Genomic DNA, 115,343 nt, shown 5'->3' with positions numbered 1-115,343 from the left:
CAATTGGATGCGGTTTATGCGAATTTCTTGGATTTTGCGGATATTAAGAAAGAAGTTAATGATAAAGATATCCATCAGATTATTGAAACCAGTAAAGTGTACCAACAAATAATTTCAGCTTAAGATGGGAAAAACCTTATTTGATAAAGTTTGGGATGCCCACGTGGTCGATACGATTGAAAATGGACCGCAAATACTATATATCGATAAACATTTGATTCATGAAGTAACGAGTCCGCAGGCTTTTAATGAGCTCAAAGAACGCAATATTCCAGTATTTAGACCCAAACAAATTGTAGCTACGGCTGATCATAATACGCCTACAGGCAATCAGCATCTGCCAATCAAGGATGAACTTTCTAGAAAACAGTTGGAACAACTTTCTGCCAATTGTGAGAAAAATAATATTACGCTCTATGAACTGGGGCACAAATATAACGGGATTGTACACGTCATGGCGCCAGAATTGGGCATCACCCAGCCAGGGATGACCATTGTGTGTGGCGATAGCCATACCTCAACACACGGTGCTTTTGGAACGATTGCTTTCGGGATTGGTACCAGTCAAGTGGCGCAGGTTTTTGCGAGCCAATGTTTATTGCTTACAAAACCTAAGAGTTTAAGAGTTACGGTAAATGGTAAATTGAAAAACGGCGTCCTTTCCAAGGATGTGATTCTATATATTATTTCAAAGATCGGTACCAACGCTGGTACAGGCTATTTTTGCGAATATGCTGGCGATGTGTTTGAAAATATGTCCATGGAAGGACGAATGACAGTTTGCAATATGAGCATTGAAATGGGCGCTCGAGGAGGGATGATTGCCCCAGATGACACCACTTTTGAATACGTGAAAGGTCGAAAATTTGCCCCTCAAGGCGAATCATTTGACAAAAAAGTGGCTTATTGGAAAACATTGCCAACCGATGCTGACGCTGTTTTTGATAAAGAATATTACTTTGATGCCGAAGATATTGAGCCAATGCTTACTTATGGTACCAACCCAGGAATGGGAATCAAAATATCCGAATTTATTCCTGAAACTAGTGATGCCTCTTTTGAAAAGGCCTTGGAGTATATGAACTTTAAGAAAGGTGAAACTCTAATTGGAAAACCGATCAATTTTGTTTTTATAGGGAGTTGTACCAATTCAAGAATTGAAGATTTCAGAATAGCCGCCGATTATATCAAGGGCAAACATAAGGCAGATAATGTTACGGCTTGGTTGGTTCCTGGAAGCAAACAAGTAGAGGCGCAAATTATAGAAGAAGGGTTAAAAACTATTTTCGATGCGGCAGGATTTGAACTGCGTCAACCCGGATGTTCCGCATGTTTGGCAATGAATGATGATAAAATTCCCCAAGGGGAGTATTGTGTCTCCACCTCAAATAGAAATTTTGAAGGGAGACAAGGTCAAGGGGCCCGTACCATTTTGGCAAGTCCGTTGATGGCTGCCGCAACCGCTGTGGAAGGTAGGATTATTGATATTACTAGACAGTTAAATTAAGCTTCAGCCTGCAAGGTTTCAAAAACCTTGTAGTTTGAAAAGGACAGAAAGTTATAAAAAAGCTACCGAAGCCCATTCGTGGCTATGAAAATAAAATAATAAATTAAAGAGATACCCGCTAAAATTTATCTTGCGCATTACTGAAATGAAAATGTTTTTTCATTGAAGGTACATTGTGAAACAAGCCGAAAGACGGGAAGTGGACATGGAAAAATTTAAAACCTTAACAGCAACTGCAATTCCATTAGATATCGAAAATGTCGATACTGATCAAATCATCCCTGCACGTTTTTTAAAAGCGACCAATAGGGATGGCTTTGGTGAAAACGTATTTAGAGATTGGCGATTTCAAAATGATGGATCGATCAACACAAATTTTGTCTTGAATCAATCCCAATATGAAGGCCCCATTTTAGTGGCTGGTGATAATTTTGGATGTGGCAGCAGTAGAGAACATGCGGCTTGGGCATTGACCGATTACGGATTTAAAGTGATTGTCTCAAGTTTCTTTGCCGATATTTTTAAGGGTAATGCACTGAATAACGGTTTACTTCCAATTCAGGTTTCGCCTGGGTTTTTAAAGGAACTGATGACCACCATTAAAACGGATCCAAAAACCACAATTACTGTAGATTTAGAAGCACAAACTATTGGGATAGACGGATCAAACCATTCAGAACCTTTTGATATTGATGCCTACAAAAAAACATGTATGATCAATGGTTATGATGATATTGACTATTTGTTAAGTAAGAAGGCAACGATTGAGGCATTTGAAAAGACATTGCAAACATATTAGAAACCTTCAAGGTTTCAATCTTTCCGCCGAAGGAGAGAAACCCCGTAGGTTTTAAACAAAGCTTTGAAATATTGACCAAAATTAAGTAAAAAGAAAAAAATAAACATTAAAATAATTGAAGGTAGGGGATTCCTGCCTTCGCAGAAATTAAGATGAAATTAAAAATAGCTGTATTGCCAGGAGATGGCGTAGGACCGGAAGTAACCGCACAAGCGGTAAAGGTGTTGAAGGCCATTGCTCAAGAATTTGACCACACGTTTCAATTCAAATATGCGCCAGTTGGTGCCATTGCAATTGATGAGACTGGAGATCCGTTACCTAAGGTAACCCTCGATTTATGTAAAAACACCGATGCCATTTTATTTGGGGCCATTGGCGATCCAAAATACGATAATAACCCAGCTTCTAAAGTACGTCCGGAGCAAGGCTTATTGAAATTGCGCAAGGAATTGGGTTTATACGCCAATATCAGGCCGGTTAAGGCCTATGATACGCTTTTGGACAAATCTCCATTAAAGAAAAATTTTATTAAAGGCACAGATATCTGTATTTATAGAGAGCTAACCGGAGGTATTTACTTTGGCGAGAAGACCCTCAGTGACGACGGAAATACAGCCTCTGATTTATGTGTGTACTCTCGTTCAGAGATAGAACGCATCACACATTTAGCATTTAAAGCCGCACAATCCAGAAAGCGTAAAGTGACTTTGGTTGACAAGGCCAATGTTTTGGAATCGTCGCGTTTATGGCGAAAAGTGGTGACTGAAGTATCGCAAGAATACAAAGATGTAAAGCTTGATTATCTATTTGTGGATAACGCAGCCATGCAAATCATCCTGAATCCAAAACAATTTGATGTTATCCTGACAGAAAATATGTTTGGTGACATCATAAGCGACGAAGCAAGTGTTATTGGTGGTTCTATTGGACTCTTGGCTTCCGCCTCGGTTGGTGATTACTTCGCGATGTTTGAGCCTATCCACGGCTCTTATCCGCAGGCAAAGAACTTAGGAATTGCCAATCCTATTGCGTCCATTTTGTCAGCAGCCATGTTATTGGATCATTTTGAACTTTATGAAGAAGCAGAACTGATTAGAGAAGGCGTAGAGCGTTCATTAAAATTGAATATCACCACACCTGATTTAAATACCAAATTCAATCATATTTCAACTACCAAAGTGGGCGATTTTATTGAAGATTTTATAAATAATCCGAAGGACACTAATATGAATTTTACAAATATCCATTTAGGACAATCTACTATTATTTAAAGTTAATTTAGTTAGTCAGAAATAATTTAGTTAGTCAGAATTTTAAATAATAGCTCTTCAGAAAAGCATCCTTCACGGATGCTTTTCACGTCTAGGAAACTTCGCTTTAATTTGCTCCAAACATAAATTTCCAATACTACCTTGATGCGTATGGTCTTTGGAGGTATCTGGTTGATAGGTGCCTTCTTGCACTTGTTTCCCAATAATTTGATAAGCTTCACGGAAGCTCATGCCATCTTCAACCAGCGTATTGATATTGTCGACGGTGAACAAATACTGATATTTTGAATCGTTCAGATCAATCTCTTTAATAATAATTTGTTGAATGGAATAATTGAAAATATCCAAAATATCTTTTACATCATTGATAGCAAGAATCATGTTCTCTTTCAACAATTGGTAATCCCGATGATAGCCACTTGGGAGATTATTGGTAATCAGTATCATTTCTGTTTGAAGCGCTTGGATTTTATTGCACTTTCCACGGATCAATTCAAAAACGTCAGGATTCTTCTTATGCGGCATGATACTACTTCCAGTGGTCAATTCATCAGGGAAACTGATAAATCCGAAATTCTGGCTCATATACAAGCAAATATCCATGGCAAAGCGCGCCATGGTATTGCACAAACTTCCTAAAGTCAAAGCCATGGTACGCTCACTTTTGCCACGCGCCATTTGCGCTGCCACAACATTGTATTTTAAGGTTGAAAATTGCATTTCTTTAGTGGTCAATTCCCGATCAATACCAAACGAACTGCCGTATCCCGCTGCAGAGCCTAACGGATTCTGATCTACCGTTTTTAAAGCGGCGTTGAGCAGGTAAACATCGTCAATAAGCAACTCAGCATACGCAGAGAACCATAAACCAAAAGAAGAGGGCATAGCCACTTGCAAATGTGTATAACCTGGAACTAATGCTTTTTTGTGGGTTTCGGCCAAATCTAATAACGTAATGAAAAACACCTCGGTTTTGTCGTGGATGATTCCGATGTTTTCTTTGTAATAAAGTTGGAGCGCTACTAAAACCTGATCGTTTCTTGAACGTGCCGTATGGATTTTTTTCCCCACATCGCCTAAGGTTTTTGTGAGTTCAAATTCTATTTTAGAGTGGACATCCTCAAATTGACGGTCGATAGTAAAGGTGCCCGCTTCAATTTGTTGCGCCAACGTTTTTAAACCACCTTCCAATTGTACCAATTCGTCCTTCGATATAATACCGATGGAGTGTAGCATTTTGGCATGAGCCAAAGAGGCTTGAACATCATATTTAGCAATATGCAAATCAATTTCTCGGTCGTTGCCAACCGTAAACTGTTCAATCTTTTTATCGATACTAATACCTTTATCCCAAAGTTTCATACAAAATTCCTGCGAAGGCAGGAATCTAAACCCACACTTCATTTTTAAATTATTATTTTCTTATCAATTTCAAAAGTAAAAAATCCAACGCACTGTCACATTGAGTGCAGTCGAAATGCTTTCATGGTTTCAACACTGTTGAAAATAATTCAACCGCTAAATTTTGGACAACCATCTACTTTCCAATTGTTATATTTCTTAGCACCAAATTTAAACCAATTCAAAATCAAGTCTTAATTCTTGGTTCTAAAATCTTGATACTCTTCTACAATATTTCCTTCAATAACTGCACATACAATGCAATCCCTTCCTCAATCTCATTGATATAAATAAACTCATCCGCTGAATGCGAGCGTGTGCTATCTCCAGGACCCAATTTTAAGGACGGACAGGTTAGAACTGCTTGATCTGAAAGCGTTGGAGAACCATAAGTTTCTCGTCCTAGCTTTATCCCTGCCTGAACTAAAGCATGCTCTTTAGGAATAGACGAGGAGTTCAATCGTAAACTGCGTGGAATGATGCTATGGCAAGGTGATTCTTTTTGCAGAATGTCCACAATTTCAGCATTGGTGTAGCAATCATTCACCCGCACGTCCACAACTAAGTCCACTTCAACAGGCACGGCATTATGCTGTTTACCTGCCTTTATTTGAGAAACCGTCAATTTGACGTCGCCCAAAGCTGTTGATGATTTTTCAAATTTAAAATCTTTAAACCATTGTAGCACGCTGATGCAATTATAAATGGCATTATCGTCATTTGGATGTGCTGCATGACTAGGCGTCCCTTTTACTTTGGCGTCAAAAACGACGAGGCCTTTTTCGGCAATGGCGAGTTGCATTAAAGTAGGCTCACCTACAATGGCCACATCAACTTTTGGAATGACTTTTAGCATACTGTTCAGTCCATTTGGTCCACTGCTCTCTTCCTCCGCGGAAGCGACAACCACCAAATTATAGTTTAAATTTTGCTGCCCATAAAAATAGGTAAACGTAGCGATTAAGGATACCAAACACCCGCCGGCATCATTACTGCCCAAACCAAACAATTTACCGTTTTCCACAATGGCTTTAAACGGATCCTTTGTATAGGCGGTGTTCGGTTTTACCGTATCGTGATGGGAATTAAGGAGCAAGGTGGGTTTTGAAGCATCAAAATGCTTGTTAATAGCCCATATATTATTGACCGTTCTTTTGTAATCGATATTATACTTTTTAAACCATTGCTCAATAAGTTGTGCCGTTTGATCTTCTTCAGATGAAAACGAAGGGGTTTCAATCAGATTTTTTAGCAGTGCAATAGCGTCTGTCGTCAGTTGGTGTATCATTTGGAAATGGTTGTAAAGTTAGCGTGAGCGTTTACCAGCATTTCTGGCTTTCCGATACACACTTTATGCACATTTTTATCAACAGCATGAATGCAATTGTTCAATTTTGGGAGCATGCCATCCACAATCACCTGGTTATCAATTAAAGATTGGTAGGTTTGAGTGGTAATCTCTTTAATGACGGAATGTTCATCATTTACATTGCGCATTACGCCATTTTTCTCAAAGCAATAATACAATTCCGTTTGATACTGATCGGCAAAACCAATGGCTAATTCAGAAGCGATGGTATCTGCATTAGTGTTTAACAATTGTCCTTTCTGGTCGTGAGTGATCGCGCAAAATACAGGCGTGACTTTATGTTCCAATAACACTTGAAGCGTTTTTGTGTTGACTTTTACAACATCGCCCACAAATCCGAAATCTACCGCTTTTACAGGACGTTTTTTGGAAACGATAGCATTACCATCTGCTCCGGAAAACCCGACCGCATTGCAGTTTTTTGATTGCAATTGCGCCACAATGTTTTTGTTGATTTTTCCGGCATACACCATGGTGATGAGGTCTAAAGTGGCTTTATCCGTAATACGACGGCCATCAATCATTTTTACTTCCAAACCTAATTGATTGGCCAGCTGTGTGGCTAATTTACCACCACCATGTATCAATATTTTAGGTGATTGGATTGCTGCAAATACATCCAGAAAAGAAGATAATGCCGCCTCATCATCAATGATGTTGCCTCCTATTTTGACTATTTTTAGTGTTTTCATCCCCTCCTAACCTTCCCAAAGGGAAGGCGTTTTAATTTATTTATGTTCTAAAATATGTTTTAAAACCACTTGCGCTGCAAAGGTTCTATTATTGGCTTGCTTGATGACAACAGAATTTTTGCCGTCTAAAACAGCATCTTCCACCACCACATTCCGTCTTACGGGAAGACAATGCATAAACTTTGCATTGCCCAATTTTTCTTGGGTCATCATCCAATTTGGATCTTGGTTAAGCACCTTGCCATACTGTTCAAAATTACTCCAGTTTTTGACATAAACGAAATCGGCGTCTTTTAGGGCCTCTTTTTGATTATGGTTAATTGGTGTATTTTTGGTGATGTTTTTATCCAGTTCATAACCTTCCGGATGTGTAATGGTCAAATCAACGTCCATTTTTTGCATCATTTCCACAAAGGAATTGGCAACAGCCTGTGGCAATGCTCTAGGATGTGGCGCCCATGATAAAACCACCTTAGGTTTGGGCTTTTCGGAGAGCTCAGTAATGGTAATGGCATCGGCCAATGCCTGCATGGGATGTGCCATGGCACTTTCCATGTTTACAATAGGCACGGAAGCATATTTTAGAAAGCTTTTAAGGATATATTCTGAAGCATCCTTGGCTTTATCAGTAAGCGTTGGAAATGCGCGCACTGCAATAATATCAGCATACTGTGAGATGACCTGTGCGGCTTCCTTGATGTGCTCTGAGCTGTTGGCATTCATGATGCTGCCATCCTCAAATTCAATATTCCAAGCGTCGTTAACATTGAGAATGCTGACGTGCATTCCTAAATTACGCGCTGCTTTTTCTGTGCTCAGCCGTGTTCTTAAACTGGCGTTGAAAAATAGCATGACTAAGTTTTTATGTTTTCCCAGTTCCGAAAATTCAAAAGGTTGCATTTTGAGTAAAATAGCTTCCTTTATCACCTCAGAGAGGTTGGAAATGTCTTTTATTTCGGTGTATTTTTTCATCTTTAGTTCCCACGGAAGTGGGAATCTCTTTAATTAAACTTTACTCGTTTTCAAATCTGACGGGTTTTCAAAACCTATCAGGTTTATTATTCTAAGCACCATTCATCAGCAATAATTCCTGTTTGAGCGCGTCAAAAAACAAATCGATATGCTTTTTTTGAATCGTTAACGGAGGAAGAATACGGATCAAATTTGGGTTTTTGGCACTTCCTGTAAATATCTTGTGACTGTGGATCAATTTTTTTCGCAATTCTGCAACTGAAAAATCAAACTCCAGACCTAGCATGAGTCCACGTCCTTTCATACTTTTTAGATGTGGTAAATGTTGTGCTTTTTCAATAAAATAGGCCGACATTTCATCTGCGTTTTCCATTAAATTTTCCGATTCCAAAACTTTTAGAACTGCTAAAGAAGCCGCGCAAGCGAGATGGTTGCCACCAAAAGTGGTGCCCAATAAACCAAATGAAGCTTTAATATCAGGATGAATCAAAATCCCACCAACAGGAAAGCCATTGCCCATACCCTTAGCCATTGAAATGATGTCTGGCGTCCATCCGTATTTCTGAAATGCGAAAAAATTGCCAGTTCTTCCAAAACCTGATTGCACTTCATCGGCAATCAACATGACCTTATGTTTTTTACAAAGTCTTTCCAAGCCTTGATAAAATTCAGGAGAGCTTTCATCCAATCCGCCAACACCTTGAATACATTCAATAATGACCGCGCAGGTTTCTCCTTCTTTTAAAATGGTTTCCACCGTTTCCAAATCGCCTAAAGCCACAAAATCGACCTGCTGTTGGGCGTTTAAGGGCGCTACTATTTTTGGATCATCGGTGGCCGCAACTGCCGCTGAGGTCCTCCCATGAAAGGAATTTTTAAAGGCTAGAATATTTTTTTTACCGGTATGAAATGACGCTAGTTTAAGTGCGTTTTCATTGGCCTCAGCTCCTGAATTACATAAAAATAATTGATAATCCTTGCAACCGGAAACTCGTTCAAGTTCTTTTGCCAACGATTCTTGCAACGGATTTTGAATCGCATTGCTATAAAACCCTAAATTTTTGACTTGGTCAGAAATTGCCGAGACATATTCCGGATGGGAATGTCCAATGGAAATTACCGCATGACCGCCGTATAAATCTAAATATTCTACGCCATTGTTGTCATAAACCGAGAGGTCTTTGGCACGCACCGGCGTGATATCAAAAAGCGGATAAACATTAAATAAACTCATACTTGTTCTTTTCTAATATTACTGATTTTGTTATAGGAAGCAATCATGCCTTGAATTAACGACGAACTCAAACCTTTATGTTCCATTTCATTCAATCCTTCAATCGTACAGCCTTTTGGCGTGGTTACGCGGTCAATTTCCTCTTCAGGATGATGGCCATTGGCAATTAATAAACTGGCCGCACCTTCACTGGTGTACATGGCCAATTCTTGGGCTTCTTTGGCATCAAAACCTAGTTGGATAGCAGCTTGGGTTGAAGCGCGAATCAATCGCATCCAAAATGCAATGCCGCTGGCGCAAACCACCGTTGCCGCTTGCATTTGTGATTCCGGGATAGCCATCGAGTGTCCCAAACGATTAAAAATGGCCTCAGCAACTTTAAGACGTTTAGTCCCTTTAGTATTGCTACAAATACAGGTCATTGATTTGCCAACCGCAATTGCCGTATTGGGCATTGCACGGATGATAAACTGATCAGCGCCCACAACAGCCTCAATTCTAGCAATGCTAAAGCCGGTGACCGTTGAAATGAGCACGTGGTTGTCAGTAAGCAAAGGAGTGAGGTCCTTTAAGACATTTTCCAAATGTGAAGGTTGAACGGCCAATATGAGAATGTCAGAATTCTTAACGGCCAGAGCATTGTCCGTAGTGAGAGTTACGTTTTTGTACCCTTCAAATTCTGAAATGCTTTCCGTATTTCTTTTAGTAAGATAGAGGGTAGTGATTGCATTTGTGGTGATCAAACCTTTTGCGATCGATTTTCCTAAATTTCCTGTGCCAATGATTGCTATTTTCATATTTGTGATGTTATGGAGACTTTTCAGGTTTTCAAAACCTGAAAGGTCTGTGTCATTAAAAAAAGTTAGCTTTAAGTTTCAACCCTTCAGTTTCGTCAAACCCAAACATCAAATTCATGTTTTGAATGGCCTGTCCTGAGGCACCTTTCAGTAAATTGTCAACGATACTTGTGATTAACAGTTTGTTTTTGAATTTATGCAAATGAAGGAGACACTTATTGGTATTGACCACTTGTTTTAAATGGATCTCTTCATCAGAGACCACAGTAAAAGCGGTCTTTTTATAATGGTTTTGATATAAAGTTATGGCATCTTCCAAAGTGCCTTCAAAATCAGTATAGGCTGTGACAAAAATACCTCTTGAAAAATTTCCTCGGTTTGGCACCAAAATGACGTCCGATGTAGCTTCTTTTTGCAACAAATGAATGCTTTCGTTGATTTCTCCCAAATGTTGATGTGAAAAGGCCTTATAATGTGAAAAATTATTGTCGCGCCATGAAAAATGCGTCGTATCTGATAATGATGTACCTGCACCAGTAGCTCCGGTAACGGCATTGACGTGGACATCAGTTTTTAAAAGATGATTTGCGGCCAAAGGTAATAGTGCCAATTGAATGCCTGTTGCAAAACAGCCAGGATTGGCAATATAATTTGCGTTCTGAATGGCTTCCTTTTGGAGTTCGGGCAAGCCGTAGACAAAGTGCATACCTCGAAAATCTCGATCGCTTTCCAGTCTGAAATCGTTGCTTAAATCGATGATTTTTGTTTGCGCCGAAAATTTATGGGTTTCCAAAAATGCTTTTGAATTGCCATGGCCCAAACATAAAAAAAGGACGTCCACTTTGGGATTGATGGTATTTGAAAATTCCAGATCGGTGCTGCCCACCAAATCTTGATGCACCTTATAGATCTTATTCCCAGCATTTGAAGTGCTGTAAATAAAATCAAGGTTTGTTTTTGGATGGTTCAGGAGTAACCGGATCAATTCGCCAGCGGTATATCCGGCACCTCCAATAATGCCAACGTCAATCATAGTTCCGAATTTACTTGGTGATAGATCTTATTTTGATTGCCAATAATTTTTATAAATCCTTTAGCTTCATCTGCCGTCCAACCTTTGTTCATTTCACCATAACTACCAAATTTTGCATTCATTAAATCATGGGAAGAACTGATGCCATCTAAAGTGAAATGATAAGGTTTTAAAGTCACAACAACATCACCTGAAACGTTCTGTTGGCTGCTCTCTAAAAAAGCTTCTATGTTTCGCATTACTGGATCTAAATACTGGCCTTCGTGCAAATGCATGCCGTAAAAGCTAGAGAGGTATTCCTTGTGTTGCAATTGCCATTTGGTAAGCGTGTGTTTTTCCAATAAGTGATGGGCTTTCACCGTAATCAAGGCTGCAGCTGCTTCAAAACCTACACGCCCTTTGATCCCAACAATAGTGTCGCCCACATGGATATCTCGTCCAATGGCATACTTAGAAGCCAAATTATTCAAGGCTTCAATGTTTTTTTCGGGTGTATTGGAGTGGCCATTTAGTGCCACAAATTGTCCTTTTTCAAAAGTCAAGTTTACTTTTTCCTCACCCTGTTTTTCCAACTGCGATGGATACGCACTTTCTGGCAATGGTTTTTCAGAGGTTAAGGTTTCTTCACCACCTACACTAGTTCCCCAAAGTCCTTTATTGACTGAATATTTAGATTTTTCCCAAGACATATTTACACCGTTACTTTTGAGATAGTCAATTTCTTCTTGTCGGGACAATTTTAAGTCCCGAATAGGAGTGATGATTTCTATATGTGGCGCCAACGTTTGAAAAATCATATCAAACCGCACTTGGTCATTACCAGCGCCTGTACTGCCATGGGCAATATAATCAGCATTGATACTTTTTGCGTATTCCACAATTTCTATGGCTTGAATAATACGTTCGGCACTTACTGATAATGGGTAGGTGTTGTTTTTTAGCACATTTCCATAAATAAGATATTTGATGACTTTCTCGTAGTAAGAAGCAACAGCATCTAAATTTTTATAAGTTGAAACGCCCATTTTATAGGCATTCGCTTCTATTTTTTCAATTTCTTCAGAAGTGAATCCGCCAGTGTTGACACTTACGGCGTGTACTTCATAGCCTAGATCCTTACTTAAATGGACAGCACAGTAAGAAGTGTCCAATCCGCCACTATAGGCTAAAACTAGTTTTTTGCTCATGATTTATCTTTTTTTAAAAACAAGGTTTGTTTGATTTGTTTCAGTCTTTGAAACGCTTTTGTTTTTAGTTCTTTTGGCTCATTGCCATCTTTTGCTTTTGGGTCGTATAACATGCCTGTGCATAAGCACATTCTCTGCTCCATACGTTGAAGGATGTCATAATTTTTACAGGTTTGACAGCCCTTCCAGAAACTTTGATCATCTGTCAATTCTGAAAACGTTACGGGTTTGTAGCCCAATTCGCTGTTCATTTTCATGACTGCTAATCCTGTTGTGATACTGAATATTTTTGAATCGGGAAATTTCTCTCTGGAATGCTGAAAAACACGTGCTTTTATTTTCTTGGCCAAACCTTGTTCTCTATAATCTGGATGTACAATCAATCCTGAATTGGCCACAAACTTACCATGGCCCCAAGCTTCAATATAACAAAATCCAGCAAAGGTGTCGCCATCCAAGGCAATAACCGCATTGCCGTTTTCTAATTTTGTCATAATGTATTCCGGAGTACGTCTAGCAATTCCAGTACCTCTTACTTTTGCCGATTCTGCAATGGTGTCGCAAATGATCTGTGCGTAAATTGCATGGGATTTATTAGCAATAACAATATCCATTGTTTTGATGTTTAAATTAAAAAAAAATTAAAGAATTCGTTGTCGAGAAAAAGAACCGGACTCACCTAAGTTCCAAATATTAAGCACACCCAACAGGGCGGCGGAACAGGATAGGACATGTCCTCACGCGGTTGTTATTTAGAACAACTGAATTTGAAAAGTAAATAATGTTTTGTGAAGTGATCAAGGTGAAAAAAATAAATATACGTTAGTGGCTTCTTTTAAGGTTAGAATGCACAGCGTCTGCGCAATACCATTGCGGGACTTGATGGACGTATTTTATTTTTCATTAGAATCATATTTCAAAAGTAACATTTTATTTAATATCTCAAATAATTTTTAACTTTTTTTATAGAAGATAATCCGTGCTCACAAAATTTGAGCCTTTACTATCCAATAGTTTCTTTAAAATGGTATTGTTATAGTCGTTGTCTTTGGAGGCCACAAAAGTTCTAATTGAAAATGAACGCAAGGCATCATGAACACTTAATGTTGCCACAGCAGAATCTTTTCTTCCTGTAAAGGGATAGACATCTGGACCACGTTGGCATGAACTATTTAAGTTGACACGACATACCAAATTCACCAAGGCATCAATGAGTGGCGCCAATGTTTTTACTTCATTCCCAAATAGACTGACTTGTTGTCCGTAATTAGATTCGGCCATATCATCCAAAGGTTCATTAATGTCTTTAAACGAAATGATAGGAATTACAGGACCGAATTGTTCTTCGTGAAAAATTCGCATCTTTTTATTCACTGGGAATAGGACTGCTGGAAAAATGTAATTTTCAGAAGTTTCACCTCCTCTTTTATTTAATATTTTAGCACCTTTATCAACAGCATCGTCAATCAATCCTTGAATATACTCTGGTTTATCGGGCTCTGGTAAGGGGGTAAGTTTCACGCTAGCCTCCCATGGATTTCCGAATTTTAAAGCATCAACGCGTTCAGAAAAACGCTTATTGAATTCTTGTACAATGTCTTCATGTACATATACTAATTTAAGAGCTGTACAACGCTGTCCATTAAAAGATGTGGTGCCTGCAATACATTCGTCGATGGCCAAATCTAAATCGGCATCTTTAAGAACAATAGCAGGATTTTTGGCTTCTAAACCTAACACAAGACGTAATCGGTTACTTTTTGGATGTTCATTCTGCAAAGCATTAGCAGATTTACTATTCCCGATAAGTGCCAATACATCTATTTTTCCAGATTGCATAATTGGAGTAGCCACTGTTCTTCCACGACCATAGATGATATTTACAACGCCTTTAGGAAAACTGTTTTGAAAAGCTTCCAACAATGGCGAAATCAACAACACCCCATGTTTTGCAGGTTTAAAAATAACCGTATTCCCCATAATCAAAGCAGGTATCAACAGCGCGAACGTTTCATTTAAAGGATAATTGTAAGGTCCTAAGCAAAGCACAACTCCTAATGGGCCTCTTCGAATATGTGCATAGACCCCATCATTTTTTTCAAATTTAGCATTGTCTCTATCCAATTGTTTGTACTCTTCAATAGTATCATAAATATAATCAACGGTTCTATCAAATTCTTTTTCTGAGTCAGGCAAGGTTTTTCCAATTTCCCACATCAGCAATTTTACAATTTCCTCACGCTTCGTTTTCATTTGGGTCACAAACTTCTCCATACATGAAATGCGGTGTCTCACTTTCATGGTAGGCCATAAGCCTTGACCTCTGTTATACGCATTAACAGCTGCGTCCATCGCCTCTAGCGCTTCCTTTTCGCCTAAAGTAGGAATGGTGCCCAATAATGTAGGCTTATAGGTTTCAGTGGATGAGATGGTAGAATATACTTCTGAACTTTCTCCAGACCAAGGTTTTAATTCGCCATCCACTAAGAAGGTGGTTTGGTGGATTAATGATTTAATTTGAAATTGTTCTGGAATAGGATTCATATATCTTGTTTTTTAAACTAAAAATTGAAATAATTCGGGTTTATGGTTAAGGTAATCGCCGTAGAAATTACGAAGTTTCATTTTCGTGATTAAGGGTTCTAAATCATCTGCTGATTTTAACTCCAATCCAACAACAGCGGCACCGTTATCACGATTTGTTTTTTTTGTGTATTCAAAGTAGGTGATATCATCATTAGGACCTAATATATCGACCACGAACTCTCTTAATGCTCCTGCGCGTTGAGGAAATTTGATGATAAAATAGTGCTTTAGATTGGCATATAAAAGGGCGCGTTCCTTTATTTCAGCAGTCCTGGTGATATCATTATTACTGCCACTGACAATACAGATCACGTTTTTGCCTTTAATCTCTTCAGCATATTGATCTAATGCTGCAATACTTAAAGCACCGGCAGGCTCAACAATAATAGCCTCCTTATTATAAAGGTCCAGCATGGTTTCACATACTTTCCCTTCGTCAACCGTAATCATGGCGTCCAAATTTTGCTGACAAATTGCAAAATTCAAATCACCAACACGTTTTACGGCGGCACCATCCACAAAATTTTGAATATTTTTCAATTCAGTATTTCGCTTATTCATAATTGAGGTGGACATAGAGGGTGCTCCCAAAGGCTCCACGCCTATAATTTTTGTGTTGGGAGATAACTCCTTAAACACGGAAGACAGTCCGGCAGATAGACCGCCGCCGCCAACAGGTACAAATACATAATGGATAGGATGTTGTGCCTGATCAATAATTTCAAGGCCCATAGTGGCTTGGCCTTCAATAACCTTTTCATCATTAAACGGATGGATAAAAGTTTTGTTTAAACGCTCACACTCTTGCATTGCCGCTGAATTGGCATCATCAAAGGTGTCACCAACCAATACGACTTCAGTATAGTCTTCTCCAAACATATTGACCTGCTCAATTTTTTGTTTGGGGGTTGGGGCCGGCATAAAAATAGTGCCTTTAATCTTCAATAATTTACAAGACAGGGCCACGCCTTGCGCATGATTTCCAGCACTGGCGCACACAATCCCGTTTTCAATTTGTGATAGGCTCAACGAGGACATCTTGTTGTAAGCGCCTCTAATTTTGTAAGAGCGTACGGGCTGCAAATCTTCACGTTTAAAGAAAATGTCAGCCTCAAATTGTTTTGAATAGCGCTGGCTTTTAGTAATAGGTGTTACTTCAGCAACATCTTGTAATTTTTTCGCTGCTGCTTCTACAGCGGCTAAACTTGGATAATATATTTTGTTTTCAACCTTCATCGCAGTTCTTTAGAGGCAGGACAAACTGCCCTGCCTTTGATATTAATTACATCTAAGGATGTTAAAATTTCTTGTTATGCCAAAACAGAATCTTCAACTTCAGCGTCTGTTTTTATAACTTTCATGGCAGTCATGGCCGCTCGTAAGCGTTTACCAACCGTTTCAATAGGGTGATTTCTAATGGCGTCGTTAATAGCGATCAGTTCTTGATTGTCCACTGCATTTGATGTTGAAAAAGAAGTACCGATGGTTTTTGGATCTACATTTTTCATAAAATCTACCAATAAAGGTTTAGCGGCATGATCAAATAAATAACAACCATATTCAGCCGTGTCCGAAATAACACGGTTCATTTCGAATAATTTCTTTCTTGCGATAGTATTGGCAATCAACGGCAATTCGTGCAATGATTCGTAATAAGCAGAATCTTCAATGATACCTGCACTTACCATCGTATCGAAAGCTAGTTCTACTCCAGATTTTACGAAAGCGACCAATAAGACACTATGGTCAAAATAGGTTTGCTCTGAAATATGATCTGCAGTCAATTCTGTTTTCTCAAAAGCAGTTTCACCGGTTGCGGCACGCCATTTTAAAAGATTGACATCATCATTGGCCCAATCTTCCATCATAGTTTGTGAGAAATGTCCGGAAATGATATCGTCCATGTGCTTTTCAAACAAAGGCTTCATGATGACTTTCAATTCTTCAGCCATTTCAAAGGCCTTCACTTTTGCCGGATTTGACAAACGATCCATCATATTGGTGATTCCACCATGCTTTAAAGCTTCCGTAATGGTTTCCCAACCCAACTGAATCAATTTTGCCGCGTAATTGGCATTGACACCTTCTTCAACCATTTTGTCAAATGCTAAGATGGAGCCTGTTTGTAATACCCCACAAAGAATGGTTTGCTCTCCCATTAAATCACTTTTTACTTCCGCAATAAACGATGATGCTAAAACACCTGCTCTGTCACCTCCTGTTGCTACGGCATAAGCTTTTGCTTGGTCCCAACCTTTTTGTTCAGGATCATTTTCAGGATGCACCGCAATTAAGGTTGGTACACCAAAGCCACGCTTATATTCTTCACGAACCTCTGTGCCTGGACATTTTGGTGCCACCATAATGACGGTAAGATCCTCACGAATTTTTGTACCTTCTTCTACAATATTGAAGCCATGGGAATAACTTAAGGTTGCTCCTTTCTTCATTAGCGGCATGACGGTTTTTACAACATCCGTATGTTGTTTGTCTGGCGTTAAATTCAGCACAAGATCTGCTGTTGGAATCAACTCTTCATAAGTGCCAACGTTAAATCCGTTTGAGGTCGCATTCTTATATGAGGCACGTTTTTCTTTAATGGCCGCTTCACGTAATGCGTAAGAAATATCCAAACCGGAGTCGCGCATGTTCAAACCTTGGTTCAAACCTTGGGCACCACAGCCTACAATAACTATTTTCTTTCCCTTTAATGCGCTGATGCCATCTTCAAACTCTGAGGCGTCCATAAATCGGCATTTTCCCAATTGCTCTAATTGTTGTCTTAACGGTAATGTGTTGAAATAATTTGACATTTTATATAATTTTTATGGTTGAAATGCTTCCAGCATTTTTGATATTTTCATTTCGTCTTTGGTCACTGCAATACGTCCTGAGCGTGTAAATTGCATGATTCCAAAAACACTTAATTCGCGATGTAATAACTCTATTTCTTGTTTACGACCAGATTTTTCAATGACGAAGAACTCTCTATTAACCGTGACAATATTTGCATTGCTTTCTTTGATGATGTTTTGAATTTCACGCTCGTCAAAAAGCAAATTGGATCTGAGTTTAAAGAGACAGGATTCTTGATAAATGGTCTCTTCTTCAGTGTGGTAATAGGCCTTGATGACCTCAATCTGTTTTTCAATCTGACCAATGACTTTTTTCATGCGTTCTTCAGAAAGTTGTAAAACTATCGTCCATTTAGAAACATTTTCAATCTCAGAAGTCGAAATATTTATACTATCAAGATTGAGATGGCGTCTTTGAAAAATTGCCGAAATGCGGTTTAATAAACCGATGTTGTTTTCGGTATAAATAGAAACCGTATATAGTTGTTTATGTTCACTCATGGTTATTAATGGTTTTGAGCCCTGTTTTTTTATTTTTTTATATAATCTAATATTCAGCTGTTGGTTGTCGGCTTTCATCTTCAATCTTCAATCTCGGCGTTTCAAGCTTCCGTCTCCCAACTCACTCCAACCGCACATCTGAAACACTCGCGCCACTAGGAATCATAGGGAATACGTTGTCTTCTTTTTCTACGGCTACCTCTAAAAAGTAGGGACCCTCAAAGGCCATCATTTTAGCAACGGCATTTTTCAAATCAGCTCTTTTAGTCACTTTTTGGGCTTCTATATAATAGCCTTTTGCAATAGCTACAAAATTAGGATTGGTCATTTCTGTTGAGGCATAACGCTTATCAAAAAACAACTGTTGCCACTGGCGCACCATCCCTAAAAATTCATTGTTCAACACCACAATTTTAACCGGTACCTTTTGTTGAAAGATGGTGCCCAATTCCTGAATGTTCATTTGAAAACCACCATCACCAATAATAGCCACCACATCACGCTCTGGAGCTGACATTTTTGCGCCAATCGCCGCAGGAAGGGCAAAGCCCATAGTTCCTAATCCGCCGGAAGTGATATTGCTTTTGGTAGTCGTAAATTCGGCATATCTACATGCAATCATTTGGTGTTGCCCAACATCAGATACAATGGCAGCATTTCCTTGGGTGTGCAGGTTAATCTCTTTGAGCACTTCGCCCATAGTCAAACCTTCCTTGGTAGGATATAAATCGTCCTTTATCACTTTTTCATATTCAATGGCATATAAATCTTTAAATTTTTGATGCCATTCGGTATGTGTGTTCGTTTTCAACAAAGGCAATAATTTTGAAAGGCTTTCTTTGGCATCCCCTAAAACAGCCACGTCAGTTTTTACGTTTTTATCAACTTCGGCTGGATCTATTTCAAAATGAATAATCTTGGCTTGTTTTGCATAAGTCTCCAAATTACCCGTAACACGATCGTCAAACCGCATGCCTATCGCAATTAAGAGATCACAATCATTGGTCAGCACATTGGGCGCATAATTACCATGCATGCCCACCATTCCTACATTTAAAGGATGCGCCGTGGGTACGGCAGAAGCTCCAAGAATTGTCCATGCCGCAGGGATTCCTGCTTTTTCGATAATGGCCATTAATTCATTTTCAGCTTTGCTGAGGATAACGCCTTGGCCCCAAACAATAAATGGTTTTTTTGCCGAATTAATCAATAGTGCAGCTGCTTTAACATCATCTATATCTATTTTTGGAACCGGATTGTAACTTCTCACGCCCTTGCACTTTTCATAAGAAAAATCAAATTCTTCAAATTGAGCATCTTTAGTAATATCGATCAATACGGGTCCTGGACGGCCACTTTTGGCAATATAAAAAGCCTTGGCGATCATCTCAGGGATTTGAGAAGCTTTAGTAATTTGATGGTTCCATTTGGTAACCGGTGTTGAAATACCGATAATGTCTGTTTCTTGAAACGCATCACTACCCAATAAATGGGAAGCAACCTGACCTGTAATGCACACCAATGGTGTTGAGTCTATTTGTGCGTCAGCAATTCCTGTGATGAGGTTGGTGGCACCAGGCCCTGAAGTAGCAATGGCAACACCAACTTTGCCAGAAATACGTGCATAGCCTTGTGCAGCGTGGGTAGCGCCTTGCTCATGGCGTGCCAAAACGTGATGAATTTGGTCTCTAAACTTAAAGAGTTCATCATATACTGGCATGATGGCACCACCTGGATACCCGTAAAGAAGATCCACCCCTTCTGCAAGAAGACATCTGATGATGGCTTCACTGCCTGTAATACGCATGGTAGTAGCAGTTACTTTTTGTTCTTTATGTAATGTTTGTGTGTCTTTCATATTGAAAACTGGTTTACATTCCTTTTGAAAAAAAGAATCTCAATATTTTAACTTTTATTAATTTTTATATCGCTATGTCATAGCCCTTTGTGCCTGACATCCATAAGTTAGCGGTACTGAGCCTAACGGATTCCTGCTTACGCAGGAATTGGATTAGAATTCATCCGTAACACATCCTTTAGATGCTGATGAAACCGTTTTTGCATATTTATAAAGGACGCCGCGCTTAAATTTTAATGGCGGGGCCACCCATTGGGCTCTTCTTTTTGCTAATTCATCATTTGAAATTTCGATGTTTATGGTATTGTTAACGGCATCAATAGAGATAATATCGCCATTTTCAATAAGTGCAATATTTCCACCTTCTTGTGCTTCTGGAGACACATGACCCACCACAAAACCGTGTGATCCTCCTGAAAAACGACCGTCTGTAATCATTGCAACGTCCTTTCCTAAACCTGCCCCCATAATAGAAGAGGTTGGTTTAAGCATTTCTGGCATTCCAGGAGCGCCTTTAGGGCCTTCATAGCGGATAATGACCACATCGCCTTTTTTGACTTTTCCTGTTTTTATGCCTTCGTTTACTGCCGTTTCGCTATCAAATACATTTGCGGTGCCTTTAAATGATAAACCTTCCTTACCCGTGATTTTTGCTACCGCACCTTCAGTGGCGAGGTTTCCAAAAAGAATACGAATATGTCCCGTTTCTTTAATAGGGTTTTCTAATGTTGCGATAATGTCCTGACCGTCTTTCAAATTTGGGACATCTTTTAAGTTTTCTGCTAAAGTTTTTCCAGTAACCGTTAAGCAATCGCCATGGAGCATACCTTTGTCCAGCATATATTTTAAAACCCCAGGAATACCACCAATGTTGTGTAAATCTTCCATTGAATAGGTCCCGCTTGGTTTTAAGTTGGCTAATAAGGGGGTCGTATCGCTGATCTTTTTAAAATCTTCTAAAGTAAATTCTACCTGTGCTGATTTTGCAATGGCTAAAAAGTGAAGGACGGCATTGGTGGAACCACCAAGAACAGTGACCAATCTAAAGGCATTTTCAATAGACTTTTTAGTGACAATATCCGACGGCTTTATGTCTCTTTCCAATAATAAACGTAAAGCTTCACCTGCTTTTACAGATTCCTTTTCTTTTAAATTTCCATCGCTCAGCGCAGGATTCGAAGAGTTGAAAGGAAGTGACATTCCTAAAGCTTCAATTGCCGAAGCCATTGTATTTGCGGTGTACATTCCACCACAGGCACCAGCGCCAGGACACGCCTTGTGAACCACAGCCTGAAACTCAGTTTCATTAATGGTACCAGCCACTTTTTGTCCGTAGGCTTCAAATGCTGAAATGATGTCCAATTTTTTGCCATTGTGGCACCCTGAAGCAATGGTTCCGCCATAGACCAAAACAGAAGGTCTGTTTAAGCGGAGCATAGCCATTAAGGCACCCGGCATATTTTTATCACATCCAACAACCGTAATTAAGCCGTCATAACTCATCGCTTCTACGACAGTTTCCATGGAATCTGCAATAACATCTCTTGATGGTAATGAGAAACGCATTCCCGGTGTGCCGTTTGAAATACCATCACTCACACCAATCGTGTTAAAAATTAATCCGACTAAACCAGCGTTTTCTGTTCCTTTTTTAGCATGTACCGCTAAGTCATTCAAATGCATATTACAAGGATTGCCCTCATAACCTGTACTTGCAATTCCTATAAACGGTTTTTTTAAATCCTCATCGGTTAAACCAATGGCGTGCAACATTGCTTGCGCCGCTGGTAGTGTAGGATCTTGTGTAACTGTTTTACTATATTTGTTTAATTCACTCATAATACTTTCGATAACTTTGTTTTGCGCTGTCCCAAAACTTCTTTTTGGTATAACTGCATTAATTGATAACCTAAGGATTTAGTCCATTGTAAAGGAAACTCATAATCATCCAATGATTTGAGTCCTACAACCTCAGCGGCTGTTCCTGTAAAAAACGAACTATCTGCCTGTTTAAGTTCTTCTAATTTGAAATGTTTCTCCTCGACCGGAATGCCTTCTTCCTTACAAATTTCTAAGATGGTGGAACGTGTAATTCCAGCCATAATACTTCCTTTTTTAGGCGTAAATAGTTTTCCATCTTTTTCCATGAAGATGTTCGCACCTGAACATTCCGCCACATTTCCGTGCATATCCAATAGCAACGCTTCATCAAACCCGGCATCTTTAGCTTCGTTGGTTGAAAGAATGGAGTTGATATAATGTCCAGTTACTTTTGCTTCAACAAAACAGGATTTTGGATTTGGACGCTCAAAAGACGAGGTTTTTACACGTAGCAGGGTGTCACCCATTAATTTTGGCCATGCCCAGCATTGTATAGTCAATATTGATTCTTTAGATGTGTAAAGCCCCATGTTAGCGCCTGTGCTGATTAAAGGGCGAATGTAAGCGTCTTGAAGTTCATTTCTTTTTAAAAGATCATAAGTGATTGCCGTAAGCTCTTCAATGGTATAATTAAAAGGGATTCCCATAACTTTCGCGCCGTATTTGAGGCGCTCATAGTGTGCTTTGGCTTTAAAAATTTTAGTGCCCTCTGCTGTTTTATAGGCTCTAATGCCTTCAAAAACCCCGTTGCCATAGTGCAATGTTTGGCTGTATAAACTACTCGTTGCGGCTTCAGGTTTTAAAAATTCACCATTGTGGTAAATTAGAGTTTGGTCATTGTAATATGCGTTCATAATAAAATAAAGTTCTAAATTAATGTTTGCTATGATTTAATGTTTTTGAATTTACCGTTTCAGATTAAACTCAGTGTCAGTTTTCGATATTTAAAAAACTGATAATCAATTGTTTAGATTGATTTATTTATGACGTTCAAAATGCTAAAATTTGCAATTAAAAAAGCCTGTATCTCAATTGATACAGGCTTTTCATGGAAATAGCATTCTGTATCAACTAACTGGAGTTAATAATAATCACGCTAATAATGATAATATTTTGATTCATACGTAAAAAAAAAGCCTTCCAATTAAGAGGAAGGCTTTAGTTATATTTTTAAACTTAGTGTACCATTCCTCACCGTTGTGAAATAATCACAGCGCTAATAATAGAAATAATATTGAAGTTTTGTTTTTTCATTTGTTCGTCAAAAGTCAAAAAAGATTTTTATATAACCTAATTAAAATCTCTAATCTTTTAAAATTTCTCAGATTCTTGGCAAATCGTTATCGTCTTTAAGTGGTAAATTAGAAGCACCCATCAAATACTTATTCACATGGTGAGCAGCTTGACGGCCTTCCGAAATGGCCCAAACAATTAAGGATTGTCCACGGCGCATATCGCCTGCACTAAATATTCCAGGAACATTGGTGGCATAATTCGCTGTTGAGGCTCTGATATTGGTTCTAAAGTCCATTTCCAATCCAAACTGTTCCGCCAATGTTTTTTCTGAACCGGTAAATCCTAAGGCTAACATGACCATGTCACAATCCCAAGTTTTCTCAGAATTTTGGAATTCTTTTAATTCAGGACGCTGACCTTCTTTAAAAAACCATTCGACTTCAACTGTTTTTAATCCGATGAGGTTGCCGTTTTTATCCCCTAAAAATTCTTTGGTTGACAGGCTGAAAAATCGCTCTACACCTTCTTGATGTGAAGAAGTCGTTTTTAACTTCATGGGCCAATAAGGCCAAGGTTGATGTGCTGGTCTGCCCACTGAAGGTTTACTCAAAATTTCAAAATTCGTCACACTTTTTGCACCATGACGATTGCTTGTGCCAATACAATCTGAGCCTGTGTCTCCGCCACCAATTACAATGACATTTTTATCTTTTGCTGATAATACCGATTTAAAATCGATTAATCCATCAACATATTGATTGCTCAATTTCAAGAAATCCATGGCTTGATAAACGCCTTTCAGGTGATTGCCTTTGATGGGAATTCCTCTGCGCTCGGTTGCACCACCGCACAGCACCACCGCATCAAAATCGGCTTTAATGGTTTCTATACTGATATTTTTGCCTACATGGGCATTGGTGGTAAACGTGATGCCTTCCTCTTCAAGAATGGCAATGCGTCTGTCTATGATATGTTTTTCAAGTTTAAAGTCCGGGATGCCATAACGCAACAGGCCGCCTACTTTGGCATCGCGTTCAAAAACCGTCACCAAATGACCTACTCTGTTTAATTGCTGCGCAGCTGCCAGACCTGCAGGGCCAGAACCAATGATCGCGACTTTTTTATCCGTTCTTAATTTTGGCGGATGCGCTGTGATCCAACCTTCTTCGAACGCTTTTTCTACAATGTTTTTCTCAATATTTTCTATGGAAACCGGATCTTCATTTATTCCCAAGACACAGGCTTCCTCGCACGGTGCAGGACATAACCTGCCTGTAAACTCAGGGAAATTGTTGGTGGAGTGTAAAATCTGGGCAGCCTCCTTCCAGCGGCCTTTATAGACTTTATCATTGAAATCGGGAATCAAATTGCCTAGGGGACATCCACTATGGCAAAAAGGAATGCCGCAGTCCATACAGCGTGCACCTTGATCTTTTAGTTTTTTTTCTTCCAGTGGAATCGTGAATTCCTTGTAGTTTTCCAATCGCTTTTCAACCGCTATATATGGCTCATCAAGTCTTTCGTATTCTAAAAATCCTGTTATCTTTCCCATAGTTATTTTCCGTGAAAACGGAACTCTTTTTCAATTAAACACTTACTTTATTTTCTTCGGCCATTCGGATTAAGGCTTGCTTATATTCTTCGGGTAATACTTTTATGAATTTAGGGAGTTCTTTCTGCCAGTTTTCCAAAAGGCGTTGGGCCAGAGGACTCAATGTGGCGTTATAATGGTTTTCGACCAGGTTTTTTAATTCTGTGATGTCCTCTATCGATGTAACAGTTTCTAAATTCAAACCTTCTTTATTGCATTTTTTATCGAAGGTGCCGTTGGCATCATAAACATAAGCGATGCCGCCACTCATTCCTGCTCCAAAATTACGTCCTACCTCTCCCAAAATAACCGCGCGTCCTCCGGTCATATATTCGCAACCATGGTCGCCAATACCTTCAACTACCGCATGCGCACCAGAATTACGGACACAAAAACGTTCGCCGGCTTTTCCATTGATATATACTTCACCGCTGGTTGCTCCATATAAAGCAACGTTTCCAATGATGATATTGTCTTCAGGAACAATGGTGGATTCTTCGGGAACCTTGACACTTATTTTAGCGCCCGAAAGCCCTTTTCCTAAGTAATCATTAGTGTTTCCATTAACCACAAGCGTTAATCCTTTGGTTGCAAAAGCACCAAAACTCTGTCCTGCGGATCCTGTAAAGTTTATTTTTAAGGTGTTTTCTGGAAGGCCTTGTGCGCCGTAAATTTTGGAAATCTCGTTGCTCAATATGGCTCCAAAGGCACGGTCCCGATTGTTGATTTTTGATTCAATGACTGTCTTTTCTTTTCTGAACAATGCTGGATGTGCTTGACGTATAATTTTGAAATCCAAGGCTTTTTCAAGTTGGTGATCCTGTTTTTGGGTATTGAATAATTGGGTGCACTCCGGGACAATTACTTGATGCAATATTGGCGATAAATCCAATCCTAAGGATTTATAATGATTGATGGTTTTGTTGCGGTCCAGCTTTTGAACCTGACCTACCATCTCATTTATGGTTCTGAAACCGAGTTCTGCCATAATTTCGCGTAATTCTTGAGCTACGAAATACATAAAGTTGACCACATGTTCCGGTTTGCCCTGAAACTTCTTACGAAGCTCTGGATTTTGGGTGGCGATGCCCACAGGGCAGGTGTTCAAGTGGCAGGCACGCATCATCACACAACCTGAAGCTACTAAAGGTGCCGTGGCAAATCCAAATTCTTCGGCTCCTAAAAGACATGCAATGGCGACGTCACGTCCCGTCTTCATTTGTCCGTCGCATTCTAAAACCACACGATTTCTCAAATTGTTCATGACTAAGGTTTGTTGGGCTTCGGCAAGACCTAATTCCCAAGGCAAACCAGCATGTTTTAAGGAGGTTAAAGACGAAGCACCCGTACCACCATCATGGCCGGAAATTAAAATCACATCGCCTTTTGCTTTGGCGACTCCAGCAGCAACAGTACCAATACCTACTTCAGAAACTAATTTCACATTGATTCTCGCTTCGCGATTGGCCGATTTTAAATCATAAATCAATTGAGATAAATCTTCAATAGAATAGATATCATGATGTGGTGGCGGAGAAATGAGTCCGACATACGGCGTAGAATTTCTGGTTTTTGCAATATCAGGATTCACTTTCGGGCCTGGTAATTGGCCGCCTTCACCAGGTTTTGCCCCTTGGGCCATTTTAATCTGAATTTCGGAAGCGCTGGTCAAATAATTTGAAGTCACTCCAAAACGTCCGGAAGCCACTTGTTTGATGGCGGAGTTTTTCCAATCACCATTCGCATCTTTGTAAAATCGTTCTTCATCTTCACCACCTTCGCCAGAATTGCTTTTTCCACCTATTCTGTTCATTGCAATGGCTAAATTCTCATGCGCTTCCTTACTGATCGATCCGTATGACATGGCGCCTGTTTTAAAACGTTTGACAATTTCCGTCCAAGGTTCCACTTCTGATAAAGGAATAGGATCATAATTTTTGAATTCAAACAGGCCACGAATGGTCATCAATTGTTTGGTCTGTTCATTAATCAAATCTGAATATTCCTTAAAGGTTTCCGGTTTATTGTTTCTGACAGATTCTTGAAGCTTTGCAACAGTCAGTGGGTTAAAGGCGTGCTTTTCGGCATTGCGTCGCCATTTATAAATTCCTCCAAATTCCAATCCGAGGTCGCCATCAATAGTTTTTTTGTGGTAGGCTTGATGGTGACGTTTGTAAATTTCTTTTTCGATTTCTCTGAGGCCGATGCCTTGAATTCGGGTTACGGTATGTGGGAAATAATTATTGACCACTGTAGTATTGAGTCCTACACATTCAAAAAGTTGAGATCCGCGATAGGAATTTAGTGTAGAAATCCCAATTTTGTTCATCACTTTAAGAATGCCCATGCCAACCGCTTTATTGTAATTCTTGATGGCGGTCATATAATCCATGCCTTCAATATTCTGTTTTTCAACCTGATCTCGAACAATTTCATTAACGATATAAGGGTTGATGGCACTTGCACCATAGCCGAATAACAATGCAAAATGATGGACTTCTCGCGGTTCGGCCGATTCTATAATGATACTGACTTTAGCACGTTTTCCTATTTTATACAACTCATGATTAACATAGGAACAGGCAATTAAGGCAGGGATTGGCGCCATTTTTTTGTTGACCCCTCGATCAGATAGAATAATAATATTGCCACCTTCATCAATAGCTTTTGATGCTTTTTTAACGAGATTGACTAAAGCGCGCTCCAATTCATTGAGGCCTTTCTCTACTTCGTATAGAATGGGAATTGTTGTGACTACAAAATCTGGATTTTGGGTGTAGTTCTTTATTTTATCGAGATCGTGCTTTGAAATAACAGGATTCTGGATTTTCAGCTTTCGGCATTGATCTTCATTAATTTTAAAGATATTGGTATCCTTTCCTAAGGTCAAACTGATATCTGTGATCAGTTGTTCACGTATCCCATCCAACGGCGGATTGGTGACTTGGGCAAATAATTGTTTGAAGTAATTGTAAAGGAGTTGTGGTTTATCAGAAAGGATGGCGATGGGTGCATCATTTCCCATAGATCCAATAGGTTCCTTGCCCAATCGTGCCATTGGTTTGATGATGACGCTTAAATCTTCTTCGGTATATCCAAAAACCACCTGACGTTTCAATAAAGGTTCCTCTTCGTGTGGGATTGGACCTTCTCGCGCGGGGATATCGGCTAAATGCACTAAGTTTTTCTTCAACCATTCCTGGTAAGGGTGCTTGGAGACAATGGCCTCCTTAACTTCTTCATCTTTAATAATCCGACCCTGGTTCATATCTACCAAAAACATTTTCCCAGGCTCCAATCGGCCATGATGTTCTACGTTTTTCGCATCAATTTCAATGACGCCAGTTTCAGAAGACATCACCACAAAACCATCTTTAGTCACCGTATAGCGCGATGGGCGCAGTCCGTTTCTGTCTAACACGGCACCTATATAATTACCATCTGTAAACGGAATGGAAGCTGGCCCATCCCAAGGTTCCATGATGCAGGAATTATATTCGTAAAAAGCTCTTTTCGTTTCAGACATCTCAGGGTTTTTCTCCCAAGCTTCGGGTACCAGCATCATCATCACTTCGGGGAGTGAGCGGCCAGTCATCAATAACAATTCTACCATCATATCCATTTGTGCAGAATCTGATTTCCCTGGAAGAATGATAGGAAAAATGCTTTTGATTTCCTCACCAAACCAATCGCTTTCCATCAATTCCTGACGTGAGAGTGTGCGGGATGCATTGCCTCTCAAGGTATTGATCTCGCCATTATGACACATATATCTAAATGGTTGCGCCAAATCCCAAGTCGGGAAGGTGTTGGTTGAAAAACGCTGATGCACCAATGCCAAACGGGTCACTAATGACGGGTCTTGTAAATCCTTATAATAGAGTTTAATATCTTCAGGCACTAAAAGTCCTTTAAATATGATGATTTTAGTTGATAGACTTGGAAGGTAAAAACGTGTGCTTTCAGAAAGTTTGGACGCATTGATATGATGTTCTGCCTGTTTTCTGGCGGTGAACAGTTTTAGATTGAAGCTAAAATCGTCCTGATGTTCTTCGGACTTTCCTATAAAAATCTGTTTTACAAAAGGTTCCGTAAGGGCGGCAACGGTTCCCAAAACTGCAGAATCGACGGGCACATCTCGCCATCCTAAAATAGGTAAGCCTTGTGCTTTTATATACTGCTCCAATTTATCAATACAATAGTTGCGCTGATTTTCTTTTTTTGGAAGAAAAACGTTGCTCACGGCATAGTCTCCAAATTTTGGTAATAGGAAATCGCACTTATTCACGAAAAATTCATGAGGGATATCGATTAAAATACCAGCGCCATCTCCAGTTTTACCATCAGAACTTACCGCACCACGATGTTCTAATTTTTCTAATATTTCAAGCGCTTTATGAATGATGGCGTTGGATGTGTTTCCTTTGAGACTACATATAAATCCAGCGCCGCAATTATCATGTTCAAATTCTGGTAAATAAAGTCCTTGTTGCTTCAGCATATATTAGAAAATTTAGTGGGTTTTATCCCTTTATCGGATTCTAAGTTATGTGTAAAATCCTGAAATTTAAAATTGTAGGTTCACTTTTCCGAGATTGATAATGAGGGGTGCTATAATTATGAGATTTACAATAAGATGAGTTCAAACTGATAAATCTACAATGCATTAAATTCAATATAAACAAACTTTGGGTAAATTTTATTCATCTTAGTGAGTTTTTTTATATCGAATTTTTGGCAAAATGATGAATTTCAAATGAATTTCTCATTTTATTAATTTCACATTTAACAAAAAATACAACATTAATAAATAGACCCCCTAAATTTATGTGGTATAAATTTATTATGTCATAAAAATAACAATTTAACCCCCTGTAAGTAGGGGGTGGGCTTTAAAAAAATATAAATTTGATTCATAATTATTAAATTATATACTTTATGAAATTAATTTCTACAAGTGTTTTGTTAGCTTTTCCATTTATGCTTTTCGCTCAAGAAGTGCATCAAAATAAACTATCAATAATAGGCAGTGTCGATGCTTATTTTAGAACAAATATCACAGGCTTTAATGAGGTTTTTGAAGACGATGATGGTCAGAGCATCTTTTTGAATCCCGGAACATCGTTCGCAGATAGAAGTGGCTTTAGTTTTGGAATGGCCGATGTTATTTTAAGCTATGAGGGTGAAAAAGTTGGGTTTGTTGCCGATTTGGTATTTGGTCCAAGAGGAGAAGATGCTGTTTTCCTATCTACAGGTTCTGCAAATATTGTTAATCAGCTTTTTGTCTATTGGAATGTGACGGATAAGGTGCAGTTGACTTTGGGTAATTTTAATACTTTTTTGGGTTATGAAGTCATTTCTCCGGTGGGGAATTTTAATTATAGCACTTCCTATATGTTTTCCAATGGTCCGTTTTCCCACACTGGAATTAAGGCAGAAATTGGTCTTTCTGACGACTTTTCGTTACTTCTCGGTCATGAACAGTACCGATTATACAGAGATAAACTTGGATGGCAGTTATACGCTTGGAGCACAATTGGGATTTAAAATTTAGTTTCTCAATGTTATTTATGGCAATCAAACAGGCAACTCCGAACCTTCATTTCAGATCGATTATACCGGAGGAAGCGCTATAAGTGATACTTTTTTCTTAGGAATCAACACCACTTATAGTGATACTCGTGGGAATGGATTTTATGGGGCAGCCCTTTATCCTAAATATACTGTTTCAGATGCTTTAGGATTAGGGGCCAGAGTTGAATATTTTGGATTCCACCATGGTGATGTCAATGACGATAACGTCTTTGCCACAACATTATCTGTCAATTATAAAATCGCAGACTTAACGATCATTCCTGAAGTACGATTGGACAATTGGAATGACAAGAGGTATTTGAATGGCTATTTAGAACCATCGAATAATCTTTCCTCATTTTTAATTGCCGCCGTTTATCAATTTTAAATCTAATTAAAACAAAATAGTTATGAAAAAAATAGAAGCTATTATCAGAAAATCAAAATTCTATGAAGTCAGAAAAGCACTCCACGAGGTAGGTGTCAATTTCTTCTCTTATTGGGATGTTACCGGTTTGGGAAATGAAGAAGAAGGTCATGTTTATAGGGGCGTTGCCTATAGCACGAGTGATATTCAACGACGTTATCTCTCTATTGTGGTCAATGATGATTTTGAAGCCATAACTATAAAAACCATTATAGAATCTGGTGCCACAGGTGAGGTGGGTGACGGGAAAATATTTGTGTCTCATATTGAAGAGGTATACAGGATACGTACAGGAGAAAAAGGAGGAAACACATTAAAATAAAGAGCAGAACTATGGAATTACTCACTATTAACAACGTATGGATGATGATCTGTACTGCACTTGTGTTTTTTATGCATCTGGGATTTTCACTTTTGGAAATCGGATTGACGAGACAAAAAAACACCTTAAATATTTTATTCAAAAATATATTCATTGTCACTATTGGCTTATTATTATACAGTCTTGTTGGCTTCAATTTAATGTATCCAGGTGATTTTAATGGATTCCTGGGATTTGCGGGTTTTGGATTGGATGCTCCTCTCACTACTGAGGATACACTGGACCTTACCTATAACGCGGGTTATACTTATTGGACAGACTTCTTGTTTCAAGGGATGTTTGCAGCTACTGCTGCCACTATAGTATCAGGAGCTGTTGCTGAGCGGGTCAAAATAATTCCGTTTATGGTATTCGTGATACTTTATGTGGGATTGGTTTATCCAATTGCTGGTTCATGGAAATGGGGCGGCGGATTCTTGCAGACCTTAGATACCCCATTTTATGATTTTGCAGGATCGACACTTGTCCATTCTGTTGGGGGTTGGGGTGCTTTAGTAGCCGTCTGTTTGTTGGGTGCCAGGATTGGAAAATTTAAATACGGAAAAATTCAGGCCATTCCAGGTCATAATATTCCGTTGGCTACAGCCGGTGTGTTTATTTTATGGTTGGGATGGTTTGGCTTTAACGGTGGTTCTGTACTTTCTGCAGATCCAGGTGTTACCTCATTAACTTTAGTGACCACATGTCTTGCGGCGGCGGCAGGAGGCGTAGTAGCTGCGCTGGTTTCAGCGTTGAGATACAAAAATTTAGATTTGACAATGTTTCTCAATGGTATTTTGGGAGGTTTAGTTGGTATCACAGCTGGAGCTGACCAAATGAGTACGATGGATGCCCTTATAATTGGTGCCATTGCGGGGGCAATTATTGTATTTGCTGTTTCCTTAATTGATAGGTTACGATTAGATGATCCTGTGGGTGCTATTGCAGTTCACCTGGTTTGTGGTATTTGGGGAACATTATCCGTAGGTGTTTTTGGTAATTTGGCAGGTGGTACACAGTTTCTAAGTCAATTGATTGGTGTGATTACTTATGCGGTATTTTGCATTAGTACGTCATTTATAATACTCTATGTCTTGAAGAAAACAGTCGGGATTAGAGTATCAGAACGAGAAGAAATAGAGGGATTGGATGCCCATGAAAATGGTATGGATGCCTATCCTGATTTTAGACTTAATGATAATTAGAATGCTCCAAATTATAAGTCCGTTTGCAGGCCGATCGCGTATATTATAGATCATTTAAAAAGGTAAAATATTTTATATCATAGACCCTCAACCTTAGAAAAGTTGAGGGTTTTGATTTATAGAATAAGAACTATTTCCTAAGCCGAATTTCTACTTGCATTAATATTCCCAAACAAAGAACGCATGACGATTTTTTCGTAAACTTTAATTTGCGCTTCGTCTCGCGGCGACTCTTTTTCCAATTCCTGAATCTTCTTTAAAGCAAATTGTTGAATGGTTAAGAGTGGTAATACAATAGATTCCCTTATGCTAATGGAAGCTTTTCCAGAAGGCTCTTCCTGCATCAGCTCAGTATAGCCAGTTAGTTTAAGAATTAAACGCTTTGTAATGACATACTCATCATGAATAATATTCCAAAACGCGCCATATTCAGGATCGTCAGACATGTATTTGGTCAAATCAAAGAAGGATTTTGCCATGGACATCATGCTGTTCTCAATCAAGGTCTTAAAAAAGCTTGAGGTTTTAAAGAGATGCTGTACTTTTTCAAATTCATTAGCATCTTCATAATGTTTTAAAGCGGTGCCCACACCAAAAAACCCAGGGACGTTTTGTTTGAGTTGGCTCCATGATCCTACAAAAGGGATGGCTCTTAAATCCTCAAAAACCAGTCCTTCAGATTTGCCACGTTTGGTTGGCCTACTTCCAATATTAGTTTTGGAATAATACTTTAAGGTACTCATATTCTCCAAATAGGAAATGAATTTTGGATGTCCTTTAAAGTCGGCGTAAGCTTTATAGCTTAAATTGGCCAAATTTCCCATGACCTCTCTATTTTCCGGTACCATCCGTAAGTCAGTGTCACTTAAGCTATTGTGAATGCCCGAACTGATCAACTGTTCCAAGTTGTATTGTGACGCATCTAAAGTTCCAAAATTAGAGCTAATGGTTTGTCCTTGTATGGTCAATTGTACTTCTTTATCTTCAATAGTTGGACCTAAAGACGCATAAAAGTTATGTGTTTTACCACCACCACGCGCAGGTGGGCCACCACGCCCGTCAAAGAAAATAGCAGTGACATCGTATTTGCGCGAAACTTCAGTAAGTCGCTCTTTTGCTTTGTAAATGGCCCAGTTTGCCATTAAATAACCCCCGTCTTTGGTGCCGTCACTAAAACCAAGCATAATGGTTTGTTTATTGCCTCTTGATTTTAAATGGGCGCTGTAGGCAGGATTTGTATAGAGCTCTTCCATCACTAAATGTGCGTTTTCCAAGTCGGTAATAGTTTCAAAAAGAGGTCCGATATCTACAGGCATTTCCTCTTGAAATGCGACCAGTTTTAACATGGCAAACAATTGCATTACATGTAGTGTGCTTTGATTGTTACTGATGATATATCGGTTACAAGCCTGTTCGCCATTGTTTTCTTGAATGGTTTTAATGGCTTCAATAATCTGTAAGGTTTTAAGCGTTTCGTCATCTTTTATCACTGACAAATCTATTTTGCCTTTCACCTTAGAGAGCACGTCCACTTGTTCCTTATGTGAGAGCTCAAAATAGTTTTTTGGAAAAATAGCGCTCCCACTATCTAATAATGTTTCTACTAAATCAGTAAAGACTTTGTCGTGCGCACGACTATCTTGACGGATATCCAAAGTTGAAAAGTGGAATCCGAAGAGGTGTATTTTGTTGAGTAAACTGTTGATTTCAGCAACATATAGAGATTGGTGTTTTTCGATGATGAGGTCTTTAACCGTCTGCAACTCTGCTCTTAAACCTTCTAGAGTCAATTCTGAAGGACTGCCAATCATGAGTTCATAGAGTTCTTTTTCAAGGAACGCCATGCTATCTTCTATGCCTCTAAAAGTTAGTTTTCTTTTTAGACCTCTAACATCGCGATAGTAATTTTTAATAATGGTTTCCTTTAAACGTGCTGCCACTTTAAGGGTGATTTCCGGAGTTACAAAAGGGTTTCCGTCTCTATCACCACCAGGCCAAAATCCGATATTGATAATGTTGTTTTCTATTTGTTTACCATCAAAAATATTCTGTTGGATATAATCAAAGATGTCGCCAAAGGATTTATAAAAAACATTCTCCAAATACCAGATCAAACTCACGGCCTCATCGTAAGGTGTAGGTTTTTCATGCTTAAAGAAGGGCGTTTTTCCTAATTGTGCCAGTAAATCGTTGATACGAAGCAAATCATTTTCCTTGATTGCTTCAGTCAAATCGGTTATAATTCCTAAAACAGAGCCTGGATAGAATTGTGTAGGATGTGCGGTCAGGACAATACGGACTTTAAAATCTTGTAAATATTTTTGGAGACGGTCCAATTTATTGTTTGCAGAAGCACTTTCTTTCAAGCTTCTTAATGTTCCAATCCCGTCCATATTATTGACGATCGGGAATGCCGCATCTTCTATGGCATCAAACAAAACAACTTGACGCTCTATATATTGAATGAAGCGGAACAGTAAATTAATTTGGCTTTCTGGAGTGCGCCGTGCTTGGTATTTTTTAAAAAATGAATTAACAATGGTCGTAGGGTCGTCACCTGCAATAAATCCCTTTTTACAAGTTTCATGAAACAATGGTAATAGGACGCCTGTTTTTGTGACGGCATCGAAGGGTAGGGTCATGAAAATACCATTATAGATTTGATATTTTGATAGGACACTTTGATTAAATCGCGTTAATTTTGGTTGTTTTGACATTTCTGAAAATTTGTTTGAAACCTTAAAATTACTAAAGCTAAGCGTAACACTTTTACATCTGTGCAATTTTTGCCGAATAACGATATTATAGTAGTCCAAGTTTAGGATATCGCAATAAATTAAGTCTAAACTATTGAAATCATTGACCATTCAACATGGTAGATAATAACAGCGTGCCTACAATTAATAATACGATGGATAATAAGCCTCCAATGATTAAGAAGTGCCTGAATTTATAGGCGCCAGTTCCGTAAATTAAGGTGTTGGTCTGGTAGCCCATTGGGGTAAAAAAACTAAAATTGGCGGCAAACATGACCGCTAGAATAAATGGTTTTGCGGGCAAGTTCAATCCTGCGGCAAGCGTAATGGCTATAGGTGTTATGATGACCGCGGTAGCATTGTTGGAGATAAAGCCACTCATGAGCATTGTAATTCCAAAAAGTACGCCTAAAATAATGATGTTATTTTGTCCCGTAAGTAAGTCCAACAATTGTTTGGCAATCCACGTATCTGTTTCAGAATTGTGCATGGCAATCCCTAAAGGAATCATCCCAGCCAATAAAAAAATAATTTGCCAGTTGACTTTTTTGTAAATCTTTGACAAATTGATACAATCTGTGATTAAGAGCAAGGCAACACCGGATAAGGTGCTGGCAAGTATGGACAGGACGCCACTTGCAGCTAATCCTACCACCATAATCAAGGCGAATAGACTTATGGCGCGCTTATAGGGATTTATTTTGTAATCTTCTTCATGATGCCGCAACACAATGGTATTATCAATAGCATAGAGATGTTTAAAATCTTCTTCCTTTGCTTTAAGAAGTAATTTATCTCCTGCCTGAAGGTTTGTGTTTTTTATGATTTTTGGCAGGTTTAACCGCATACCTTTTTGAAATTGTTTTCTGTTTTGAATGCCTAAGGGTCTTGCCACATTGAAAAGAAGACTTTTAACTTCAGAAAACGATTTATCAATAAATTCTGACCCTGGAAGAATCAATAATTCAACATAGCTATAGGCATTCTTTTCATTTTCTGGTTCCTTATCCATCTCTTCAGGAATATGCAATTCATTTTCCGCAGTGAGTGTAAAATCATCTGTTGAAATAGACGCATAGGCTTTAACATCACTCAAAACCACTAATTTGTCGTTAGCTCTTAACGTGGTATTGGGACCTGGATTGTTATTGACAATATCCTCACGAATAAGCTTTAATACATTAATATCAGGGTTTTCATAAAATTTGGCATCCGAAATAGCCGTGCCAATAAGTTTCGATTCTGGCTTTACGGTTAAGGTAAATAGGAAGGTGTTGTCAACAAATGTTTCAGTGAGATCATTGCTATTGGTTTTTGGTAACCATCGGCTTGCGAAGGTCATAAATACAATACCCACCGCTAATAAAATAAGACCATAAAAACTGAATTCAAAAAATGTAAACTGTTCTGCACCAAGTTTTTTGGCTACCGAGTTTACCAAAATATTGGTTGAGGTTCCCATCAAAGTACAACTTCCTCCTAAAATGCCGGCAAAGGAAATTGGCATCAATAATTTGGGTGCAGAAAAATTGTATTTCTCTGACAGTTGTGCAATAATTTTTATAAAAATGACCACCACAGCGGTGGTACTTATAAAAGACGAAATAGATGCCGAAATCAACATAAACACGGGAACCATTAATACCATTGGTAAGATTTTCAATTTTTTGATGGACTGGGTCAAAAGATCGATAACTCCGTTTTCTTCCAATCCAATGGCCAAAATCATGAGCATTAGAATAGTAATGGTTGCGGGGCTTGAAAAACCACTTATAGCTTCTTCTGGGGTAGTCAGGCCGGATAAAACGAGTGCCACAATGATGAGGAATGCAATCTTATCAATGGGCAAAGCTTCTGTTGCAAAGAGTAGGATAGTTACTCCAAGAATGATGAATACAAGAATGATCTCAAAACTCATAGCAACATATGTATCAACAGATTAATTAAAAACCAAAACCTAAGCCTACTTGCAAGATCGAATCTTCTTCAGATACAAAATATCCCGCATTTACTGAAAAGGCATTTAAACTGCCTATCCAAAATCCGCCACCAAAAGAGTTATGCCAAGTATTCGAATCTTCATCTGGCATCCAAACACGACCATAATCAAAGCCGCCAAAAACCCCTATGGTAATAGGTGCTACCGCAGTGATGTATTTTTTTATACGCCATTTTAGATCAGTACTGTGAAAAAAGGATGATTTTCCTGCAAATCGTTCATTTCTATAGCCTCTTAATCCATTATCACCACCAATTGTTTGCGCATGGTAGAATAAATAGTCTTCACCAAAGTTAGTTCTAATTTCAGCTTTAGAACCCAACACCACATCTCCTGACGGGATTAATTTCTTATCAAAACCTAATTTTAAGGCTGCATATCCAAATTGATTGTTATCCAACTTTAAGTTTTTCTTGTATCCTAATACCGCTTTAAAGTAAAGACCGCGCGTTGGAAAGTCCATAGCATCGGCATTTTCATATAATATATCGGCCTCAGCACCTATATAATTTTGAGTATGAAAAACATCTTCATTAAAATCAATAGAATTAAACATTCGTTCTGAGTTATCCTCCACACTGTAATTTTCAAAAAGTGCATGAAAATGGATGCTTCGGTAAGATATACCGGATCTCAATTTTATCTGTTTTATACGTGCCCGGTTAAAATCTTTTCCAACTGCGTCCTCATCATAAGAGGTGTCATTGCCATAACCAAAAAAGTTATTTTCAAATCTTGCACTTGTATAATATCCAATAGTTTCTAAGTCCCAATTAGGGATAATATTGGCAAATAGGCCCACATATTCCGCCTCTACAGCGCCATAGTTAAAGTAATAATTAGCAGAAAGATAATGTTTGTATCGATAATCTTCGCCATTAAAACCATGATTTGTATAAGTGTCTGTTGCTCCTAAAAATACACCATCATCAGAGTTATAACCTGCATTTGGAAAGAATACGTTGGAATTCTCTATAAATTCTCTATAAATAAAAGTGTTGGTTTCATAGAGCGGTGTAAACTGTTTTGCCGGTGTTTTATCGGTAAACTCAGCTTTTTCATGCCTCCAATCGTAGACTTTAAGTTTTTTACGATTGCTGATGTCAAAGACATCATCGCCATGACCACCAACCAAACGGACCATGATTTCATGATCACCTTCTCCAGACACTTCAAATTGGTCGTCATCGTTTAAACCATAAATCCAAAGTTCTTTGGTTGCATCTCTATCAAAAGTACGTTCAAAGAATATAGGATTGGGGGCATCGGTTTTTAAACGCTTCAAAACTACCTTTGTTTTTCCTTGTGGAAGTCGCGTAATTTCTATTTTATCATCTTTATGGGTACCATGAATGACTACCACCTGTTGCATTCTGTCACCGTAGCGTTTTGCAATATCGTCAAGGTTTTTTAATCGGCCCTTAAGTTTATTTTTGATGTCTTCAGAGGCCTCATCGTGTACCTCTGTTGGTAATCTTGTAAAGGCTTGGTCAATAACCGCATCAGTCATACCTGCTTGGATTATTTTTGCTTCTTCTACCCAAACGGACGCATCGTGTTTATTTAAAAATGCGACATCTAGGTTGTTTCCTTCAGCATTAAACCATTTTACATTTTTTATATCAGTATCATAAGATTGCCAAAAACGGACATCGGGCATTAGCATTTTAATGATTGGAATAGCAACTCCATCAAATTTTGAAAAGGCCGCGTCACGATCTCTTGGGATTGGAATAAACCGTACATCGTCCTCACTGATTTCAAATTCTATCCAGCGCCATTGGTCTTCATGACGGTCCCAATCGCCAATGAGCATATCAAATAACCGTGCACGAATGTAGGCGCGTTGATCGATAGTATATTTTGCATCTCTGTTTAATTTCTCAAGAACGTCTGTGGTACTTTCGAAATTTACGGCTTCTCCTTTTTCTTCAGGATTGGCGCGATTGTAACCTTCATAATCTTTTTGCTTGTCCATTGGACGTTCTTCAATAAAATACAATTGGTCACCATAATCATCTCCTAACAATTTAAACCCAGGTTGTATGGGTAAATAGTACAATTGGGTATTGGCGTGATTGATACCCGCCGATTTTGCCAACGGATTGATTACTAATTGCATATAAGGATGCGTGGTGCTGAAAAAGTCATAGACCATAGTTTCGACAAATGTGCCTTCAAAATCTTCTTCCACATAGGCAATTCCTGGAACTTTAAAACGCAAGAATTTTAAGGCGTCTTTTTGAAGCCCTCTCATGGCATATTCCCTGCCTAAGTCATCTTCAAGCCGTGCCGAGAAAGACTGGTGTCCACCACCTTGTTTTGTGATTTGCATTCCAGAATACAACGTGTCCAGGATGGCAATATCCGCAGTAACTGGTACTCCAAAATAAGTACGGTATCGATCTCCCCAAATAAACTTATAAAAGCCCGACTTATCAAGTTTGTCTTTATCGGTCGTGATAGCTAGTGTTTTAGTAGTTCCAGATAATGATGGAATTGGGTATTCTTTCTCTTCTTTAATGATTTTTTTATTGAGTTCAAAGGTAAAAGTATCCTCCTCAGTGATAAAATTAACGTCTGAAGTACCATCATCATAGTAATTAATTATGGCAAATCCTTTTTCACCATAGGAAAATTTCCCATCGTAATGCAAGGTGCCACCAATATTGGCAATGGAACCTTTAGACATTTTGGTGCCCGTGCGCGAGCCTAACGAGCCGCTTATAATTTGACGGATATGGTCACTGGCCAAGTACTGCAAGCTTTCTTCATGGCCTGATACAATAGTCACCCGGTCATTGTCTTGCACCAAGGAGCTGATTACAGTACGCAAATAGTTATAGCGATGGGATTTGAGTCTTTGTTTTGAAAAACCTCCCAAATCATTAATCTCATGAACAATATTTCCAACTATTGGTAAGGGTAACATGCTTTCTAAAAATGTTTCATTTCCGGCATATTTACCATTGCTAAAAATTGGATGGTGCATCACAATAAGTAAATTTTTACCTCTTGAATCTTTAATATAACCTTCAAAGGCTTCATTAAATCTACGTTTGGTGTTGATATCTGTACATTTTTTATTCATGCCATCAACATGGTCCCAATTGATGGAGAACCAGTTAGAATCGACATATAGAATGTCTAGCGTTTCATCGACTTCAACATACTCTAAAGGACATACATTTGTAGGTTGTACCTCAAAATTTTTAATATTATTATCTTTTAGATAATCTTCCACCCACTCTATTTCAGTAGTGTTATTGCTGCTCCATTCGTGATGTCCTGGTATAAAAACGGTCTTCCCCTTAAAGTCTTTGGCGATTTCAACTTGCGTATTAATATAAGTCTCTCTTGTTTTTTTATCCGCTTTTTTTGGAATATAATCGCCAGTGTAGAGTAAGGTGCTTTCTTTACCAGCCTTGTCCAGATATGATTTTAGAAGTTTTTGGAGTTCAGGATTTGAATCAGGTTCGGCAGTTCCAAGTCCACCGGCAACAAAGAATGTATGTATTGGTTTTTTGGAGGACGAATCATCATTTTGGGCAATTTTTGATTGTGGTTTATAGGTGGCACAAGCTGCAAGGGTAAAAATTGATAAAACTATCAATACCCTATGCGTTGTAAACTTCAAAATATTTGCTATCATAAAAATTATATCATTCTTAATTAGAGGACTTTACAAAAAGTAGTAAAGATTCAGAAATGTCTGCATATTATAAATTGTTTCAAACATGGGCGTACCCATTTGAAATAATTATTAACTGCAATGTTTGTATAGGATATCTTGTGGGCTATTGAATATCTCTTAATTGATGAATTCCATACTTTTTTGAACCACAGTCGCCAATGGTTTTGGAAGTGTGCTGTCTTGCCAAGGATGAGAAGCTCCAAAGACGTGATCACTTTTTTCAATAGGAAATAGGATACTTTTTGGATTCCAAGCGTGTAAATCTTCTGCTTCTCTATATTTTACCGAAGGATCGTCATTTGCATGAATTATGAGATGTGGAATGTTCAGGTTTTTAACTGCGTTTTCAATGTTCAATCGGGTTTCATGAGTTTTGAAATCTTCATAAAATTGATAGTTATGGGGCATTTGCTGTTTGGTTCTGCCATTTAGAACATATTTCACTCCCTCTTTTTTCCACTGCTCCAATTCGCCGGAAGTTGCTGTTCTTTTCCCAAAATCGCTCACGCTTGCCCACGTTATCAGCTGTGTGATCCTATTATCTTCCGAAGCTTTTAAGATGGCAATGCCGCCCCCGCGAGAATGGCCGATAAGGATGAGCTGGTTAGGATCAATCTCCGATTGAAAGGGGTTTGATGTGGAATGTAAAAAATTGATAATTGCGTCTAAATCTTCCAATTCTTTTGAGTAATTATTTTCAGCAAAGGCATCCAAATCAGGAAAATCAATGGGTTGCTCCATCGTTCCGCCATTATGTGAAAAATTGAATTTCACAAAGAAATAACCCGCATTAGCGAATGCTTCTGCCACTAAATCCCAAGCGCCCCAATCCTTAAATCCTTTGTACCCATGACAAAATATGACTAAAGGTTTCTGGGTTTCGTTGGCTGTAAAAAAGGCATCCCATAGGATAGGTTTTTTACCATCTCTTTTTAAAATGCGGTTTTTTTGTATCATATACCGATAAAATTACGGCATTATTTCCTTTTATCAATCACTAAAATGGGTTTACGGCTTAATTTAGGAAAACGCAAGGCATCAATTAGGTACTTATCACACCATTCAATTTTTGGAGTAACGCGTAATTTGGCTCTGAAATGATCCTTTATCTGACCTAATAATAATTCTGATGGTTCTTGTGCTGCAATCTTGATTAAAATTTCATCGGTTCCAATGGCATTGTGGGTAATTTCAATAACGAAACATTCCAAAGTACTGAAATTATTGAGAATATTCTCCATGGCTGGTGGATACAAGGTGGTGCCCTTATATTTTATCATTTGCTTTTTTCTGCCAGCAATCGGTCCCAATCGTAGTGTCGTTCTCCCACAGGTACACGGTTTTTTATGGGCTTTCATCATGTCGCCAGTCTTAAAACGCAACAATGGCATGGCTTCAATGCCTAAGGTAGTAATCGTGAGTTCGCCAATCTCACCTTCTTTTACTGGTTGGTTTTGATCATCCAAAAGCTCCGCAATGATGAGTTCAGGGTGCAGATGTCCACCTTGTTGTGCCTTACATTCTGTAAATGCGGTGCTCATTTCTGTCGAGGCATAGGTAGAAAATAATTCAATATTCCAATGTGCTGTAATTTTTTTGCCCAAGGTATTTAAGCTGAAATCGTCGTTTCTGAAAGCTTCTCCAATACAAATGGCTCCTTTGATGCCAGAAGCATTTAAATCAATGTTATGTTGTTTTGCATATTCAATCAGTTTAAGCAAAAAAGAAGGAACGACAATGAGATAGGTGGGTTTGAATTTGATGATGGAATCCCATTGTAATTCTGGAACTCCAGCGCCCACTCTGATAATGCTCGCTCCTAATTTCCTAACACCTAAAAAGTACGCCAAACCTGCCATAAAACGTCGGTCTATTGTGGTCATCAATTGCAGTGTGTCTTCAGAAGAAACGCCCGCACAAGCGAAAGAAATGGCTTCATTATATGCTAAACGTTCCAGATCAGGATCAGTTAATGCGAAAGTGACCGGATCTCCCAAAGTGCCGGAAGTCGTCACATAATCAATGATTTTTGATTTTGGAACACAAATAAAATTGTCGTTAAATTGTTGAATATCATCTTTTGTGGTCACCGGAATTTTTGACAGATCTTCAAGCGTCTGAATGTCAGATAGCGCAATTGCGTAGTTCTCAAATTGCCGCTTATAGAAAGGAGAATTTTCGGATAGATATTCCAAGGCAATTTTGAGTTTTGCTTCCTGGAATATTTTTATTTCTATTGCCGATTTTGTTTCTATTTCAGGAATCATCTTGATTTTCTTTTGGATTTTTTAAGGTATTTGGTCACTATTTCTGCTTCTGTGCGCGTGGCTATGTCGTTATGAGTTGTTTTTTCGAAGTTTTGAAACGCCTGATTATAGTCTTTGTGATTATAATAATATAATCCTGCAAGATAATAGGCTTTCCAATACTTCGGATTTAAATCTGACAATTTTTGAAGGGTGCTGTCGTCAAGTTTTTCTTTATGATCAATAGCCTGCTCTACTTTGGCTTCTAAAATCCGATAGGCCTCGTAATTTTTATAGGCTTGCGTATTTAAAAATGGATCTTCTGAAATGTTCAATTCCTGATTTGATACACTCACCGTTGGAGAAGTCTCACTTCTATCGTTGAACACGGTATTCAAATCATAAGCCACAAATTCGCCTAATTGATACGGGTTTGAGGATACCCAAACTTTTAATTCTTTAGGTTTAAAAACTATGCCGTGGTGTGCTAAAAGTTGATTTAAGGCCTTTTCATTACCATACCCAATTGCTTTATCATTTAGGCCGTCCATATTTCTCAACACGGACACCGCTTTTTCGGGATTCAGTTTATCATTTTCAGAAAGCAACTGTAACATCCGGTCATACCGATATTGTGAATGGCTGTTTTCAATGGTTTTATTGTTACGGCGGTCTCTTTTGTAAGCTTCACTTTGGAAATGGTTGGAACATATCAACTCCTCATAATTTTCTACTTCGTAAACGCCAAAATTCTTTGGTGACACTTCAATGAGCACCGCCTTATCGTCTTTGGCACTTCCTACCATGATGGCTTCTGACACAAAAACTTCACGTTTTTTGGCTATTGCAACCGCTTCTTCAATATTAGAAGCATATTGCAAAATTTCACGAGTAACAATTGAGATTGGTGTCTTTGCAATCCAAGGTGTTTTAGATTTCCCAGCGTTTATCGTAACGGTCAAACCTTTCTCATTCATCCCCGAAACGACACCTATAAATCCGCTCCAAGAAATGGACATGTACTTATAGCCTTCATCAGGATTGATGAAGGAGACCACTTTATCTTCGGCAAAATCGTCGCCCGCATAAAAATCGAAGTTTCTACCAATGAGCAATTGGCCATCTTCAGTCTTTTCGCCCCAAGCGGCAAAAGAAGTGCAGCCTACAAGGGCCAAATCTTTCAGGGCGTGTGCAATATCATGGGCGCCGTGAAGATATAGTGCTCTTAAATAAGGGGTTGCGAGGGCATCATAGTCATCAGACATATAACGTGAAATTCCGTAAAGCTCAGATTGAAATTCCTCTGGCACATAGACATACATTTTACGGTTATACCAAGAAAGAAATTTCCTTAAGAATTTTTGCTGACCTTCAGAAGGGACTAAATTCTTGACTTTATTTAAAAAAACAGCTTCTTGTTTATAGATCAGCTCTTCTGTTAAGCGTCCTGAAATGAGTCCGCGTTCTAATGGATCACCTTCCACAAAAAGCTCCCAAAGTCCTTGTTTGTTTTTGGTCAGAAAGTTATGCCCTACTGAAAAAGTGGAATCGTTGATTTTGAGGCGCTCGGGAATATTACCATTATAAAAACTGACATCAGGAAGATGTGTTAATGATTTTTTAATTCCACAAGATGCCAATGACAACGCAAATAGGGCGCAAAAAAGAAAATTACTGAAATGACGCGTTTTATGCATCACGATGCATTTTTCTGTAATTTTTGTTCATCCAATTTACCATCTTGCTTTCTTTATAATCCACCCAACCTTGGCCCATGGTGCGACGCATTAAATTTTCAAACGTCCGCATAAAAACAATGTTTGAAAATAATTTTGCCAAACGTCCCACTTTTCTTGGAAAGGCGCGTAAAGTTATCGAGAATCCGCCATCCAAATAAGTGATATAATGCCAATAGCCACTAGGCATATATAAAGCGTCGCCGTGTTTCATTTCAACTGAAATACCTTCCGCCAGTTGTAATGCGGGATAGGTTTCAAAATCTGGGTTATCCATATCTATTGTTTCAAGATTATGGACAGTAAAAGGAACTTTATAGAGATGCTTAGCCTGTTCTGGTGCAAAAAGCGTCACCTGCTTATGTCCATGAAAATGAAAATGCACCAGATCTGCCAGGTCCATATCGTAATGGGCCAGAACTTTAGAGCCTTTGCCACCAAAGAACATGACCGGTAATTTCTTAAAAAAGTGTAACCCAATATCAGGATAGGTGAAATCGTTAAGTAATTGTGGCATTTTTTGAAGCACGTTATAGAAAAACATACGCAAATCAGTAGGCTGCGTTTTCAGGATTTCAATATAATCGTACAGCTTCATTTTTTTTGCTGGCACTACAGAGTTTTGACGGCCTTTGGTGGGTTCATTATTGTATAAAGGCACAATTTGATCTCCAGCCAAACTTTGGATATATTCCAAATTCCATTTCTTATGAGCAGGCCAATCTTTAGAGAGCTCCTCTATTAAAACCGGTTTTTGTGGTTTAAAGTAATTTTCGATAAAATCTTCCTTTCTGATGGATTTTACTCTGGTTATTGGTGATGTTTTGATTGTTCCCATATGAAGCCCTTTTGGGGGTTACAAATTACTTAAAGTTTTATGATTATCTCTGCTTAAATTCTCTTGTAGATGACACTGATTTTCAAAGATGTTTTCTCGAAATTAACAAATGATACAATAGCGGTTGTACTACAAACGAAATAAACATCGCCGCAAGAATTCCAATTATCGAGATGGTTGCCAAGGAATGCAGGGCGGGATGTTTTGCGAAAATCAAAACGCCAACTCCTAAAATTGTCGTTAAAACGGACAAAATAATAGACGTTTTATGTGTTGCCATTGATGAGGAACCCGATTGCATTCCATTGGTCATGAAAATACTATAATCTACACCCAAACCAAAAATAAACGTAGAAATAATAATATTGAAGATGTTGAATTCTAATCGAAAGACGCCCATAATCCCGATGGTGATGAACCAAGTGATGAGGATTGGAATGACCGTAACTAAAGTTAATCTTATATTTCTGTAGAATAGGAACAATAGTAACAGTATAGCGATAAAACAATACATGAGAAGATTGTTGAAGTCATTTTTCAAATGTCCCAAAAAGCTCTCATTGATAGCTTGACGGTCAATAACCACAGCATTTTTTGAATTGTTAAAGGCATTTTTTACTTTTTGAATCTTAGAGTCGTCAACATGGACCACTGAAGAAATCGTCAAGAAATTGTCATCTTTGGAAATAAAATCATCAATGGGAATGACATTTATCTTTTTATAATCTTTAATGCTTATGGGTTGAAAGTCATGTTCTAAAAGGTTGTAAAACTCCTGAAAGGTATGTGGCTTAAATCCAAATTTAATGCCGTTAGAAATCAAATTCGACTCTGTTTGCGCTTTAGTATCTGAAGTCCAAAAGTGATTCCAACGCTGAATATTTTCTTGTTGTTTTTTATTTGAAGAGACCAAAGCGCCAACGGAGTTATAGCTCAAAATGCTCTGGTCATTTTCCAAATTTTGGAGGGTCTCGAAAATAGCATCATTCGTTTCCAAAACTTCTTGTTCATGCTCTCCAAAAGCAATTACATATAATGATTTTGAGGAAATGTTGATCAATTTATCCAATCTTGTCTCCGCAGATTTTAGATGTTGTGGTTGATAGTTAAGGTTTGAGATGTCTTTGTTGAATAGCACGCGATGATAGGTGAAACCACTTAAAATAAGAAGGGCAGCAACACCTCCAATAAGAATTTTGTTTTTATGGAATCCATAAGATGCTAAACGATCAAACAATGATGGTTTTGAAGTTTTTGTGGAACTTCCCTTATATACTTGTGGAATGAAGATTAGCGCAAATACTGCGGCTCCAATCACACTAATTGCGGCAAAAACACCTAAATCCTGGAGTGCTGGAGAATCAACAAACAATAAACATAAAAATGCCAACGCCGTGGTTAAACTGCTCATTAAAATAGGTTTTGAAACACTCTTAAAAAGTTCCTCCAAGGTTTCATTGTTCCGAATATGGGTCAATATATGTAGCGAATAATCTAAGGTTACGCCAAGAAGTACTGCTCCAATTCCTAAGGAAATTGCGGAGATTTCAGTCCGAACTATCGATAACACTGAAATGGCCAACAGACCGCCAAAAACTGTGGGAACGAACAAAATAATAGGGATGGTCAATTTTTTATAGAAAACTATAAAAACAGTCATAAGTAAAATCATGGCAATAGTGACCGTGACCAGAATGTCTTTTTTGATTTGTTGGGCGTTGGCTACGGCAATGAGCGTTCCGCCAAAATAGGAGCTTTTAATTTTGCCGCTGTAGATTATGTCTAATTGCTCTTGGAGTTGATAGAGCTGCTTAGAAAAAATTCCGTTTTGCGAAGTATTATTACTTGGGTAGTGAGGAGTGATAAATAATAATAAATCGTGTTCGTCCTTGCTGACCAAAAAGCCGTCTTTGAGTGTGAAATCATCAGAAATTCCTAGTTTTTGGAGATGCTTTATGGCCATTAAAGAAATTCCCAATGGATCTTTGACAATGGTTTTTTTGGCTACGATTCCAGATGGTGAGATCAAGGTTTTATAGTTGCTTTCTGTGATCTTGGCAATGGAGTCAGGAGGCAACTTGTTTGAAATATTAAGGTAATCGGATGTTTTTAAAAAGAGTGGAGCGTTGGTATAGACAAAATCTAAGGTTTCAAAAATAGATTCCTCCGCAATTTTACCTTGGATATTTTTGACATATTCGCCAGAATGTTCAGTGAGTGAATCTAAAAATTGTGTGGCATAATTTATTAAATCCTCGGTTGATCCATTGATGTCCTTTTCAAAAGTAACAATAATTTTGTCTGCAAATTGGGTAGTCTTCAGAACCTTTTGCAGCTGCTCGTTTTCGGAATTTGTAGGGATCAATTTTGAAATATCCTCGTCAAATTTAATCGTCGAGGCTATCCAGATAAGCGCGCCGAAAATAATCCCCAATACAACGGCAAAGACCAGCTTTACACTTTGAATGAGTTTATAAAGAGTATAGAAAAAATCAGCCATGAATTAACACTTTTTTTCTATCAATTATCGAAAAAAACACATAGCCTAAGAGGCCAAAAAGTAAGGCCGAACTGGTGGAAAGCACCAAGCTTCCTACCAAATAAGCCTCTAGATGCCGCATTAAATCAAAATTCTCTTTAATGCCCTGTAGCGTATAGTGAGATTCAATACCCAACACCCAATTCCCCGTTTCCAAGCTTAGTAACAGTACAAATGGAATAAATGGAGGGAAACTAATATTGGAGAAGGCGAAGGCAATGAGCTTATTGAGCCTTAGTAAAATGGCCAAGAAAATGACAATCACGGTATGAAACCCCCAAAGTGGCGACAAGCCTAAAAAGACACCTAATGCAATAGAAAGTGCTTTCTTTTTTGGAGAATCCTGATTTCTTAGAAAATCCTCAAGGAAGAATCGTTTAAGGCCTTTTTTTTTTAATTTTCGATAAAAATTTCGGGGACCTATGTAAAAAAGTCTCAAAATCAGGAACCAAGTGTAAAGCACCACCATTCTTGCAATATCCATAAATGGGCGGAAGTGCGACACCCGCTCTTTCATATCATATAATACTTCAATGGGCACATGAACAATAGCAATGCCTGCCCAATAGGATTTTACAATGGCCTCAATTTCAAATTCAAACTTTTTAGTGGCCTCCATAAATTTAATCCCGTCCATGTCCTTGATGGGATATAAGCGAAATCCGGACTGTGAATCCTGCAACTTCAATCCGGTAGCGGCTTTCATCCAAAAAGTAGATACCCGATTGCCTTTGGCGCTTCGTGCCAAAACATCCGCAGTATTCATATTACGATCACCAATAATTAGGATCTTCTTATCTTCTGAAGCATCAAGCGCTTCAATAAAGTTTGGAATATCTGATGGAAAATGCTGGCCATCAGTATCTAAAGTTATGGCGTAATCAAACCCTAAACTGACCGCATGTTTAAATCCAATTTTTAGAGCATGACCTTTTCCTGTGTTTTTAATTTGATGAAGTTGAATGATCTGTGGATAACTCTTTAGGATTCGCAACGTGTCATCCGACGAACCGTCATTGACGAGAATGACGTCCTGTGTAAATTCCAAAACACCATCAAGAACGCGTCTTAATGTTTTCTCGTTGTTGTATGTTGGCAAGACCACACAACAGCGAAAAGCTAGTAGTTTGGATGTTATTTCAGGGAGCGCCATCAATTTCAGACCAGTGTTAAGGTTTGACAAAGGTAACATTACATTTCAATACTGGTGTTCCGTCTTTAAAAGAAGTGGTATTTTTTATCTTGATATGTTGTTGGTCTTCCTGAAAAGAGATATGGAATTTTAAGCGGGTATTCTCCTTGGGGTTGACCAAAGCTATAAACTTGACATTGGACGCCGATTCTAAAAATAGGGATTGGTCACACTGTGTTTCTGTGAGTTCTTTTATTATTTGAAGCATTGCAACGCCTGGAGTTATTGGAAAACTAGGGAAATGGCCATCAAAGATGGGATGTTCTTTTTGAATGGCGATGGTTGTTTCAAATGTACTTCCGTCGAGCGATTTAGAGGATAGGACTTTGTAGAAGTTTTTTATTAACATACTTGTTTTTTCAGGTGTTCTCGCACTAATTTTTCTCTCGCAGAGGCCCAGAGTTTTTGAAGCGTTAATTTCGTCTGTGTCTTAGTATACTTTGCGAGTATTTATTTGTTATCAAAATCGCTTTCGGCAACCCTTGTATTTACCTTCCGATTACTGAACGTAATCAATGTATAATCATCGTTAGGTTCTATCAGTCTTACTTCTTCTACTTCCGCTGATGGATTGGAAAATTTTAATTCAAAGGCTGCGATGAATTTTTGCATCCGTTTGTCTTTCGGAACAAATTTAACCAAATAGGCATCATCATATTTAAAATAGGCCAACTCAAATTGCGAGGCGTCAAACATATCCCCTTTAATACTGTTTACAATTAGAGAGTTTAGACTTCTGAATAATTTATTAGAGCTCAAATCAATTTTATCCTTTTTGCCCTCATTGGTCACCAAAAGTTGATCATCCTTAAAAATAGCACTATTTTTATAAGGCTTGAGATACATCCACTTGACCAGATTTGGTGCTTTAAACACCAGCTTTCCTTCGGAAGAAATGTTATGATCCAAAACACTTAAATGTTTGGTCTGCGTAAAATCGCTGATAATGGATTGGGTGTTTTCTGCTGTTTTTTGGACTTTGGCTTTGAATGTCATTTCTTCTTCTGCTGATAATTTGCTTTGGGAAATTCCACTGAAAACAATCATAAAAGCAAACGCCAAAAAAAGGAAATAATTCTTATTTTTCATTGAGAAGTTCATTTATAGTAACGGTTTGATAATCCCATTTTTGAAGGACTCGCAATAAATGTTCCAAAACCGGCAAAACATTGGGTTGTTTGTCATGCAACAGTAGAATGGCTCCTGGTTTTATCTGTTTTGTAATTCGCTTGATGATGCGTTCTGGGCTTTTGGTAACCGTGTCATAAGATCGGATATTCCAGCCAATCACTTTGTGTTCAGTTACTTTAAGGGCTCTTGCCAGTTTTGGCGTGGTCACTCCAAATGGCGGTCTGAACAGGTTGGTTTTTTTACCACCAATTCTTAGAATGCTATTTTCGGCTTGTTTGATCTCATTCAGCCAGGTCTCAGTGGAATTAAAGGCGATCATCGCATCATGAGAAAATGAATGGTTACCAATGTCATGACCATTGTCTATAATGCTTTTGAAAATTTCTGGATAAGTCTCAACGTTGACACCAATACAAAAAAAAGTAGCTTTGGCGTTATATTGGTTAAGAAGATCCAAAACCTTTAGTGTGAAATTAGGGTTTGGACCGTCATCAAAGGTTAGAGCGATTTGCTTTGTGGTTTGATTTTTTTTAGAGGTGAAAGCTTTCAGATAAAAGTTCCAGCGCATATGAAAAGAGCCCATGGCCATCACCAAAAGCCAAATACTAATCAGAAGAACATACCACCATAAGGCAATTCCGTTAAAAGTATCGCACAGCACTAAAAATAGAAACATGAAGAGCGTTGCGATACTTGTGATTTGAAGATTTCTCATCGTTTCAAAAGTATAAAACTGTGATCACGACCCTTGAACTGATTGTAAAGCAGGATGGTATGAATCTCAGCTTTTGTCTTACCATCATAAATAAGAGCCTCTGGGATTTCCTGACGCTTTAAAATCTCAAATGCGACCCACATTCCAAATGGTGAGGCGGTGTAGAATTCGCCACTTAAATGTTTATAGTGTAATTTAGTCGCATTTTTAAACAGACTAGTAACGCTATCATAGTAAACATCAAAAGCATCCCCATTTCTGCCCAGCACTAAAGCATCAATATCCGCATGTTCTATCTTGTTTTTTATCAGAAAAGACTTTAATTTATTTTGGATTGTTTCTTGACAAGCGGTACTACAAACATCCATATCTACTAATTCAACAGCGTTTTCTTCGGTGTCTGAAGATGCTACAAAAAAGGAGGCACCTTCTCCAAAAGGCACTTGGATGCCTTTGTACTTAGCGTCTTCCAATAATTGGATATAATTGATGATTTCCTTGCCCAATTCGTCAACACCGCCAACTAAAATATGATGGGCTTCCTCTTGTTGTATGAGTAATTGGGCGTCCATAAGTGCCGATTCAAAAGATAATGCCGCATGAACAAATGTATTATTATAGGCTTTACATTTGAGTCCCAAAGCTATTTGTGCTCCCACTGTATTATGGGTAGATTGAATAAATGCGGTTGGAGTTAAAAAGGCTTCATCGTTGGCGATAATACTATTTAAAAACTTTTCAGTATCCTCAATACAGCCCATGCCTGTTCCAATGATAATGGCATCAGGATGTTTTAAATTCGCTTTTTCGAGAGCTTTAGTTGCCGCGGTAACACCCATTTTTACACCGGCAGCCATTCGTCTTGAAGCTGCAGGAGCAATGTAATCTCTATAATTAGGGTAGTGTGCCGGAGCGATTTTTAAGGGTATGGCTTTAATTTCATTCAGAAATTCGCTGTTTTCAAAGGTGTTTTGAGCCGATATGGTTACTGCGCTATGGATATAAACTTTTTTCATGCCTTTGAGAAAATAAGTGTAGAACAGTTGCCGCCAAATCCGAAGGAATTGGATAACACATGGGATAACTCTTTTTTGACCACTGAAGTTACAGGTATTAATCCGGTTTCTGGTATTGCGGATTTAAAATTAAGGTTGGGAAATACCGTCTGTTCTTGAAGAGAAATTATTGAAAACACAGCTTCCACGACGCCTGCTGCTGCCAAGGTATGTCCTGTAAAAGCTTTGGTAGAACTGAAATCAGGATTGTTTTTTCCAAAAATGCGTTGGATGGCGACACTTTCAGAAAGATCATTGTTAGGTGTTGCGGTGCCGTGAGCGTTGACATAATCGATTTGATTGGGATTCAATCCAGCCATTTTCAAGGCCTTTTGCATGGCTAAAAATGCTCCTTCACCATTTTCAGAAGATGCCGTTTGATGAAAGGCATCATTGGCATTGCCATATCCAGAAAGATAAGCTAATACGTTTTTATTTTCTTTTTGAACGATTTCATCAGATTCCAGGACCAGATAGGCTGCGGCTTCTCCTAAATTCAAACCTTTACGATGGGCATCAAAAGGGGCGCAAGGTTCGTCTGATTGAATCATCAAGGTTTTAAATCCGTTAATGGTAAATTTTGAAAGAGGATCTGAACCGCCAACAATAACACGGTCCAATTTCCCTGCTTTGATCATTCGTGCACCGAGCATGATGGCATTGGCCGCAGAAGAACATGCGGTGCTGATAGTAGTGACAAATTCTGTGATGTCGAGGGCATCGGCAATTTTTTGGGTGGCATCACCGGCGTGGTGGCTTTGTATATATTTTTGAGCGTCAACATCCGTGGCAAACTGCTTTAAAAAGAGTTCCGTCATATCCATGCCGCCCACCGTAGTGGCGGTTATGAAACCTGTTTTGTGGTCTGCATTAGTAATGATATTCGCATTTTGAAGCGCTGCTTTGGCAGCAAAAAGTCCCAATAAACCCGTTCGGGTAAAACTATGATCTTCTGATAGCTGCAACTGTTTGGACAATTGGGTATTGGAAAGTGAAATTTCACCAACCTTTATATGCTTTGAATTCTTGGTTTGAATATGCCTTAGTGGACCAATACCGCTTTCTGAGGCCATTAAAGACGTCTTGTTTTCTTCAACGGAATGTCCAATTGCAGAAATAATACCCATTCCGGTAATAGCAACGCCCATATTTTGGTGTTATTTTGTTCGGTTGGCCGTAATATAGTTGGCCAAAACAGCAATAGATTTAAAAATCTCTTTTCCTTCCTTAGGATCGGTCAATTGGATGCCGTAATCCTTATCCAACATAACAATAAGTTCTAAAGCATCAATGGAATCCAAACCTAATCCATCACCAAAAAGTGCATCATCATCGTCAATATCCGCAACGGCAAATTCTTCTAAATTCAGTTGCTCAATGATTTTTTCCTTTAATTCTTGTCGTAATTCAGTCATGTTGTATATAATCTCTTTATGTTGTTAGGGGTATGTGCAATAATACCATTTTCTTCTACCAAATATAAGAAAGCTTCGTAATCTTTATCATCAAAATCGACCCAACCGCATAAGACTTTTTCAGCTTTTTTTCGCTTCAAAAGACTTTGGGCATTCAGCCACAAATGATCGGCATTAAAGTGGTCAAAGATAAAAAAACAATTTTCAGTATGCAGTTGATGTTTGATGCTTATTTCACCCATGCAGATATTGGGTAAGGTATAGACAAATACCGATGGACTCGGAAAAAAGTTATTAAGATCGCTAAATGAAGCTTGGTGTTTTCTGTCGGTGTCAAGACTGGACGATTTGTTTGATAAAATGATGGCGATATTTTGCGCTTTATCGGAAGTCAGTTTGTTCTGTTTTAACAAGATATCAGCAGCTAAAAATGCCAATTTACTTAAATTGTCCATTTTGTAAAACTTGGGATATTTCGTCTCTAAATGCTGTACGGCACTTTTCATAAAGGGAGAAAACTCTTGAATGGAACTTGAAAACAATACTGTCCCGTCAAGCAGGATACTACTACTTTTAATGTGACAATAGGACGATATGTGAAAGGTTTCATCCAAAGCGGCTTATTTTTTCTTGCAGACAAGCATGGTGTGATATTCTCCAAGTTTCAAATCTTCGCTAATAATTAATCCGGCTTCTATAATTAAATCTTTAAATACCGTGGAAGGATACATTTTGCTGTTGCCGTTGGCCATTACAGTAAAATATAGTGAGGTAGCTTCCAAAATGAATTTTGACATAGGATATTCCTGTCGGTCTGTGAAGGTTTCAATGATGATCAATTCCGTTTGAGCATTCATCGAAGCGACACAAGTAGAGAGAATTTTAAGGATTTCATCTTCTGAAAAACAGTCCAAAAACTGACTCATCCAAATCACGTCGGCGCCTGCTGGAATTTTAGGATTGGGTTTTAACCAATTTATTTCTTGTCCGCTAACGCGCTCTTCAAATCCAGCGTCTCCTATATTTTTTAGAGCTTTATTTAATTGCCCAAGTAAATCGATGATTTTTACTTGGATATTTTCGTCATAATTAAAACATTGTAAGGCGAATTTCCCCGTATTGCCACCAATATCAAATAATAGTTTTGGCTGATTTTTAAAAACGCGTTTTAAAGCTTCTTCAAAAACTCCATCGGAATAATAATGATCAAATTCAAACCACGATTGTTGCTCCTTTGGGGTGAGTTGCGACAGGCCTTCATAAATGGTATCCCATTGACCTAACTCCTTTAATCCTGAAGGTTTTCCTGTTGCAATAGCTTCATCGAGATGAAACAAACCTTTGTAGCACACGTCATGCGTAAAGTTGAGATTGACGTTAACGGTCTTGTTATAATTTAGGAAATAGCCGATTTTTGTGAGTTCGTAGGCGCCATTTTCAGATTTAGTGACAATATCGGCACTTTCAGAAAACTCTAAAAGAACGCCAAGACCGTAGCGACTGATGCCTAGTTTTTCAGAAATATCACTAATAGTAATGCCGCCTTGGTCGCGACTTTCAAAAATTAGGTCAAAAACCCTAAGTTTTTTTAAGGTGACTGATGATTGAAAGATAAAAGGTGCGAAAGCTATTTTTTGGGCTTCCAATAAGGCGTCTGCGGCTCTGATTGTTTTTTTTGTCATTCGTTGTTTAGGATACTTTTCTGAAAAGGACTGCGGTATTGCAACCCCCAAATCCAGAAGCAGTTTTTAAAAAGGTTTGTACTTCTTTTACGGTTGTTTTTGTGATAATATTGAGCGGTTTTGAAACGCCCAAAGCTTCAAATCCTGCGGAAGCAATCAAGGTGTTCTGATATAGCGATTGCATTCCAATAATAGTTTCCAGTAATCCTGAGGCGCCTAAAGTATGGCCAAAATAACCTTTCAAACTATTTAGGGGCGTCTTGCTCAATCCTATTCTATTAAAAGCGATGGCTTCCATTTCGTCATTGAACAGGGTCGCTGTTCCGTGTGCTGAAAGATAATCGATGTCATTTGGTTTAAGATTTGCTTCTTTTAATGCCGACGTGATGCTTCGGTAAAGTCCTTCACCAGTGCGTGATGGGCCAGAAATATGGTTGGCATCATTGCAGCTTCCTTCACCTAACAGTTCAACGGCGTCTTCGGAAAGTTTTGCTTTGTCTGAAGTGACCAAAACACTAGCCGCCACCTCGCCCAAATTAATGCCAGTCCGATTTTTATCGTAGGGCCTGCAAGGAACGTTGCTCATGGCTTGAAAAGAATTGAATCCCGACACCACAAAATCAGACACCAAATCTCCCGCAACTACAAATACATGATCGTAAACATCTTCTTGGAGATAGCGTTTGGCAATCGTTACCGCCAGAACACCAGAAACACAAGCGTTGGAAATGATAATGGCTTCATTTTTAAAACCGAAATAATCTTTCAGAATATATCCTAATTGGCTTAAATAGGCACGTTCTTTTGGAAAGTAATTTTGTCCGTTCAAAACATCGATGTTCCCTTTGGTAGTAGAAATGATGAGTCCGACCCGGCCATTAAATTCAATTGCTGACGCTTTTATCGTTTTTGAAAGCGACAGGATTAACATTTCTTCAAGTCGGGTGTATTCTGACTGTGCGTTTATGGATTGAAATGCAGCGCTTAACGTTTGGGTTGGAATTACAGCGCCGTGAAACGATTTGTAAAAGCGGGTGGCATCTTCCACAAGTTGAATTGCACTTTTTTGGTTTTTAAGATGTTCGAAAACGATGTTCGAATCAAAACCCAATGAAGAGGTGATATTATGATATGACAAATAACATTTAGTCATGTAGTAACCCGTGTTTATGTTTCCAAATTCTAAAAAAATCAGGTAGATTCAATGCCATGGTATTGGTCTCAAAATTCGTAAAAACTTGAGTGGTTTCGCCGGTACAAACTGTTTGGCCTTGTTCATTTTTAATGCAATATCCAAACATCAGCTTTGCAGCTCTCGTAGTGAGATACGTGGTTTCAATAGTGGCCACGTCACCATATCGTAATGGCAGCTGGTGTTCTAAAGAAGATTTTACGATAGGCGTAGCAAAACCATGGTTTTTGGCATCAAGGTAAGTTAGGCCAAATTCCCTACCGAAAGCTTCGCGTCCATCTTCAAAATATTTAAGATAATTGCCGTGCCATACAATATTTAAGGAATCGACCTCATTAAATCGCACTCGGATTTGATGTGTGAATTGTAATTGGGAAGCTTCTTGATTTTGTTTTTTCATGAGTCGGCTTTGAGGACGGTATTCATTTCTGCAGTGGCAATTTCAACGTCATTTATAAAGATAGAAAGTTTTACGGTTGACATATGCATTATTTCATGAATTATAGTCACTTCAGTTTTTAAAACTTCGCCTACTTTCGGCAGTCTTTGAATGTGCAGCTTCTTGATGGATGCAATAAATCCTTCTTTGGCAGCCTGGTTTTGGTCGTGATTTTTAAATCCGATGTATAGTGCTGCGGCCTGTGCCATGTGTTCAATCAATCCTGTTTCTGAAAACTCAGCCTTCGTAACAAAAAGATTATCTTTTAAGATAGTCAACCCAACGGTGGCTTCACCATTCGTGTATTTCAACAATGCATCAACCATAATCATGGGTTCGCGATGTGGTAACAACTTTTTGATAGTTGCAAGGTCGGTAATAGGAATTTCAAAATTTTTCATTATTTATCATCCCAAAAATTATAAAAATTGAACCACTGCAACGGATATTTTTTGACCATTTGGGCTACGCTTTCGGTGTATTTTTTTAAGAGATCATTCATATCTCCTTGTTTATAATCAATCCATTGGGCATACAAGTGGTAATGGCGTTTAGGTTCGCGCATTACATAAACAAATAAGACAGGAACATTTAAGCGGTTCGCCAAGTAAAACGGACCTAAGGGAAATTTTGCCTTTTTGCCCAAAAGTGTCTCCTCCAGGCATTTTGTATTATCCATATAACGGTCTCCAGCTATGCAAATAATTCTATTGTTGGCCAATGCGGCATTGATTTCAAAAATATGGGACAGATCATCCTTGACCACAATAAAGTGCGTTTCTTTTTTAACGTATTGTCCTAAGTAATTCTTGATATCCTCATGGTCCTGATCTGTAATGACAATGCTGATAGAATCCTTTGCCAGTCGTTCATTAAAAAAATATTGCGCCAGTTCAAAATTACCTATGTGCGCACTGATAAGAATGCCACCTTTATTCATTTCGAGCACTTCTGCAATTTTAACTTCGCCCGTAAATTCATAAGTGTAATCCTTTCTTAAACCGGAAGAGATGGCAATTTTATCTACTAAAGTCTGTCCAAAGGTATAGTAGGTTTTATAGATGCTGACCATGGTTTTGAAACGCGAATAGCCCAATCTTTTTCTGAAATAGAAGCGCAGACCTTTCACGTTTTTTCCTGAAAACAAACAGAAATAAGGTACAGGGAGGTGCATCAAAGCATATGCCGCAGTAATTCCAAAGTTCTTTATAAAGAACACAAAGACCTTAAAACCGAGAACCGTACCTCTCGATTTTCCATCCCATTCTGCCATTATAATTGTAAAGTTTTAAGTTTTTGAATTGAGCATACGATCAGCACACAAATTTACGAGAATTTTTTGGTTCTAAACTACTTGAAATAATTAGTGTACACCGCCTGTAATGGCTATTACTTCACCAGTAATGTAAGCGGCTTTTTTTGATGCTAAAAAAGACACCAAATTAGCCACTTCTTCGGGGTTGCCAAACCTGTTGGCAGGAATCATTTTTTTAAGGCTAGCTTCATCTAAACCCTCTGTCATATCAGTTTTGATAAAACCAGGAGCTACTGCATTTACAGTGACATTGCGTTTAGCAACTTCTTGAGCCAATGATTTTGTGGCAGCAATAACCGCACCTTTGGCTGCTGAATAATTGGTCTGTCCTGCAACGCCTTTAAGTCCTGAAATGGAAACCATATTTATAATGCGACCATAACGGTTCAATAGCATTTTTTCTATGAGATGATTGGTAACGTTGAAGAATCCATTGAGGCTGGTGTTGATAACGTCGTTCCATTCTTGAGATTTCATCCACATAAAAAGGCCGTCTTTGGTAATACCTGCATTGTTGACCAATACTTCAATAATTGCATCAGACTGCTGCTCATGCCAAGAGTTTAATGCTTTTTGAACATTTTCATAATTGGACACATCAAATTGAATGATCTGACCAGAGCCTCCTGCGGCTTCAACCTCTTTTAGAGTTTGAAGGGCAGCGTCGTTATTAGAATTATAATTGATAAGAATTTGATAGTCTAAATCTTTGGCGAGTTGGACACAGATGGCCTTCCCGATGCCTCGAGAACCTCCGGTAATTAGTGCGAATTTTTGTTGTTTGGACATTCATTGTTGTTTAATTCCTGCAGATATGTTGAGGATTAGTTTTTTCTCCCGCAAATCTCGCAGATTTATTCTGTATTCATCTATGAAATCGGTGGCACTATTTAGTTTGCTTCATTTATTAAAAAATCCTTGACCGCATTCACATACGGATACATTATCACATCCTCCGTAAACTTTGGAACAATGGCGCGGACATCGTCAAACATTTTATTTGTTTTGGAAGAAACTTTATCCTTTACATCCAAATATTCAATGGCTTGAACGATGGTAATTAATTCAATCGCCAATACTTCATAAGCATTTTCAATCACTTTTTTGGTAATCAGTGCGGCGTTTGTTCCCATGCTTACAATGTCTTGATTGTCATTGTTATTTGGAATGCTGTGAACATACATTGGATTGGACAACATCTGATTTTCTGCCGTTGTTGAGGTGGCTGTAAATTGCACACCTTGCATTCCGAAATTTAAGCCAAGTTTTCCAAGATTCACAAATGGTGGCAAAATGTTATTAAGATTTGGGTTCAGCAAATAGTTTAATTGGCGTTCAGCCAGCATTGAAGTTTTGGTTACTACCAATTTTAATTTATCCATTTCCAAAGACACATAATCGCCATGAAAATTACCGCCGTGATAAACATTCTTATTTTTGACATCAACAATAGGATTGTCGTTTGCAGAATTGACTTCCTCAATCAAGATGGTTTCAACCGCATCTAGAGTATCCATAACAGGTCCTAAAATTTGTGGGACACAACGCAAGGAGTAATATTCCTGTACCTTATCCTCAAAAACAGCTACGTTTTTGACTTCATTATATAAATGGTGTTCCCTTTTTTTAATCAAGGAGCTATCTTTTAAATGGTCGCGCATCCGTTTGGCAATCTCCCGCTGACCTTTATGTTTTTTGGATTGGTTCAATTCAAGAGATAAATGGTCATCATAGGCTTTTACAATTTCATTAATGGCTGAAGAAGCTAGAATCATCCAATTCAAAAGTTTTCGCGTGTAAATAGTGTTGACGATACCAACACCTGTCATCACTGAAGTGCCGTTCATGAGTGCTATGCCTTCTCGCAATTCTATGGCGATGGGTTGTAATTTTGCTTCTTTAAAAACGTCTTCAGTTGGTTGCTTTTTGCCTTTATAAATCACTTCACCTTCACCAATCATCACCAAAGCCAAATGTGCCAATTGCACCAAATCGCCGCTGGCACCAACGCCTCCATGCTCATAAATAACGGGTGTAATATCTTTATTGATCAATTGTATCAGCAATTCAATTACTGATTTGTGAACTCCCGAATTTCCCAAAGAGAGTGTGTTGAGTCGCGCTAACATGGCAGCTTTAACATATAAAGGCGGAATGGGATTTCCAGTCCCTGAAGCATGGCTTCTTATGAGGTTATATTGAAGCTTTTTGCGCTCAGAATCTTCAATTTTATACTGCGCCATTGGACCAAAACCCGTATTGACACCATAAATAATCTTGTTTTCTGAAAATGTCTTTAAAAACGTGAAGCTTTTATTGACTGTTTCAATAACATTTTTGTTGATCTGAATCTTTTTATTTTCAAATAAAATTTGTTGAAAATCGTCAATTCCTAAAGTTCCATTAAGTTCTAACATTTAGAGTGGGTTCACAATGTTTTTTAAATAGTTTAATAACCAGAAGTAAAAGTGGTTATTTTTGTGCTACAAATGTAAAATAATAAATCGTTTAATTCCATTTGCATTATGAAGGATGTTGAGGTTGATGTTTTGATTATCGGGGCCGGGCCTTCCGGTTGTGTTGCCGCAGCATATTTACACAAGCATGATGTGCATGTTAAAGTGGTTGAAAAGAGTGTATTTCCCCGATTTGTGATTGGTGAGAGTCTTTTGCCACGATGTATGGACCACTTTGAAGAGGTAGGCCTATTGGACTGTTTGATTGCTCAAAACTTCGAAATAAAAAGTGGAGCACGATTTATAAAGGGCGACACGATTTGTGAATTTGATTTTGCTGAAAAATACACTGATGGCTACGATTGGACTTGGCAGGCTCCAAGAGCGGATTTTGATTATGCACTTACAGAAGAATTAAAAAAACAGGGCGTTGACATTACTTTTAGGCAGGAGGTTGTTTCTGTGGATTTCAACAACGATGGTTCGTCTCAGACTACAATAAGAACTGAAAATGACGAATCATTCAAGATACATGCAAAATTTATTATAGACTCCAGTGGATATGGACGGGTTTTACCAAGACTGTTAAATCTTGATAAACCTTCTACAATTCCGGAGCATTCGTCCATTTTTAGCCATGTCAAGGAAATGGATCGTCCAGAAGGAATGGAAGGTACTTTTATAACTTTTGATGTGTTGGATGCTGATACCTGGTTTTGGGTTATTCCTTTTAGCAATGGCAATACAAGCATTGGATTTGTGGGTAAGACTGAATATATTAACAGTTTTGACGGAACGCCAAGCGAACGGTTGTCAGAGATGATAAAGCAATCATCCTATTATTATGAGCGATTTAAAAATGTTGATTTCTTATTTGAACCTAAAGTTATACAGAATTACTCAAAATCAGTCACCCAACTTTATGGAAAAGGCTATGCGTTAACCGGAAACAGTGCAGAATTTTTGGATCCTGTTTTTTCGTCAGGAGTTACTTTTGCAACAGAATCGGGATTAAAAGCTGCGAAATTGATCACTAGGGAATTGAAGAATGACGCTGTTGATTGGGAAAAGGAATATGCAGCATACATGAAAAAGGGCGTTGCGGTTTTCGCATCCTATGTTAAGGAATGGTACACCGGAAACTTACAGACCATCTTTTTTGATGGTGCCAATAACCCAGAGATTAAAAGACAGATTTGTGCGGTTTTGGCAGGCTATGTTTGGGATGAAACCAATCCGTTTGTGAAAAATCACAATAGATTAATCAAAACGGTTGCAAATGTTATCCATTTAGAAAGACGAACATCCAAATAAGATCTTAGTCCTGATAGTTGTTTTGATGTAAATTTGGAGAAGAAGGTAAGGTTGGACTTATGTAAATTGTATTTTATTACTTTTATCGTTTATTTCCTGCATTCCAACTAAAATGCTATCTAAGAATTGTTTGCGTTATTAAATGTGACTATTTTCAAACAAAAAATAGCAGTATTTTAATAGATATTCAAAAAATACATATATTTGACATTGTGATTTAAAGCAAATTAAATTAAAAATCATGTATTTCATCGATAAAATACGCACTTTGCGGATGTTTTTATCGTTTTTTTAATTTGTTAATTCACTTTTTTTTATACATTTACGTCATAATGATTGGACAAAACAAGAAGATTCTATCCTCACTAGTACTTATATTAATAAGTATTGCAGCCACTGCTCAAAGTGCAGTTGGGGGTGGTGAAGGTCCTCCGATTCCCGGAGGAGGTCCTGGTCCTCCGGGTGCGCCCATTGATGAAGGATTGCTTATTTTATGTGTTATCGGAGTTATTTATGGAATTTACAGAATTTTAAAGCACCCTAGAAAACTCACCTAACTGGATGTTTGAAGTTCATAGAGTCTTTTAATATATTTTCCTAAAACATCAAATTCTAAATTTACCATACTGTTTTCTTTTAACAGTTTAAAAGTAGTGTGCTCGTAAGTATATGGGATTATTGCAACGCTAAATTTATTTTTCTTGCTATTCACCACTGTTAAGCTTACCCCATTGACGGTAATTGATCCTTTTTCAATGGTTATATTATTTAATGAAGGATCATATTCAAAAGTGAATAGCCAACTTCCGTTTTGCTGTTCAATGCTTTTACAAACTGCTGTTTGATCTACATGACCTTGTACGATATGCCCATCCAGTCGTTCACCAAGCTTCATGGCACGTTCCAGGTTAACTTTGTCATTAATATTTAATTTTCCTAGATTGGTTTTATTTAGGGTTTCCCTGATAGCGGTAACCTCATAGAAATCCTCGTTTAAAGAAGTGACCGTTAAGCACACGCCGTTGTGGGAAACACTTTGGTCAACTTTTAATTCAGAAGAAATAGTGCTTTTAATTGTGATGTGAAGATTATCATGGTCTTGTTCCAAATTTGTAACAACTCCTAAATCTTCAATGATTCCAGTAAACATATTGTCGAATAATTGGTTAAATTTGCATGGTGTATTGGTCAACAAAGATAAGACTTTAATGAAGATTTTTTAGAGATACTCTTAATTAGAAAAGAATCTCATTAAAATGCCAGGATCATGAATAATTCAATATAAGGATGAAAAAAGACGAACAAATTAGAGTGGGGATTTCTGTGGGTGATTTAAACGGCATTGGTTCAGAAATCATTTTAAAAACATTTGAGGATTCTAGAATGCTCGAGTTTTGTACCCCTATCATCTTTGCTTCGATAAAAACCATGTCTTTCTTTAAGAAACACTTTGAAAGTGGTATAAATTTTCATGGGATTAATGACTTAAATCAGGTTATTGAAGGTAAAGTAAACGTTTTGAACGTCTGGAAAGAAAATATTGAGATTGCCTTTGGTCAAGAAGATTTGAAAGCTGGCGAGTACGCACTAAAATCTTTGGCAAGTGCAACAGAAGCTTTGAAAGTTGATGCTATTGATGTGTTGGTGACTGCCCCAATTAATAAGTTAACCATCCAATCAGAAAATTTCAAATTTCCGGGACACACCAATTATTTAGCTAAGGAACTTGGTGGTAACAGTCTTATGTTTATGGTAACTGATAATCTTAAAGTGGGACTCTTGACGGATCATGTGCCTGTTAAGGATGTTGCTCAACAAATTACAGTAAAGCTTGTAGAAGAAAAGGTACAGGCTGTTTATGACTCCTTAGTAAAAGATTTTCGGGTTAATAAACCAAAAGTTGCTGTTTTAGGAATTAACCCTCATGCGGGAGATAATGGGGTAATTGGAGACGACGATGAGAAAATTTTAAAACCAACACTTCAAAAAATTAGAGAAAAAGGTAAGTTGGTATATGGTCCCTATTCTGCTGATAGTTTCTTTGGTTCTAAAAACTATCTCAATTTTGATGCGATTATTGCTTCCTATCATGATCAAGGGCTCATCCCTTTTAAAACAATCACCTTTGGTGAAGGCGTCAATTATACTGCTGGTCTCAGTAAAGTAAGAACGTCTCCAGATCACGGCACTGCGTTTGAAATTGCAGGAAAAGGAACAGCGGATGAAACCTCATTTAAAACAGCTGTCTTTACTGCCATTCAAGTTTTTAAGAATAGAAAAGAATATAAAAAGCTCTCGAAAAATCCTTTAAAAAGGGCGCCAAGAAAGATATAAACATTTTTTGTTAATAGCTTCTGTCTAATACAAAAATATTTTCTATATTTGCGCCCTCAAAATGAATGTGATCATGAAGCCCTTAAAAGAGTATAACATACAATTTGTAGGTTTAAAATTAGGAAAGCACCATTTTGATTATCAAATTGATAAAAAGTTCTTTGGATATTTTGAGTATGATGATTTTAATGATGTAAATGTAGAAGTAGATTTGCTTTTTGAAAAAAAGTCGACACTTTTAGAATTGCATTTTAAAATAGCAGGCATTGCAAATGTCAATTGTGACACCTCCAATGAGCCTTATGATCAAAAGATTGAAGGTGATTTTAATTTGGTAGTCAAATTTGGAGATGAATATAACGATGAAAATGAGGAGATTTTAGTGTTGCCTCATGGTGAGTATGAGCTTAATGTGGCACAGTATATCTATGAATTGATTATTTTGTCTATGCCTATAAAAAGAATCCATCCTGGAATAGAAGATGGGACGTTGCAGTCTGACATACTTAAAAAATTAGAAGAATTAAGCCCAAAGGGTTTAGACGATAAGGAACAATCAGAGGATATTGACCCTCGTTGGAATACATTAAAAAAACTATTAACGGATAAATAACAATATAAAATGGCACATCCTAAAAGAAAAATTTCTAGAACTAGAAGAGATAAAAGAAGAACACATTACAAAGCGGTTGTTCCAACAATTGCAACGTGTCCAACTACAGGAGAAGCACACTTATTCCACAGAGCTCACTGGCATGAAGGAAAACTTTATTACAGAGGTCAAGTGCTTATCGACAATTCTGAGAAAGAGGAAAATTTAGCATAATTACTATGCATGCATATAATAAAACGCTCAATCTTGAGCGTTTTTTTGTGTTTAATTTTTGAAAGTCTGAAAAACAACCTAATTTGCATCATATCTGAGTAAAATTCAGTAAATTCTATAACAATTTGCTGCTTTAGCCTATTTCTAGGTCAAATTTCAGGTCATTCTAATATAATAAAATGAGTAAAATCACTGCTGCAATTACTGCCATAGGTGGATATGTGCCTGAATATGTATTGACAAACCAAATTTTGGAAACTTTGGTCGATACGAATGATGAATGGATAACCTCCAGAACAGGAATAAAAGAAAGAAGAATTCTCAAAGAAGATGGTAAAGGCACTTCTTATTTAGCCATCAAAGCCGCCGAAGATCTTATTGAAAAGAAAGGATTGGATCCTAAGGAAATAGACTTGGTCATTGTCGCCACGGCAACACCAGATATGAAAGCCGCTGCTACGGCCGCTTATACAGCTACAGAAATAGGGGCTATAAATGCATTTTCATTTGATTTGGAAGCTGCATGTTCTAGTTTCTTGTATGGCATGTCAGTGGCTGCGCGATATATTGAATCCGGAAAATATAAAAAAGTACTTCTGATTGGTGCTGACAAAAACTCGTCAATGATCAATTATAAGGATAGAGCTACCTGCATAATTTTTGGAGATGGCGCAGGTGCGGCATTATTTGAGCCAAATTTAAAAGGCTATGGACTTCAGGACGAAATTTTAAAAAGTGACGGGAGCGGGAGAGAATTCTTACAAGCCACTTATGGTGGATCTTCCTACCCTTCAACGCCAGAAGCGGTTGCTGAAGGAAAACATTATATTTTTCAAGAAGGTAAAATGGTTTTTAAAAACGCAGTTTTTAATATGGCTGATGTTACCGAAAAAATTCTCTTAAAAAATAATCTTGTTAAAGATGATATTTCGTGGTTGGTTGCTCATCAAGCCAATAAACGTATTATTGATGCCACTGCAAGTAGAATAGAAATTGATGAAACTAAGGTAATGACCAACATCCATAAATATGGAAATACTACATCTGCCACGTTGCCATTACTTCTGTTTGATTATGAAAAGCAGCTAAAAAAGGGTGACAAATTGATATTTGTTGCTTTTGGAGGAGGCTTTACCTGGGGGTCAGTGTACCTTACATGGGCGTATAATTCATAAACTAACTAAACTTTTAAATATTTAAAATTCTGACTATTATGGATATAAAAGAAATTCAAAACTTAATCAAGTTTGTTGCTAAATCTGGCGCAAGTGAGGTTAAATTGGAGATGGATGATATCAAGATCACCATTAAAACTGGCGGTGATGATAAAGGAGAATCCACAACCTATGTGCAACAAATACCAATGGGTCCAGCGCCTGTTGCTCAACCACAAGCTCCTCAGCCAGTAGGCCAAATGCCAACAGTTACGGCACCTATCGCTGATGAAAATTCAAAATTCATTACCATAAAATCGCCAATTATCGGAACTTTCTATCGTAAACCATCACCAGACAAACCTATGTTTGTTGAAGTAGGTAAAACGATAAGTGAAGGAGACGTTTTATGTGTCATTGAGGCCATGAAATTATTCAATGAAATTGAATCTGAAGTTTCGGGAAAAATCGTTAAAATTTTAGTTGATGATTCGTCTCCTGTTGAATATGATCAACCTTTGTTTTTAGTAGATCCATCATAACCAATTGAAAATTCCAATAAACAAATCCCAAAATCCACGACCTGGAATTTGGTACTTGGAATTTGAAATTTTTAATTTGAAATGTTATGTTTAAAAAAATATTAATAGCCAATAGAGGTGAAATAGCACTGCGTGTTATCAGAACCTGTAAGGAAATGGGCATAAAGACGGTTGCGGTTTATTCAACTGTTGATGCTGAAAGTCTGCATGTCAAATTTGCGGACGAAGCGGTTTGTATAGGACCACCAGCCAGTAGTGAGTCTTATCTGAAGATGTCAAATATTATCTCTGCTGCTGAAATTACCAATGCTGATGCCATTCATCCAGGATATGGTTTCTTGTCAGAAAACGCAAAATTTTCAAAAATTTGTGAAGAGCACAATATAAAATTTATTGGTGCTTCTCCAGACATGATTGAAAGAATGGGAGATAAAGCCTCGGCTAAAGCAACCATGAAAAAAGCGGGAGTTCCTTGTGTTCCCGGGAGTGATGGTATTCTGGAATCTTTCGAACAAGCCGAAATCTTAGCTAATGAAATGGGCTTTCCTGTTATGTTGAAAGCTACAGCCGGTGGTGGCGGAAAAGGAATGCGTGCCGTATGGAAAAAAGAAAAACTTAGAGATGCATGGGATTCTGCACGTCAGGAGGCTAAAGCATCCTTTGGAAATGATTCAATGTATCTAGAGAAACTCATTGAGGAGCCGCGTCATATTGAAATACAAATTGTAGGCGATTCAACGGGAAAAGCGTGTCATCTTTCAGAGCGTGATTGCTCCATCCAGCGACGTCACCAAAAATTGACGGAAGAAACGCCTTCGCCATTCATGACGGACGAACTTCGTGATAAAATGGGTCTGGCTTCAGTGAAAGCTGCAGAATTCATTAAATATGAAGGTGCTGGAACCATTGAGTTTTTAGTAGATAAGCATCGCAATTTCTATTTCATGGAAATGAACACGCGTATTCAAGTAGAACACCCTATTACAGAACAGGTCATTGATTTTGATTTGATCAGGGAACAAATTCTTGTAGCCGCAGGTGTGCCGATCTCTGGTAAAAATTATACACCAAAATTACATTCTATTGAATGCCGTATCAATGCTGAAGATCCATATAATGATTTTAGGCCTTCACCGGGTAAAATCACAACACTTCATGCGCCTGGAGGCCATGGTGTACGTTTGGATACGCATGTTTACTCAGGATATACAATTGTTCCTAACTACGATTCCATGATTGCAAAGTTGATTACCACTGCACAAACGCGGGAAGAGGCCATCAATAAGATGAAACGTGCTTTGGATGAATTTGTGATTGAAGGTATAAAAACAACTATTCCTTTCCATAGACAACTTATGGACCATCCAGATTATTTGGCGGGCAATTACACCACCAAGTTTATGGAAAGCTTTAAAATGGAAGCACCGATTGAAGAATAAATTTAAAAACTCCAAAAGCAATTTTGGAGTTTTTTTTTGATAAGAATTAGTCCTTTCATTTCTTTAACATCTTATTTTTTGCTTATTATTTCTGAGGATAAGAGACACGAAAGAATATGTCAATAGTGACAAATAGTATATATAATGGTTGTTATTTTTCCTTAGTTTTATCCAATTCAAAAGCGGTCAATCCTATTTAGGAAAAGCGGAGTAATCCATCAGCTAAAACTACATACAATGAACCTATCGTATTGGGAAATAAAAAGTTATGTGTCAAATATCGACTTTACAGTTGTTGGAAGTGGTATTGTAGGACTTAATTGCGCATTAGGATTGAAAGCGCGTTTTCCCAAAGCCAACATTCTAATTTTGGAAAGAGGAGTTTTGCCTCAAGGCGCGAGCACTAAAAATGCGGGCTTCGCTTGTTTTGGAAGCTTAAGTGAAATTTTGGACGATCTAAAAACACATTCAGAGAACGAGGTTATTGAACTCATTGAGAAACGTCGGAAAGGATTGTCCCTTTTAAGACAGACCTTATCAGATAAGGCCATTTCATATCAACAGCATGGCGGCTATGAGTTATTTGATCAGGAGAATCCTGAAGGTTTTCACAATTGCATGTCGCAAATGGCTTATGTCAATGCAATACTAAAACCTCATTTTAAGAAGGATGTATTTGAAGTCAAAGACAACCTTTTTAACTTTGAAAATATTCAAGAACAACTTAGTTTTACATCTCTCGAGGGCCAGATTGATACCGGCAGAATGATGCGCTCGCTAACTCATTTAGTTCAGAGCAAAGGGGTTTTAATCCTTAATTCGATTTCAGTAGAAAATTTTGAAGAATTGAATGATCATGTTCATGTCAAAACGAATTTGTTTGATTTTAAAACGAATCGAATGTTAATTTGTACAAATGGATTTGCTTCTAATCTATTAGCAATTGAAGTTAAGCCCGCTAGGGCACAAGTGTTAATTACAAAACCCATTAAAAACCTTTCTATAAGAGGAACGTTCCATCTCGATAAAGGGTACTATTATTTTCGTAATATTGACTCCCGAATATTATTGGGTGGTGGACGTAATTTGGATTTTAAAACGGAAGAAACTGCTGAAATGGGCCAGACGGAAATCATTCAAAATAAATTGGAAGCACTCTTAAAAACAACTATTTTACCCGCAACCACTTTTGAAATCGACCAAAGGTGGAGCGGTATCATGGGTGTGGGAAATACCAAAAAACCAATTGTAAAACAGCTCAGTTCAAAAGTGTTTTGCGCTGTTAGATTAGGAGGCATGGGCATTGCCATAGGAAGTAACGTGGGCAGGGAATTAGCAGATTTAGTGGATTAAAATTTTGAATTGGAATGAATTTCAAAATTTATTGTTGTCGTCAGGGTTTTAAAACCTTGTAGGTTAAACTTTTAAATATATGATAAAACTCTTTAAATTTATTTTTAAACTTTTCTTATGGTTTTTGGCCATACCTATTATTGCCATCGTTATATATAAGTGGGTACCTGTTCCAGCGACACCCTTAATGGTCATTCGCTATTTTGAGCAAAAGGAGGCTAATAAAGAAACTGTTTGGAAACATGATTGGGTGACGATAGAGGAGATTTCGAAGAATTTGCAGTTGGCTGTAATTTGTAGTGAAGATCAGAACTTTTTGAAGCACAGCGGTTTTGATATGAAAGCTATTGAAAAAGCGTATGACAACAATCAAAAAGGTAAAAAAGTAAGAGGCGCGAGCACTATCAGTCAGCAAACGGCTAAAAATGTATTCTTATGGCCACAGCGCAGTTGGATCAGAAAAGGAATGGAAACCTATGTTACATTTTGGATTGAATTAATTTGGTCCAAGGAGCGTATTATGGAAGTCTATTTGAACAGTATTGAAATGGGGAACGGTATTTATGGGGCAGAAGCGGCTTCTCAATATTGGTTTAAGAAGTCTGCTTCAAAACTGAGCAAAAGTGAAGCTGCAGCTATTGCAGCAATCTTGCCTAGACCTTTAAAATATCGCGCCAATCCACCAACCAATTATATTGCCAGCCGCAAATTATGGATCATGAAACAAATGAGTTTCCACGGTGCTTTAAATTATGATACCAAAGATGAAAAGTGATCCCCAACTGAAGCTGCAACTCTACGCAAAATGTGTCATTTTTGTTGAGAATCGTTATTTAAAAATTCAAAATCAGATTGAAGAAATTCAGGAGTCCCTAACCTCTGAAACCAAAAGTAGTGCGGGCGATAAACACGAAACCGGCAGGGCAATGTTGCAACTGGAACGCGAAAAGGCGGGGCATCAGTTAGCAGAGGTTGAAAAATTGAATGCGGCCTTATCCAAGATTGATGTGACAAAATTTTCTGAAACGATAGGTTTGGGAAGTCTCATCTTTACCTCAAATGCTAATTATTTTATGGCTATCAGTGCAGGGCAATTGAGGGTTAACGACCAATCGTTCTTTGCCATTTCTCCAAATACACCCATTGGCTTATTGTTGATGGGAAAGAAGGTTGGCGATAAAATTGATTTTAGGGGCCATCAATTTATAATTGAAATTGTCGAATAGACTAAACTGTAAAAATATCACTGGATTTTAAAACCTGTGAGGTCTACACACCATTACAGGTCAAAATGTTTTATGTGGTCTCTTTTTATCTCTTTTAATTCTCCAAGGTGCATTCTTCTCCCAATCCCCAGCCATGATGCAGCCATAAGGTATTACTTCGTCAATAACGGTACCTAATCCAAACGCGTCCATTTGTTCTCTTACCGACTTGGCATCTTTATAAGCAGACGGTAGCTCTGTAATATCGATTTCCTTTGAGAAAAACCGAATATCCAATCCTTTGGTTTCTCTCTTAAAAATTTGCACGTCGGTTCCTGTCTTGCTTCTTCTATGTTGTGTACGGCTCATATTCCTTCCTGCACCATGAGGCGCAAAACCTAAATTAGTGGTTGTAGTTTTACCTTCTACAATCAATACAGGTTCTGACATGTTCAACGGAATCAGCCGGGGACCTGTAATGTCTGGCATAAATTTTTTGTCCAATGGTGTTGCGCCTTTTGCGTGGTAGAACAAGTCACCATCTTTGAAGACAAAATTGTGCTCATTCCAATACCGGTCTTCAATTTCAATATTTAGGGCTTCAGCAACTGAATTATGCACTACTTCATGATTGATTTTTGTCCAATTTCGGATGATTTGCAAGGCCTCCCAATAATTTTGTCCCGCTTCGGTTTTAAAAGGAATCCAAGCATTTTGTTTCTTTGTGTCTGGCGATAACGCTTTTCTAAATCGCTCAGCTATTTTCATGCCTTTGTCATATAAACGGGCACCCGGACCTCTAGATCCGTGGTGGGTAATCATCATGGTGTTGCCTGTTTTTTTGGACTTGCCCACGAATAAGAAATGGTTACCATCGCCTTGTGTTCCCAAATGCGATCTGGCAATCGATATCATGTGCTCCTCGTTCAGTAAGGGATTGCTTTCAAATGCCTTTAATAATTCCTCTGGAAACCTAAATTGTGTTCCTTTATTACGTCCGCCTGGACCGAAATGCGTGTTGCGGTGTGCTGCGTCTAAAACTTTTTTTGGGTCTGCCTTGCCAAAATCTGTGAGCATAACAGAGCAGCAAATATCAGCACTATGCATGCCTGGATGAATCGCGTTTTTGGCAACCGCAACACCTCCCACAGGAATCGTTCCGTCCGGGCCTGCGGGACAGGCATCGGGCATAATAGCGCCAGAAACCAAGGTAGGCGTTTTCATCAAGGTTTGCATAGAGTTGATTACTGTTTTCACGTTATCTTCTTCCAAGGCGTTTTCTGCCTTGATATTGATGGCGAAATCAACTGATTTTGAGTGTAACTTTATGGGATCGGGTAATTTGAATTGCTCCAAATAACTCTTCAAGGTTTCTCCTTCTAAATTATTTTCATTAATATGTTTAATGGCATTCTTCATCCATTTTCCTTGTCGGAATCCCAATGCGATTAAATCGTCTCCAGTCTTTTTCATTTTCTATTTTTATTATGTCCAACTTCTAATTGACCATTTTAAATCTTCTTTAATCTGATTAAAATACAATTATTTTAAACCCTGGCAAGGTTTGATACATTGACTTTTTTCTTCTAAGACTTCAGATTGGAAATAGCAGTTTTCAGATTGAAACTGCATTCTAATTTGAAGTAAACGAGTTTATAATTTATGCAAAAAAGAGCCCTTAAATTGTTATGGAGGCTGTATCTTTAATAAAATTAATTGCAAACTATTTGTGGAACTATCAGAATCGTATTATGATGTCATTATAATTGGAGGAGGATTGGCCGGTTTGTCCGCTGCAATCCATCTTCGAAAGCATGACCTTAAAGTACTGCTTATCGAGAAGAATTCCTATCCTCGACATAAAGTGTGTGGCGAATATATTAGTAATGAGGTCCTGCCATACTTAAAATTCTTGGATATTGATGTGTTTGCAATGGGTGCTAAAAAAATCAAAAGATTAGATATTTCAACCACTAATAATAAACTGATTACAGCCCATTTGCCCTTAGGCGGTTTTGGTATTAGCCGTTACACTTTGGATCAGGCCCTCTATAATAAAGCCATTGAAAATGGCGCATTGCCTGTACAGGATACGGTGATTGAAGTGCAATTTCTAAAAGATGATTTTAAAGTTGAAACGAAGGCAAACGGTCATTTTGTTTCAAAAATTGTTATTGGTGCCTATGGTAAAAGAACGCACTTGGATGTGAAATTGAACCGAAATTTCATTAAGAACAAATCGCCTTATCTTGCAGTAAAAACGCACGTTAAAGGTGATTTTCCGGAAGATTTGGTGGCGTTGCACAATTTTGAGGGAGGCTATTGTGGAGTATCTAAAGTAGAAGATGAGAGCATTAATCTCTGTTATATTACTGATTTTGAAGCATTCAAAAAATATAAGGATATTGATGAATTCCAACGGAAAGTTCTTTTCAAAAACAGGTATCTGAAATCTATTTTTGAAAACTCCGTGCCTGTTTTTGAAGCGCCATTAACGATTAGTCAAATTTCGTTTGAGCAAAAACAACCGGTCCAAGAGCATATCATGATGTGTGGTGATGCCGCTGGAATGATTCATCCACTTTGTGGAAACGGCATGAGCATGGCCATTAGAAGCGCTCAAATAGCGTCAGAGCGTGTTGTTGATTTTGTCCAAGAAAAGATTGGATCGCGGGATATGTTAGAGAAATCCTATGAAACGACCTGGAATCAGACTTTCAGAAACCGCTTGAAAGTTGGGCATGTTGTGGCCAATTTATTCGATAACACAATCTTGGCCAATTTATCACTGGTTGCGCTCAAAACAATGCCATCTTTAGTGCCTCAAATTATCAAGATGACCCATGGAAAGCCAATAATTATAAAATGAGCTTTTTCGTGAATACAACATATAGAACGGAAGCAGAAGAAATCATGGATGATTTTTCCATTGAGGGCGCCGTACTTCATGATACCTTGGATAAGTTGGCGATCATTAATAAGTTGCTTGGAGGAAATTTGGTGACACTCAACGGACTTCAATTATTATTGAAAAACCACTCTAAATCACAACCTATTACCATCATTGATCTGGGTTGTGGTGGTGGTGATATTTTAAGGACCATTTCAAAGTTCGGCAAAAAGGAGGGGTATAGGTTTAAGTTGATTGGGATCGATGCCAATAAAAATGCGACAGATTATGCCGCTCAATTGTCAAAAGATTACGATAATATTGAATATAGGCATCTAAATGTGTTTTCTGATGAATTCAAGGCCATTCATTATGATATCGTTATTACCACTTTGTTTCTTCATCATTTTAAGGAAGCGCTATTATTGGAATTATTGACATACCTGTTGAAAAATGCAAAGATTGGCATTGTGATCAATGATTTGCACAGACATTGGTTGGCCTATTATTTGTTCAAATTGATCACAGTTCCAATAAAAAATAATATGATCATTGCGGATGGATTAACGTCAGTGTTGAGAGGATTTAAGCGAAATGAACTGGTCAATTTATCAAAACAACTGAATAGCAATTTTATACTTAAATGGAAATGGGCATTTCGTTATCAGTGGATTCTTGCGAAAGATTAGGGATGAGGTATTTGGGATTTGAAAAATCTTTAAGATATGCTATTTTGAAATCAGTGCCAAATCATCATAAGAATGGAGTAATCCGTGTCAAAAAAATTAAGTCATAAATAATCAGCGTCATCAGACTCCATTAAAAAATTGTATCACAAAGATGAAAGTAAAAATAACCGCAGTTGCCAAGCAATTACCTAAATACACTAGGGAAACCAAAGATATCATTCCTTATCTAAAGGTTTGGTTGTTGGGGCATGACGATCGCTTTCAGAGAAAAGTTATCAAGTTATTTGAAAATGCTGGGGTTGATAGGCGTTATTCCATTATGGATGCTGAAGAAGTCTTTTTGAATACGTCCTTTGAAGAAAAAAATGCTATCTACTCTAGAGAAGTCATCAAATTAGGAGAGCAGGCAGTATTGAAATCCCTCGAAAAAGCAAAACTTCAACCTACGGATATCGATTATATCATTACAGTGAGTTGTACCGGAATTATGATTCCTTCATTAGATGCTTATTTGATCAACCGATTAAAAATGCGCCAAGATATTGTGCGTTTGCCAGTTACTGAAATGGGCTGTGCGGCAGGTGTTTCGGGAATTATTTATGCCAAGAATTTTTTAAAGGCAAATCCCAATAAACGCGCTGCGGTTATTGCGGTAGAATCTCCTACGGCGACGTTTCAGCTCGACGATTATTCCATGGCCAATATTGTAAGTGCGGCCATTTTTGGTGATGGAGCGGCTAGTGTAATTCTGTCTTCTTATGAAGATGAAGAAGGTCCGGAAATTGTGGACGAAGCCATGTATCATTTTTATGATGCTGAGCAAATGATGGGTTTTAATTTGGTCAATACAGGATTACAGATGATTTTGGACAAAACCGTTCCAGAAACTATTTCCACTCATTTTCCGCAAATTGTTCATCCTTTCTTAGAACGTAACCAAATGGCCATTGCTGATGTTGATCATCTTATTTTTCATCCTGGCGGTAAAAAAATTGTGCAAACCGTTGAAGAGCTGTTCGGTTCTCTTGGAAAAAACATTGATGATACCAAAGAAGTTCTTAAATTGTATGGCAACATGAGCAGTGCAACGGTGCTTTATGTGTTGGAGCGCTTTATGGATCAAAAGCTACCTAAGGGCGATGTTGGATTGATGTTAAGTTTTGGACCTGGATTTTCGGCACAACGAATTTTATTAAAATGGTAGTTAAAAGAGAATCCCACTTTCATGGGACATATTATGAAAAAGGAATTTCAAGATAAAAATTATTGGGCACTCATTTTAGGAGGCTCCAGCGGATTGGGTCTGGCAACAGCAAAAAAGTTGGCAGAACATGGTATGAATATTTGTATTATACACCGTAACCCAAGAACTCATAAGGACATTATTGAAGCCGAATTTGACAACATCCGTGATTCAGGTGTTCAATTTGTTGGTTTTAATGCCGATGCTTTTAAAGTGGAGAAACGAAACGAGATGCTTGCTGAATTAAAAACCCATTTAGGAGAAAATGGGAGTATTCGCACCTTGGTGCACAGTGTTGCCAAAGGCAATCTAAAACCCATGTTTTCAGAGGATCAGCCTACTTTGAATACAGATGATTTTAATCTGACCATCAACGCCATGGCCATCAGTTTATACGATTGGACCCAAGCGGTTTTTGAGGCAAAATTATTTGCTGAAGATGCACGCATCATTAGTTTTACAAGCGAAGGCAATACCAAAGCTTGGAAAAACTATGCAGCAGTTTCGGCTGCAAAAGTTACTTTAGAAGCCATAACCCGCAATATCGCCTTGGAATATGCACCTTTCGGCATCCGTGCCAACTGCATTCAAGCTGGTGTAACGGATACGGCCTCTTTACGGATGATTCCGGGTAGCGAGGAACTGAAGGAGCATACTTTAAAAAGAAATCCTTTTAAAAGATTGACTGTTCCCGAAGATGTGGCCAACGTCGTTTATCTGTTGAGTAAGGATGAAGCAAGCTGGATCAATGGATGTGTGATTCCTGTGGATGGCGGAGAACATGTATCATGATATCTTAAGCCTGCTGATTAAAATTTACAATACCTTGAAGCAATGAGATTTATAACTTATAAAACATGGATTCTAATTATTCTATTTTCCTCATCAGGATTTTGTCAAACTAATGAAACCAATACTTCAAAAACGATACTACTCATCCTTGGCTCTGGAAACTTAGAAACTTCCGTAGCACGTGCTGAAGTTGGATTTAATCTATTCACTTCAAAAAAAGACGTTGATTATATTATTGTATCTGGCGGTTGTGGCGCACATAGCTCCAGCATTTGTGAAGCTACTATAATGGCTGATGTGTTGATTGAAAAGGGAGTTCCTGAAAACATAATTTATAAAGAAGAAAAATCTAAAAGTACAGCTCAGAATTATTGTTATAGTCGCGATTTAAGACATTCAGATGGAAATAAACTAATTAATGAGGGCGATTATCTTTTTGTAGTTTCCAGTCATTGGCATGCTATGTCCGTTTCAGGGTGTTTTAGCGATAAAGATCTTGTCAATTCAAAATATGTGATAGAGGGCAGTATTATTCCCAAACCGGATAATAAAACGGATTACGGTGCCATTTATGAAAACTGTATAAATAATTCTAATTATTGTAAATCTGTGCTTTGGCCAAAGGTTGACGCTGCCTACACTATGGAAACCTCGGGTAAAAAGCAAGATCAAAACCTTCAAAGCCTTTTCCTTAGAGATATCATGGCTAAAACCAAGGATTCCACTACTGCTTATTCAACAATATCAGAAGAGCTCAGTGACTTACCCGAAATCTGGAAGTCAAATATAGATGCTTCCTATTTTAATACCTTTGAAAATTTAATTTATCTATTTAAAGACCAACAATTTATAGCGTTACAACCAGGTTCGTCTACAATTGAAAACGGTTATCCTAAATCGTTGAATAACTTATTTTCGAATCTGTCAGATTATTGGAGACAAGGACATCTGGATGCTGCTTTTTTTAATCCCAAAACAAAGCATGTTTATTTTTTTAAAGGAGACCAATATGTCAGAATACCATTTAAAAGGAACAAGATGCAAAGTGCTGAAGGTCCTAAAAAAATCACTGATTTAGTTTCGGAATGGCCCTTTAATTGGAGTACAGGCAATATCGATGCTGCAATTTTCAACGAGCACGCTAATGTGGTTATTATGTACAGAGGCCAAGAGAGCCTTAAACTTAAATTTGACGCGGAGAATCTGATTCTTGTAGATGATACTCCTCAAAAAGTAGGTTTGGACTGGCCGACAGAAATGTGGGGAAAAAGAAATTAATAAAAGTATTGAAAAGCAACAGATGACCTCAAAAAACATTTTAGCCTTATTGCCTTACGAAAAACCCTTCCTTTTTGTAGAGGACTTGACTGTCATTTCCGAAGAAGGCATTACCGGAAATTATACCTTTAAAGAAACCGAATATTTTTATAAAGGTCATTTTAAAGATCATCCCGTAACACCAGGCGTAATTTTAACGGAATGTATGGCGCAGATAGGGGTGGTTTGCTTAGGAATATATCTGATGAAAGATGAAATTTCTGAAATTTTACAACCTCAAATAGCAATGACCTCAAGTCAAGTTGATTTCTTCTTGCCGGTTTTCCCAAGAGAAAAAGTAAGGGTGGTTTCGGAAAAAGAAGTGTTCCGGTTTAATAAATTAAAATGCAAGTTAAAGATGTTTAATGAGAAGAATGAATTGGTGTGCAGAGGGGTGATTTCGGGCATGCTAAGAATTCCTGCGCCTGCGTCGTCGACAGACAGGAAAGCAGGAAACCTTTAGGTTCAACGGAGTTAATCTAGGAGTTTAATAGAACAAGATTTTAAAATTCAATCATATCTTTAAGAAAATAATATTATAACTTTTAATAAGATTCCCACTTTCGTGGGAAGTAAACATGAATAGAGTTGTTATTACGGGAATGGGTGTTGTTGCACCAAATGGAGTTGGACTTGGGGCATTTACAAACGCTATCAAATCAGGTGTCTCTGGAATTACATTTCACCAAAATTTAGAAGATGCGAATTTTTCCTGTTGCATTGGAGGTATTCCTCAGGTTTCAGAAGAAAAAAAGCTAGAGTATTTAACGCCATTACAACTCCGAGGATTTAATAGTTCGGGCATCTTATATGGATGTATGGCAGGAATGGATGCTTGGAAGGATGCCGGTTTTGACATTAACCCAGAAAGTACGCTTGATTATGATAGTGGGTGTGTTTTCGGAACGGGAACTTCAGGTGTTGAAAAGTTTAGAGAGGCCATTTATAAATTGGATGCTGGCGAGGTCAAACGTTTGGGAAGTACCGTGGTGCTGCAAACTATGGCCAGTGGCATCAGCGCCTATCTTGGTGGTATTTTGGGCTTGGGAAATCAAGTGACGACTAATTCATCGGCGTGTACCACCGGAACGGAAGCGCTATTAATGGGCTATGAACGTATAAAACGCGGACAGGCTAAACGCATGTTAGTTGGCAGTTGCAGTGATGATGGTGCCTATATTTGGGGAGGTTTTGATGCGATGCGCGTGATGACTTACAAACATAACGATGCACCGGAAGAAGGATCGCGGCCCATGAGCACAAGTGCCAGTGGATTTGTGCCTGGCAGTGGTGCAGGAGCATTGGTTTTGGAATCTCTGGAATCTGCCTTAGAGCGTGGTGCAACAATTTATGCGGAGGTTTTGGGCGGTCATATCAATTCTGGCGGACAACGAAATGGTGGCACTTTAACGGCGCCCAACCCTGAAGCAGTGCAACGTTGCATTTTGGAAGCACTTAAAAATTCTGGAATTAATGCCAATGCCATCGACACTATCAATGGTCATTTAACGGCCACTTCAAAAGACAGTCTCGAAATTGAAAATTGGGTACAGGCGTTGGATCGAAGAGGTTCTGATTTCCCCTATATTAATTCGTTGAAATCGATGGTAGGCCATTGTTTGGCTGCTGCTGGAAGTATCGAAAGTGTGGCCACGGTTTTACAGTTGAAAGATCAATTTGTGTTTCCAAACCTCAATTGCGAAGATGTGCATCCAGGAATTTTGGAGTTGATTTCAGATGAGAAAATTCCAAAACAAATGATTAAAAAAGAGATAACAATTGCGGCAAAGGCAAGTTTTGGCTTTGGTGATGTGAACGCATGTATTATCTTTAAGAAGTATAATTGATTTCCTGCGCACACTCTGTTCTAATGGAATTCGATAACATAAGCCTACATGAAAAAAGAAGAATTAATTACCAAGTTAAAATCCATCGTTAAACCCTACATCCAAGATGAGGAAGCGTTTAATAATCTCTCTGAGCATACTACATTTGTGGGCGATTTAAAGATCAATTCGGCCAATTTGGTGGATGTGATATTGGATGTGGAAGACGAATTTGATATTCGAATAGAAAATGATGAAATGGAGCGCATGCTTTCGGTAAAAGCAGCCATGGACATTGTGAGCTCTAAAATAAGCGCTTGATGATTGGTAACGATATTGTCGATCTAATTTTTGCAAATCAAAATTCCCGATGGCAGGAACAGCGGTTTTTGGATAAGCTTTTTTCTGAAGAAGAACAGGAGTTTATTCTGTCAAATGGATCTCGATTCCATAATATATGGCATTTATGGAGCATGAAGGAAAGTGCCTATAAAATTATTGCTAGGGGCAATAGAGTTCCCCATTTCAATCCGAAAGATTTTAAATGTTTTAGCACACATTCAGATAAAGGCCAGGTTATCTTTCAAAATAAATCGATACCTACAGTAACCCAAACGCATCGAAATTTTATCCAAACTACGGCTTACATTAAGCCTGAATGGATGTCTAAGGTATTTCAATTTATAAATACAGATTATAAAGTTCAGAATACACAAAGTTACCAGTGTGCTGCTAAATCCTATGCTGAGTTGAAGAACCTCTCTCCAGATACTATTGAGGTCATTAAAAATGACATGGGAGTACCGCAATTTTATGTTAACGGAAATTTACAAGAAGCGCAGTTGTCCTTATCTCATCACGGTTGTTTTGGAGCCTTGGCTATTGCAGAATGAGGATTTTAAGATAGACCTTTGAGTTTTTTTGTAAGGCTGTTTGATTTTCGAAAAAAATAATGTCATCCTCGGTATGTCCTTCAATTAAATAATAGTGGCCTTTAAAGTAATTGTGGTGCACTGCTACTTTCAAATCTGATTCTTCAACAATTTGAAGTTGATGTGCATAGATTATTTCATCATTGATAAGATTAAATTCTCCAAAAAATGATGCAGTTAAAGGCATTTCAGGATTTTTATAAAGTTCTTGAGGCGATTTGTTAGCTATGATTCTTGTATCGTGCAGAACTATCATTTTATCGGCATGCCCCAACACATCTTCACGGTCATGAGTGGCCACAATACAGGCAATATTTTTATATTTTAGATAGTTAAAAACACTTCTTCTCAAGGACTGTTTTTGAAAATTATCAATATGGCTGAAGGGTTCGTCCAACAAGATGATTTCTGGTTGTTTTGCCAAGGCTCTTGCCAATGCCACACGCTGCTTTTGACCGCCACTTAAGGTTTTTACTTTAGTTTTTGCAAAATCTTGTAATTCTACAACCTCTAAAAGTTCTTGGACACGCTCTTTTTTTTCCTCCGGAAAGAAATTGGATAGATGTTTACCAATATTTTCTTCCACAGTGATATAGGGCATCAAATCAAATTCTTGGGCAACATATTTCATGAACTCATAGCCCACCACAAGATTATATTTAGGACCTAAAATTTCAGTGTCTTTCCAAAAAATCTCACCTTCCGTCAAATCAAATTCGCCATAAATCAATTTCAAAAGTGTGGATTTCCCTGACCCACTTTCGCCTATAACTGAAATATGTTCGCCTGGTTCTACGGTAAAGTCAATACCATTGAGTACGGGGGGTCCGACGTCTTCTTTGTCGTAACTAAAGATAATGTTGTTTACTTTAAGCATGTTTACATATAATAAGACCTGCCAAATTTCAAAAAAACTTGACAGGTCTGAAGTCTTGTGAAATTAAAATTTATCCTTTTACCTTGGTTGTGTTTGGAAGCACCTTATAGCCCATATTGTAAAGCGTAAATCCGAAAATATCCGCGTACTGCTCAATGGTTTTGCTAACAGGAGTTCCTGCACCGTGGCCAGCATCGGTTTCAATTCTTATCAAAACAGGATTGTTTCCTGTTTGTTTACTTTGTAATTCTGCGGCAAATTTAAAACTGTGTGCAGGTACCACTCGGTCATCATGATCTCCAGTGGTGATCATCGTTGCAGGATATTCTACACCCTCTTTTACATTATGAATAGGCGAGTAGCCTTTAAGATAATCGAACATTTCTTTACTGTCCTCAGAGGTTCCATAATCATAAGCCCAACCAGCTCCTGAGGTAAATGTATGATAACGTAACATATCTAAAACACCAACGGCAGGAATTGCTACTTTTACTAGATCAGGACGTTGGGTCATGGTCGCTCCAACTAAAAGTCCGCCGTTTGATCCACCTCTAATGGCTAAATAATCTGATGAGGTATAGTTATTAGCAATCAAGTATTCTGCGGCAGCGATAAAATCATCAAAAACATTTTGCTTTTCCATTTTAGTACCCGCATCATGCCATTTTTTACCATATTCTCCACCACCTCGGATATTAGGAACGGCATAAACACCGCCTTGCTCCATCCAGACTGCGTTTGCAATGCTGAAAGATGGCGTCATAGAAATATTAAATCCGCCGTAGCTATATAAGATGGTTGGGTTTTTACCGTTGAGTTCTATACCTTTTTTATAGGAAATAATCATTGGTACTTTTGTTCCATCTTTTGAATTGTAAAAGACCTGTTTGCTTTCAAAATCATCTGCATTGAATTTAATTGCTGGTTTTTTATAAACTTTAGAAACACCATCTTTTGGATTTAGCTCGTAAATAGTACTTGGCGTGATGTAGTTGGAGAAGGCATAATAAACCGTCTCATCATCTTTTTTACCTCCAAAACCACCAGCACTTCCTACGCCCGGGAGTTCGATCTCTCTTACCAATTTTCCGTCATAATCGTACTGTTTTACTTTGGAGACCGCATCTACCATATAACTGGCAAATATATATCCGCTGCTTGTTGAGGCACTTAATACATTCTCCGTTTCAGGAATAAAATCTTTCCAGTTTTCCGGACGCGGATTTGATGCGTCAACAGTGACAACTTTTTGATTGGGTGCATTTTTATTGGTAATTAAATAAAGTGTGCTTCCAACGTTTTCAATAACTCTAGTATCTGTATCAGAATTGTCTAAAATGCTAATCATTTTGCTATTTGGTTTCGACAAGTCCTGCATTAATAATTTGGTTCCTGAAGTTGAACTTCTTGGATAGATAAATAAATAATTGCCATCTTCCGTAACACCACCACTAACGTAGCGATGTTTTTGTTCTGCTGTGCCGCCATAGATTAGTTGGTCTTGTTTTTGTGAAGTTCCTAGTTTATGATAAAACAATTTATGTTGATCCGTCTTGGCTGAGAGCTCACTTCCTTTAGGTTTGTCATAGCTTGAATAATAAAAACCATCATTGTTTTTCCATGAAATACCGCTGAATTTGACATCCACAATCGTGTCTTCAATTTGTTCTTTACCTTCAGTATCCATGATGATAACTTTGCGCCAATCACTTCCGCCTTCAGAAATAGCATAAGCAGCAAGTTTTCCATTTTTGGAAAAATTAAGGCCACCCAAAGAAACGGTCCCATCTTTACTGAAGGTATTTGGATCTAAAAAGACCTCTTCTTTGTCTTCGCCAGTTTTCTTTCTATAAATAACGGACTGATTCTGCAAGCCATCGTTTTTATAATAGTAGGTATAGTCACCTTCAACGAAAGGAGCCCCTATTTTCTCGTAGTTCCAGATTTCTTCCAATCGTTCTTTGAGTTCTTGGCGGTAAGGGATCTGCTCTAAATAACCCTTTGTAACTTCATTTTGGGCTTTAACCCATGCGCCGGTTTCTTTGCTACGGTCATCTTCCAACCAGCGGTAAGGATCTTTTACTTGTTCTCCAAAATAGGTATCAACGGTATCTACCGTTTTTGTTTCAGGATAGGTCACAGCTATGTAATTGGATTTTTTAAGTTCGTTTTCATTTTTGCAGGCAGTTATTGTAGCAAGAAGAACCATTGCAAGCGCTAAATTTCTCATAAGATGTTAACGTTTTAAGTGTTGTGTTCCAAAAATAGACAAAAAAGCCCCTACAAATAGATGTAGAAGCCTTTTTAATATTTTGTTAAGAATTGTAATTCTTGATAAACATTTCTGTTTTCAATGAATCATCTTTTTAAAGTAAATTTTTGTCAATTAAATACTCGGCAATTTGAATTGTATTTGTTGCGGCACCTTTTCTTAAGTTGTCACTAACAATCCACAAGTTTAAAGAGTTGGGCTGAGAAGCATCACGTCTGATGCGTCCCACAAAAACATCGTCTTTTCCATTGGCATAAATTGGCATGGGATAGGTGTTGACATCGGTATTATCCTGAACCACGACACCAGAAGTTTTGCTTAATAATTGACGTACTTCGGTGATATCAAAATCTTTTTCAAATTCCACATTTACGGCTTCGCTATGGCCACCTTCTGTTGGAATTCTTACCGCTGTTGCAGTCACTGCAATAGAACGATCATCTAGAATCTTTTGGGTTTCCCTAACCAATTTCATTTCTTCTTTGGTATAACCATTTTCTTCAAACACATCACAATGTGGAATGGCATTTTTATGAATTGGATAGGGATAGGCCATTTCGCCTTGCACACCGGCCAATTCATTTTCTAATTGTTTTACCGCTTTTAAGCCCGTTCCTGTAATGGATTGGTATGTAGAAACAACAATACGTTTAATGTTATATTTCTTATGAAGAGGGGCCAAGACCATCACCAATTGCGTGGTTGAACAGTTTGGATTGGCTATGATTTTATCTTCTTTTGTAAGCTGATCTGCATTAATTTCTGGAACTATCAATTTTTTTGAAGCATCCATTCTCCAAGCAGAAGAATTGTCAATTACGGTAGTGCCGGCTTCCGCAAATTTTGGAGCCCATTCTAGAGAGGTTTCTCCACCAGCGGAAAAGAAAGCGACATCTGGCTTCTTTGAAACTGCATCTGCCAATCCTATAACTTTATATGTTTTATTTTTAAAGGTAATTTCCTTGCCTACAGATCTTTCTGAGGCAACAAGCAATAACTCCGTGAAAGGAAAATTACGTTCTTCAAGGACTTTTAACATTACTTCGCCTACCATTCCAGTGGCACCTACAACAGCTACTTTCATAATTTAAAAAATTTAAGTCGCTAAAGTAACTAATAATTAAATGTATATAAAGAACATCTTATAAAAAATAACCCGATTCTTTTTAGGAATCGGGTTTAAGTTAGAATATGGGTGTAGCGTGATTATTTTTTCAATGCGTCTCTGATTTCTTTCAATAAATCAATTTCAGTTGGTCCAGGAGGTGGTGCTGGTGCTTCCACTTTCTTAGCTCTTACTCTTGCGTAAGCTTTAACGATCATGAATAAGACAAAACCAACAATAATTAAATTAATGATGGAGTTGATCCATTTACCATATGCAATTACTGCGGCACCAGCTTCTGTTGCAACTGCCAACGACTCATAAACTTTTCCGTCTAAGGCATAAAACATGTCTGTAAAATCTACGCCTCCAGTAAAATATCCTACTATCGGCATCATAATATCACTTACAAATCCATTAACTACCAAGCCAACTGCTCCAGCAAGTAATACCGCAACGGCCAAATCGATGACGTTGCCCGTCATGATGAAATCTTTAAATTCTTTCCACATAATTTTTGAATTAAGTTAGTTTTATGTTACGAAAGTAAGAAAAATATACAACTGTTAAATTTCTGCCAGGCATTTATTTTTTTATTATTCGTTTGACACGCTGTGAAATGGCCGTAATCAATTCGTATGAAATGGTGCTGGCAGCACTAGCTAAATTTTCTGCGGTATGTGCGGCGTCAAATATTATCACTTCATCCCCTTCTTCACATTCAATATCCGTAATATTGACCATAATCATATCCATGCAAACATTACCAATAATATGGGCTTTATGTCCATTGATAACTACAAATCCTTTTTCTTTACCGTATTGGCGCCCTATTCCATCGGCATGACCAATGGGAATAGTGGCAGTTTTCATGAACCCAACGCTTTTATAGGCACGATTATAACCCACAGTTTCACCTTTCTCAATGTGGTGGATTTGTGAAATTACCGATTTAAGGGCGGCAATAGGTCTGAAGTTTTTATTTTCCTGGTCAGAATTCCCAAAACCATATAAACCTATACCACTGCGTACCATGTCCAAATGAGCCTCTGGATAGTTTAAAATTCCGGAAGTATTAGACAAATGGAGCATGGGTTGGTAACCAAAGACTGTTTTAAATTTTTCTGAAATATTTTTAAAGGAACGAATTTGATATTGGGTAAATTCCTTTTCTTTTAAATCTTCACTTGCGGCCAAATGCGAAAAAATAGAGTTGACCTTAATAGCTTTTGAGGCATCTAGTCTTTTATAGATAGATTCAATATCAATTTCTGAAAATCCCAATCTATTCAGTCCAGTATTGAATTTTAGATGGATTGGATAGTTTTTTTGTTTTTTTGCAGCGGCAATCTCCAGAAATTCATTTAAGACTTTATCATTGTAAAGACTTGGCTCCAGGCATCGTTCAATGATGGAATCAAAGCCTGCAGGCAAAGGGTGCAAGACCAAAATAGGTTTGGTAATTCCAGCATTTCTTAAAGCAACACCTTCACTCGTGTAGGCCACGGCAAAATAGTCGACCTCTAGATTTTGCAGATAAATAGCAATTTCGTCAGCATCATTACCGTAGGCAAATGCTTTGACCACGGCTAAGAATTTTGTGTTCTTTTGCAGTTTGGATTTAAGATATTCAAAATTGTGTTTTAGAGAAGACAGATCAATTTCGAGTACGGTTTCTTGCGCTTTAGGCATTGGGGATATTGGGTTTTTCGGTGAGTTCCTGAGGGTCGATTACTTTTATGTCTCTTACTTTGTCCTTTAACATGGCCTTGTAAAATGCACCACGGCTTAAAGGTTCATATTCATCAACTTGACCTAAAAGAACTAAGGCATCGCTATGGGCTTTTCTGTAACTAAACTGGGCTAAATTACCAGTGCGTGTACAAATAGCATGTACTTTGGTTACATACTCGGCAGTGGCCATTAAATGGGGCATAGGTCCAAAAGGATTGCCTTTAAAGTCCATGTCTAATCCAGCTACAATTACCCTCACGCCTTTGTTAGCCAAATCATTGCAAACACGAATGATTTCGTCATCAAAAAACTGTGCTTCATCAATACCAACCACATCACATCCGTCTGCTAAAATAGGAATATTGGCGGCCGCAGGCACCGGTGTAGAACGAATTTGATTTGAATCGTGAGATACCACCAAATCCTCGTCGTAGCGCACATCAACGTTCGGTTTGAAGATTTCCACTTTCTGTTTTGCAAATTGCGCACGCTTAAGACGTCTGATCAATTCTTCAGTCTTACCAGAAAACATAGAGCCACAAATAACCTCAATCCACCCAAATTGTTCTTTAGGATTTACTGTATTTTCAAGAAACATTTCGTAATTTTAACACTAAAACAAAGCCTACCTTCGTTTTATTTATAGGTGGCGTAAATTTATTAAAAATCATAAGCATAAATTGGATTTAAAGTTAAAAGTTATGAAGAAGAAGTTGGAGTCTGAATTAATGAGTATCGCACATCGCATACTAAAATTGAAGGGGAAAGAGAATGTTACAGAACTACATCGTGAAACAGGTCTTCTATATGAAAAATTAAGTGTTTTGAAATTTGCCAATGAAAATTTAGAACAAGGCTTACCTACTATTGGCGTTGATTCTTCGTTTTTTGATATGTTGGATGTGGCTTTTAACAACAAAATAAGTGATAATATTGAACGGGGAGATAAAGTTTATGTCAATCTTGATGAAATAGAAGATGATGGCATTATGGAGCCCGTGATGGAGAAAATTAAAGATCTTGTGGCGCAAATGCCCCATGAAACTCATGAAGTGGATGCTTTTTTTGAGCAAGATCTTCCAAAAATTGACTCGAAACAGCAAGATCTTGATGACTTGACCGAAGGTTTTAAAAACATGCCGGTTTTTGATCCAGTTCCTGCTTTCAATTCTAAAGATCAGTTAAAAAAATCATTAAATGACAAACTTAAGCATGGCTTAAATATTGGTCTGAACGATAAAATTGCTTTTATAAAACATCTCTTTGACGGTCAACGTGAGGATTATGAACGTGTTCTTTCTCAAATCAATACTTCGAGTTCTTATGACGAAGCCAAAAATTTAATTCAAAATATTGTCAAACCAGATTATAACAGTTGGCAGGGAAAAGAAGATATTGAAGAGCGTTTCATGGTCATTATCGAAGGCAAGTTCAATTAGTTAATGAGCAAATTATTCATCGTACCCACACCCATTGGAAATCTTAAGGATATGACCTTTAGAGCTGTTGAAGTTCTAAAGGAAGTAGACTTGATTTTGGCCGAAGACACGCGTACTTCCGGAAAACTCCTTAAACATTTTGAGATTGCTACGCCTTCCCAATCCCACCATATGCACAATGAGCATAAAACGGTGGAGCATTTGGTTCAAAAAATTAAATCAGGCATTACTGTTGCTTTAATTAGTGATGCCGGAACGCCTGCAATTTCCGATCCCGGATTTTTATTGGCGCGTGCCTGTATTGAGCATCATATTGAAGTAGATTGTTTGCCGGGTGCCACTGCTTTCGTTCCTGCTTTGGTCAATAGTGGACTGCCCAATGATAAGTTTGTGTTTGAAGGGTTTTTGCCCGTTAAAAAAGGAAGGCAAACCCGATTGCTGATTTTGGCCGAAGAAACTCGAACTATCATTTTTTATGAAAGTCCCCATAAACTCATAAAAACTTTAACGCACTTTTGCGAATATTTTGGTGAAGATCGACCCGTCTCCGTGTCCAGGGAATTGAGCAAGCTTTATGAAGAGACCATCAGAGGAACTGCAAAAGAAGTTTTGGAGCATTATACTGCCAAACCTCCGAAAGGTGAAATTGTAATCGTAGTTGGTGGAAAGCCAAAGGAATAATTTTTTAAATTTATTGGACGACAACTGAAAAGGTGGATCTTAATTGATAACCCCTCTATTATCTCGCATTGACGTCTTTATTCTTCGTTCTAACAGTGCAGCCGGCTTATGTCCGTTTTTTGACGTTCTTGGGTTAATTTCTAAACTTTAGATTTTTCATAACATTATTTGTTGGAAGATTCGGTATCTTAATCCTCAATATGAAAAAGACTAAAAACAAACATTATGACGTTTTCGTCATTGGAAGTGGGATAGCAGGACAGAGCGCTGCAGAAATTTGTAGGGAACACAACTTAAGCGTCGCTATTGCTGATAATCGAGAGTTTGGGGGTACTTGCGCTAATAGAGGTTGCGATTCCAAAAGGATATTACTTCAGTTCTCAAAATTGGTCTATCAAAGTAAAAACTTGAAAGAGCATGGTGTTACAAAACTACCAAAACTGAATTGGAGGAAAGTTCAAAAATTTAAACGATCGTTTTCAGATCCAATTCCGCCAAATACAGAAGAAAAATTAAAGGATTTAGGTATTTCTATGTACCACCAATCTCCTAAATTCATTAGTAAGAAGGAGGTCGAGGTGGAAGGGAAGGTGGTTTCTGCAGATCATTTCATTATTGCGACTGGAAATATCCTAAGGGAACTCGCTATTGAAGGCAAGGAATTTTTGAAAGTAAGTGAGGATATTCTGAATTTTAAGAAAATACCGAAGTCCATCACCTTTATCGGATCTGGTTATATCGCCATGGAATTTGCCTGCATGCTCGCAACCTTAGGGTGTAAAGTCACTATTTTAGAAAGAGATGATACATCTCTTGCTAAATTCGATGACTATTTGGTGAGAAAATTAATCGTGAAATTGGAAAGTTTGGGCGTTAAATTTGTTTTTAATGCCGATGTCACTGGAGTTCAGAAGTTGAAAAAAAATCTTAAGGTCTCTTATACATATGATGGTAAATCCATCACCCACAAATCTAGAAAAGTTATCAATGCCGCGGGAAGAGTTCCAGCAATTGACGCCTTAGAACTCGACAAAGCGGGAATAGAGGCGGATAAGGATGGCATTGTGGTTAATGACCATTTACAAAGCATATCGCACCCAAAAGTATACGCCTGTGGCGATGTTTCTAATAAATCGCCCTCGCTGACACCGCTTTCCGGCCTCCAAGGTTATATTGCGGGGAATAATGTCGTGAAAGAAAAATCAAAGACTCTGGATGTGCCCTGTATACCATCAACCGTATTTACCAGCCCAAACTTATCATCAGTGGGTTATGGTCTAGAAGATGCAAAAGCCCGTTATAAGAATGTGAAAGTCTATCAAGGCGATTGCAGCAATTGGTATAATGCCAAAAAGGAGAATGAAGACACCTATGCATATACCATCCTAGTCAACGAACGCACGGATGAAATTGTGGGCGCCCACATTTTGAGTCCAGAAGCCAACGAAAGTATTAATGTATTTGCAGCAGCCATTTATAATAAAATGACCGTTAAGGAATTTAAGCGTATGGTATTGACCTACCCTTCTTTTAGTATGGATTTTAAGAAGATGATGGAGAATAAAGAAAAGTGATAATATTGTAATGCGAGATTTACTTCATCAGATAAGAAACTGCAGTCTCTGTAAAGCGCATTTACCTCTCGGACCTAGACCGGTAGTTACTGCACACCAAAGATCGAAAATCGTGATCATCGGACAAGCACCAGGAACGAAAGTGCACGCCTCTGGCATCCCTTGGAATGATGCCAGTGGCAAACAATTACGAAAATGGATGGGTGTGACGGATGAAGAGTTTTACGACCAAAAGAACTTTGCCATAGTCCCCATGGGATTTTGTTATCCTGGGAGAGGTAAAGGTGGCGATTTACCTCCACGTCCAGAATGCGCACCACAATGGCACGACCCACTTATGGAGTTTATGCCAAATGTTGAATTGGTGATTTTAATAGGTAAGTATGCTCAAAAATACTATTTGAAGAAAGAGGCTATGAAAACCTTGACGGAAACCGTTGCCAATTACCAAGATTATTTGCCAAATTACTTTCCATTACCACATCCATCCCCTCGTAATCGGTTTTGGTTGACGCGGAATCCTTGGTTTGAAGCAGAGATTGTGCCGGAGTTGCAAAAATCCATAACAACTATCTTGACGCCATAATAGGATCGTAACTGGTATTCAATAAAATCCACCTTCCAGCTTTGAAGCTTCAAAACGGAACCGGTGAGGTCATCAAACTAAATCAATAAAAATCCTAATTTCCAATTACAGGATCCTTTCCTGAAATCTTGGTTTAATCTTTACCACCGGAGAATAAATACACATCCCGTGCTTGGGCTTTACCGATGCATTTTATGAAATAAGCGATTCGTATCAGATTTAAGATTCCTGATATCGTCCTTAATTGTGCAAAATCAAGCGAAACAAAAAGCAAAAAAGGAAGAAGAAAAGAAAGGGATGGATAGATTTTTCATAGTTAACTGGTTTTGTGTCAAGAAGCTATAGGCTTAACACGTCCATAAAAATGAGGAATGGGTGAACTACCTTTTGAATGAACCAACACACCTTTGCGCAAAAAGAATAGTTTGTTTAAGAATTGCTCAGGTTCTCAAAATTTTGAGACCACCAGAAATTCACTAATTATTTAGTGACAAGACAAATTAATTTTCTCATAAATCAGTAATTTTATACCGTTGACATAAATGGAGAAAGTTAACCCTATTAAACTTTCAGATTTAGTCTTTTTTGTCCAAAAGAAAAGTCAAAACGACAAAAAAAGTAGGAAGAAATTTAGAAATGAATAATAGTGTCGATCAATTCAATTCCTATTTAAAAGGATTACCAAAAATTAAAATTTATTCGATAGTTTTACCGTTTTTGTTTGATTTTTCATAGTTCCTCAAAGTGAATAATAGATGTTGTAACGCATTAAAAATCAATTATGTCTCGCAAATTTAATATCCTAATAATTGATAATTACTAAATTATAGTTTTTCGTCATCTAAAAACGAAATGAGTATCAAAAATTAAAACAGATCGCGATTATGCAAACCAGAACAGAAGAAGATCTCTTGGGAGAATTAGAAATCAACAAAGAGGTTTATTACGGAATTCACACCCAACGTGCTATCAATAATTTTAAGATTTCAAATTCCACGATACAGGATTATCCTATATTTATAAAGGGTCTCATTATTACCAAAAAGGCTTGTGCCTGTGCAAACAAGGAGATTGGTACGGTGGCAGCGCATAAGGCGGATATGATTATCAATGCTTGTGATGAGATTTTGAACAACTTGGATAAATACTTAAAATACTTTCCCTCTGATGTATTTCAAGGAGGAGCGGGAACTTCCGTCAATATGAACGCCAATGAAGTCATTGCTAACGTGGCGCTCGTAATGAATGGCCATCAAAAGGGGAGTTACGACATTTTGAATCCCAATGACGATGTCAACAGATCGCAATCTACAAATGATGCCTACCCAACAGGTTTTAGGGTTGCCATATACTATTATATGAACCATTTGATGGAAAAAATCAATGTACTTACGACCCAATTGGATATTAAAGGCGCAGAGTTCAAGAAAGTACTAAAAATGGGAAGAACACAGCTTCAAGATGCTGTGCCTATGTCTTTGGGAGATGAATTTTCAGCTTGGTCCACAAATATGAAGGAAGAAACTAAAATTCTGAAAATGTGCAGAGATTTGGTTCTGCCAGTGAATTTGGGAGGAACAGCCATTGGTACACGCGTGAATGCTCCAAATGGTTTTACAGAGCTGTCTATCGGGTATTTACAAAAATTTACCAAAGCTCGTTTTGTCGAAGCTGAAGACCTAATTGAAGCGACTTCTGATTGTGGTGATTATGTCATGATTTCGGGAGCACTGAAAAGAACAGCTGTCAAGCTTTCTAAAATTTGTAACGACTTAAGGTTATTGTCCTCCGGACCGCGATGTGGTTTTAATGAAATTAATCTCCCAGAAATGCAGGCCGGATCTTCGATTATGCCAGCAAAGGTCAATCCGGTGATTCCAGAAGTTGTTAACCAAGTGTGCTTTAAAGTGATTGGTAATGATGTCACCATATCATTTGCGTCTGAAGCGGGTCAATTACAACTAAACGTTATGGAACCAGTCATTGCACAATGTATCTTTGAATCAATAGAATTGCTATCCAACGCATTGGTCACTCTTTCTGAAAAGTGCATCTCAGGAATTACGGCAAATAATGGGCGCACCAGAGAAATGGTTTACAATTCGGTAGGGCTTATTACGTTTTTGAGTCCTTATTTAGGACATCATATGGGAGACTTACTGGGGAAGGAAGCCATCGCAACAGGAAAAACCATTCGCGAACTTGTGCTTGAAAAGGAATTGCTTTCTGAGCAAGAATTGGATCGCATATTGAGTCCAGTAAATTTAATGCACCCGGAATATACGGCATTGGCTCGGAAATAGTTATAAATAAAATATCGATAAAATAGAGAATAATGCCCAAAGACTCAGGACTTTGGGCATTTTAGATGCTGTTTCTTTTCTAACGCTAGGTAAATTTCATAGGATTGTTTCATTGGACTTTAGATTATTGTTTAACGTTTATAGCACGGTAACCAAATATCTTTTTAACTGACTGAGTAATCAACTTTGTTGGATCCAATGTTTTCTGTTTTGCACTAGGCATATTGCCTTCTCCTAAGTTCACAGTCTTGATATTAAATGGTATTTTTGAATTGACGTAAATTAAGTGCACTTATAATTTAAAAATTAAATAAAATGGAAAATAAAGTCATTACACATTGGAAAGGCAACTCGCAATTTGAATCAGATAATCCGAGCGGAAGAACCTTACTTATGGATACTTCCGAAGAGCACGGGGGCCATAATTCAGGATTTCGACCAAAAGCGATGATGCTTGCTGCACTTGCAGGGTGTTCAGGATTGGATGTGGTTTCTGTATTGGATAAGATGAAAGTTCCTATTTCTGATTTTAGAATGGATACTTATGGCCAATTGACAGATGAACATCCAAAATATTACCATACCGTTTCTGTTGAATATCATTTTTATGGCGAAAACTTAAACGAAGCTAAAATTAAAAAAGCGGTCGATTTATCCATAGAAAAATATTGTGGCGTCATGGAAATGTTCAGAAAATTTGCAACAGTGAATACCTCCATCCATTATCACAATAAATAATTGTGTACCAACAGCTGACAGATTTTTGAAACCTGTCAAGTATGAGAACAACTATCACCATAAACCTATAAAATCCGAAACTTTATGATGCGCTGGACTTTAAAACCAAAACCAGAGCTTTCTAAAATAAAGCAGTTATCTGAAGCCCTTCAGGTCGAAGGCTCTATTGCATCTTTGTTGCTTCAACGTGGGATTGAGACCTACGAAGAAGCGAAACAGTTTTTTAGACCACAACTAGGAGATTTACATGATCCTTTTTTAATGAAGGATATGGATAGGGCTGTAGCACGCCTTGAAAGAGCTTTTGCTAAAGGTGAAAACATCCTGGTTTTTGGAGATTATGATGTGGATGGCACAACATCCGTAGCACTCATGGCGTCTTATCTAAGAACGCGTACGGAAGCAGTTGCTACCTATATTCCTGACCGGTATGACGAAGGTTATGGTGTGTCCTTTAAAGGTATCGATTTTGCCCATGATAATGATATTTCATTGATCATTGCGCTTGATTGCGGTATAAAGGCCATTGATAAGGTGGCCTACGCCAATGAAAAAAATATTGATTTTATAATTTGCGACCATCATAGACCCGGTTTAGAACTTCCAGATGCCGTGGCCGTTTTAGATCCAAAACGTGAGGATTGTATGTATCCTTATGACGAATTATGTGGCTGTGCGGTCGGGTTTAAGCTGGTGCAAGCGCTAGCATCCAGAGATGGCAAATCTATTGAAGATTTGACGGAATATCTCGACTTGGTAGCCACTGCTATTGGTGCTGATATTGTTCCAATTACAGGTGAAAATAGAACCTTGGCCTACTTTGGTTTACAAGTGATAAATAGGAATCCAAGGGCAGGGATTAAAGCAATTATCGATCAAACAAAAAAGACAGAATTAACTATAACCGATGTGGTTTTTATAGTTGCGCCACGTATTAACGCTGCTGGGCGTATGAAACATGGCAATCACGCTGTACGCTTATTGACAGAAGATAATGCCCTGCTTGCAGAGAGGTTTGCTCTAGAAATAGAGCAATTTAATACGGATAGAAAAGAAGCTGATCAGCGAATTACTCAAGAAGCTTTGCTTCAAATTGAAGAATTTAAGGAACAAGAGCGCATTACTTCTGTAGTTTATCACGACTCGTGGCATAAAGGAGTTATTGGTATTGTGGCATCGCGATTGATTGAAACTTATTACAGACCCACGTTGGTATTTACTAAAAGTGGAGATCGACTGGCAGCATCGGCGCGTTCAGTTGCTGGGTTTGATGTGTACAATGCCTTAGAAGCTTGCAGCGCGCATATTGAACAATTTGGCGGACATAAATATGCGGCAGGATTGACGCTTAAAGAAGAAAATTACGAAGTTTTCAAGCAAGCCTTTGAAGATGAGGTTTCAAAAACGATTGATAGAAGTTTATTGACGCCAGAAATTAGAGTCGATACCCAAATTGATTTTAAAGATATCACACCTAAATTTTATCGCATACTCAAACAATTCGCTCCTTTTGGGCCTGGCAATATGGCGCCTGTCTTTATGACTGAAAACCTACAGGATACAGGTTATGGAAAATGTGTGGGTGCTGATGATAAACATTTAAGAATTACAGCTAAACAAGGATCTTCAGCTCAAATGGTGGGGATTGGTTTCAATCTGGGAGATAAGTGTGAATTAATCACGAATAAAAAACCATTTAAAGCGGTATACTCTATTGATGAGAACCATTGGGAGGGCAATGTAAGTTTACAGTTGAAATTAAGGGATATTAAAGCCTAAGGAGTAAGAAACACCTTTCGTTAGACCTGCAAGGTTTTCACCTGTGCGCCGAAGGAGAAAAATCGTGTAGGTCTGATTTCGAAGATTTATAATTGCAAACCCCACTTTTCCAGAATTCAACAAAAAAGTATCATAAGAACTGTTCTTAGTTTACATTTGCATTAAATTTTAATCATCTTTCGGGATTTAAAATCCGTAGACTTAGAAAGGTCCGCTATTTATGGAATATAAACCAGTTAAAAAAGATCCCTACGCCGCACTTCGTATTAAGGAATTCAATATTTTTTTATTGGTACGTTTCGCCTTAGTTTTTGCGTGGTCCATGCAATTTATTATCATTGAATGGGAAGTGTACTCCATAACTAAAGATCCATGGTCCCTTGGGTTAATTGGTCTGATGGAAATTATACCTGCCGTTGGAATTGCTCTTTTTGCCGGACATATTGTTGATCAAAAAGAAAAAAGAAGTCTTCTTATCAAGTGTATTTTGGGATTTTCAGCCATAAGTTTTGGATTGTTTTTATTGACTTGGCCAAAAATTGTGAGTGATTGGTCTACAAACCAAATTCTGTATAGTATTTATTTCCTGGTGTTCTGTGGGGGATTGGTCAGAGCATTTATCGGGCCCACGGTATTTTCATTGATTGCCTTAATTGTTCCTAAAAAACTCTATCCAAACGCAGCTACCTGGAGCAGTTCTACTTGGCAAGTGGCATCGGTTCTTGGTCCAGCATTGGCGGGATTTAGCATCAGTTGGATTGGCGTACACTGGTCAATGTGCTTGATTTTGGCATTTGCAGTCATGGCATTAATAAACTTGCTCCGAATTCCTAAAAAGCCAATTTTAAATCCTAAGATTGGCGAACCAATTATGGAAAGTCTTAAAGAAGGCATCCAATTCGTGTTTAAAACGAAGGCTGTATTGGGTGCTTTGACCTTAGACATGGTGGCTGTGCTTTTTGGTGGTGCAGTTGCTCTGTTACCCATTTTTGCCCAAGATATTTTAAAAGTGGGATCAGAAGGTTTTGGTGTTTTACGTGCGGCACCTGCAGTTGGTGCTTTTTTAACCGTGTTGATAACCGCATATATCCCAATCAGTAAAAATGCAGGGATGAAACTATTGATGGCTATATTTGGTTTTGGGGTCTGCATTATCGTTTTTGGACTTTCTTCTATCTTTTGGGTGTCAGTGTTAGCCCTATTCTTTAGCGGAGTCACAGATGGCGTTTCTATGGTGATCCGTCAGACTATTTTACAATTGAAAACTCCAGATCATATGCGAGGACGTGTGGCTTCAGTAAATTCTATGTTTGTTGGTTCTTCCAATGAACTTGGCGCTTTTGAGAGTGGATTGACCGCAAAGCTTATGGGCACCGTAACAGCGGTTGTTTTTGGGGGTACAATGACTTTGATTACTGTGATAACTACAGGTATAGTGTCACCGTCGTTTAGAAAGTTGGATTTACGAAAGGATTTGGAGGAGCATGAAAAAGTGCATTGATATAAACGTATGAATTTTTCAGCGGATTATAAGCGATGAAAACCAGAGGTTTTAGTTTCTTATTTTAAACCGACCTGGTAATTTTTAACTGAGTCAATAAACTATTCTTGGTAGATTTTCAACCTTAAGTTTTCACCGTCAAAAACACCGTAGGTATAAAAATTAATCCAATCACCTAAATTGATATATGATGCGCTGCCATTCAACTTAATTTCCATAGGTAAATGTCGGTGTCCAAACACAAAATAGTCACGATGTTTGTCTTCTAATTTTCGTTTGGAATACTGTACCAGCCATTCTTTGTCCTCACCTAAAAATTTGGCATCGTCATCACCTGATATCAACTTATTTTTCACAGAAAGATGTTGCGCAATTTTTACGCCTAGATCAGGATGCAGCCATCTAAAACACCATTTAAAAAATGGATTGGTAAACACCTTCTTCATCCGTTTATAGCCTTTATCATATGGACCTAAACCGTCACCATGCCCAATAAAAAAGATCTTACCGTTGAAGACGAATTCTTTAGGTTTATGAAAGACTTCTATATTCAACTCTTCCTCAAAATAGCCGTCCATCCACAAATCATGATTGCCCACAAAATAGTAGATTGGAATGCCCGAATCGCTAATTTCAGCCAACTTGCCTAAAGTTCTGGTAAATCCTTTTGGGACTACGGTTTTATATTCAAACCAAAAATCAAATAGATCACCCAATAAAAAGATGGCAGCAGCATCTTCTTTGATCTCATCTAACCAAGCTACAAACTTCTTTTCTCTTGGATAAGATGTTTCTTTTGTAGGCGCTCCCAAATGATTATCAGAAGCGAAATATATTTTTTTTCCTATGGGAATATTCATTAAAAGACTATTTAAATTCCTGCTCCTGCCTGTCGGCAGACACTAAAGTCGGAATCTCTTGATTTAAAAACAGACCTCTTTGAGATCTATCTACTAAAAATTTTTTTTCTAAAATCGAAAAAAAATATTAAGAAGAGCAAAGCTCGCGTCGTTACCCAAAGCGGACTGTCGACTGAAGACTACCCTCTAATTATCACTCGCATACCATTCTGCAAAACTTGTGTCAGTTTCCTGAAGTTTTAAAGAATGAAGTTGAATGTTGTCTGGTAAATAGTGATTTATTTTTTCAGCAAAATCGATTACCATCATTTCACTGGTAGGTTGATAGTTGACTAAAAGCACATTGTGGCCCCTATTTTTTAGCTCTTTTGCTAATTCAACGTGTGGTGTATTTTTATTGAATACGGTAACATGATCAAAAACGTCAACGATTTCACGTTTGACGATAGTTTTCAAATCTGAAAAATCGATAACCATCCCGTACTTTACGTTTGAAGTATCGTTTATTGGTGTACCAATAACCGTGACCGATAACTTATAGCTGTGTCCGTGCACATTTTTGCACTTGCCATCATATCCATATAAGGCGTGTCCAGTTTCAAACGAAAATTGTTTTGTAATTCGAATTTTGCTCATATAGCATCAATTTGTTACAAAGATATTCAATTTGTAAAAGGAATCTGTTTTTAGATTACATTTGACCGATAAATGGTCATAATTTATTTGAATCCAATCTTATAATTCCTCCTTTTAATGAATCCAATTTTTGAAGACCTCGCTTTTGTTGAAGATCCTATCTACGAGCGCATTATTGAGAATATCTTGGTTCAAAAATACGCTATTGTTGAAGATTTTTTTTCGCCACATGAGGTCCAGATCTTAAGGCAATCTTTAATTGAAAAACATGAAGAAGATGCTTTTAAGAAAGCTGCAATTGGGAATAGAATAAATGAAATCATCGTAAAATCAATTAGAGGCGATGTTATTTTATGGATTGACGAATCGACTGCCAATGCTGCAGAAAGCATGTTTTTTGAGAAAATCAATAATTTAGTGTCCTATCTCAATAGAACTTGCTTCTTAGGCATTCTTCACAAAGAGTTTCACTACGCGTTATATCCAAAAGCGACTTACTATAAACGACATTTAGACACTTTTCAGAATGATGACCGCCGTAAATTGTCTTTTGTTATTTATTTGAATGAAGACGGTTGGTTACCAGAAAATGGTGGTGAATTGGTGCTATATTTAGATGACAATGGCAGGGAAGTGGAAAAAGTGATCTATCCCTTTCCCGGTCGAGTGGTGATTTTCGAAAGCCAGATTCTTGAGCATGAAGTTAAGCCTGTCCATACTCAACGATTGAGCATTACAGGTTGGCTTAAAACCCGATAAGCTACTTGTTTTTTCTTCGGTTGTAGATATAAATGACGACCAATACTATGGCCAAAACTAAAAAAAGGCCGTTGCCGCTTAAAAATTCGAGGATTTCCATAATTCTATATTAGAATAATTGTTGTCAAAGTTACTTGTTTTGTTCAATTTGAAAAAAGACGTGTCTTAATTTTACGATAAAATGGAGTCTTACCACCATCATTGAAAATCTTATAGAAGCAGTTCAAAACAATAAAATGGATGTTCACTTTGTTTAGAGAAATAAATAGACCCTAAACGTTTATAACCGCGTACTTCATAAAATTTCTGGTTTCTTTCATTTTTTGAGAAGGTGTCCAATCTTATGGAGTCATAGCCATTGGTCTTTCCATAATCTTCTGCAAAATCCATCATCTTTTGTGCGTAACCTAGACCTTGGTAGTCAGGATGTACTGCCAAACGGTGGATGTAAAGATTTTTATCATTTGGAGTCAGCCATTTTATAGGGAGGTACTCGTCATCCATAAAGGTAGAAATGACAATGGTGCCAACGATGGTGTTTTCATTGGTTAGTACATATAATTCATCTCTATCAATATCTTTTTCAAAGGCTGTTGCGTTAGGGTAATGTTCATTCCATTGGTAAATGCCATTGCTTATCATAGACCTGGCACAGGCTTTAGTCAATGATAAAATGGACTGAATATCTGAAGATGTTGCTTTTCGAATCATTAATAATCCTTTTTGGGCAAATTTAGTGTTTAAATGAGAAATGGAGCTTATTTCCGTGCGAGGATCAGTTATTATGTTGAAACAAATTATTTATCACTTTGTTTTTGTTTCAGCAGGTTGGATTAGGAATATTTTTCGCTTAAAAATATAGTATAAGAAAAGACGCTTAAAAAGAAAATTATTTTTTAAGTTTGCCGTTGTTCAGAAATGCCATGAAATTAATTTGGGGATGTAGCTCAGTTGGCTAGAGCGCTTGGCTGGCAGCCAAGAGGTCGTCGGTTCGAGCCCGATCTTCTCCACAGAAAAAGCAATGCGAAAGCATTGCTTTTTTGCTTTAATGAGTTCTTCGGGTTGTTTTCCTTTAGAATGCTTAATGATTTACGTCTTTTTCAATAAAATCAATGTCTGGATTGCAGATTTCTAAAATCAATTTTTTAAGTTCCATATAAAATGCCTCCAAAGTCTCTGCTGATATGCTGTGATCTCTGTCTCTACTTCTTGCCGCTTGTTTTTTAGCAAATTTTAAAAAGTAGTCGCCTTGAAGATTCTTGAAAGAAATAATTCCAGCCTCAATGGGCTGACTGAATTTTTTTGTTTCGTTTAGCATATAGGTGTAGGCTAAAACTTGAAAACTTTTGCTGTATTTATTATAATCTAAGGTGATGTCCTCCCAATCTACAACTTCTACCTGTCCTTGGTTGACTTTTCCCGTCTTATAATCAATGATCCTAAGTGTGCCGTCCAATTCGTCAATTCTGTCCACAGTGCCTCTTAAATTGACCTGAAAATCTAATTCTGGAATATGGAGCTGAATGTTGAGTTCCATTTCTAGATCAATGATTTTAATCCGATGCCCAGCTTTCAATGTTTCGATCTCTTTGTTAATGAAATTTGAGACATAACGTTTTGCTACCTCTAGAATGATCAGATTTTTACCCTTGGTCATATCACCTTCTTTATAAAACGATTTGAAGTGAATGGTAACGCTTTGATTTATAAGGGTTTTCATTTGTAATAGATGAGCCTCGGTCAGCGACGTTCCTTTATATGGGGTGTAGAAATCTTCTAAAGTTTGGTGTATAACGCTTCCTAAGGTATTTGCTGCAACGGTTTCCTCAACATCTTCAAAACTCTGAATTTTTAAAACGCTCTGATAGTAAAAGTCTAACGGATTTCTAATATAATTGGTTAATGACGATGGTGAAAATCCCGAATTGGCAATTTGCTGCAATCGTGTCATAGTAGCAGCTGATTTTTTAATAACTTTAAGTTGTTTTTGGGCTACTTCTACTCTTGGAGCCACCATACTATGTTTTATCTTATGGATATTTTCAATTTGAAGTTGCGTAATAAATCTGCTTTTTTCGCCACCATTTAAGACATCTGCCTCGGTGTTATAAATAATGTAAACATTTTTTGCACGTTGTAGCAGTCTATAAAAATGATAGGTGTATACTGCATCCTTTTCCTTAAAAGTGGGTAGTCCATTTTCAAGTTTTACATCAAAGGGAATAAAGGAATTTGTACTTTTTCCTGCCGGTAAGATCCCTTCATTAACTGAGGATATAATGACTGTTTCGAAGTCCAGAACACGAGATTCCAACATGCCCATTATTTGGAGCCCCTGTAGCGGTTCTCCTTGAAAATCTAAAGTTTCGCTACTCAATAGCTCTTTGTAAAGCGAGTAGAGGGTTGTACTGTTGTTGATGAGTTTATACTTAGTGTTGTAGCGCTGAAGTTCATTAAAGATCTGATTAAATCTATAGAGATATTCCAATGCTAAAAGATTTTTTGACTTCTCTGAATCGAGGTGTCTTTTAAGCGTTAAGATGAGTTGAGAACAGTTTTCAAATGCTTTCTCAGGATTATTCTGCCAAGACTGAAATAGTAACGCAATAAAGTCCTCTTTTGATGGTGCCAAACTTATCAGTTTTTCTACAGAAAGCGTCACAATATTGTTGCTCTGTATATAATTTATGATCTCATTGCTGACATTAACGTTGTTATCTGTTATGACAGATTGTATAAAGGAATGCGATAAAATGGAAACGACATCTTTGTAATAAATCGTATTGGTATGGTTTTTCTGAATCTTGAATAATAAATCAAATAAAGAGGTAAGGGGTACCGATTTAAGTGGAAGTCCCATGGTAATATTGATGGCTTCAATTTTATTGGGAATGGAATTCAATAACGGCATTAAAAGGGTTTCATCACCTAAAACAACCGCCGTTTTTTTTAAATCGGCTATTGCTAAGGTGTCCAATAGTTCTCCAATATATTTTACTTGACCTATGTTCTTTGGAATCGCTACTGTATGAATGTTCTTTTGAGTACTATAATTTTCAGCAATCCATTTAAGTTTATTTTGTTTGAAGTAGTGCCAGTCCTTCATATGCTGTCTTATAAATAGGCCGGCATCATGAATGGGATTATTTAGAAAGGTACGGTCAATATCCCAATAGATTTCTGCTAAACCCTGTTGCAATAATTCTTGAATGATGCGTTCTTCTGCATTGTTTAGGGCATTGAATCCAATAAAAATATGTTTTGTATCAGGATTTGAATTCATATAGGAGGTGACTTCCTTGACTGCTTCACGATAAACTAATCCTTGATACCCTCTTTTATTGAGTATTAACTCTTCTTTAAAACTTTTATAATAGATTTTAATTCGGTTCCAGAAGGCTAAATAATTCTTAATATAAGGTGTTTGCTCTTCTGCCAGCGACCAATGATTAATTTCCTTAATTGATTTTAAATAATCAAAAATATGATCCGGATCTATCAGGTACCGGTCTATTTCGTTAAAATCTTGTAACAAAAGTTGTCCCCATTTTGAAAACTGATCAAATGATTCCAATTGAGGTTCAGGGGTGATATTTTTGTAAACTTTATAAAATTCAAAAATAAGTTCAGTATTTGTGGCATAATTGAGATCAGAGAGGCCCTCAACAAACTCTTCAATCGCTACGATTTTTGGAGCGAAGATGGTTTGTTTAGTGGTATTTGAAAGTATATCTCTTAAAAATGTACCAGCTCTTTTACTGGGTAGAATAAAAGTAAGTTTGCAAATATTTAGGCCTTCCTTTTGTATGTCTTCTATAACTTCTCTTAAAAAACTTCTCATTGTATAAAAATAAAAAACGCTCCGATATTCGGAGCGTTTAAGTACTTAATTATTTTTGTTAACTGATCTTATTGAAGTACTACTTCAACACGTCTGTTATTAGCTCTACCAGAAGCAGTTTTGTTAGAGTCGATTGGATTAGCTTCACCAAATCCTCTAGCTGATAATCTTTCAGCAGCAATACCGTTTGATACTAAGTAATCCATTACAGAATTAGCTCTTCTTTCAGATAAAAGTTGGTTAGATCTTTCGTTACCTACAGTATCAGTATATCCATCAATTGAGAAGTTCGCTTTAGGATACTCTTTTAATATTGCAGTAATATTTTCCATTACAACTTTAGACTGACCTTTGATACTTGATTTACCAGTGTCAAACAAGATTGTTCTAGCATAGTCATTCAAAGTTTTCATTACAGCAGGAGTTGGCTTAATTTCAGGACAACCGTTGTTTGCAACAGTACCAGCCTCATTAGGACATTTATCATCTTTGTCTAATACACCGTCTCCGTCAGTATCTGGCCAAGGACATCCTTTGTTAGCGGCAGGACCAGCTTCGTTAGGACACTCATCTAAATGATCAGCAACACCGTCACCATCAGCATCTGGACAACCGTTCAATGCTTTTAAACCAGCAACTGTAGGACAGTCATCTTTATTATCTGGAACACCATCGCCGTCAGTATCAGGACAACCGTTGAACTCAGCTAAACCGGCTTCGTTAGGACAATCATCTTTAGAATCTTCGATACCGTCACCATCTGAATCTGGACAACCATTGAATTCTGGTAAACCAGGAACGTCTGGACAAGCATCATCTTTGTCATAAATACCATCGCCATCAGTGTCTTTTCCACCAAATTTAAGCGCTAAACCAACAGTGTGTTGGAAATGTGTAGCTAAGTAATCTTCAAACGCATGTTTGTAAGAAGATTGGAAAGTCATACCAATATTATCAGAGAACCATAAGTTGAAACCAAGGGTTCCATTTATTGTTCCAGCTCCAATATCATCAACCCAAGTGTAACCACCACCTACTCCTAGGTAAGGCTCAAATACTTTTGAGTTCATTAGAGGGCCGAAGCTATATTTTACTGTACCATCTAAAGCATAGTAAGATAAATCATCAGCTGATGAGTCTCCGATTTTATCGATTTCATTGATAGTACCAGCTGCGGTTATCGAGAACCCGCTTGATAAATATCTAGAAACAGATATTGAAGATAATGAAGGCAAGACGTTGTAGTGATCTGAATAATTGAAATATTCATCAAAAATTGTACCTTGTCCGTCTTCACCCGTTGGGTAAAAGTCAACTGCATTTACGCCAACCCCAATTGCCCAAGGGTTGTTTTCGTCCTGCGCGTTGGCGTTGCTAAAGCTCAATAGAAGCAACATAGCGAAAAATAATCTGCTAAGATTTTTCATATTCTAATAATTTAATTTTTAAGTGTTAATTGTGAACAAAAGTAAGTTGTTATACTTTATTAACAAAGACAAATATATAAAAATATTGGATAATTGCCTTAAAATAGTAGTGTTTGGACTAATTTTAAATAATATTCAATGATTTTCCAACTTTAATGAAAGCTGCAATGGCTTTGTCCAAGTGCTCTTTGGTATGTGCAGCCGATAGTTGAACTCTAATTCTGGCTTTATCTTTAGGAACCACCGGAAAAAAGAAACCAATCACATAAATTCCTTCCTCGAGAAGCATATTTGCCATGTTTTGAGACAGTTTTGCATCATATAACATAACAGGAACAATAGCTGAATCACCATTTATAATATCAAAACCAGCATTTTGCATGCCTTCTTTAAAATATTTGGTGTTTTCTTCTAACTTATCTCTTAAGGTAGTGTCATTGGAAAGCATTTCAAAGACTTTAATAGAGGCACCAACCAATGCAGGAGCGAGCGAATTAGAAAACAAGTAAGGTCTTGAACGTTGACGAAGCATTTGAATGATTTCCTTTTTTCCGGTGGTATAGCCGCCCATGGCGCCGCCCATAGCTTTCCCAAGTGTACCAGTAATAATATCTATGCGGTCCATAACACCCTTTTCTTCTAGGGTACCACGACCTGTTTCGCCAATAAAACCAGTAGCGTGACATTCGTCTATCATCACCATGGCATCATATTTATCTGCCAAATCACAAATTTTATCTAAGGGCGCTACCAAGCCATCCATTGAAAAGACCCCGTCGGTTACAATAATCTTAAATCGGGCGCCGTTCTCATTTGCTGCAATAAGTTGGTTCTCAAGATCTTCCATGTCGCTGTTTTGATAGCGATAACGGGCAGCCTTGCATAAACGAACGCCATCAATAATGGAAGCGTGGTTTAAGGAATCTGATATAATGGCATCATCAGCATCCAGTAAAGGCTCAAATACCCCACCGTTAGCATCAAAGGCTGCTGCATAGAGTATAGTATCTTCTGTGCCGTAGAATTCTGCAATTTTTTGTTCTAATGTTTTGTGGATGTCTTGAGTGCCACAAATAAAACGCACTGAAGACATGCCAAAACCATGGCTGTCCAATGCGTCTTTAGCAGCCTGCACCACTTCAGGATGAGAAGAAAGACCTAAATAGTTATTGGCACAAAAATTCAGAACAGTTTCTCCCGTGCTCAGGGTTATTTCTGCACCCTGAGGTGAAGTGATAATGCGCTCCTCTTTATAAAGACCTGCTTCTTTAATGTCTTCGAGTTCTTTTTGTAAGTGTTGTTGTATTTTGCCGTACATAATCAATATGGTTTTTTACAAAGTTAAAATTCTTTTATCTGAATGTCCTCATTTATGTAGATAAGTATTTTTTTTATCACCTTAAAGCCCATCTCTTCAAGAATAATTTGATATTCCTTAATCTGATTTTGATGTGCAGGACGTTCTGCACCTGTTTTATAATCTATAATAACGGCTTCTAACTTATCATTTACCACAATCCGATCTGGTCTAGAAATCAGACCTCCAGCAGCTAAGATGTCTCTTTCGTTATAAACAGAAAGTTCAGATCTGAAAAATTTTTTTAACTGCTCATGATTGACTATCTGTCCAATCATGGGTTTGAGTTCCAAGCTTTGTTGAGCATTGAGGTTCCCTTTGTTTTCAAGCTCTTCAAAAACATAATCGATATCCTTGGCAGTTTCAATTTTCGACATGATCAGGTGCACTAAATTTCCTTTTTCAATGGCGGCTTCTTGTTCTGTGTCCCACAAATACCCAGCATTGGTTACAATACGTAAATCATGGCTTTCTTTGGCCACAGATATGAAGCGCTCTTGAATGACGGATGTTTGGACATCTTTAACCGATAGAATACGACTTGGTTGCCCAAGCGTATAAATTTTCTCATCCTCATTCCATAAGCCTACCGATTTAAGATAACTAATGAACAGGCCCGAATAGAACCCTAATTTTTCGTTTTTAGATTTATCAAGATCGTACTCTGATAGGATATAGAGCTGCTCAACAGCTCGTGTAAGTACTACATATAATAGGTTCATGCTATCCAATTCCAATTGTGCCCTATAATTGGCGTAGATGGATTGGCCTAACTCTCCGAGTTCTTCAAGATCTTTATTGATATTAATGAAGACATTTGAAAAACCATTGAAGGCTTCTGGATCAACTGGAAACCACATCTTGGGGGACATATCAAAATATATATCTTGATTGGCATAAGGGAAAATAACAACTGGAAACTCCAATCCTTTTGACTTGTGGATGGTCATAATCTGAACTGCATTATTGCCTTGTGGCGCTGCTATGGAAAGCTTTTCCTTTCTGATCTCCCAATGTGCAGTGAAATTAGAAAAGCCGGCATTATATTTCTGGGAATAATCCAATACTTCATCAAGAAAAAATTGAATATACGCATTAGATGTTTTGTTCAGATGAAATTGGCGGACCATACTTTCCACGGCCTCATAAAAAGGAAGTTGTAAAAACTGATTGTAGTCGAAAAAGAGACTATAACGTGTCAAGTTTTTAAATAGCTCAACAGGTTCTAAGTGTACCGAGCTTTCAAAAAAGGAATGTTTGTCTGGCAGTTGGAGTTGATGCTCTGCCAAATAGGCCAAAACCTCAATTTTTAACATATCATTATAGGGTTGTGATGCCAACGCTATAATATTGGTGAGAAATTGCACTTCAGGAGAATTTTTAAGCAATAATGACTCTGAAGAAATGATGGGAACACCTTTAATGCTCAAATATTCAGCCAGTGCAATGCCTTCTTTGGACTTTCTAGTGATGACGCAAATATCACGTAGTGCAAATTTATTTTCTTGTGCCTTTTGAATGGCGTCTAATACTTTAGCACCATAGGCGTTGTCTTTTTCTTCTTTTTCAAAATCTAAAAACGAAAGTTCGATAAAACCTTCGCCTTGTATGGATTGTTCCTGGCGACTCGCTTCATAAATTTCACAATGGGAAGGATTGGTAAAAGCAAACGTGGCTATATGTTTGAAAAAACTGTTGTTGAAATTTACAATGGTTTTTAAACTTCTATAATTGACAGGTAAGTTCTCCACTTTTTGTTGAATTTGAAAAGGGTGATCATTTTCTGTATATAGATCTATAAATTGTTCAGCCTTTCCGCCACGCCATCTGTAAATAGCCTGTTTTGCATCACCAACCAACATTACAGAACCTGTTTCCCCCTTAAAATTTTGCCCCGAAATGGCATTGTCAATTAATGGAACCAGATTCTCCCATTGTTTTACAGAGGTATCTTGAAACTCATCAATAAAATAATGTTTGAATTTTTCACCTAAACGTTCATAAATAAATGGCGCTGGTTGTGATTTGATCTCTGTACTGATAAGAGTGTTGAATTCGGAAATAAGTACCAAATCTTCATCGGTCTTTATCTCTTGAAGACTCTTGTAAATAGCGTTTAGAACAGATAGCGGCGTGAGGTTTTTAAGTACGTTTTTAAGAAATTTAGAGTGAATAATCAGCTGTTTGGTGGCTTTGAATGCGCCCACAATACGAGGTTGGAGACCATTTATTGTTTCCATTTTATAGACATCCACACGTTTTGGATAAAGCGCATTCCCCTCCATCAAATCTGTTTGCCATTTTAAATCGTCAAAGTTTACATTAAGGTTACCCTCGGCTAATTTTAAAAAATGTTTGGGAAGATAACCACTTGAAAAATCATTAAAAAGCAAACCCCTTGCTTCAAATAGAGCAAGCATTTCTTTTGCTTTTTGGCTAATTTCTTGTTCTGATTGTACAATTTGTGCAATAAGTTGGGTTTTAAGTAGCTTAAAATCATCTAGTGACTTGTCCTTTAATAATTCAATGAAAGGAATGTCGTTTTCGTTGATCAACAATTGGGCAATTTGATTAAAATCAAAGGCCACATCCCAACTTTTATCGTCATCAGCTTTTTCAATGGCAAAATCAACGAGTATTTTTGTGAGTTCTTTTTCTGCGCCCGCTTTATCTATAAGTTGATCAACTGCTTTTGCAAGAACAGTCCTAGTGTCAAGTTCCACTTCAAAGTTTAGAGGTAATTTCAAATCATGGGCGAAAGTTCTGATGAGGCGGTGATTGAACTTGTCAATGGTTGAAATATCAAAAGCAGCATAGTTATGGGCAATGGTATTTAAAATAAGTTTTGCTTTCTCATGCAGTTTTTGAAAATCTATTTGTAGTTCCTCTGAGAGCAAGTTAAACATCGGGGTTGGCCTTTCTAAAATCTTCGGATTTGAAAACTCGATGAGCATATCCACAACACGTTCCTTCATCTCGGCAACGGCCTTATTGGTAAAGGTAAGCGCTAAAATGTTTTTAAAAGCATTGGCATGATTGGTGCTAAAAAGAATTTTTAGATAGACTTTTACTAGCGTAAAGGTTTTACCACTGCCTGCTGAAGCATTATATATTGAGAAAGGATGTTCGGCCATTTTTGCGATTTTTTAGACAAGATAAAAACTTAAGCGGATTTCCCGTGTTAATTTATATGATTTCAACATTCATTAGTGGTGTTTTATTCGTAGTCCGGCAACGTTAAACTTTTCTTAACTCTTTAATACGAAAGGGTTAATATTTTTTAATGCACAGTTTTATGTGTAAATTTGGGTAGAATAAATATTAACACTTAAAAATATACACATTATGGCTTTCGAATTACCGAAATTAAAATACGCATATGATGCTTTAGAGCCTCATATTGATGCAAAAACAATGGAAATACATTATACAAAACACCATCAAGGGTACACTGATAAACTGAATGCTGCTATTGAAGGTACAGACCTCGAAGGAAAAACGATCGAAAATATCTTGATCAACTTAGATATGGACAATAAAGCTGTTAGAAATAACGGTGGCGGTTTTTTTAACCATTCACTTTTCTGGGAAGTAATGAACCCAGAAGGGAAAGGACGTTTGTCTGGCGGATTGAAAGATGCTATTGAAGCTGAGTTTGAATCAGTGGATGCATTTAAAGATGAATTTAGCAAGGCTGCTGCTACACAATTTGGTTCAGGATGGGCTTGGTTGTGCGTGCACAAGGGCGGAAAAGTAAAAATTTGCTCAACACCAAACCAAGATAATCCATTGATGCCTGGTGTAGGCTGTGGAGGAACTCCAATTTTAGGATTGGACGTCTGGGAACACGCTTACTATTTGAACTACCAAAATAGAAGACCTGATTACATCAATGCATTTTTTAATGTAATCAACTGGAATGAAGTTGAAAGACGCTATGCGGAAGCAAAATAATATGCAGATATTTAAAATGTTTTAAAAATCAACCTGCAAGGTTTGTGAAGCCCTGCAGGTTTTTTAATGATAAGAGCAAACTTTTTAAAGTTTGCTTTTTTTATTTAAACTGGATTTAGGTTTTTGAAAAATCTTATTTGGAAATGCGATTAATAAGACACCGGCTTTCGTAGGTGTGGAAATGAAAAAAGGTGGACGAGTGTCCACCTTTTTTGCCCCAAATCTACCATAAACTTAACCTACTTATGTTATGGTGAAGCAAATATAAGTGGACTAAAATGTAATCATTTAATTTATTAGATAAACTACGTATAAATTAGGCTGAATGAAGTTGTATTGTCGAAAATACAGGTAAAACGTGGTTTTCCTCTAAAAAGTAATTATTTAAGTATGTTTAACTATCAGTTTGCTAATCAATAGAGTATCGCAAATAAAAAAGGGCATAAAAAAAGGTAAACAGATGTTTACCTTTTTTTGCCCCAAATCTACCATGAACTTAACCTACTTATGTTATGGTGATACTAAAGTATATTGAATTTTAACAAGTTCACATAAAATTTAGATGAATTACTAAATTATCCGATTAAGCGTGATTTTGCACTGAAACTGGGGTGTTTCATTCGTTTCAAAGTTAATAAGCTCTCTTATTATTGCCTTCATAAAAATTGATAAAAGCTCTATTGACCACCCTGTTGCCTCCAGCTGTTGGATAATTTCCTGTAAAATACCAATCTCCTAGGTTTTTTGGGCATGCCAGGTGCAAGTTTTCAATAGTTTGAAATATTGTTTTGACCTCTGCTTTGACTGAAGAATCGCAAATAAGTTCAGCTATTTTATCTGAAATCTCTTCCGCACTAAATTGATTGTACAGCTCTTTTACAAAATTTCTTACTTCTTTGTCCTCTAGATGCTCTTGAGCTTTGCATTTGGAATATACCTCTTCTACAAGATGGTATTTGTTGTTTTCTTTTAACAAATCTAGCATCGCTCTAAAAGCAATGAGATCTTCCAGTCTAGCCATGTCAATTCCGTAACAATCAGGATAACGAATTTGAGGTGCTGAAGAAACAACCACTATTTTTTTCGGGTTCAAGCGATCCATCATCTTAATGATGCTCATTTTTAAGGTTGTTCCACGTACAATACTATCATCGATAATAACTAGATTGTCTGTAGGTTTTATGACCCCATAAGTAACGTCGTAAACATGGGCTACCAGATCGTCTCTACTGCTATCCTCAGTTATAAAAGTTCTCAGTTTAACATCCTTAATGGCTATTTTTTCAATACGTGGGCGTTCTGATAATATTTGGGTTACCTTTTCAGCAGACAATTCGCCGTTGCCGTTAAGGATGGCTTCTGTTTTTTTCTTGTTGAGATGTGCTTCAACGGTTTCGATCATTCCAAAAAATGAGGTTTCAGCCGTATTTGGGATATAGGAAAACACCGTATTCTTAGTGTCAAATTCAATGGCCTCCAAGACTTTTGGCATTAGCAACTTTCCTAATTTTTTTCGTTCTTGATATATTTCGGCATCACTCCCTCTGGAGAAATAGATGCGTTCAAAAGAGCAGGCCTTGCGCTCTGTAGGTTCTAATATTTTTTTGATGGAGGTTTCTCCAGATTTTTTGGTAATGATGGCATGTCCCGGTGTCAATTCTTTGACGTCCTCAAAATTGACGTTAAATACCGTTTGGATGACGGGACGTTCAGAAGCAACCACTACAATCTCATCGTCTTGATAATAATATGCCGGTCGTATGCCTGCAGGATCGCGAAGCACAAAAGAATCTCCGTGTCCTAAAAGTCCAGCTATCGCATAACCGCCATCCCAGTCTTTCGCAGAGCGCTTCAATATTTTTGCAACATTGAGACGGTCAGCGATCAAAGGTGAGCATTCGTTTTTATTATAGCCTTCGTATTTAAGTTGCTTGTACTTTTTGGCAACCGCATCGTCTAGAAAATGACCGATCTTTTCCATTATGGTAACGGTATCTGCCTTTTCTTTAGGATGCTGTCCTATTTTAACCAAACCTTCAAACAACTGATTTACATTCGTCATGTTGAAATTTCCGGCCACGATAAGATTTCTGTGCATCCAGTTGTTCTGTCTCAAAAAAGGATGAACATTTTCAACACTGTTTTTCCCAAAGGTTCCGTAGCGTACATGTCCTAAAAGCAACTCCCCTATATATGGAATGTTCTTTTTTTGCAAGTTCACATCTTCGGTGTATTCAGGATGTTCCGCAAACTCTTTATTAATGCGTTCATTAATTTGGGCAAAAATATCCTGAATGGGTTGCTGAGCTATGGACCGCACGCGACTGATGTAGCGCTCGCCAGGTGCTGTGTCTAGCTTAATGCTTGCAAAACCAGCACCGTCCTGTCCACGATTGTGCTGTTTTTCCATCAACAAATACATTTTATTGACCCCATAAAATGCACTGCCGTATTTTTCTTTGTAAAATTCTAAAGGTTTTAAAAGTCGGATGAGGGCAATTCCGCACTCATGTTTTAACGCATCACTCATTGGTTTTTTTAAATTTTAGATATGCTTATATTGCGATGATGTAGTCGTAACAAGATCAAATTTATTACGATTTAAGGTAATTAAAAAACGCGCTTCATTTAGAGCGCGTTAGTTTAAGTCAATTTAATTTTATAGGTTCCCAATAGATGTTGCTTTAAGATCATATTAAATTGATTTATTACGTTTCGTTTTGACAATGCGCTCTTTCTGAGTAAAACTTTAGTGGATGGTAAAAGCTATTTCTTAAAGATCAGAGTGCACCGTCTCATGTTAATTTTTGTTGTCTCCTAGTTGTTCTCTAAAATAATTTCAAATTGGGTCAGTTGCTTAAACTGCTCCAAACGTTGATGAACTTCTTTGTCCTGGAGTTTTTTCATGCGTTCCGTCCCAAATTTTTCAACACAAAAAGAAGCTAGAGTGGAGCCGTAAATAACGGCAGTTTTCATGTTTTCAAAAGAATAGTCTTCAGTTTTTGCTAAAAATCCAGCAAACCCACCTGCAAAGGTATCACCTGCTCCTGTAGGATCAAACACTTCTTTTAAAGGTAATGCGGGTGCGAAAAACACGTTTTCGTTTTGAAACAATAAGGCACCATGTTCCCCTTTTTTGATAACCACATATTTCGGGCCCATTTTATGTATTTTTTGAGCAGCCACAACAAGAGAATATTCTCCTGTCAATTGACGTGCCTCCTCATCATTGATCGTGATGACATCTACTCTTTTGATGACGGCCTTTAATTCTTCCAATGCACAATCCATCCAAAAGTTCATAGTGTCCAAGATCACCATTTTTGGTTTTTTGTTCATTTGATCCAACACACCCATCTGTACTAATGGATGCAGGTTGCCCAACATAACCACGTCGGCATTTTTGTAATCTTCTGGAACTATAGGGTTGAAGTCAGCAAGAACATTAAGTTCTGTCGCCAATGTATCACGTGTGTTCATATCGTTATGATATTTACCACTCCAAAAGAAAGTTTTGCCTTCTTTTACGATTTCAATACCAGAGATATCAATATTTTTATCAGATAGTAAATCTAAATATTCCTGTGGAAAGTCACCTCCAACAACCGAGACGACCGCAGCATCTACATTAAATTGAGAAGCAGCCAAGCCTATGAAGGTTGCGGCTCCGCCTAGTACTTTATCTGTCTTTCCAAAAGGTGTTTCGATAGCGTCAAAGGCAACGGTACCTACAATTACTAATTTGCTCATAATGAGGTTTCAAAATTTGCTGCAAATATAAGGCTTTTTCGCCACGAATGCACGAATGTTTTTTGGGAATTTTACAAGAAATCATTCAGAATCAAAATGTCTTAGGCACGCATTTGTATGGTTCAAATATGACTTTATAATGGAGAAATAGTCTATATTTTTTAGAGATGTTTTGATCATTGCATCTATTGTGAATCCATAAATTATTGCTTCCAGATATCTTAATAATATTAATGGATGTGTTGCGATAATAAATTACAAATTGAAACTTTTAAGATGGTTATTAAGAAAGTAAATAAACGATAATTACTTTGAAGTTGACAGTGCACTATCCGAACATGTTCCTAAATTGATGTTCAATGGGAAAAAATGAAAATCGATTAAAAGAATTAAAGGGAGTTGGTGCTGCGAAAAGGTGTGTATGCGTTTGAAATATTAGAAGGTTATAAAGCAATGATGGACGAAAGGATTCAAAATCACAATAGGAGAAAAACAAATTATTCTGTTTACTAAAGTACGCCCATTAAGTGTTCTCTATTTAGTTGAATAAAGAACCGTCTGCATTCCAAGAATCTTGCCTCAAAAACAATTGGATAATTAATTTATTTCCTTCCGAAATCCGCAGGAATCTCACCCCATGCCTTGGTTTCCCATTTTACGATGGTGGTTTTGTAGCTGTTCTCCTTAAGCCAAATAACAGCTCGATCTACCAATTCAAATAGTTTCTCGTTTTTAGGATTACGTGGCAACTTCGTGTTGCAGGTTTTTTTTCTCACCCAGCTCATCGCTATTTTTGAGTCTGTGTAAAGGATACGTTGGCTATCATTTTTTTTGAGCAATGCTAACCCGTGAACTAGCGCTAAGAATTCCCCGATATTATTTGTGCCCTCAGGAAATGGGCCTTGAATGAACAATTGTTTCTTCGATTTTGTATCCACACCTCTGTATTCCATAATGCCTGGATTGCCACTTGAAGCTGCATCCACCGAAATGGAATTGTAGTTGGGCTGTCCTATTTTTTTTAGTTGTGCGTCTGACAAATCACTTTTAAAGCTTTTGGATTTGCCAATATAATCCCTGTAGTTGCCATTTAATGCTTTTTTGGCAGCATCGAAGGTTTCAAAAGACTTGTATTGCGCACCTGGAAAATCTTTGATTTGGGCTTTACAATCGTTCCACTTTTCAAAGATGCCAGTTTTGTGGCCTTTCCAGACGGTGTAGTATTTTTTCTTTTTGCTCATGCCTCATTCCTGCAAACACAGGAATCTCTTTTAATTTATAAATAGTGTTTAGATATGCCCTAATTTCTTTTGGGATAAAGGATCAACTTTATAATTTAATCATTGAGATTTCAGCAATTCTTTCACAACAGTTGGAAAATGGGCCATCTCGAGCTCATGGATTTTTGCAGCGACTCCTTCAGCGGTATCAGTTGGGTGAACCTTACATTTTGACTGGAAAACAATCGCTCCTTCATCATAATGTTCATTGACATAATGAATGGTAATGCCTGTTTCAACTTCCTTATTGGTGACGACCGCCTCATGAACATAACTGCCATACATCCCTTTTCCGCC

Annotated in this window: 97 protein-coding genes and 1 tRNA gene (2 of these 98 only partly in view); 38 read left to right on the top strand and 60 right to left on the bottom strand. The window is 37.8% G+C overall.

Annotated features, from left to right (window positions below; all coding sequences use genetic code 11):
- The 4 genes from G525_RS21515 to leuB form a co-directional block, all read left to right on the top strand.
- On the top strand, window positions 1–123 hold the end of the coding sequence (locus G525_RS21515) for a 2-isopropylmalate synthase (RefSeq protein ID WP_084647811.1). Its footprint begins 1,053 nt before the window's first position; the window shows 123 of its 1,176 coding nt (coding positions 1,054–1,176); its start codon lies beyond the left edge, outside the window; its stop codon occupies window positions 121–123.
- A gap of 1 nt (window position 124) precedes the next feature.
- Window positions 125–1,507 carry a 3-isopropylmalate dehydratase large subunit gene (leuC, locus tag G525_RS0119860; RefSeq protein ID WP_027127711.1) on the top strand — a complete coding sequence of 461 codons (1,383 nt, stop codon included), beginning with the start codon at window positions 125–127 and terminating at the stop codon, window positions 1,505–1,507.
- Between the two features lie 205 nt (window positions 1,508–1,712).
- Entirely contained in the window at window positions 1,713–2,306 is a 594-nt protein-coding gene (gene leuD, locus G525_RS0119855) for a 3-isopropylmalate dehydratase small subunit (protein WP_027127710.1), read from the top strand.
- Window positions 2,307–2,458: 152 nt separating this feature from the next.
- Complete coding sequence (gene leuB / locus G525_RS0119850) at window positions 2,459–3,577, top strand: 3-isopropylmalate dehydrogenase (RefSeq protein ID WP_027127709.1); 1,119 nt, start codon at window positions 2,459–2,461, stop codon at window positions 3,575–3,577.
- A 72-nt stretch (window positions 3,578–3,649) separates the two neighbouring features.
- On the opposite strand, the gene argH is transcribed toward leuB, so the two are convergent.
- From argH to gltB, 18 genes are all read right to left on the bottom strand, one after another.
- Complete coding sequence (gene argH / locus G525_RS0119845; RefSeq protein WP_027127708.1) at window positions 3,650–4,939, bottom strand: argininosuccinate lyase; 1,290 nt, start codon at window positions 4,937–4,939, stop codon at window positions 3,650–3,652.
- A gap of 265 nt (window positions 4,940–5,204) precedes the next feature.
- Window positions 5,205–6,266, bottom strand: a complete 1,062-nt coding sequence (locus tag G525_RS0119840) for a M20 family metallo-hydrolase (protein WP_027127707.1) — start codon at window positions 6,264–6,266, stop codon at window positions 5,205–5,207.
- The gene (gene argB / locus G525_RS0119835) at window positions 6,263–7,039 is read right to left on the bottom strand and encodes an acetylglutamate kinase (RefSeq protein ID WP_027127706.1); all 777 of its coding nucleotides are present in this window, start codon (window positions 7,037–7,039) and stop codon (window positions 6,263–6,265) included. The genes G525_RS0119840 and argB overlap by 4 nt, the downstream gene beginning before the upstream one ends.
- A gap of 36 nt (window positions 7,040–7,075) precedes the next feature.
- Complete coding sequence (locus G525_RS0119830; protein WP_027127705.1) at window positions 7,076–8,011, bottom strand: N-acetylornithine carbamoyltransferase; 936 nt, start codon at window positions 8,009–8,011, stop codon at window positions 7,076–7,078.
- Between the two features lie 91 nt (window positions 8,012–8,102).
- The gene (locus G525_RS0119825; protein ID WP_027127704.1) at window positions 8,103–9,245 is read right to left on the bottom strand and encodes an aspartate aminotransferase family protein; all 1,143 of its coding nucleotides are present in this window, start codon (window positions 9,243–9,245) and stop codon (window positions 8,103–8,105) included.
- Window positions 9,242–10,042: a pyrroline-5-carboxylate reductase gene (gene proC, locus G525_RS0119820; RefSeq protein WP_027127703.1), complete on the bottom strand. Its 801-nt coding sequence runs from the start codon at window positions 10,040–10,042 to the stop codon at window positions 9,242–9,244. The genes G525_RS0119825 and proC overlap by 4 nt, the downstream gene beginning before the upstream one ends.
- 55 nt (window positions 10,043–10,097) lie before the next feature.
- Complete coding sequence (gene argC, locus G525_RS0119815) at window positions 10,098–11,075, bottom strand: N-acetyl-gamma-glutamyl-phosphate reductase (RefSeq protein WP_027127702.1); 978 nt, start codon at window positions 11,073–11,075, stop codon at window positions 10,098–10,100.
- Window positions 11,072–12,262, bottom strand: coding sequence for an argininosuccinate synthase (locus G525_RS0119810; RefSeq protein WP_027127701.1), 1,191 nt, complete (start codon window positions 12,260–12,262; stop codon window positions 11,072–11,074). Before G525_RS0119810 ends, argC begins: the two co-directional genes overlap by 4 nt.
- Complete coding sequence (locus tag G525_RS0119805; RefSeq protein WP_027127700.1) at window positions 12,259–12,876, bottom strand: GNAT family N-acetyltransferase; 618 nt, start codon at window positions 12,874–12,876, stop codon at window positions 12,259–12,261. The genes G525_RS0119810 and G525_RS0119805 overlap by 4 nt, the downstream gene beginning before the upstream one ends.
- Before the next feature lie 349 nt (window positions 12,877–13,225).
- Window positions 13,226–14,806 carry an NADP-dependent glyceraldehyde-3-phosphate dehydrogenase gene (locus tag G525_RS0119800; protein ID WP_027127699.1) on the bottom strand — a complete coding sequence of 527 codons (1,581 nt, stop codon included), beginning with the start codon at window positions 14,804–14,806 and terminating at the stop codon, window positions 13,226–13,228.
- A gap of 12 nt (window positions 14,807–14,818) precedes the next feature.
- Window positions 14,819–16,084 carry a threonine ammonia-lyase IlvA gene (gene ilvA / locus G525_RS0119795; RefSeq protein ID WP_027127698.1) on the bottom strand — a complete coding sequence of 422 codons (1,266 nt, stop codon included), beginning with the start codon at window positions 16,082–16,084 and terminating at the stop codon, window positions 14,819–14,821.
- A 74-nt stretch (window positions 16,085–16,158) separates the two neighbouring features.
- Window positions 16,159–17,661: a ketol-acid reductoisomerase gene (gene ilvC, locus G525_RS0119790; protein ID WP_027127697.1), complete on the bottom strand. Its 1,503-nt coding sequence runs from the start codon at window positions 17,659–17,661 to the stop codon at window positions 16,159–16,161.
- Window positions 17,662–17,673: 12 nt separating this feature from the next.
- Entirely contained in the window at window positions 17,674–18,204 is a 531-nt protein-coding gene (ilvN, locus tag G525_RS0119785; protein ID WP_027127696.1) for an acetolactate synthase small subunit, read from the bottom strand.
- A 121-nt stretch (window positions 18,205–18,325) separates the two neighbouring features.
- The gene (ilvB, locus tag G525_RS0119780) at window positions 18,326–20,062 is read right to left on the bottom strand and encodes a biosynthetic-type acetolactate synthase large subunit (RefSeq protein ID WP_027127695.1); all 1,737 of its coding nucleotides are present in this window, start codon (window positions 20,060–20,062) and stop codon (window positions 18,326–18,328) included.
- Between the two features lie 153 nt (window positions 20,063–20,215).
- A complete protein-coding gene (gene ilvD / locus G525_RS0119775; RefSeq protein ID WP_027127694.1) occupies window positions 20,216–21,901 on the bottom strand; it encodes a dihydroxy-acid dehydratase in 1,686 nt (561 codons plus the stop codon).
- Window positions 21,898–22,797, bottom strand: a complete 900-nt coding sequence (locus G525_RS0119770) for a branched-chain amino acid transaminase (protein ID WP_027127693.1) — start codon at window positions 22,795–22,797, stop codon at window positions 21,898–21,900. Before G525_RS0119770 ends, ilvD begins: the two co-directional genes overlap by 4 nt.
- 467 nt (window positions 22,798–23,264) lie before the next feature.
- Window positions 23,265–24,731: a glutamate synthase subunit beta gene (locus tag G525_RS0119765; RefSeq protein WP_027127692.1), complete on the bottom strand. Its 1,467-nt coding sequence runs from the start codon at window positions 24,729–24,731 to the stop codon at window positions 23,265–23,267.
- A 34-nt stretch (window positions 24,732–24,765) separates the two neighbouring features.
- Entirely contained in the window at window positions 24,766–29,271 is a 4,506-nt protein-coding gene (gene gltB / locus G525_RS0119760) for a glutamate synthase large subunit (RefSeq protein ID WP_027127691.1), read from the bottom strand.
- Between the two features lie 437 nt (window positions 29,272–29,708).
- Between gltB and G525_RS22875 the strand changes: the two genes are divergently transcribed.
- The 4 genes from G525_RS22875 to G525_RS0119745 are packed head-to-tail and all read left to right on the top strand — an operon-like array spanning window position 29,709 to window position 32,337.
- A complete protein-coding gene (locus tag G525_RS22875) occupies window positions 29,709–30,317 on the top strand; it encodes an outer membrane beta-barrel protein (protein ID WP_342662776.1) in 609 nt (202 codons plus the stop codon).
- Window positions 30,318–30,336: 19 nt separating this feature from the next.
- A complete protein-coding gene (locus G525_RS22870) occupies window positions 30,337–30,732 on the top strand; it encodes an outer membrane beta-barrel protein (RefSeq protein WP_342662779.1) in 396 nt (131 codons plus the stop codon).
- 22 nt (window positions 30,733–30,754) lie between these two features.
- Entirely contained in the window at window positions 30,755–31,093 is a 339-nt protein-coding gene (locus tag G525_RS0119750) for a P-II family nitrogen regulator (RefSeq protein ID WP_027127690.1), read from the top strand.
- An 11-nt stretch (window positions 31,094–31,104) separates the two neighbouring features.
- Window positions 31,105–32,337, top strand: a complete 1,233-nt coding sequence (locus G525_RS0119745) for an ammonium transporter (RefSeq protein ID WP_027127689.1) — start codon at window positions 31,105–31,107, stop codon at window positions 32,335–32,337.
- 137 nt (window positions 32,338–32,474) lie between these two features.
- On the opposite strand, the gene G525_RS0119740 is transcribed toward G525_RS0119745, so the two are convergent.
- The 23 genes from G525_RS0119740 to flxA all read right to left on the bottom strand — a co-directional run bounded on the left by G525_RS0119740 (window position 32,475) and on the right by flxA (window position 60,698).
- Window positions 32,475–35,054 (bottom strand): phosphoenolpyruvate carboxylase, encoded by a 2,580-nt coding sequence (locus G525_RS0119740; protein WP_027127688.1) that lies wholly within the window; start codon window positions 35,052–35,054, stop codon window positions 32,475–32,477.
- A gap of 139 nt (window positions 35,055–35,193) precedes the next feature.
- The gene (locus G525_RS0119735; protein WP_027127687.1) at window positions 35,194–37,011 is read right to left on the bottom strand and encodes an SLC13 family permease; all 1,818 of its coding nucleotides are present in this window, start codon (window positions 37,009–37,011) and stop codon (window positions 35,194–35,196) included.
- Between the two features lie 25 nt (window positions 37,012–37,036).
- Window positions 37,037–40,744 carry a ShlB/FhaC/HecB family hemolysin secretion/activation protein gene (locus tag G525_RS0119730; protein ID WP_027127686.1) on the bottom strand — a complete coding sequence of 1,236 codons (3,708 nt, stop codon included), beginning with the start codon at window positions 40,742–40,744 and terminating at the stop codon, window positions 37,037–37,039.
- 159 nt (window positions 40,745–40,903) lie between these two features.
- Entirely contained in the window at window positions 40,904–41,743 is an 840-nt protein-coding gene (locus G525_RS0119725; protein WP_027127685.1) for an alpha/beta hydrolase family protein, read from the bottom strand.
- A 20-nt stretch (window positions 41,744–41,763) separates the two neighbouring features.
- Entirely contained in the window at window positions 41,764–43,053 is a 1,290-nt protein-coding gene (gene flxY / locus G525_RS0119720) for a flexirubin biosynthesis putative acyl-CoA ligase FlxY (RefSeq protein WP_027127684.1), read from the bottom strand.
- Window positions 43,050–44,729 (bottom strand): acyl-CoA--6-aminopenicillanic acid acyl-transferase, encoded by a 1,680-nt coding sequence (locus G525_RS0119715; RefSeq protein ID WP_027127683.1) that lies wholly within the window; start codon window positions 44,727–44,729, stop codon window positions 43,050–43,052. The genes flxY and G525_RS0119715 overlap by 4 nt, the downstream gene beginning before the upstream one ends.
- Window positions 44,722–45,606, bottom strand: coding sequence for a cupin-like domain-containing protein (locus G525_RS0119710; protein WP_027127682.1), 885 nt, complete (start codon window positions 45,604–45,606; stop codon window positions 44,722–44,724). Before G525_RS0119710 ends, G525_RS0119715 begins: the two co-directional genes overlap by 8 nt.
- Before the next feature lie 82 nt (window positions 45,607–45,688).
- Window positions 45,689–48,106: an MMPL family transporter gene (locus G525_RS21505; protein ID WP_051210034.1), complete on the bottom strand. Its 2,418-nt coding sequence runs from the start codon at window positions 48,104–48,106 to the stop codon at window positions 45,689–45,691.
- On the bottom strand, window positions 48,099–49,328 hold the full coding sequence (locus G525_RS0119700) for a DUF2062 domain-containing protein (RefSeq protein WP_342662775.1): 1,230 nt from the start codon (window positions 49,326–49,328) through the stop codon (window positions 48,099–48,101). The genes G525_RS21505 and G525_RS0119700 overlap by 8 nt, the downstream gene beginning before the upstream one ends.
- Entirely contained in the window at window positions 49,315–49,686 is a 372-nt protein-coding gene (locus G525_RS0119695; RefSeq protein ID WP_027127680.1) for an ApeI family dehydratase, read from the bottom strand. Before G525_RS0119695 ends, G525_RS0119700 begins: the two co-directional genes overlap by 14 nt.
- Window positions 49,687–49,787: 101 nt before the next feature.
- Window positions 49,788–50,426 carry a flexirubin biosynthesis/transport protein LolA2 gene (gene lolA2, locus G525_RS0119690; protein ID WP_027127679.1) on the bottom strand — a complete coding sequence of 213 codons (639 nt, stop codon included), beginning with the start codon at window positions 50,424–50,426 and terminating at the stop codon, window positions 49,788–49,790.
- Window positions 50,416–51,183: a polysaccharide deacetylase family protein gene (locus G525_RS0119685; RefSeq protein WP_035480226.1), complete on the bottom strand. Its 768-nt coding sequence runs from the start codon at window positions 51,181–51,183 to the stop codon at window positions 50,416–50,418. The genes lolA2 and G525_RS0119685 overlap by 11 nt, the downstream gene beginning before the upstream one ends.
- Window positions 51,180–52,199 (bottom strand): beta-ketoacyl synthase chain length factor, encoded by a 1,020-nt coding sequence (locus G525_RS0119680; RefSeq protein ID WP_027127677.1) that lies wholly within the window; start codon window positions 52,197–52,199, stop codon window positions 51,180–51,182. The genes G525_RS0119685 and G525_RS0119680 overlap by 4 nt, the downstream gene beginning before the upstream one ends.
- On the bottom strand, window positions 52,196–53,386 hold the full coding sequence (locus G525_RS0119675) for a beta-ketoacyl-[acyl-carrier-protein] synthase family protein (RefSeq protein ID WP_027127676.1): 1,191 nt from the start codon (window positions 53,384–53,386) through the stop codon (window positions 52,196–52,198). Before G525_RS0119675 ends, G525_RS0119680 begins: the two co-directional genes overlap by 4 nt.
- A gap of 9 nt (window positions 53,387–53,395) precedes the next feature.
- Entirely contained in the window at window positions 53,396–53,653 is a 258-nt protein-coding gene (locus G525_RS0119670; protein ID WP_027127675.1) for a phosphopantetheine-binding protein, read from the bottom strand.
- Window positions 53,650–54,267 carry a 3-oxoacyl-ACP synthase gene (locus G525_RS0119665; protein ID WP_027127674.1) on the bottom strand — a complete coding sequence of 206 codons (618 nt, stop codon included), beginning with the start codon at window positions 54,265–54,267 and terminating at the stop codon, window positions 53,650–53,652. Before G525_RS0119665 ends, G525_RS0119670 begins: the two co-directional genes overlap by 4 nt.
- Before the next feature lie 6 nt (window positions 54,268–54,273).
- On the bottom strand, window positions 54,274–55,335 hold the full coding sequence (locus G525_RS0119660; protein WP_027127673.1) for a methyltransferase: 1,062 nt from the start codon (window positions 55,333–55,335) through the stop codon (window positions 54,274–54,276).
- 7 nt (window positions 55,336–55,342) lie between these two features.
- On the bottom strand, window positions 55,343–56,488 hold the full coding sequence (locus tag G525_RS0119655; RefSeq protein WP_027127672.1) for a beta-ketoacyl-[acyl-carrier-protein] synthase family protein: 1,146 nt from the start codon (window positions 56,486–56,488) through the stop codon (window positions 55,343–55,345).
- Window positions 56,481–56,927 carry an acyl-CoA thioesterase gene (locus G525_RS0119650; protein ID WP_027127671.1) on the bottom strand — a complete coding sequence of 149 codons (447 nt, stop codon included), beginning with the start codon at window positions 56,925–56,927 and terminating at the stop codon, window positions 56,481–56,483. The genes G525_RS0119655 and G525_RS0119650 overlap by 8 nt, the downstream gene beginning before the upstream one ends.
- On the bottom strand, window positions 56,924–57,367 hold the full coding sequence (locus tag G525_RS0119645; RefSeq protein ID WP_051210033.1) for a hotdog family protein: 444 nt from the start codon (window positions 57,365–57,367) through the stop codon (window positions 56,924–56,926). The genes G525_RS0119650 and G525_RS0119645 overlap by 4 nt, the downstream gene beginning before the upstream one ends.
- The gene (locus G525_RS0119640; RefSeq protein WP_027127669.1) at window positions 57,367–58,239 is read right to left on the bottom strand and encodes a lysophospholipid acyltransferase family protein; all 873 of its coding nucleotides are present in this window, start codon (window positions 58,237–58,239) and stop codon (window positions 57,367–57,369) included. Before G525_RS0119640 ends, G525_RS0119645 begins: the two co-directional genes overlap by 1 nt.
- 90 nt (window positions 58,240–58,329) lie before the next feature.
- Window positions 58,330–59,070 (bottom strand): flexirubin biosynthesis SDR family reductase FlxB, encoded by a 741-nt coding sequence (flxB, locus tag G525_RS0119635; protein WP_027127668.1) that lies wholly within the window; start codon window positions 59,068–59,070, stop codon window positions 58,330–58,332.
- 101 nt (window positions 59,071–59,171) lie between these two features.
- Window positions 59,172–60,698, bottom strand: a complete 1,527-nt coding sequence (gene flxA, locus G525_RS0119630; RefSeq protein WP_027127667.1) for a flexirubin biosynthesis tyrosine ammonia-lyase FlxA — start codon at window positions 60,696–60,698, stop codon at window positions 59,172–59,174.
- A gap of 108 nt (window positions 60,699–60,806) precedes the next feature.
- Here flxA and G525_RS0119625 point away from each other — a divergent pair, with 108 nt between their 5' ends.
- Window positions 60,807–62,051: an NAD(P)/FAD-dependent oxidoreductase gene (locus G525_RS0119625; protein ID WP_035480224.1), complete on the top strand. Its 1,245-nt coding sequence runs from the start codon at window positions 60,807–60,809 to the stop codon at window positions 62,049–62,051.
- A gap of 553 nt (window positions 62,052–62,604) precedes the next feature.
- Here the strand turns inward: G525_RS0119625 and G525_RS0119615 are convergent.
- Window positions 62,605–63,201, bottom strand: a complete 597-nt coding sequence (locus tag G525_RS0119615) for a riboflavin synthase (protein ID WP_027127664.1) — start codon at window positions 63,199–63,201, stop codon at window positions 62,605–62,607.
- A 137-nt stretch (window positions 63,202–63,338) separates the two neighbouring features.
- Here G525_RS0119615 and pdxA point away from each other — a divergent pair, with 137 nt between their 5' ends.
- The 9 genes from pdxA (at window position 63,339) to G525_RS0119570 (ending at window position 70,925) form a co-directional block, all read left to right on the top strand.
- Window positions 63,339–64,385: a 4-hydroxythreonine-4-phosphate dehydrogenase PdxA gene (gene pdxA, locus G525_RS0119610; RefSeq protein ID WP_027127663.1), complete on the top strand. Its 1,047-nt coding sequence runs from the start codon at window positions 63,339–63,341 to the stop codon at window positions 64,383–64,385.
- A gap of 73 nt (window positions 64,386–64,458) precedes the next feature.
- Window positions 64,459–64,998 (top strand): YceD family protein, encoded by a 540-nt coding sequence (locus G525_RS0119605; RefSeq protein WP_027127662.1) that lies wholly within the window; start codon window positions 64,459–64,461, stop codon window positions 64,996–64,998.
- A 9-nt stretch (window positions 64,999–65,007) separates the two neighbouring features.
- Window positions 65,008–65,211: a 50S ribosomal protein L32 gene (rpmF, locus tag G525_RS0119600; protein WP_027127661.1), complete on the top strand. Its 204-nt coding sequence runs from the start codon at window positions 65,008–65,010 to the stop codon at window positions 65,209–65,211.
- 179 nt (window positions 65,212–65,390) lie between these two features.
- Window positions 65,391–66,386, top strand: a complete 996-nt coding sequence (locus tag G525_RS0119595; protein ID WP_027127660.1) for a beta-ketoacyl-ACP synthase III — start codon at window positions 65,391–65,393, stop codon at window positions 66,384–66,386.
- A gap of 38 nt (window positions 66,387–66,424) precedes the next feature.
- Window positions 66,425–66,907, top strand: a complete 483-nt coding sequence (gene accB / locus G525_RS0119590; protein ID WP_027127659.1) for an acetyl-CoA carboxylase biotin carboxyl carrier protein — start codon at window positions 66,425–66,427, stop codon at window positions 66,905–66,907.
- 86 nt (window positions 66,908–66,993) lie between these two features.
- Window positions 66,994–68,346 carry an acetyl-CoA carboxylase biotin carboxylase subunit gene (gene accC, locus G525_RS0119585; RefSeq protein ID WP_027127658.1) on the top strand — a complete coding sequence of 451 codons (1,353 nt, stop codon included), beginning with the start codon at window positions 66,994–66,996 and terminating at the stop codon, window positions 68,344–68,346.
- Window positions 68,347–68,583: 237 nt separating this feature from the next.
- On the top strand, window positions 68,584–69,699 hold the full coding sequence (locus G525_RS0119580; RefSeq protein WP_027127657.1) for an NAD(P)/FAD-dependent oxidoreductase: 1,116 nt from the start codon (window positions 68,584–68,586) through the stop codon (window positions 69,697–69,699).
- Between the two features lie 79 nt (window positions 69,700–69,778).
- Entirely contained in the window at window positions 69,779–70,474 is a 696-nt protein-coding gene (gene mtgA, locus G525_RS0119575) for a monofunctional biosynthetic peptidoglycan transglycosylase (protein ID WP_027127656.1), read from the top strand.
- Window positions 70,464–70,925: a 3-oxoacyl-ACP synthase gene (locus G525_RS0119570; RefSeq protein WP_035480218.1), complete on the top strand. Its 462-nt coding sequence runs from the start codon at window positions 70,464–70,466 to the stop codon at window positions 70,923–70,925. The genes mtgA and G525_RS0119570 overlap by 11 nt, the downstream gene beginning before the upstream one ends.
- Window positions 70,926–70,985: 60 nt before the next feature.
- Here the strand turns inward: G525_RS0119570 and G525_RS0119565 are convergent, their stop codons facing one another.
- A complete protein-coding gene (locus G525_RS0119565) occupies window positions 70,986–72,377 on the bottom strand; it encodes an RtcB family protein (protein WP_027127654.1) in 1,392 nt (463 codons plus the stop codon).
- Between the two features lie 256 nt (window positions 72,378–72,633).
- Between G525_RS0119565 and G525_RS0119560 the strand changes: the two genes are divergently transcribed.
- The 9 genes from G525_RS0119560 to G525_RS21955 all read left to right on the top strand — a co-directional run bounded on the left by G525_RS0119560 (window position 72,634) and on the right by G525_RS21955 (window position 80,554).
- Window positions 72,634–73,773, top strand: coding sequence for an NAD(P)/FAD-dependent oxidoreductase (locus G525_RS0119560; protein WP_027127653.1), 1,140 nt, complete (start codon window positions 72,634–72,636; stop codon window positions 73,771–73,773).
- A gap of 8 nt (window positions 73,774–73,781) precedes the next feature.
- Window positions 73,782–74,483: a methyltransferase domain-containing protein gene (locus tag G525_RS0119555; protein ID WP_342662774.1), complete on the top strand. Its 702-nt coding sequence runs from the start codon at window positions 73,782–73,784 to the stop codon at window positions 74,481–74,483.
- A 151-nt stretch (window positions 74,484–74,634) separates the two neighbouring features.
- Window positions 74,635–75,687 carry a type III polyketide synthase gene (locus G525_RS0119550; RefSeq protein WP_027127651.1) on the top strand — a complete coding sequence of 351 codons (1,053 nt, stop codon included), beginning with the start codon at window positions 74,635–74,637 and terminating at the stop codon, window positions 75,685–75,687.
- A gap of 33 nt (window positions 75,688–75,720) precedes the next feature.
- A complete protein-coding gene (locus G525_RS0119545) occupies window positions 75,721–76,518 on the top strand; it encodes an enoyl-ACP reductase FabI (protein WP_027127650.1) in 798 nt (265 codons plus the stop codon).
- Window positions 76,519–76,560: 42 nt separating this feature from the next.
- On the top strand, window positions 76,561–77,796 hold the full coding sequence (locus tag G525_RS0119540; RefSeq protein WP_027127649.1) for an ElyC/SanA/YdcF family protein: 1,236 nt from the start codon (window positions 76,561–76,563) through the stop codon (window positions 77,794–77,796).
- 22 nt (window positions 77,797–77,818) lie between these two features.
- Window positions 77,819–78,298: a 3-hydroxyacyl-ACP dehydratase FabZ family protein gene (locus G525_RS21500; protein ID WP_051210031.1), complete on the top strand. Its 480-nt coding sequence runs from the start codon at window positions 77,819–77,821 to the stop codon at window positions 78,296–78,298.
- A 115-nt stretch (window positions 78,299–78,413) separates the two neighbouring features.
- A complete protein-coding gene (locus tag G525_RS0119530) occupies window positions 78,414–79,682 on the top strand; it encodes a beta-ketoacyl-[acyl-carrier-protein] synthase family protein (protein WP_027127648.1) in 1,269 nt (422 codons plus the stop codon).
- A gap of 48 nt (window positions 79,683–79,730) precedes the next feature.
- Window positions 79,731–79,982 (top strand): acyl carrier protein, encoded by a 252-nt coding sequence (locus G525_RS0119525; protein ID WP_027127647.1) that lies wholly within the window; start codon window positions 79,731–79,733, stop codon window positions 79,980–79,982.
- Window positions 79,982–80,554: a 4'-phosphopantetheinyl transferase family protein gene (locus G525_RS21955; protein ID WP_051210030.1), complete on the top strand. Its 573-nt coding sequence runs from the start codon at window positions 79,982–79,984 to the stop codon at window positions 80,552–80,554. The genes G525_RS0119525 and G525_RS21955 overlap by 1 nt, the downstream gene beginning before the upstream one ends.
- On the opposite strand, the gene G525_RS0119515 is transcribed toward G525_RS21955, so the two are convergent.
- The 6 genes from G525_RS0119515 to G525_RS0119490 form a co-directional block, all read right to left on the bottom strand.
- Complete coding sequence (locus G525_RS0119515) at window positions 80,541–81,470, bottom strand: ABC transporter ATP-binding protein (protein WP_027127646.1); 930 nt, start codon at window positions 81,468–81,470, stop codon at window positions 80,541–80,543. The genes G525_RS21955 and G525_RS0119515 overlap by 14 nt on opposite strands.
- Before the next feature lie 70 nt (window positions 81,471–81,540).
- The gene (locus tag G525_RS0119510) at window positions 81,541–83,700 is read right to left on the bottom strand and encodes a prolyl oligopeptidase family serine peptidase (RefSeq protein ID WP_027127645.1); all 2,160 of its coding nucleotides are present in this window, start codon (window positions 83,698–83,700) and stop codon (window positions 81,541–81,543) included.
- 136 nt (window positions 83,701–83,836) lie between these two features.
- A complete protein-coding gene (locus G525_RS0119505; RefSeq protein ID WP_027127644.1) occupies window positions 83,837–84,826 on the bottom strand; it encodes an aspartate-semialdehyde dehydrogenase in 990 nt (329 codons plus the stop codon).
- Window positions 84,827–84,948: 122 nt separating this feature from the next.
- Window positions 84,949–85,359, bottom strand: coding sequence for a large conductance mechanosensitive channel protein MscL (gene mscL / locus G525_RS0119500; protein WP_027127643.1), 411 nt, complete (start codon window positions 85,357–85,359; stop codon window positions 84,949–84,951).
- Window positions 85,360–85,432: 73 nt separating this feature from the next.
- Window positions 85,433–86,539, bottom strand: coding sequence for an alanine racemase (gene alr / locus G525_RS0119495; protein WP_027127642.1), 1,107 nt, complete (start codon window positions 86,537–86,539; stop codon window positions 85,433–85,435).
- Entirely contained in the window at window positions 86,532–87,179 is a 648-nt protein-coding gene (locus G525_RS0119490; RefSeq protein WP_027127641.1) for a thymidine kinase, read from the bottom strand. Before G525_RS0119490 ends, alr begins: the two co-directional genes overlap by 8 nt.
- 103 nt (window positions 87,180–87,282) lie before the next feature.
- On the opposite strand from G525_RS0119490, the gene G525_RS0119485 reads away from it, so the two are divergent.
- The 8 genes from G525_RS0119485 to G525_RS0119445 all read left to right on the top strand — a co-directional run bounded on the left by G525_RS0119485 (window position 87,283) and on the right by G525_RS0119445 (window position 97,182).
- Window positions 87,283–88,020, top strand: a complete 738-nt coding sequence (locus tag G525_RS0119485; RefSeq protein WP_027127640.1) for a hypothetical protein — start codon at window positions 87,283–87,285, stop codon at window positions 88,018–88,020.
- A gap of 3 nt (window positions 88,021–88,023) precedes the next feature.
- Window positions 88,024–88,701 carry a 16S rRNA (cytidine(1402)-2'-O)-methyltransferase gene (gene rsmI / locus G525_RS0119480; protein ID WP_027127639.1) on the top strand — a complete coding sequence of 226 codons (678 nt, stop codon included), beginning with the start codon at window positions 88,024–88,026 and terminating at the stop codon, window positions 88,699–88,701.
- 200 nt (window positions 88,702–88,901) lie between these two features.
- The gene (locus G525_RS0119475) at window positions 88,902–90,275 is read left to right on the top strand and encodes a dihydrolipoyl dehydrogenase family protein (protein ID WP_027127638.1); all 1,374 of its coding nucleotides are present in this window, start codon (window positions 88,902–88,904) and stop codon (window positions 90,273–90,275) included.
- 10 nt (window positions 90,276–90,285) lie between these two features.
- Window positions 90,286–90,861, top strand: coding sequence for a uracil-DNA glycosylase family protein (locus tag G525_RS0119470; protein ID WP_027127637.1), 576 nt, complete (start codon window positions 90,286–90,288; stop codon window positions 90,859–90,861).
- A gap of 884 nt (window positions 90,862–91,745) precedes the next feature.
- The gene (gene aspA, locus G525_RS0119460) at window positions 91,746–93,164 is read left to right on the top strand and encodes an aspartate ammonia-lyase (RefSeq protein ID WP_051210029.1); all 1,419 of its coding nucleotides are present in this window, start codon (window positions 91,746–91,748) and stop codon (window positions 93,162–93,164) included.
- Window positions 93,165–93,479: 315 nt separating this feature from the next.
- Complete coding sequence (locus tag G525_RS0119455) at window positions 93,480–93,902, top strand: OsmC family protein (RefSeq protein WP_027127635.1); 423 nt, start codon at window positions 93,480–93,482, stop codon at window positions 93,900–93,902.
- 87 nt (window positions 93,903–93,989) lie between these two features.
- Window positions 93,990–95,681, top strand: coding sequence for a single-stranded-DNA-specific exonuclease RecJ (gene recJ, locus G525_RS0119450; protein ID WP_027127634.1), 1,692 nt, complete (start codon window positions 93,990–93,992; stop codon window positions 95,679–95,681).
- A 220-nt stretch (window positions 95,682–95,901) separates the two neighbouring features.
- Window positions 95,902–97,182, top strand: a complete 1,281-nt coding sequence (locus G525_RS0119445; protein ID WP_027127633.1) for an MFS transporter — start codon at window positions 95,902–95,904, stop codon at window positions 97,180–97,182.
- A 101-nt stretch (window positions 97,183–97,283) separates the two neighbouring features.
- Here G525_RS0119445 and G525_RS0119440 read toward each other — a convergent pair whose 3' ends face one another.
- Both G525_RS0119440 and G525_RS0119435 read right to left on the bottom strand, forming a co-directional pair.
- The gene (locus G525_RS0119440; protein ID WP_027127632.1) at window positions 97,284–98,042 is read right to left on the bottom strand and encodes a UDP-2,3-diacylglucosamine diphosphatase; all 759 of its coding nucleotides are present in this window, start codon (window positions 98,040–98,042) and stop codon (window positions 97,284–97,286) included.
- A gap of 186 nt (window positions 98,043–98,228) precedes the next feature.
- Window positions 98,229–98,678 (bottom strand): 6-pyruvoyl trahydropterin synthase family protein, encoded by a 450-nt coding sequence (locus G525_RS0119435; protein WP_027127631.1) that lies wholly within the window; start codon window positions 98,676–98,678, stop codon window positions 98,229–98,231.
- Window positions 98,679–98,795: 117 nt separating this feature from the next.
- Between G525_RS0119435 and G525_RS0119430 the strand changes: the two genes are divergently transcribed.
- Window positions 98,796–99,437: a 2OG-Fe(II) oxygenase gene (locus G525_RS0119430; RefSeq protein WP_027127630.1), complete on the top strand. Its 642-nt coding sequence runs from the start codon at window positions 98,796–98,798 to the stop codon at window positions 99,435–99,437.
- Window positions 99,438–99,647: 210 nt separating this feature from the next.
- Here G525_RS0119430 and G525_RS0119425 read toward each other — a convergent pair whose 3' ends face one another.
- Complete coding sequence (locus tag G525_RS0119425; RefSeq protein WP_027127629.1) at window positions 99,648–100,148, bottom strand: GNAT family N-acetyltransferase; 501 nt, start codon at window positions 100,146–100,148, stop codon at window positions 99,648–99,650.
- Window positions 100,149–100,373: 225 nt separating this feature from the next.
- Between G525_RS0119425 and G525_RS0119420 the strand changes: the two genes are divergently transcribed.
- A tRNA-Ala gene (locus tag G525_RS0119420) sits at window positions 100,374–100,447 on the top strand.
- Between the two features lie 71 nt (window positions 100,448–100,518).
- Here the strand turns inward: G525_RS0119420 and G525_RS0119415 are convergent.
- The 4 genes from G525_RS0119415 to G525_RS0119400 all read right to left on the bottom strand — a co-directional run bounded on the left by G525_RS0119415 (window position 100,519) and on the right by G525_RS0119400 (window position 109,196).
- A complete protein-coding gene (locus G525_RS0119415) occupies window positions 100,519–103,278 on the bottom strand; it encodes a PD-(D/E)XK nuclease family protein (protein ID WP_027127628.1) in 2,760 nt (919 codons plus the stop codon).
- 68 nt (window positions 103,279–103,346) lie between these two features.
- The gene (locus tag G525_RS0119410) at window positions 103,347–104,705 is read right to left on the bottom strand and encodes an OmpA family protein (protein WP_027127627.1); all 1,359 of its coding nucleotides are present in this window, start codon (window positions 104,703–104,705) and stop codon (window positions 103,347–103,349) included.
- 124 nt (window positions 104,706–104,829) lie between these two features.
- Window positions 104,830–106,023, bottom strand: a complete 1,194-nt coding sequence (gene kbl / locus G525_RS0119405; RefSeq protein WP_027127626.1) for a glycine C-acetyltransferase — start codon at window positions 106,021–106,023, stop codon at window positions 104,830–104,832.
- Window positions 106,024–106,046: 23 nt separating this feature from the next.
- Window positions 106,047–109,196, bottom strand: coding sequence for a UvrD-helicase domain-containing protein (locus tag G525_RS0119400; protein ID WP_027127625.1), 3,150 nt, complete (start codon window positions 109,194–109,196; stop codon window positions 106,047–106,049).
- 211 nt (window positions 109,197–109,407) lie between these two features.
- Between G525_RS0119400 and G525_RS0119395 the strand changes: the two genes are divergently transcribed.
- Complete coding sequence (locus tag G525_RS0119395; protein WP_027127624.1) at window positions 109,408–110,016, top strand: superoxide dismutase; 609 nt, start codon at window positions 109,408–109,410, stop codon at window positions 110,014–110,016.
- Between the two features lie 631 nt (window positions 110,017–110,647).
- Here the strand turns inward: G525_RS0119395 and G525_RS0119390 are convergent.
- From G525_RS0119390 to purN, 4 genes are all read right to left on the bottom strand, one after another.
- Complete coding sequence (locus G525_RS0119390) at window positions 110,648–112,546, bottom strand: amidophosphoribosyltransferase (RefSeq protein ID WP_027127623.1); 1,899 nt, start codon at window positions 112,544–112,546, stop codon at window positions 110,648–110,650.
- Between the two features lie 287 nt (window positions 112,547–112,833).
- Window positions 112,834–113,766 carry a PfkB family carbohydrate kinase gene (locus G525_RS0119385; RefSeq protein WP_027127622.1) on the bottom strand — a complete coding sequence of 311 codons (933 nt, stop codon included), beginning with the start codon at window positions 113,764–113,766 and terminating at the stop codon, window positions 112,834–112,836.
- 602 nt (window positions 113,767–114,368) lie between these two features.
- The gene (locus G525_RS0119380; RefSeq protein WP_027127621.1) at window positions 114,369–115,007 is read right to left on the bottom strand and encodes a ribonuclease H1 domain-containing protein; all 639 of its coding nucleotides are present in this window, start codon (window positions 115,005–115,007) and stop codon (window positions 114,369–114,371) included.
- Window positions 115,008–115,106: 99 nt separating this feature from the next.
- Window positions 115,107–115,343: the 3' end of a phosphoribosylglycinamide formyltransferase gene (gene purN / locus G525_RS0119375; RefSeq protein WP_027127620.1), read on the bottom strand. 333 nt of this gene lie beyond the right edge of the window; only the last 237 of its 570 coding nucleotides appear in the window; its start codon lies off the right edge, out of view; it ends in the stop codon at window positions 115,107–115,109.

The organism is Gelidibacter mesophilus DSM 14095, assembly GCF_000423005.1.
In the GTDB taxonomy this organism is placed as follows: Bacteria; Bacteroidota; Bacteroidia; order Flavobacteriales; family Flavobacteriaceae; genus Gelidibacter; species Gelidibacter mesophilus.
Note: the sequence above shows the minus strand (reverse complement) of the source record. Positions and strands in the feature narration are given on the sequence as shown.

Bases quoted from the DNA above. Each gene is read 5' to 3' on its own strand.
- leuC (WP_027127711.1), top strand. From the start codon at position 125: ATGGGAAAAACCTTATTTGATAAAGTTTGGGATGCCCACGTGGTCGAT.
- leuD (WP_027127710.1), top strand. From the start codon at position 1,713: ATGGAAAAATTTAAAACCTTAACAGCAACTGCAATTCCATTAGATATC.
- leuB (WP_027127709.1), top strand. From the start codon at position 2,459: ATGAAATTAAAAATAGCTGTATTGCCAGGAGATGGCGTAGGACCGGAA.
- argH (WP_027127708.1), bottom strand. From the start codon at position 4,939: ATGAAACTTTGGGATAAAGGTATTAGTATCGATAAAAAGATTGAACAG.
- G525_RS0119840 (WP_027127707.1), bottom strand. From the start codon at position 6,266: ATGATACACCAACTGACGACAGACGCTATTGCACTGCTAAAAAATCTG.
- argB (WP_027127706.1), bottom strand. From the start codon at position 7,039: ATGAAAACACTAAAAATAGTCAAAATAGGAGGCAACATCATTGATGAT.
- G525_RS0119830 (WP_027127705.1), bottom strand. From the start codon at position 8,011: ATGAAAAAATACACCGAAATAAAAGACATTTCCAACCTCTCTGAGGTG.
- G525_RS0119825 (WP_027127704.1), bottom strand. From the start codon at position 9,245: ATGAGTTTATTTAATGTTTATCCGCTTTTTGATATCACGCCGGTGCGT.
- proC (WP_027127703.1), bottom strand. From the start codon at position 10,042: ATGAAAATAGCAATCATTGGCACAGGAAATTTAGGAAAATCGATCGCA.
- argC (WP_027127702.1), bottom strand. From the start codon at position 11,075: ATGATTGACGTTGGCATTATTGGAGGTGCCGGATATACCGCTGGCGAA.
- G525_RS0119810 (WP_027127701.1), bottom strand. From the start codon at position 12,262: ATGAGCAAAAAACTAGTTTTAGCCTATAGTGGCGGATTGGACACTTCT.
- G525_RS0119805 (WP_027127700.1), bottom strand. From the start codon at position 12,876: ATGGATATTGTTATTGCTAATAAATCCCATGCAATTTACGCACAGATC.
- G525_RS0119800 (WP_027127699.1), bottom strand. From the start codon at position 14,806: ATGAATCCTATTCCAGAACAATTTCAAATTAAATCATTAATCCACCAA.
- ilvA (WP_027127698.1), bottom strand. From the start codon at position 16,084: ATGAAGGTTGAAAACAAAATATATTATCCAAGTTTAGCCGCTGTAGAA.
- ilvC (WP_027127697.1), bottom strand. From the start codon at position 17,661: ATGTCAAATTATTTCAACACATTACCGTTAAGACAACAATTAGAGCAA.
- ilvN (WP_027127696.1), bottom strand. From the start codon at position 18,204: ATGAGTGAACATAAACAACTATATACGGTTTCTATTTATACCGAAAAC.
- ilvB (WP_027127695.1), bottom strand. From the start codon at position 20,062: ATGAAAGACACACAAACATTACATAAAGAACAAAAAGTAACTGCTACT.
- ilvD (WP_027127694.1), bottom strand. From the start codon at position 21,901: ATGAGTGAATTAAACAAATATAGTAAAACAGTTACACAAGATCCTACA.
- G525_RS0119770 (WP_027127693.1), bottom strand. From the start codon at position 22,797: ATGAACGCATATTACAATGACCAAACTCTAATTTACCACAATGGTGAA.
- G525_RS0119765 (WP_027127692.1), bottom strand. From the start codon at position 24,731: ATGGGAAAGATAACAGGATTTTTAGAATACGAAAGACTTGATGAGCCA.
- gltB (WP_027127691.1), bottom strand. From the start codon at position 29,271: ATGCTGAAGCAACAAGGACTTTATTTACCAGAATTTGAACATGATAAT.
- G525_RS22875 (WP_342662776.1), top strand. From the start codon at position 29,709: ATGAAATTAATTTCTACAAGTGTTTTGTTAGCTTTTCCATTTATGCTT.
- G525_RS0119750 (WP_027127690.1), top strand. From the start codon at position 30,755: ATGAAAAAAATAGAAGCTATTATCAGAAAATCAAAATTCTATGAAGTC.
- G525_RS0119745 (WP_027127689.1), top strand. From the start codon at position 31,105: ATGGAATTACTCACTATTAACAACGTATGGATGATGATCTGTACTGCA.
- G525_RS0119740 (WP_027127688.1), bottom strand. From the start codon at position 35,054: ATGTCAAAACAACCAAAATTAACGCGATTTAATCAAAGTGTCCTATCA.
- G525_RS0119735 (WP_027127687.1), bottom strand. From the start codon at position 37,011: ATGAGTTTTGAGATCATTCTTGTATTCATCATTCTTGGAGTAACTATC.
- G525_RS0119730 (WP_027127686.1), bottom strand. From the start codon at position 40,744: ATGATAGCAAATATTTTGAAGTTTACAACGCATAGGGTATTGATAGTT.
- G525_RS0119725 (WP_027127685.1), bottom strand. From the start codon at position 41,743: ATGATACAAAAAAACCGCATTTTAAAAAGAGATGGTAAAAAACCTATC.
- flxY (WP_027127684.1), bottom strand. From the start codon at position 43,053: ATGATTCCTGAAATAGAAACAAAATCGGCAATAGAAATAAAAATATTC.
- G525_RS0119715 (WP_027127683.1), bottom strand. From the start codon at position 44,729: ATGCATAAAACGCGTCATTTCAGTAATTTTCTTTTTTGCGCCCTATTT.
- G525_RS0119710 (WP_027127682.1), bottom strand. From the start codon at position 45,606: ATGGGAACAATCAAAACATCACCAATAACCAGAGTAAAATCCATCAGA.
- G525_RS21505 (WP_051210034.1), bottom strand. From the start codon at position 48,106: ATGGCTGATTTTTTCTATACTCTTTATAAACTCATTCAAAGTGTAAAG.
- G525_RS0119695 (WP_027127680.1), bottom strand. From the start codon at position 49,686: ATGTTAATAAAAAACTTCTACAAAGTCCTATCCTCTAAATCGCTCGAC.
- lolA2 (WP_027127679.1), bottom strand. From the start codon at position 50,426: ATGAAAAATAAGAATTATTTCCTTTTTTTGGCGTTTGCTTTTATGATT.
- G525_RS0119685 (WP_035480226.1), bottom strand. From the start codon at position 51,183: ATGAGAAATCTTCAAATCACAAGTATCGCAACGCTCTTCATGTTTCTA.
- G525_RS0119680 (WP_027127677.1), bottom strand. From the start codon at position 52,199: ATGAAAAAAGTTTATATCCATAGCGCAGTAACCATATCGGCTCAAAAC.
- G525_RS0119675 (WP_027127676.1), bottom strand. From the start codon at position 53,386: ATGGGCGTTGCTATTACCGGAATGGGTATTATTTCTGCAATTGGACAT.
- G525_RS0119670 (WP_027127675.1), bottom strand. From the start codon at position 53,653: ATGACTGAATTACGACAAGAATTAAAGGAAAAAATCATTGAGCAACTG.
- G525_RS0119660 (WP_027127673.1), bottom strand. From the start codon at position 55,335: ATGACAAAAAAAACAATCAGAGCCGCAGACGCCTTATTGGAAGCCCAA.
- G525_RS0119655 (WP_027127672.1), bottom strand. From the start codon at position 56,488: ATGACTAAATGTTATTTGTCATATCATAATATCACCTCTTCATTGGGT.
- G525_RS0119650 (WP_027127671.1), bottom strand. From the start codon at position 56,927: ATGAAAAAACAAAATCAAGAAGCTTCCCAATTACAATTCACACATCAA.
- G525_RS0119645 (WP_051210033.1), bottom strand. From the start codon at position 57,367: ATGAAAAATTTTGAAATTCCTATTACCGACCTTGCAACTATCAAAAAG.
- G525_RS0119640 (WP_027127669.1), bottom strand. From the start codon at position 58,239: ATGGCAGAATGGGATGGAAAATCGAGAGGTACGGTTCTCGGTTTTAAG.
- flxB (WP_027127668.1), bottom strand. From the start codon at position 59,070: ATGTCCAAACAACAAAAATTCGCACTAATTACCGGAGGTTCTCGAGGC.
- flxA (WP_027127667.1), bottom strand. From the start codon at position 60,698: ATGTTAGAACTTAATGGAACTTTAGGAATTGACGATTTTCAACAAATT.
- G525_RS0119625 (WP_035480224.1), top strand. From the start codon at position 60,807: ATGAAGGATGTTGAGGTTGATGTTTTGATTATCGGGGCCGGGCCTTCC.
- G525_RS0119615 (WP_027127664.1), bottom strand. From the start codon at position 63,201: ATGTTTACTGGAATCATTGAAGATTTAGGAGTTGTTACAAATTTGGAA.
- pdxA (WP_027127663.1), top strand. From the start codon at position 63,339: ATGAAAAAAGACGAACAAATTAGAGTGGGGATTTCTGTGGGTGATTTA.
- G525_RS0119605 (WP_027127662.1), top strand. From the start codon at position 64,459: ATGAAGCCCTTAAAAGAGTATAACATACAATTTGTAGGTTTAAAATTA.
- rpmF (WP_027127661.1), top strand. From the start codon at position 65,008: ATGGCACATCCTAAAAGAAAAATTTCTAGAACTAGAAGAGATAAAAGA.
- G525_RS0119595 (WP_027127660.1), top strand. From the start codon at position 65,391: ATGAGTAAAATCACTGCTGCAATTACTGCCATAGGTGGATATGTGCCT.
- accB (WP_027127659.1), top strand. From the start codon at position 66,425: ATGGATATAAAAGAAATTCAAAACTTAATCAAGTTTGTTGCTAAATCT.
- accC (WP_027127658.1), top strand. From the start codon at position 66,994: ATGTTTAAAAAAATATTAATAGCCAATAGAGGTGAAATAGCACTGCGT.
- G525_RS0119580 (WP_027127657.1), top strand. From the start codon at position 68,584: ATGAACCTATCGTATTGGGAAATAAAAAGTTATGTGTCAAATATCGAC.
- mtgA (WP_027127656.1), top strand. From the start codon at position 69,779: ATGATAAAACTCTTTAAATTTATTTTTAAACTTTTCTTATGGTTTTTG.
- G525_RS0119570 (WP_035480218.1), top strand. From the start codon at position 70,464: ATGAAAAGTGATCCCCAACTGAAGCTGCAACTCTACGCAAAATGTGTC.
- G525_RS0119565 (WP_027127654.1), bottom strand. From the start codon at position 72,377: ATGAAAAAGACTGGAGACGATTTAATCGCATTGGGATTCCGACAAGGA.
- G525_RS0119550 (WP_027127651.1), top strand. From the start codon at position 74,635: ATGAAAGTAAAAATAACCGCAGTTGCCAAGCAATTACCTAAATACACT.
- G525_RS0119545 (WP_027127650.1), top strand. From the start codon at position 75,721: ATGAAAAAGGAATTTCAAGATAAAAATTATTGGGCACTCATTTTAGGA.
- G525_RS0119540 (WP_027127649.1), top strand. From the start codon at position 76,561: ATGAGATTTATAACTTATAAAACATGGATTCTAATTATTCTATTTTCC.
- G525_RS21500 (WP_051210031.1), top strand. From the start codon at position 77,819: ATGACCTCAAAAAACATTTTAGCCTTATTGCCTTACGAAAAACCCTTC.
- G525_RS0119530 (WP_027127648.1), top strand. From the start codon at position 78,414: ATGAATAGAGTTGTTATTACGGGAATGGGTGTTGTTGCACCAAATGGA.
- G525_RS0119525 (WP_027127647.1), top strand. From the start codon at position 79,731: ATGAAAAAAGAAGAATTAATTACCAAGTTAAAATCCATCGTTAAACCC.
- G525_RS21955 (WP_051210030.1), top strand. From the start codon at position 79,982: ATGATTGGTAACGATATTGTCGATCTAATTTTTGCAAATCAAAATTCC.
- G525_RS0119515 (WP_027127646.1), bottom strand. From the start codon at position 81,470: ATGCTTAAAGTAAACAACATTATCTTTAGTTACGACAAAGAAGACGTC.
- G525_RS0119510 (WP_027127645.1), bottom strand. From the start codon at position 83,700: ATGAGAAATTTAGCGCTTGCAATGGTTCTTCTTGCTACAATAACTGCC.
- G525_RS0119505 (WP_027127644.1), bottom strand. From the start codon at position 84,826: ATGAAAGTAGCTGTTGTAGGTGCCACTGGAATGGTAGGCGAAGTAATG.
- mscL (WP_027127643.1), bottom strand. From the start codon at position 85,359: ATGTGGAAAGAATTTAAAGATTTCATCATGACGGGCAACGTCATCGAT.
- alr (WP_027127642.1), bottom strand. From the start codon at position 86,539: ATGCCTAAAGCGCAAGAAACCGTACTCGAAATTGATCTGTCTTCTCTA.
- G525_RS0119490 (WP_027127641.1), bottom strand. From the start codon at position 87,179: ATGTTTCTTGAAAATACAGTAAATCCTAAAGAACAATTTGGGTGGATT.
- G525_RS0119485 (WP_027127640.1), top strand. From the start codon at position 87,283: ATGAAGAAGAAGTTGGAGTCTGAATTAATGAGTATCGCACATCGCATA.
- rsmI (WP_027127639.1), top strand. From the start codon at position 88,024: ATGAGCAAATTATTCATCGTACCCACACCCATTGGAAATCTTAAGGAT.
- G525_RS0119475 (WP_027127638.1), top strand. From the start codon at position 88,902: ATGAAAAAGACTAAAAACAAACATTATGACGTTTTCGTCATTGGAAGT.
- G525_RS0119470 (WP_027127637.1), top strand. From the start codon at position 90,286: ATGCGAGATTTACTTCATCAGATAAGAAACTGCAGTCTCTGTAAAGCG.
- aspA (WP_051210029.1), top strand. From the start codon at position 91,746: ATGCAAACCAGAACAGAAGAAGATCTCTTGGGAGAATTAGAAATCAAC.
- G525_RS0119455 (WP_027127635.1), top strand. From the start codon at position 93,480: ATGGAAAATAAAGTCATTACACATTGGAAAGGCAACTCGCAATTTGAA.
- recJ (WP_027127634.1), top strand. From the start codon at position 93,990: ATGCGCTGGACTTTAAAACCAAAACCAGAGCTTTCTAAAATAAAGCAG.
- G525_RS0119445 (WP_027127633.1), top strand. From the start codon at position 95,902: ATGGAATATAAACCAGTTAAAAAAGATCCCTACGCCGCACTTCGTATT.
- G525_RS0119440 (WP_027127632.1), bottom strand. From the start codon at position 98,042: ATGAATATTCCCATAGGAAAAAAAATATATTTCGCTTCTGATAATCAT.
- G525_RS0119435 (WP_027127631.1), bottom strand. From the start codon at position 98,678: ATGAGCAAAATTCGAATTACAAAACAATTTTCGTTTGAAACTGGACAC.
- G525_RS0119430 (WP_027127630.1), top strand. From the start codon at position 98,796: ATGAATCCAATTTTTGAAGACCTCGCTTTTGTTGAAGATCCTATCTAC.
- G525_RS0119425 (WP_027127629.1), bottom strand. From the start codon at position 100,148: ATGATTCGAAAAGCAACATCTTCAGATATTCAGTCCATTTTATCATTG.
- G525_RS0119415 (WP_027127628.1), bottom strand. From the start codon at position 103,278: ATGAGAAGTTTTTTAAGAGAAGTTATAGAAGACATACAAAAGGAAGGC.
- G525_RS0119410 (WP_027127627.1), bottom strand. From the start codon at position 104,705: ATGAAAAATCTTAGCAGATTATTTTTCGCTATGTTGCTTCTATTGAGC.
- kbl (WP_027127626.1), bottom strand. From the start codon at position 106,023: ATGTACGGCAAAATACAACAACACTTACAAAAAGAACTCGAAGACATT.
- G525_RS0119400 (WP_027127625.1), bottom strand. From the start codon at position 109,196: ATGGCCGAACATCCTTTCTCAATATATAATGCTTCAGCAGGCAGTGGT.
- G525_RS0119395 (WP_027127624.1), top strand. From the start codon at position 109,408: ATGGCTTTCGAATTACCGAAATTAAAATACGCATATGATGCTTTAGAG.
- G525_RS0119390 (WP_027127623.1), bottom strand. From the start codon at position 112,546: ATGAGTGATGCGTTAAAACATGAGTGCGGAATTGCCCTCATCCGACTT.
- G525_RS0119385 (WP_027127622.1), bottom strand. From the start codon at position 113,766: ATGAGCAAATTAGTAATTGTAGGTACCGTTGCCTTTGACGCTATCGAA.
- G525_RS0119380 (WP_027127621.1), bottom strand. From the start codon at position 115,007: ATGAGCAAAAAGAAAAAATACTACACCGTCTGGAAAGGCCACAAAACT.